This is a genomic window from Dyadobacter sp. CY351, from assembly GCF_021502625.1.
GTDB classification, from domain to species: Bacteria; Bacteroidota; Bacteroidia; order Cytophagales; family Spirosomataceae; genus Dyadobacter; species Dyadobacter chenhuakuii.
The window spans coordinates 1-115,343 of sequence record NZ_JAKFFU010000014.1 but is presented as its reverse complement, the minus strand read 5'-3'; the positions used below and the strand labels follow the sequence as shown (position 1 = coordinate 115,343).

Below are 115,343 nucleotides of genomic sequence, written 5' to 3'. Positions count from 1 at the left end.
CTGCACCATTTTTAAGTGCATTTTTAACGTAAGCATCGAAGTCAAGAACGCGACCACCACCGTCAACAATGCTTCCAGCTGGTGAATTAGGCTCTTTATCGAAGAAGTCAGAAACACCGTCACCATCTGTATCAAGCAACAATCTTGGGTCGATATCCTTAGGGCGGTTTGCCTTAGCAACTGAGTCCATTTCTTCAAGTGTAAGAATTTTTGGTGGCTTGATCAACACTTTAGGATCTGTGTAACGCAAGTGGTAGTAACCGCCTTCTTCTGGCTTGTAATCCCATTTGCCATCAACTTTCGCAACTTTCAATGGATTTTTACCCAATTTGTAAGTTACCTGAACTGATCCGTATCCGTAGCTGTCAAGCTCAGAATTTCCTTTGCGGGAAGTTTTTTGGTCTGCGATATCGAAGCTGCCTGGGGTTCTGTCATAGTCACCACCGTAAGTTGCATCAATATAGTCAGAGTTTGTATGGTTCAAACGGAAGTCAAGACCAATGTCAATTCTCTTAGTTACTTCGTAGTTCACATTAAGACCTGTAGGAATAATCCAGTCGTTCATGTTTCCTGTTTCGCGAAGTTTAACACCGCCTGTCAGGTCATATGCAGTTGCATCGTAGAATACTTGACCAACACCTACATATGCATCAACTTTCCATCTTTTCATCTTGTTTGGTCCCATTAAAAGACCTTTAAGATTAACTGTTCCTGCAAGAGAAACATCGAAATAGTTGCCTTCAAAGTAACGGTTGTAATTGCGGCGTTTCATACCTCTCAAATTACCGATAGAAGCATCAAGTCTTGCACCGAATAAATATGAAAGTTGTTTGTTTAATGTCAAGCCTCCTTGAATAGTACCGGATTCTTTGTGGCTGTCCGAAGTTGTTTTCGTTACAGGCCAGAAATCATATTCTCTCAAATCGCCGAAGAACATAGAAGGGCCAATGTGTGCAGAAATTGACCATGTGTTCAATTTGTAGGGGCCATCATAGGTTGCTTTGGGATTGTAATCCGGAGAATTCGGCTGCTCTAGTGGTTGTGCCAATGAAGGCAGCGCCATCATTGCCGCCAGGGCAAACGAACAAATCAACTGGGATACTTTTTTCATACTATTCAAGTTAGCGTTATTAAGATTAACTAGGATTGATCTATAGTCAATTATGAGTAAAAGATGTATTTATTCATGGCCAAACTTACTTTAACCAAATGCCTAGTGGGCACAAAAATAGGTTAACAATATCATTTAATCAACCGAACTAGATACAATTGAAAAACTTTCCTGCTTTTCAATCAAATTTTACCCGAAAGAAACTTCCTTTTATGAACTTTCAAAGCCGTTGATTTATTTTTTTTTCTATTTCCGCCTTCCAGGGAAGGAAATCACCAGCTATAATCCGCTCTCTCGCACTGTTGACCAGCCACAGGTAAAAAGTGAGATTGTGTACACTGGCAATTTGCGCGCCAAGCATTTCATCCGACTTAACAAGGTGGCGAAGATAAGCTTTACTGTAAAACGAACTTACATAACCTCCAAGCCCTGCGTCTATCGGTGACAAATCATCCTTCCACTTTTCATTGCGAATATTGATTACACCCTCTGTCGTAAAAATCATGCCATTACGCGCGTTCCTGGTAGGCATTACACAATCAAACATATCCACGCCCAGAGCAATGCATTCCAGTATATTCGCAGGCGTTCCGACACCCATCAGATATCTCGGTTTATCCTTCGGTAAGATGTCACAAACGACCTCTGTTAGTTCATACATGATTTCGGCCGGCTCGCCTACCGAAAGGCCGCCAATTGCATTTCCTTCACGTCCGTATGAAGCAATTGTTTCTGCGGATTGTGTTCTAAGATCTTTATAAACACTTCCTTGCACAATCGGAAAAAGCGTTTGGCTGTGGCCGTACAAGTCGTTTGTACTGTCAAACCTTGCGCAGCAGCGTCCCAGCCAGCGGTGCGTCATCTCCATGGATTTGCGTGCATATTCATAATCGCAGGGATAAGGCGTGCATTCATCGAAAGCCATGATAATGTCTGCTCCGATGATCCGTTGAATATCCATTACATACTCTGGGGTGAATGTGTGTACGCCACCGTCAATGTGTGACTTAAATACCACACCTTCCTCATTGATCTTTCTGCCCGTGCCCGCAAGTGAATAAACCTGGTAACCGCCGCTATCAGTTAGAATAGGTCTGTCCCAGCCATTGAAGCCATGTAGTCCCCCTGCTTTTTGCAGAATGTCCAGGCCCGGACGCAGGTATAAATGATAGGTGTTTCCTAATATGATTTGTGCCTTTATGTCTTCTTTCAGTTCGCGCTGATGAACAGCTTTCACAGTCCCCGCAGTGCCGACGGGCATGAATATGGGTGTTTGAATAGTCCCGTGATCTGTTTCAATAAATCCCGCCCTGGCTTTCGACGCGGGATCTTCAACTTGTAATGTAAACTTCATTAAAAGGTTTTAAATTGTGGTGTGCAAAAATAGGGTTAAGGTCTCGAACATTGCTGACAATGACCTTATATTTGTATGAATATGATTAAATTTTACAACTCTCTTCCATTGTGGCCGATTCTTTACTCTTTGCGCTCGGAGCATTTGTGTTCGTTCAGTTATGTTATTACTTCTACTTTTTTACAAGACTTGCATTTTACAGTAAAGGCGCCAATTATGACAATGAATTACCAGGAGTTACGGTGCTTGTCTGCGCCTGGAACGAACGTGATAACCTCACCGAACTGATCCCGCTCCTCGACGCCCAGGAATATCCCGAATATGAAGTAATCCTGCTGGATGATCGTTCCGACGATGGTAGTGAAGAATTTATCAGACAAAATATCTTTCAGTGGAAACACATTCGCTACATCAGGATCAATGATCAGTTTGACCACGTAACGCCCAAGAAATACGCGCTTACTGTGGGCATGAAACAGGCTAAATATCCAATTGCGCTGATGACCGACGCAGATTGCCGCCCTTCTTCCAATCACTGGATTACAGCGATGACTTCCCGCGTAAGCCATGACAAGGACATTGTGCTCGGTTTTTCACCTTATATGAAGCAGCCCGGATTACTGAACTGGTTTATCCGCTGCGAAACGTTTTATACAGCTGTTCAATATCTTTCGTTCGCGCTTGCGGGCTTTACCTATATGGGTGTAGGTCGCAACATTCTTTACAAACGTTCCGTTTTTTTTGCCAACAAAGGTTTTTATACACATAAGCATGTATTCGGCGGCGATGATGATATCTTTCTGAATGAAGTGTCAACAAGCTCCAATACAACGATATCTATAGAAGAAGATTCTTTCGTATACTCTGTTCCGAAAACCACCTGGAAAACCTGGTATAAACAGAAGCAGCGGCATATGTCTGTAAGTATGTTTTACAAAATGCGTAACAAGATCTTGCTCGGGCTGCTCTCCGGCGCGCACGTCGCGGTATGGATGGCGGGCATTACTATATTGTTGGTTGGATTGCTTACAAAAGACATTTATCTGTTGCAGGGGCTCGGGATTGTTTTTGCTGCAAGATGGTTTATCCAGTGGTTTTTGCTGATCGTTATCAATCTCAAATTAGACAAGACCGTAGAGTGGTTCAGCTTTTTATTCATGGACTTTGCACTCTTTGTGTATTATGTCGTCTTTGGATTTCTGACCTTTACAAAAAGAAAACTTCGTAAATCGTGGAATTAATTAATAAATACTTCCCGGATCTGACTGCTGATCAGCGTGATAAGTTCGGACAGATGGAGGAGTTGTACCAATTTTGGAATGCCAAGGTGAATGTGATTTCCAGGCAGGATATTGATACATTATATGAAAGACATGTGCTGCATTCATTGGGGATTGCCAAAGTGCAGGAATTTAAGTCCGGAACAAGCATTTTGGATGTAGGAACCGGAGGCGGCTTTCCTGGGATCCCGCTAGCCATTCTGTTCCCGAAAGCGCAATTTCATCTCGTCGACAGCATTGGTAAGAAAATTCGTGTTGTACAAGAAATCGCCGACGCCTTGAAGCTCGACAATGTTAAGGCCGAGCAAATCCGGGCTGAGCGGCTGGATGACTCCTACGAATTCGTCGTTAGCCGGGCCGTTACCAGAATTACACCTTTTGTTGGTTGGGTCAAAAAGAACATCAGCAAAAACTCATTTCATTCCCTGAGGAACGGAATTTTATATTTGAAAGGAGGAGACCTGACTGAGGAATTGTCTGAATTGAATCAAAAGTCTCGCACTTACGAGCTTTCAGGCTATTTCGAGGAAGAATTTTTCCAGACCAAAAAAGTCGTCTACGTACCATTATAACTTAATATTTAACCTAAAAACAATGAACGAACGATATAGCGCCAGCGGGCTGATGAACCCATTTTTTCCAGATTCGGTATCATTTGGCGATAAAGGAGTGACTTTCACCGTAAAGAAGCTTTTCAAGAGCAACGACAATTTTGTTTTTTACTCCGATATTTCGGGCGTTGAGATCGAGAGCGGGATGTTTTTTTCCACCATTAGAGTGATTCCGCGGATGCGTCCAGAAATTATTATCAATAATTTTACGAAATCAGATGCTAAGAGGGTCAAGGAGTTAATCCTTCAGCAAGTGCAAGGCTGACATTTTTTTTAAAATTATCCTTGCGCTGTATAATTCAAATTCTTAGATTTGCACCAGAATTCAGATAAATAATCGGATTTGAAATTCCTGAATAGCTCAGCCGGTTAGAGCATCTGACTGTTAATCAGAGGGTCGTTGGTTCGAGCCCAACTTCGGGAGCCCTAGACTTGAAGCACCTAGCATTAATTTGCTAGGTGCTTTTTTTGTTGCAATAAACTTGCAATAACTACCAAATGTGTAGAAAGTAGTTGGTGCCTGTAAAGCGGATTAAAATGAATTCAATATGAAATGCAGGATAGTACAGGATGGGCATTGTTAAATAAAACAATACAATTGGTAGTATAAATATGATAATTCAAATAGTGGTTTATGGGAAAGCCCACACCGATACCAGTAGATGAATTGCATCTGGCTGATCTATGGAACCGGTTTCGTCAGCATGATGAGCAGGCTTTTGACGAGTTGGCTAACCGCCGTTACCGCCTGCTGTTTAATTACGCCACCAAATTCACCAAAGACACCGAGCTGATCAAGGACTGCATTCAGGACCTTTTTTTGGAGCTATGGTATCGCCGCACGCGCCTGACCGACACTTCCTATGTCACAGTTTACCTCATTTGCGCACTCAGGAACAACCTTTTGCGGAAATTGAAACTGAACAACCGCCTCGATGATTCGGCCGATATTACTGTAAGCTGCGAAGCATTTACAGACAACCTGACAGTGGAAACCATGCTGATCAGCTCCGAGTCCATGTCGCAAAAAGAGCGCGAGATCCGCAACGCGATCAATCGGCTGCCTGCACGCCAGCAAGAGGTGATTTTCCTGAAATTTTATGAAGGCTTATCCAATGACGAGATCGCCAAAGTGATGGAGATCGAGCGCCAAACCGTTTCCAACTTCATTTACAGAGCCATAAGCCAGCTCAAAAATGACCTTCCTTCCTTCTCCAATGTCATCCCGCAGATTATTTTAATATTTTTTCTAAAATTTTTATCATAAAAAGGGTATGCTGTTCTGCGGCCGTACTATTTCATTGTATACAGTCCAATGAATACGGAAAATGCAGGATTACGCACGATACGACATTAAAGATTTCCTGGCCGACGAGGCTTTTTGCAGGTGGGTGCTTCATGAAAAGCCCGCCGACAATGCTTTTTGGGAGAACTGGATCCGCAACAACCCGGATCGCGCCAGCATTGTAAAGCATGCAAAAGAACTCATCGCCGAAATCCATCATGCGCAAAACTATCTGAGCGAAGAAGAACTGCAACACGAACTTTACCGCCTCACCGCCGCAAGAAAGTCTGCAACGGAAGCGCAGGAATATGCGGAGCAAACTAATGATGAATACAAACCACACTGGTTCGGTGCGAATTGGGCAAATCGTATGTCTGTGATTCTGGTTGCCTTAACCTGCTTCGTTGTCCTGTTTTATTTTTATACCAATTATTCCAAAACCAGCAAGCCGCAGATCAGCCAGCAAACCTTGCAGGATAAGAAAGACGAGAAATGGATTGAAGTGCGCAATGATCAGACCGCAATCAAAGTCGTTTCATTGCCCGACGGCAGCTCGGTGAAGCTTTCACCCCAAAGCAAGATCAATTATCCCGCCTTTTTTGTAAAAAATGAAAGGAAAGTTTTGCTCAATGGCGAGGCCTTTTTTGAAGTTGTGAAAAATCCGGAAAGTCCGTTTAAAGTCTATACCAACGACGTCGTTACCACGGTTTTGGGCACCAGTTTTACGGTTAAGGCTTTTGATCAGGATAAAGATGTGCGGGTTGTGGTGAAAACGGGGCGCGTAACTGTCGCAGCCAATCCGGCCCAGAATAAAACGCAGCAGCCAGAGAAGAACGAGCTCGTGCTGTTACCCAACCAGCAGGTCGTTTACCACCGCGACGATCAGAAAATGAAACGGTCGCTCATCGAGAACCCGGCCCAGATCGGCCCGCCGGACATTACCAGCCAGAATTTGATCTTTGACAATGCGCCCGTCGCCAAAGTCTTCGAGTCGCTTCAAAAAAGATACGAAGTCCAGATTATTTATGACGCCGATCTCATGGCCGGTTGCGAGCTCACCGCCGAGCTTGGTCAGGAGCCATTATTTGAAAAGTTAGGCATGATCTGCAAGGCGATCCAGGCGCGTTATGAAGTGATCGACGGCCAGATCGTCATTCACGGAAGCGCTTGCAAATAAATTTAAAATACAAATCCTAAACCCTTTAAGCAAACATTCATGATCCGTTCCAGCCACCCGCCCTGACAATAAAACAAGCAAGCCGAAGATGCTGTAACATCCCCGGCTTGTCTTTTCCCCTTTCTTAATTCCCATTAATAATCCGGTTCGCTAAAACCGGAACAGGGGAGTTTTGTATCTCATTTTTCCAAAAAAGCATACATACAAATCTATGAAAATTAGTACGAAACCGATCAGGATTTTACTCAAAATCATGCGCATTTCAATATACCAGCTAATCCTGTCTGCCCTATGTACGTCGTTGGTCCTGGCCCATGACAGCCGGGCGCAGGAGTTACTGAACCGTCGTATTTCCCTGGATCTGGACGAACAGAAAATAAGTGTAGCGCTCCGGCAGATCAGCCGTCAGGCGGCGGTGCGGTTTATGTACAGTCCGCAGGTGATCCCTGTTGAAAACAAAGTGACGTTACATGTTCGCAATGAGCCGCTTAATGTCGTTCTGGAATCACTTTTCAAGCCTTTGAACATTGGTTACGAAGTTTCGGGCAACCAGCTTGTGCTCAGCATTGTTTCGGATCTGAAACCGCTTGATCCCAAGCCGGCCGAAGAGCAAAAACCAGTGGATCGCAACATTAAGGGCTCTGTAAAAGATGAAAAAGGAGCACCATTACCCGGCGTAAGCATTGTTGTAAAAGGCACGCAGCGCGGCTCATTGAGCGATACGGACGGTAACTTCGACGTCAGCATTCCGGATGGCGAACACACGATCATCTTCTCTTTTGTGGGTTACCTGAGCCAGGAAATCCCGGTGGGCAATCAGAGCACGATCGATGTTGTATTGAAAGACGACCTGAAAGCATTGCAGGAAGTGGTCGTGGTGGGTTATGGAACGCAGAAAAAGGTTAATCTGACCGGTTCCGTGGCTTCCGTGGAAGGTGAAGAATTGCTTAAAACGCCTGCTACTAACATTACCAATTCGCTCGTCGGCAGGCTTCCCGGCCTGATCGCTGTCAATGGGAACGGAAAGCCTGGTGCAGGATCGTCCATCTCGATCCGCGGCGCCAGCACGTTCGGCGACAACAGCGCCTTGATCGTCGTGGACGGCATTATCCGGACTTTCGACCAGATCGATCCCAACGAAGTAGAAAGCATTTCTATATTAAAAGACGCTTCGGCAACTGCGGTTTATGGTTCCAGGGCAGCCAATGGTGTTATTCTGGTCACTACCAAACGCGGCGCGACGGGCAAGCCAACATTCAATTATAATGGTTTTGCCGGCTTCCAACAACCTACCCAATATCCCAAAGTGATGAATGCGTACGAGTATGCAACGACCAAAAACAAGGCGGTGCAAAATTTGGGCAAGCCCATCCAATACTCCGATCAGCAACTGGAAGACATTCGCACAGGCGTGCTGCCGGAATACGACTGGTATGGCAACACATTGAAAAAACGATCATTTCAAACGCAGCAAAACCTGAGCGTAAGCGGCGGATCGGATGCAGTCCGCTATTTTCTTTCGCTCGGTTATCTCGATCAGGACGGAATGTACGACCGCATCAATTTCCAGCGCTATTCCATCCGCACCAATGTGGATGCGAAAATCAACAAGAACCTGACCATTTCCGCGGACATTGACGCAAGCGCCAGAAACACCAACCAAAGTGCGTACGCACCTGAATCCATTTTCGATGATATTGTAGCCGCGTACCCGCTCGACAAGGCTTATAATCCTGACGGGACCATTTTTTACACCCGCGAGCAACACCCGGTGGAAGAGATCAAAACCGGCTACAACCGCATGCGGAACAACATTCTGCAAGCCACATTGACAGTGAAACATGAACTGCCATTTATAAAAGGCCTATCCGTTTTGGGACGCGCATCCTTTGGCCGGGAATATGCCAATAACAAGCATTATAATGTGCCTATTTTCATGAACCGCCAGGATGCCGACGGGAACACGCTGGAAATTTATCCGTACGGCGGCTGGAATGGCAAAACTGCATTGACGCAGTCATTCAGCGAATACAATACGACCACATTGAATGCTTCGCTAAATTATTCGCGCACTTTCGGCGCGCACGAATTTGGCGGTTTGCTCCTCTTCGAACAGCTCGATGCGAAAGGAAACAACTTTTACGGTTTCCGCACCAACTTCCCCGCACAGGGACTGGACGAGTTTTTCTATGGCGGTGAAAGTCAGAAAGACGCCAATGGCGGCTCCTTCACCGACGGTCGCCGCGGCGCAATTGCCCGCGTGAATTATAGTTTTCAGCAGCGTTATTTGTTTGAGGCATCATTCAGAAGGGACGGTTCGGTGGCTTTTCCAGCTTCCAAGAAATACGGATTTTTCCCTGCCGTGTCGGCAGGATGGCGGATCATTGAAGAGCCATTTCTTAAAAACAGCACGGCGCTTTCGTTCCTTGATAACCTGAAATTACGCGCTTCCTATGGCGTGGTCGGGAAAGACCGCAATGTATACACGGGCTATCTTTTGAGAAATCCGACATTCCAGTACTCGCAGGTTTACAACCCGTCCGGAACCATAGTATCGGGCACAGAAGGGCTTTCTACCATTGCACCGGGCATTTTGCCCAATCCGGATGTGACCTGGGAAACGGCTTCTGTTTCTGACGTTGGACTAGAAGGCTCGTTGTGGAAAGGGAAGTTTCAGTTCGAAATAGATGTTTTTTACAAAAGAACTTCCAACATTCTGCGCACACGGATCCGCTCCATTCCGGGCACATTGGGCGCACAGTTACCGGCAGAGAATTACGCAAAAGTGGACAACAAAGGCATCGAGTTCATGCTGAGCCACCAGAACAGTTTTCAGGCTTTGAAATACTTTGTAAAACTCAACGGAAGCTTCTCACAAAGCAAGGTTATCACGCTCGATGAACCGGCTAACACGCCTGATTATCTGTTGCAAACGGGCCGACCGCTGGGCTTCATTACAGGTTATAAAGCATTGGGCTTCTTCCAGACAGACGAAGAAGTGGCTGCCTATTTACCCCAATTCAACGGCGGACAAAAAGCAGGTGATGTGAAATATGCAGACATTAACGGCGATGGAAAAGTGGATGCCAATGACCTGACAATCATATCGATGGACAACAATGTCCCCAAAGTGATCGGTGGATTATCATTCGGGGGTTCGTTAAAAGGTTTTGATTTAAATGTCCTTTTTCAGGCCGCGGGACGGGTTCGGCAAGTGCTTTACGGTGCTGCGCGTGACTTTTTCCAGGGCGGATCAAGAAACACCTATGTGGATTTGCTCGATCACTGGTCACCTGAGAATCCGAATGCATTGTATCCGAGGCCGTGGGAAGGCCCTCACCCGAACAACTCGCTGACTTCCAGTCTGTATCTAAGAAATTCAAGCTATATCCGGTTGAGGTCAATTGATTTTGGTTACACATTGCCTTCGGATCTGATCAAGAAAATTGGCGTTCGTAATGTGCGGGTTTACTTCTCGGGGGCGAATCTTTTTGTGTGGTCCAAGATGAAAATATTTGACCCTGAAATTGAAAACACAACGGGCACTTACTATCCGCAGCAGCGCACACTGAACCTCGGCCTGAACCTTACTTTTTAATCAGTTAATGTTTACTGTCATGACAAAAATATTTGCCAAAACACTGCTGGTTGTAATGATCCTTATGACCACCGCCTGCAACGAAGAATTCCTCGAACGCCAGGCCGCAGACTCTATTCCCGAGGAAAATATCTTCGCGGATCCTGCGCTTATCCAGCTTTTTGTAAATAATATGTATCTGGATGTACCCGGGTTCGATCACAGCTTGTATGATAACATTACCGACGAATCGCGCAGTTACTGGGGCGGAGGACCGCGTAATGTGGTTCAGGGCCAATGGTTTCCGGACAATAATCCGATGGAATACTGGGCTTATGGCCCGGTAAGGAAGACCAACATGTTCCTGAGCAAGATAGACGCGGCTGATGTGGATGAAGAGCAAAAAACAAATTTTAAGGGACAGGTAAAATTCCTGCGCGCCATGCTCTATTTCAATATGATCAAGCGCTACGGCGGCGTGCCCATTATCACTGAGCCACAAGGACTTGACGACGATCTTTTTGTAGCCAGACAAACGACGGACGAAAGCTTTGCCTTTGTCATAAAAGAACTCGAAGAAGCCATTCCACTTTTGCCCGAAACGCACGGAACGCGTGCCGTGGATGTGGGAAAAGCCAACAGGCATTCTGCAAAGGCATTTTTGGGGCGTGTGCTGACTTATTATGCAAGTGCTTTATTCAATCCGGCGGGGGAAGTTTCGCGCTGGCAAAAGGCGGCATTGGTAAACAAGGAAGTAATGGATGCAGGCATTTACAAGCTGCACCCCAACTTCCGCAACATTATGCTCGATAAAAACAATGAGGAAGAGATTTTCAGTGTGCAATATCAAAAGCCGTTCCGCGAACACGGCTGGGATTCATGGGGCCAGCCCGATTCGCAATCCAAGCAGGACGCAGTGGAGCGCAGTCCTGTGCAGGAATTTGTGGATGCATTTGAAATGAAAAACGGAAAAGCGATCAACGAAACGGGTTCAGGTTACGACCCTGCCAATCCTTATAAAAACCGTGATCCAAGATTCGACGCAACAGTGCTTTACAATGGAGCACCATTTTTCGGCGCAACCATTTATATGTACGAAGGTGCGCCCATTGACGGCATCAATCTTCCCTATGCGACCATTACCGGTTATTTAATCCGAAAAGGCATGAATGAGAGCAATAAAGACTATTACGGCAGTTCCGGCAGCGACCAAAACTGGATCGAGCTGCGTTATGCCGAAGTGCTTCTCAATTATGCGGAAGCTAAAAACGAAGCATTATCCACTCCGGACGCGTCGGTTTATGCAGCCATTGAAGCCGTTCGCCAGCGTGCAGGATTGGCTCCTTACCAGCTTGCAGCAGGACTTTCCAAGGTGCAAATGCGTGAAAAGATCCGCCACGAGCGGTTTATCGAGCTGGCTTTTGAAGGGAAACGCTATTGGGATCTGCGCCGCTGGAAAATTGCGGAACAAGTGCTGAACGGCAAGCAGTTCAACGCCATGTACATTACCAAAAACGCGAACGGCACTTACACGTATAAAGCAAAACCGGTGGACGGCGTGCCTTATGTTTTTCAGGAAAAAATGTATTTCATGCCCATTCCGCAGCGCGAGATCGAGAAAAATCCGAACCTGAAACAAAATACCGGCTGGTAATCCAGCCCTTTTATTGACTTATCTTATTGATTATGAAGTCCAAATTTCAGCATATCCTTCTGGCCATCGTTTGTTTGTGGGTCACATTTGCGAACGCGCAGGCGCCTAACCCCGGTTTCGCACCCAAAAATGGCGATCATATCATCCTCCTTGGCAACACATTTGCCGACCGGATGCGGCATTACGGCTACTTTGAAACAATACTTCAGAAAAACTTCCCCGGCAAGCAACTAACCTTGCGAAACATGGGTTGGAGCGCGGATGAAGTGGGCTTACAGCCTCGCCCGCTGAATTTCCCGGGTTTTGGAGAAAAAACAAAAAGGCTTACCGAAGGCCAGAAGGAGGTGAAATTTCAGGGTTTCACACATGAAGGCGAGCGCATTGTAATGCCCGTCGCGCTCAATTTTGAAGGTTTGAACCAGGATCTCTATGATCAGAAAGCGGACATGATTTTCCTATGTTTTGGTATGAATGAAGCATTTAAAGGTCCCGCAGGATTGCCGCAATTTGAAAAAGACCTTAACACATTCATTCAAAACCTGCAAAAAAATCAATACAATGGTCGCTCGGCGCCTGCGCTCGTGCTTGTTTCCCCGATTGCGCATGAGGAGCTGGGCGTGAATTTTCCAAATCCGGCGGAGCACAATAAAAACCTGGATTTGTATTCCAAAGCCATGCAGAAAACGGCGGCTGCGAAAGGGATCTATTTTATTGATCTTTTCACGCCGTCACTGGCTAAGATGAAACAAAAAGGCCAGGAAAAACTAACCATAAATGGCATTCACCTCACCGGAAATGGTTACAGGCAGGCGGCGGAATGGATGGCGCAATCGCTGGGTTTTGGCAAAATGCCCGATCTGAACTCGGAAAGCAGCAAGAAGCTTTTGGCGGTGATCAAGATGAAAGACGATCACTTTTTTTACCGCTGGCGCGCGGTGAATGGCGAGTACATTTATGGCCGCAGAAGAGAGCCGTTCGGCGTGATCGCATTCCCGCCGGAGCTGAAAAAACTCAATCAAATGACGGCTTCGCTGGATTCGGTGATCTGGGAAATGGGGAAAAGTAACAATGCAGATGCTTATAAAAAGGCCATTGAAATCGTAGACCGGCGCGGAAAACCGGTAGATCCAATGCTAACACCTGATATTCCAATGACCGGACGGCAAGGAGAAGCCGCGAAAGCAGCCGCACACGCGCACCACGAAAAAACGTGGCCCGCAACGACCGAAGGATTCAAGCTGCCGGAAGGTTATGAGATCAATCTTTTCGCTTCGGAAAAGGATTTCCCAATTGAAAAACCGGTTGCCATGAACTTCGATGCGCGCGGCCGGCTTTGGGTAGCCACGATGCCGACTTATCCGCAATATTTTCCCGGCATTCCCGTGCACGACAAAATCGTGATCCTGGAAGATACGGATGCCGATGGAAAAGCCGATAAGCACACTGTTTTTGCCGATGATCTTTACCTGCCGCTGGGTTTTGAGTTCGGCGATGGTGGCGTTTATGTGTCTCAGGAGCCGGACATTGTGTTTTTGAAAGATACGAACGGTGACGACAAAGCCGATTTCAGGGAAGTGGTTCTGACCGGTTTCGGTTCGGAAGATAGCCACCATGCCACGCACGCATTCACCTTCGGGCAGGACGGCGCATTGTATTTCAATGAAGGCACATTCCTGAATTCGCAAGTGGAAACGCCTTATGGCCCCATCCGCTCCTATGCCGGCGCGACGTATCGTTACGAGCCCCGTACGGCGAAGCTCACACATTACATTTCTTATCCTTACTACAATCCGTGGGGCAGCGTTTTTGACAAATGGGGCATGCATTTGATCGGCGATGCCTCCGACGGTTCCAATTATTTTGCGCCGCCCATGACAGGCAATGTTACTTATCCAGACAAACATCCACGCATTGAAATGTTCACAGAAACACGTGTAAGACCCACTGCGGGCATCGAAATCGTTTCCAGCAGACAGTTTCCGGATGAGGTTCAGGGCGATTTTCTGGTCAATAACAACATTGGTTTTCAGGGTACGAAGCAGCACCGAATTATTCCGCGCGGCTCAGGAATTGGGAGTAAGGAAGTGGAGGCGATCCTCCAATCCCAGGATCCGAATTTCCGTCCGATCGACATTGAATTCGGCCCGGATGGCGGCCTATACATTGTAGACTGGTACAATCCGCTGATCTCGCACGGTGAAAATCCGCCGCGAGATCCAGCCCGCGACAAATCACACGGCCGTGTCTGGCGCATCACTTATAAAGGCAAGCCGGTGCTGAAAGTAACCGACGTTTCCAAGCAAAGCATTGCTCAGTTACTGGATAATCTGAAAGTGCACGAAGACCGTTTCCGCTATCGTTCGCGGGCGCAGATCCGTGAAAAGAAAGCCGAAGAAGTGTTGCCTGAACTTAAAAAGTGGGTATCTGCACTGGACAAAAACGATCCGCAATACGAGCATAATCTGCTCGAAGGATTGTGGCTTTATCAGGATTTCAATGTCGTTGAACCAACAATTTTAAAAACGTTACTTAATGCAAAAGAGCCTCATGCACGCGCTGCGGCCACAAAATTGCTCCTTTACTGGCACGACCGTATTCCCGGCTCGCTGGGACTGATGCGCGCCAGAATCAATGATGAATCGGCGCGCGTGCGAATAGAAGCAGTTGTGGCATTGAGTTATTTCAATTCGGACCAGGCTGTAACTGCCGCCGCAGACATCTTCAAATATCCGACCGATTATTACATGGATTATGCCGTGCATGAAACTTTCCGGTTTTTAAAACCGACTTGGCTGGCAGGAATGAAGCAAGGCAAGAGTTTCGGAGGAAACAAAGGCAACCGTTATTTATTAAAACTGGCAAATGCGCAGGAATTAGCCACATTACCCCAATCTCCCGATGTGCTCACGGCCATGTTAACAAGGCCGGATATTGATGCGACAAAAAAACAGCAAGCGGTGAGCAGTCTTGCCAAAACAAAGAAAACGGGAAAAGTGAATGTGCTGTTAAATGCAATCCGGGAAGAAGAAAAAGACCGCCAATCCAATCCGGCGCAACAGGAGCTTATCAAGCTTTTACTCTTTTCCGATCCTTCGGAGCTGAAACAAAATAAGGCTGAGCTTACAAAGCTGATCAATGCTGATACAAGTCAGGTGATGCAGGCAATCGGCTTAGCAGCAATGATTACCGCAGGGCAGTCTGATCAGACTTTACAAAAAGTAATGCAGGAGAAACAAGAGGTGTTTTTGTCAGCGATTTCAATGTTGACCAATGCGGATTTACGTGCTTCTTTTTATAATAAGATAAAAGAAATCGCTCCGAACATGCCAACGGCCGGCTATCCTTTATTGATGAGAATAACCATTGAAAACGCGGCCAAAACGCAGTCAACAAAGGATCTGATCGCATCATTGGGCAGCACGCCGGAATCCATTCAAAACTCTCAGCCATTTGCTGACGCTGTTGCAATCATGAAAAATATGTTGGTTTACATGCCGGAGAAAGACAGAAAGGACGTGCTATCGATGCTGGAAAATATAGGGACGATTGAAATAAAACTCGTGGCGATCGAAGCAAAAATGGCTTTTGACAAGAAAGCATTAAGCGTTCCCGCAGGCAGGGCCGTAACATTGGTTTTCGAAAACCCGGATCTCATGCCGCATAATGTGGTGATCGTCAAGCCTGGCGCGGCTGAAAGAGTTGGTGAAGCGGCCGATGCGATGGCGAGTCTGAAAGATGGTTTTGAAAAAAATTTCGTTCCTTCCACGCCGGATGTTTTGTTTGCAACACCGCTCATCAACTCGGGGAAATCATTCCGGTTGGAATTTAAAGCCCCGAGCCAGCCTGGCGAATATCCATTCATATGCTCATTCCCAGGACATTGGCGGGTAATGCAGGGAATTCTGACGGTTACCGACTCCAAAGTGCCCTGACATGCTCATAATAAAATGGATTTTCCTGGCTGCATTAACTTCCTTTTTTAGCCTCAAAAGCATTGCGCAAACCCACATAAACCTCTATCCAGGAACGGTCCCGAATTCAATTTCGGGGCCGGACCAGGAAACCCACACAGCAAATGCATTAGTCGATTCCCTTACTTCCAAAGTTTCCATTCCGGGACTCACCGTCTTTTTGCCAGCCAAAGAAAAAGCCACGGGAACGGCGGTGATCATCTGTCCGGGCGGCGGCTACGGCACATTATTGACCAAGCGAGAAGGCAGTGATGTTGCACGGGCATTCAACAAACTCGGTATAGCCGCATTTGTCGTAAAGTACAGATTGCCAGATCCGAAGATCATGAAGGATCAATCCATCGGGCCGATCCAGGATGCGCAGCAAGCCATTAAGATCGTACGCGAACACGCCGCGGAATTCGGAATTGGCCCAAATAAAATCGGCATCATGGGGTTTTCAGCGGGCGGCCACCTCGCCTCCACCGCCGGAACACATTTCAAAACGCGCTACATTGATCAAGCAGGGAAAACCAGCCTTCGACCGGACTTTATGATATTGATCAATCCCGTCGTAAGCTTCAATGACAGCACAGGGCACATGGGTTCTCGGGAAAATTTGTTGGGCAAAAATGCAAGAGCTAAGAAGATTCGTTTGTTCTCGAATGAATTGCAGGTTACCAAAGAAACACCGCCTGCATTTCTGGTCCATTCCGGCGCAGATGTGGTCGTTCCGGTTTCCAACAGCATTCAGTTTTACAAGGCATTAAATAAAAATGGGATTCCAGCCGCATTGCATATTTATTCAAAAGGCGAGCACGGGTTTTTGACGTATCCGACCTTTGAGGAATGGTTTGGCAGGGTTGCGGGATGGATGGAAACTTTAAACAAGTAGCCGAAATGCCCGATTGTTTCCACAGAAAAATAACGTTTTGCGAATAAAGTCATTATTTTAATATTTGTGTAATCCTATTCAAAATGAACAGTTTACCATTTAAAAAAAGAAACGATGAAAGTAAAACTATTTGTCTCGCTTATTCTGCTGACCATTTGTTTCACCGCTTTTGCACAGGAAAAGCAAAGCACGGCTGTGGCAGAGAAAGGCTTGACCAAAGTATGCGTGATGTATCCTTTTGCGGAAGGTAAAACCTTTGATATGGCCTATTATGAAACCAAGCATATGCCGATGGTAGCAGGGTTTTTGGGGTCAAATTTGGTAAAATACACCATTGAAAAAGGTATCGCGAGCGGCATTCCCAACCAGCCATTGCCTTTCATGGCCATCGGTACATTTTATGTAAAAAGCCTGAGCGACTACCAGGCTGCGATCGGTCCGAATAGAGACGCCATTCGTGCGGATTTTCCTAAATATACCAATATCAGCCCGGTCATTCTGGTCAGCGAGGTGGTTAAATAGTTTAAGCGCATGCAGCTTCATTGATAATGTATAAATTTGAAGCATTACTGTGTTCAAGTCCTTATGTTTTCAATAAAAAAGCTGATTTCAAAATTTCGGGGAGCCGATCAGCATCCGCAGGTTCATCAATATGATTTGTCCCTTTGTTGTATCGTTAAGGACGAAAACAACTATCTGGAAGAGTGGATCGGGTATCATCGCAAAATCGGTGTCCAGCATTTTTACATTTACGATAATGGTAGTAAGGTGCCGATTCGTACTGCATTAGCAGCTATTAATGCTCCCGCTGATGTTACGGTGATTGATATGCCGGGGAAAAACAAACATGTTAAGGCATACCAGCATTGTCTGGACAGATTCGGCGGTTCTTCCACCTGGATCGGCTTCATTGATATTGACGAATTTATAGTCCCAAAAACAGCAAGTTCAAACCTGCCGGAATTTTTGAAAAACTATGAAAATTACGGTGGGTTAGGGGTTTCCTGGCTTATTTTCGGCTCCAATGGACATGTTCAAAAGCCGGGCGGACCACAGCTGGAAAACTTTACAAAACGCTCGGAAGTTACTTTCCCGCCCAACAGGCATATTAAAAGCATTGTGCAGCCCCGATTTGTGAAATCCGCCTATAAGTCGCACTGCTTTCATTATAAACCCGGATATTTTTGTGTTAATGAGCACTACATTGCCATTGACGGCGCGACTGCGGATGTAAGCGTGGATAAAATCCAGCTCAACCATTACTACTGCCGCTCATTGGAGGAATATCATGAAAAGGTTGAAAGAGGAATCAGCGATACCAAGCGTAAGCGGAAACTGGAAGAATTTCACAACCACGATATCCAGGCCAATGTAATTGAGGACACTACGATACTGGAAGTCGTGGAAAAATTAAATAACAGCGTGAATTGATGAGCCCTATTTTTTGGGTGGGACTTTGTTCCCGATGACCAGGACTTCTTGCAAAGTAGAGTCATTAAGGATCATTTGCAACCTTTTCGGATCCGGGTAAGGGATTTGAAAACCCGGCTTATTTATTGTAGAAAAATCCTTTGTAGCCAGATAGTTTCGGACATTCTCTGTTTGCGTCAATCGCCTTGCGCGTTCTTCCTTCAACACCCTGAAATCCAATACGGACCGTTGAATGTAGCTGAAAAATACGGCTACGAAAAACACTGCTGCAACACCCCAAACGGCCTTTCTGACCACGGGCTTGCCCTTAATACTCGTAAGCCTTACCACAAACCAGCTGTTCGCCGCCAGACCCAGCAAGAGGACTTCGGCATAGCGTGGCGGCATATGTATGGAATCGTGCCCGCGGCCGTAAGCGAGTGCGACGATTTGCATGGCGGTCCATGCGAGGTAGCCAAACATTAACAAATCGGTTTTGCCTATCTGTTTGCGCAGGAAAAGCATGCGGGAGACAAAAAATAAGCCTGGCAGCCACATGACACCAATAAACAATTTGCTGCCGCGCAAAGGCCAGCCCATAAGGCGAAGCATCGTAGATATGAACTCTGAAAACGTGGTGGCATGTAAAATATAATGTCCTTCAACACGGGGCATCGTGAAATAAGCCGAAACTGCCATTGCAAACAGAATGATCATTAATAAGGCTGTCTTTGCACTTAATAAGCGTTGAAAGTAAGCCCGTGCGAGATAAACAGCGATTACGGCAAGAGGCGTTAACAGGCCCGAGGCCAATGTTAAAATGCTGATCAGGCTCAAAAATAAAATCACCCATACGGACCAGCTTCTATTGTGAAAATGGGCGGCAATAATCAGTGATGCGAGTGTAAATAGGTTAACAAAGTAAAACTGGCTCTGAAAACCAATCAAAAAGTTTTCCCACGAGAAAGGAAGTGATCCGCCTGCAATGATAACGGCAATAATCAGCCATTTTAATCCGGTTATTTTTTCGGTCCGGGCCAGGGTCCAGATAAGAAGTAAGGGCGTTGACGCACCAAACAGAATATTAAAACGTGCTTCGACAATGTTGTTCCAGGATCCTGTCAGCCAGAAAGTGAACAAGGTCATGATGCGGGTAGGCAGGATGCGATGTTCATTGTGTGCAATGAAGAGGTCCTGAAATTGTAATTTCCCCTCGATCCACGGTTTCAGTAAGCCAAGCCATTCAGCATCCCATTGATCCCAAAATGGCAATGAAACAGCAAACCGTTCCACATAATACAAGCGAGGGATGATTAGAGCTAGGGTAGAAAATCCTATTAGAAGACTATTCTTGCTATACTTATTCACAATTGACTGGCTAACATTTAGCAAATATACGTCGTGCCTGGTAAACTAAAAAAAAGCCGAATGCCGGGATCCCCAACATTCGGACTGAACACCTAAACCGTTTAATTAGTCATCAAAACTGCATGAATATAGGAACGAACCAGTAGCGATGAAAAACCAACCAGCCTCCGGTGGGAATGAAAAAATTAGCGGTCAGGAAGCCGCATTAATGCACTTGAAAAACGATAGCGAGGAATAAAGGCGCTTCACCTTATCTGAGTTTCAATAATCTGACTACTTCCACTTTCTTCCTGCGGGATATTTCCACCTCGGTGCCATCGCTTACCACAATGTATCCGTGGTCATGACTCATCTGGGAAATGTGTCTCGGATTTACCAAATGTGATTTGTGGGTGCGGATAAAACCGAATTCGTCCAGCATCTCATCAAAGTATTTCAGTGTTTTGCTGGTAACGATGGGCTTTTTGTGAGTGGTGTGGATAAATGTATAATTACCATCTCCCTGCATGCGTATGATTTGTTCCAATGTCAAAAACAGCACGCCGTCCTTTGATGGAATAGCAAGCCGGAAATCTTTGGTTTCGCTTTTACCAATATTCTGAACGAGGTTATCATATAAGATCAGGTTGCTTTTGGCATCGGGCATCTGCATTTTCAGATATCTGTCTACGGCATACCTGAGCTCATCCGGGTCTATGGGTTTGAGCAAATAATCCAGCGCACTGAACCGGATCGCCTGAACCGCATACTGATTGTAAGCAGTTGTAAAAATCACCTCGAATGACGGGTTTACCAGCGCACGCAAAAAGTCAAAACCGTTACGCTTGGGCATTTCCACATCCAGAAATACGATCCCGGGAGTGAAATACCGCAGGATTTCGAGTGCCTGGTCCACGGACTCCGCCTGCCTGACTTCCGTAATCTCTCCAACAAAACTTTCAATATAATATTTAAGCACAGTGCGTGCTTTGGGTTCGTCGTCAATAATCAGCGCTTTAATCATTTTCTTGATTATACATTGTTGAGATACGTTGATAGTTCTATTTCCACCAGTGTGCCGGTGGCTTCGCCGTTTTCGTCGTAAAGGTCTTCGATGTTAAGCACCGCATGGTTTCCCTGTTTGTTGATCAGGTCGATGCGGTCTTGCGTGATGCTTAATCCCTGCGAATCGTGACTTTTGTATTTGATGCTCTGTGATTTTAATTCAAATGATTTCTTTCTTCCAATGCCGTTGTCCTGTATCCTGCAAATAAAAACGTCCTCGTTAACCAGCCTGAATTCAACGAGCAGCTTGCGGTCGTCGTCTTTATGCAGCAGGCCATGCCAGAGCGCATTTTCCACATAAGGCTGTAAGAGCATCGAGGGTAGCGCAACGTCCTCCTCTTCCAACTCGGGGTCCATAATGATCTCGTAGGTAAAATTTCCTTCAAAACGCATCAATTCCAGTTCAAGATAGAGTTCCAGGACCTGGCGCTCTTGTGTAATAGGAATAAGATCTTTCCCCGAGTTTCGCAAAACCATTCTGAACAGCTTGGAAAACTTATTGAGATAAGTGCTTGCCTGCGGATATTTCCCGGTCACAATGCATTCCTGAATGCTGTTGAGGCAGTTGAAGATAAAATGCGGGTTCATTTGTGCCCTTAACGCCATCAGCTGGCTTTCGGCAAGCATCTTGCTGATTTTCAGCAACATTAATTCTTTTTGCTCACTCTGGACTTTTTGCTTCTTACGCTGACTGTAAGCCTGATAAACAAAAAACAATGTTACAGCCGCCAGGATCAGGCATATCGTTCTGAACCACCAGGTTTGCCACCAGTTGGGTCTTACAACCACTTGCAGCTTCTGGATTTTTGTCATCCATCTGCCGAATTCATCCGTACTCCGGACTTTGAACACATATTTCCCCGGCAAAAGATTGGTGTACGTAGCCGTAATCGCCCTGCCTGCGTTCACCCAGTTTCCGTCAATGCCTTCCAGCTGGTAACTGTATTGCAGGGCCGGGATATCGCGGTGACTTAATGAAGCATATTGAAACGTAATAAAATCCTCATCCGGAGCCAGTTTCAGGACACCCCCTTTTTCAAATCCCAGCTTTTCCTGACCAAAAACCTTGATGGAAGTGATAAAAGGCGGCTGTTTTACCGGCACGCCGGCAAAGCTGAAAGGGTCTATTAACAGGATATGGTCCAGCATTACCGCATAGATTTTACCGTTCGCGAATGTGAGGTTGTTATAATAATCCTGCAATGTTTTGCCAAGGTCGATCTCAACTTTCGTTACAGCGCGCGTATCCGGGTTGAAAAACATAAGTCCCTCCCTGCTGGATCCCCAAACCGCACCGCGCGAATCAATGGCAATGCTGGATAAATAATCATAGAACAGTCCGGTTCTGCTGTCGATGCTGTCCAGCGGTGTGCCGTCACGACTTATCTTCACCAGCCCTCTGCCACTCACGGCAGTCCATATGTTGCCTTTTTTATCTTCGGCAAGTTTCAGGACCTGTGCATTAGCTAGTTCTTTATTGGGTAAAATAGAAAAGAATTCTTTCTCGTAATTGAATTTCAGAAGTCCGCTTCCGGGCAGTGAAAACAAGATATCGGTGTCGCTCAGCTGCAAAGAACTCGGGCAACTTTTAAATGCAAATAACCCAAAACGACTATCAGTTCCGTCATAGCGCGTTGTTTTCTTAGTTACCGGATCGTGGCGGTAAATGGCGTCTTCCAGGATCTGGAACCAGATATTTCCTTTATGATCAGTAAAAACAAAGTTTGCGTAGCGGTGGGGCGTGCCTTTTTTTATATCTGTAAACTTCACCAGTTTATCGCTCCCGTTATGCAGCACGTGCACGCCGTCGTCTCCTACAAACCACCAGGCATCTTTCGCTTTGGTGCACATCACGAAACGGTTTCTTCGCAAGTCTCCGTCCGTAACGGTGTAGCGCTGATAAGTGCGGTTATCGGTATGATAAGCAATAGCCCCATCCTCCTTGCATGCCATCACCAGGTTTTTGTCAACCGTAATGGAGTTGGCATGGGCAAAACCGGTTTCAAGGAAAAATTTGAAATTAGGCAGCTGGTATATCGCCTGCAACGGATATTGTGATTGACTTTTACTTACACCATTGATCGTTCCCAGCCACACATTACCTTCCTTGTCTGTAATTGCGTCCCGGAAATGTCCATAACCGATGCAATAAGGAAGGTTTTGGTCATACTCAATCTTCTTGATCGGTTGTCCGCGTTCCTTGATATAGGCCGCAAACAACCATGTCGATATCCATAGCCGGTCCTTATGGTCTATAAATAAATGATTGATCCCATCGCTGATCTTATTGCCGTCGAGCGCAGGGAAGCTTTGCACTGAGCCTTTTCTGACATTCCAGTAATTGAGGGTCAGGTTGTCGTCGCATCCGTACCAAATGTCGCCTTTGCTGTCAACAGCGAGCGCATTTACATATTTCAGGTCGAATATGGGTGAATGCAGAACATTGTTTTGTTTATGGTAAATCGCTTTTTTTCTGATATCGATAAAATAAGGCTTGCTGCCTACAATCCAGAAGCCGTTTCTGATCGTGTCCCACACCATGCCGGAAAGAAAATAGTCCGGTACGCCGAACATGGTTGATGCCGACGGCACAATGGCCGCGAGAGGAAGTAATTTCCCTTTTTCATAAACGTAGATCCTGTTGGAAGTGCCAATCCAAAGGCGCCCGACATTATCAGTCTTAATGGTTACAATTGATTCCTGATCCAGGGCGGAGAAGCGGCTGTCTTTGGAAAACGAGCCTGAGCTCATATTGAACAGCATCACACCGTTCAGTAATCCGAGGATCAGCGTATCTCCCTTGCCGAGCGGTTGTATGGCATTGACAAGAAGATTTTTCTGTTTCGGGCCGTGCTTGTATTGCTTTACAACGGCCCCGTCGTAGCGGTTAAGGCCATTGTTGGTTCCGATCCAGAGAAATCCTGTATCGTCCTTATAAAGGCACCGCACTTGTTTCGCACTAAGACCGTCCTGCCACTTGATATTCTGAAAAATCGTCTGCCCGAAAAGCAGTATTGGACTCAGACAAAAAGCAAGTAAAAAGATAAATCTCTGACGCATGCTCCAACCGGATTATTTCTTTGAAATAAGATTGCATTAATGTGAAGTAGCTGATTAACGGCGGCTCATATACTAACCGTTCACCGTTAAATAGCCAGAAGCAACCGTTCCCTCTTTGGTTTTGAAATTTGCTGCCGGGTAAGCCAACTTTATTCCGCAATAAAGCGATTAGCCGTGAAAAATGATGGAATTATCCAAATCAACGCTCGCTATAATCAACATGAAATGCCCTGACTTCCCACCTTAACCCAACTATACACATAAGGCGCAGCGATGCGCCTTTCTTTTTTGCCCGTTAAGCGCAAAGTTTCAAATCTTTTGAAGTAATATTTTGCCCTTATTGTCTTGTATATGAATACAATTCAGATCTAAACTCTTAACAAATGTTGGCTTGCACACATGCAAAGAACGCCGGACGCGTTGCCGTGTTCCTGTGTTCCCTGCTGTTTCTATTCTCTCCTTACTTTACCAATGCCCAGGAAATTGACCTCCTGCTGAAAGGCGGGCACGTCATTGATCCCAAAAACAACATTGATGCGGCAATGGATGTCGCTGTTTCAGGCGGCAAAATCGTCCGGGTAGCCAGTAACATTCCAGCTTCGGAAGCAAAAAAGACGGTTGATGTAAAAGGTTTTTATGTAACGCCGGGGCTGATCGATATGCACGCGCACGTTTTTGCCGGAACTGTGCCCGATGCCTATATTGCCAATGCCTCCACCAGCCTGCCGCCCGACGGCTTCACTTTTCGCGCCGGGATCACAACGGTTGTAGATGCCGGCTCATCCGGCTGGCGCAACTTCCGGACTTTTAAAGCACAGACGATCGATAAAGCGCAGACGCGCGTCCTGGCATTGCTCAACATTGTCGGCACGGGCATGGCCAGCCGTTATGAAGAGCAGGATGTTACGGATATGAACCCCGTTATGGCCGCCAATATGATCCAAAGGCTTTTTCCAAAGATCATTGTAGGTGTAAAAGCAGCACATTACTGGGGCGACTACGCGCAGGTGAAAGCCGCGGTTGAGGCCGGAAAACTGGCCAATGTGCCGGTTATGGTTGATTTCGGGGAGCATAAGCCGCCCCTATCCATTGAAAAACTATTCAAAGAGTATCTTCGTCCAGGCGACATTTTCACGCACACTTTTTCGCATGGGCCGGAAAACCGCGAAACGGTTGTAGACGAAAAAGGAAAAGTAAAACCATTCGTTTTCGAAGCACAAAAGAACGGGCTGATTTTCGATGTCGGGCATGGCGGTGGCGCATTTGCGTGGCGGCAGGCGATTCCGGCCATGCAGCAGGGATTTAAGCCTAATGTGATCAGCACAGACTTGCATACCGATAGCATGAACGGCGCTATGAAAGGCCTGGACAATGTAATTTCCAAATTTCTTAACATGGGAATGACGCTTCCGGATGCCATTCTGCGAGCAACATGGAATCCCGCACAAGTTATCAAACGCCCGGATCTGGGAACATTATCCGTTGGTTCTGAGGCAGATATTGCTGTGTTTAATTTGAGAAAAGGAGATTTTGGCTTTTTAGACACCCGAAAATTGAAACTCAAAGGTGATAAAAAACTGGAAGCCGAGCTGACCATCCGCGCAGGTAAAATCGTCTGGGACCTGAACGGGATCAGCGCGGCGGGTTGGGAATCTGAAACATTGGCTAAATAACTGGTGGTGATGGATTTAATAACATTCGACAGGGTCATAAATGTTATCAAAAGTCACTTTTGGGTGCTGTTTTTGCTTGTTTTTTACAGCAATGGCTTTGGCCAGACCTATGATCTGATCGTCAAAGGCGGCCATGTTATTGATCCTGCAAATAACATTGATAAAGTGATGGATGTGGCTGTCAGTAAGGGTGTTATCGTAAAAGTGTCAGATAAAATTAACGAGCCTGCTGAGAGAACGATTGATGCAAAAGGCTTATTTGTAACGCCCGGTTTTATTGATATGCATACGCATGTTTTTGTGGGTCCGCATGCGGGTCTTTTTGCCAATGGCGTAAACAGCGTTTCTCCCGATGATTTCACATTCCGGTCCGGGGTAACGACGGTTGTAGATGCAGGAACTTCGGGTTGGCGGAGTTTTCCTTTGTTTAAGAAACAGGTTATTGATCAGTCCAAAACGAGAATTCTGGCTTTTATCAACATTGCCGGGGACGGAATGACCGGCGCTGAACATGAGCAGAACATTGCCGATATGGTCCCGGATTCTGCTTTAAAGATCATCAACCAACATGCCGACCTGATCGTGGGCGTAAAGATCGGGCATTATAACGGAGCCGACTGGACGCCTTATGATAATGCGATAAAACTCGCCCGACAGGTCGAGAAGCCGCTTTTTGTGGAATGCCATTTACCCCAATATTCCTTACAGGATCAGCTTGCCAGGCTCAGTGCGGGCGATATGATTACGCATACTTTTGAAAACATTAAGGAGCGGATGCCGATCATTGGCGAAGATGGAAAGGTGCGGCCATTTGTGCTGGAAGCAAAAAAACGCGGAGTACTATTTGATCTGGGTCACGGCGGCGCGGGTTTCTGGTTTGATCAGGCCGCACCGGCGATTAAGCAAGGTTTTGCTCCAAATTCTTTCGGCACTGATCTGCACCGGTTCAGCATGAATTCGGCTATGAAAGACATGGCGAATGTTATGTCAAAATTCATGGCGCTGGGTTTGTCCTTGCATGATGTGGTGCAAATCGCAACCTGGAATGCTGCACAGGCTATTAAGCACGAAGAATTGGGCAATATGAAAGCAGGCAATGTGGCTGATCTCGCCATTTTCAGGGTTCGTGACGGTCAGTTCGGTTTTACAGATTCCGGTGGGAAAAGTATAGCAGGATCCAAGAAACTGGAAATCGAGATGACGATCAGGGATGGGAAAATTGTGTGGGATTTGAATGGGTTAGGGGCTAAAAAATAGATAATTGAAATAATGGGATCTGATTTTTATAAACAAAAAAGGAGGCTTGTGCAGCGATATTTCAGCTTCGGCCTGATAGTAATGCTTCTCATCGGCGCGCAAAGGCCGGATTTACTGCCAAAAGGTGATCCGGACAATGGCGGCCTGGCAACGCCGGCAGGTTTTGAAGCACTCGTAGTCGCCGACAGCACCGGACTGGCCCGGCACATTACGGTAAATGATAATGGCGATATTTATGTAAAACTGCGCTACTTCGGAAAAGGCCAGCGGGGCGGAACTGCGGCTCTCAGGGACACAAACCGGGATGGGAAAGCCGACATTATCCAAAATTTCGGCAATTACCCCGATCAGAGCAGCCTCGCCAACGGCATCACGATCCGCAACGGATATTTGTATTACAGTTCTTCACTGTTTGTATACCGCAGCAAACTGATCCCGGGGCAGCTGCTGCCGGACAGCACCGTAGAGGTAATTTTAAAAGATGATCATGAGCACGGCACACATTGGCACATTACCAAACCCATGGCTTTTGATGACAAAGGGAACATGTACGTGCCTTTCGGAGCGCCTTCCGATGCATGCCAGGATGTGGCCAATTCCCCGGGTGGTAAACCGGGAACCATTGGCCTTAATCCTTGCCCGGACCTGGAAAAACATGGCGGAATCTGGAAGTTCAGTGCTGATAAGCTGAATCAGACGCAGGCCGACGGCAGCTTGTATGCAACGGGTTTGAGGAGCATTGTGGGCATGCGGTGGAATAATGCGGATCAAAATTTATATGCAGTTGTTCACGGACGCGACAATCTGCGCCGCTTGTTTCCTGACATTTATTCCTCATGGCAAAGCGCCGTTTTACCCGCCGAAGAATTCGTAAAAGTGACCCAGGGAACAAACCTGGGCTGGCCATACTATTATTTTGACCAGATGAAAGGCAAGAAGGTCCTGAACCCCGAATACGGCGGTGATGGCAAAAAAGAGGGTGAAGGAGCTAAATATCAAAACCCGATCATTGGATTCCCCGGACATTGGGCACCCAACGACATTCTGTTTTACACCGGAAGTCAGTTCCCGGAACGTTATAAGAATGGCGCATTCATCGCCTTTCATGGCTCCACAAACCGTGCTCCTTATCCGCAGGCGGGCTTTTTCGTTTGTTTTGTGCCTTGGGTAAATGGTAAATTTTCAGAAAAATGGGAAGTTTTTGCAGATGGCTTTGCAGGCATGGATCCGATCATCAATGTAAGCGATGCCAAAGCCCGGCCTATGGGCCTGGCACAGGGGCCGGACGGCTCCCTTTACATTACAGATTCGAAAAAAGGCAAGATCTGGCGGATCATGTTTAAAGGAAATAAGCAGTCATTCGGAGCGCCGCAACTGGCTGCTATGGAGAAGCACAAGCTGGCAGGAAACATCCGAACGCCGGATCCCGTAAAGGATAACCTGGATAAGGATACAAAGCTCGCAGGCGAAAAAATTTACAGCACTTATTGTACGCCATGCCACCAGTCCAACGGCCTCGGCGACGGCAGCCGCTTTCCGCCTTTGGTAAATTCCGAATGGGTTACTGAGGATAAAAGAAAACTGATCCAGGCCGTAGCAAATGGTTTGGAAGGACCGATAGAGGTGCTGGGTAAGCCTTACAATGATCTGATGCCCAAACACGATTTTATCCCGCCGGCAGAAATGGCCCAGCTGCTCACCTACGTAAGGCAGCAATTCGGCAACATGCCCGACCGCATTTCGGTGGATGACGTGAACCGGGTTTTGAAAAAATGATTTGAAAAAACCTGAAACAGAAAACGCCGGACAATTACCGTCCGGCGCCTGGCATGTATAGTGGTCAGACTGTTTTAAGGGATCAACACCTTTTTAATTTGGCCCGGGTAGTTGCGTAAATTGAGCAGATATAAACCGCTGGTAATGCTGTGTCCAGGTTTAAGCGTATATGTGTTTCCTGTTTTTGATATTGAAAAATCAATACTTCTGCCGTTCAGGTCGTGCAGCATAATGTTCTCGGGTTTTTCATTTTTCAGAATAAACCGCACTTCCCGGTTAGTGACCGGATTTCCCAAAAGCTCAAATGAAATGCTGGATGCATGGTTCGCCACAGCTATAATGCTGGATCGGGCGGTGCTGCCATCCAGATCGACCATCGTGAGCCTGTAATAATTATTTCCCTGCAACGGCAGCTGGTCCAGGAAACTATAATGCTGCGTCACATCGGTTGTTCCTGTCGCCTGGATGCGGCCAAGGTTAACAAATTCCACGGCGTCTTTGCTGCGTTCCACATCAAAATAACTGCTTCCTGATTCTTCGGTTGTAATCCATGAAAGCGCAATCGCGTTGTCCAGCAAGTCGCCCTTGAACTTCGCCAACTTAACTGGAAGTGTTAGGGAGCAGTTGTTTACGATTTCGTAAATAATGTCATGCGGCAATGAAGGTAACGTCAGTACAACCCAGATAGATCGCTTATCTTCCATAAAATCATACGGATATGTTGCTTCTGTTTTTGTGATCGGAAGCGTTGAAGAAAGGGTGATCGAACTGGTCAGAAACAACTCGTCATCCGGCCCGAAAGTGGGTTGGTTATTTGTTAATGCTCCGTCATCCAGATAAAGCTTGTAAGTAACCTGGATAGCGTTCGGATCGGTCGTGGTAATGTTGAGATCATATGTTCTGGGTCCTTCCGGTTCATTACAATTAATTTCTCCTGTAATCTCTGGTCCCTTGATCGTAAGCGGGATGTTGGTGAAGACACAATGAACAGGAGGGTGTTTGTCCGCTTCCGCCTGCGTAGACCAAATGTCGCTGATCAATTTTGGAGGGTTCTCGCAAGCCCCGGGAATGACGATTTGAACATTGCTGATTGTGATTCTGGTCTGCTTACCGCCCAGGTCTTCTTCGGCAATAAATAAGCCAGCAAAAAGTGGGGTTACCGTTTCATCGGGACCATAAGTGGAAAGGAGGGAAGAGGAGCCATTGGTGCTAATGGCTATCGTTGCCAGCGCACTAGCCAGATCCTCTCCTTCCGGCGCTTTTTTGTAATCATATGCCGGGTCAGGGTAGTCTGCTTCATTCCATAAATGAATGTAGGTGTATTTATTCCCATTGTTTTTATCAATTGTAAATGAGATGGTTACATTGGCAGTGCAATTTTCTTCGCTCCCCGAAAAGCCAATTAGTTCAACTATGGGATCGAGAATCGTGCATTGAGCCTGAGCGCTCAAACTTATGGAAAGACCGACTACGGTCGTCCAAAGAAATAAGTAGAGTGTTTTCACGGTAGAGTACGTTTTTAAGAGTGATAATGATAAATTAATATACCATCATTCATCTTAAAAAAATTAAATTCGCGCTCTTTCGTCAGCTACTCTTAATAATATTTTAGCTTACTACGATCAATCTCAAACTATATTTATAATACAATTAAATCGCCGTATAGTAATGTAGTATGTTCGTATTGATTCACATAAAAATACATGTATCTTGCTGATTGTAAGTATTTTTATGTTAAAACAAGGGGGTGGATTAAGTGCTTTGAAGTGACTTATGCAAAATGCGATCCATGATTACCGAATACTCGCCCAAGTTAATTGCGGTGATTTATAATGGATTGGAATAGTTATATTTATTTTGAACCAGATATCTGGATAATGTGCAATTTTTGAAACTGAAATCACACATTATCTGCTTCCGTTTTTCAAATGGTTACATGCAAAACGTGCACTTGTTCCGACCGCATTTCGACAGTGATCCTTTGCTGATCATTGAAATTTAGCACATGCCCGTCCTGCCTTACTTCATCAATTTTAGAAAAGTCCAGCTCCTGAACGAGCCAGCCTTCTTTCTGGGGGATTTCGGCAGCGATAATGCCTTCCTCAGGTAAGCCCCTGTCAGGCGTGGAATAATAGGCTGCATAGCCGTAATTAATATCCACTGCCGGTGACCAGGTTGCGTTGCCGACGGTCTGAGAAACAGCTGTATAAGCCTGATTTTCCAGCGCGCGAGCCCGCGCGCCTACATGTACACGCGTAGCGCCACGGATGGTTTCCGTGCAGCTTGGAACGAGGATCAGTGATGCCCCTGCGCTGCACAATAATTGGGATCCTAACCCAAATTCAATGTCATAACAGATCTGAATGCCAAATTTGCCCCAAGCCGCTTCGAACACCGTCAGCACTTTGGGAGCGCTTTGAATGCCCCATTCTTCATTTTCAAACCGGGTCATGAAAAACTTATCCTGGTAACCGACAAGGCCTTTGTTTGAAAAAACGAAAACACGGTTATGGTGCTTTCCATCATCAATAACAGGCAAGCTTGGCGCAACAATCACCACATTATATTGGCGCGCCAGGTCTGCAAAGATCTGGCAGAACGACTCCACAAAGCCATCCATCGCCGCAACTTGCAGGAAGATATCTTGCTGAATGTCAAGAGATAATATGCTAACCAATTCCATGGCGCCGTACTCAGGAAACAGCAATAGTCCGGCTCCGCTCGCAGCTGCATCGGCTACCCAGTTTTCAATGTGTCTTTGCCAGCCCGCAAGGTCGACATGTTGGGAGATCGGATATTGAGCTGAGGCAACGATTACAGACATAGGCATTTAGTGATCGAGTGGTTTGATCCAGAAAATCATTTGTTTTGAGGAGGAAGCCGTTTCGCCAATATCGGGCCATTCCATGGAACTTTGCAACGCAGGTTCCTTTACATATCCGCGTTTGATCCAGAATGCGTCATTAGGACGATAATCGGCTGGTTTGGCGGGGTGGTTCTCGCCCCGGTCGACCGAGCAAAAACAGCATAAATTGTAATGTCCGAAGCTTCTGGCATGCGCCTCGCGTTCATCAAAAAAACGATGTCCAAGCCCTAATCCGCGATATTCGGGAAGTAATATGCTTTCGCCAAAGTAAAATATAGTGCTTATGTCGAATCCCGCATCTTCAAACGGTTTCCGGACTTCCGCAGCTTCGTCGGTTAATGGAATGCACGTTGTTGCGCCTACCATTTTTCCTTTATCAAAGACAGCGAACAAAAAGGCGCGTTCGGACTGAACGTAAATTTGCAGATACTCTTTTTCGTAATCCAGCGACCCCTCATACAAATAAGGATAATCATGGAAAACTGCGATGCGCAATGCGCCCAATGCTTCCACCACGGATGCTATTTCAACACCCTTATAAGATGCAAAAGTCAGTTGCTCAGTCATTTTTCGGGTTTGAAACCAGCTCTATCCAATGCGGCAGATTGTAATAAGTGGTTACGCGGCAGATTTTTTCATTTTTTAATTCCAAAAAAGCGGCTGCCGGAAGTTTGTAAGCCTGTCCGTAAGCCTCAGGGAAGCCCTCTTCGCCTTTTTTGTAAATTCCTCTCACTGTGAATTCAACCGCCACCCGGGAGTCGTCCGTGGTTGTGAAAAAGACCATGTCGGTGAGGGTTTCTTCATAGGATTCGTCCATTTGGCCAAGAAACTCAGTGAATTTTTCGATGCCGATGCGCACTTCGCCCTGGTTAGGCTCATGCCTAACTTCCGGGTGCACCAGGGCGAGCATGCCGTCCCAGTTTTTATGATTAAAGCTTGAATAATATGCTTGTACGATGTCCAGAGAAGCCATGTCAGTTCATTAATGTTATTTAATAATAAGAAAATAGAGCAGTAACTAGTTCACCGGAACATATATTAAAAGTGAGGAAGCCGTTATTTCGCGGCCAGTTTGATTGCCGCAACCAATTCAGCAATAGTGAAGTATTTTGCATTTTTTTGTTGCCATTCCATTTGCCAGGTTGTGCCAGCTGCATCCCGATCGCAACGGACCTTGAATGTTGCATTCATGTCGTCGGTCAAACCAAAACCTTCTCGTTGCAAGGCCCGTCTGGTCCAGAAAGCCAAGACAGGATCACCCGCAATGCTTATGGAATGTGTGCAAACGTCCTGGTAAATGTTGAATGTGCCGCTGGATTTATCAAAAAAGAATCCATTCTTTTCAAATGCTGCTTCAAATGCCCCATTCAAAACAAGATCTTCGGGGACACCGGCTACAAGTTCGCCGTTTTGCTGCATAAGCCAGAGAATATCAGCAGCTTGTAATGCAAGGTCTAGTTCGTGTGTGCTTAGTAAGATGGCTTTTCCGGTTGTTCTGGCCAAATTATGCAGCAAGCGCATCATTTCCACGCGGTTGGGCAGATCCAGATGCGCGGTAGGCTCGTCGAGCAGAATGAGTTCTGTGTCTTGTGCAAGCGCACGTGCCAGCATGACCTTTTGCCGTTCTCCATCGCTCAGCTGATGGATTTTCCTGTTTACCAAATTTTCAACATTGGCCAGTAAAATAGCTTCTTCGATCTTTTTATGGTCGATCTCGCTTAATGCGCCAAGCCAGCCGGTGTAGGGCGTGCGTCCTAATGTAATCACTTCCAGCGCGGTAAGATTTCCAGCCTCGATGCGCTCGGTCAAAACGAGGCTCAATGTTTGTGCGAGCTGAGCCGATTTTAAGCTGGAAATAGGCTCCTGTCCAATGTAAACAGTGCCTTCCAAAGCGGGTTGGAGGCCTGCAATTGTCCGCATTAGTGTCGATTTTCCTGAGCCATTGGAGCCAAGCAGGCACACAAGCTGCCCCGGTAGGAGGGTTAGGTTCAGGTGTTTTGAAATAATGCGTTCGGTACGCTTGGTCTTATATCCAATAGACAAATCCTTCGTTTCCAGAAATGGTTTCACATCACTCATGAGAAAGAAGAACGGAGGTTATTGCGGCTGATAATGATCCAGATAACCACCGGTGCGCCAAGTAGCGAGGTGACAACATTCACCGGAATGACGGTTTGCATGCCCGGCAACTGGGCAATGATGTCACATAAAAGCAGCAGCACCATGCCGGTGAGGCAGCAGCCGGGAATGAGCACCCGGTGGTCCGACGTGCCAAACAGCGAGCGCGTTATATGCGGAACAGCAATGCCGACGAATCCGATCGGACCGCAAAATGCGGTAATGCTGCCGGTTAGCAAGCTGGTGCTGAGCATGATGATCAGTCGTGTTTTTCCAATGGTAAGGCCCATGCTTTTGGCGTAATTTTCCCCCAACAATAATGCATTAAGCGATTTGGAAGATATAAAAGCGAGTAGCAGCCCAAATGCAACCACACCCGAAAGCGCGTAAAGGTGATACTGCGTAACGCCCCCCAACGACCCGAATGTCCACATAATGTATTCCTGCAATTGTTCGGGCTGACTGAAATATTGCCAGATGCTGACAATGGAAAGCGTTATCGTCCCGATCATCACCCCGACGATCAGCAATATTACATTGTCCCGGATCCTTCCTGCAATCAGTAATATCAGCGAAAGCACCAGTGCAGATCCCAGCGAAGCCATCACAATGATGAGCCAACTGCCCGAAACGCCAAGTTTGCTGATCGCATACATGCTCGCGCTGCTTCCGCCTGCAAGCATTACCGCCGCCACGCCCAGTCCGGCGCCTGCTGTTATACCCAGCTCCGACGGTCCTGCCAAAGGATTTCGGAACAAGGTTTGCATTTGTAATCCACTGACGGATAGTCCGCAACCTACCAGCATTGCGGTTATCGCTTTTGGGATGCGGATTTTTTCAATGATAAAAAGCCAGGCAGTATTTTCGGAGTCTTGTAAAAAAATGATTCTAAAAACTTCTTTAAGCGGAATTTGCACGGAGCCCAGCATTACATCCAGCACGAAAAACACAATTGCCAGCGTTGTCAATCCCGAAAAAGTGAGCCGGTGCGCATTCAGGGGCGTTTTAAGCAATGGTGCTTTGTTGAGGGATCCGACCATTATTTGAGCTGCTTATAGTAGACCAAATTATGATTTGGCAGGAGTTCCGGATGCAATATTTTGATAAGATCAGACAGGACAATGTGCGGGTTTACAGTTCCGGATTCAAAAAAATCGTTCGCGCCCTGCTCATTAACACGTCCATTGTAACTGAACATTTGCCCCGATTTATAAGCCTTAAAATCGCTGTAACGGGAATCCTGCGCCAGAATGTTGGCTTTCGTATCACTTTTATCGAACCCAACATTCAGCCAGGCGTCGGCTTGTAGAGCAATTGGATATACCGATTCGAAGTTCAAAGGCAAACTGCCCGTCGCCTTCATATTACTCCAATGATAATCCCCTCCAGCATCCCTGAAAAACTGCGACATATAGCTGTCCCCATTCGGTAAAAACCAGGCATCTTTGGTATTCAAGCCCGAAATAACGGATGGCTTGATTTTCACCTCCTTAGCAAGCTGAGCCAACCGAAGATATTCATTTTCGATCTTGCCAAACTTTTCATTGACCAGCTCTTCCTTATTTAATAATGCGGCAATAAGCTTAACCCACTCGGCACGGGCCAGCGGCGTTTTTTCAATCCATTCCGAATTAATCAAAATGGGAATTCCTGCCTGCGTTAAAATGCTGTATTGATCCACTTTCGCGCCGGGCCCGCCCATGGCCATAAGCACATCCGGATGCATTTCCACGAGTTTTTCATTATTCAATCCCTGATCCCGTCCAATGTTAGCCACTTTGCCAGCTTCAATGCGCGATTGAATTTTAGGCGAATAAATGTATTGCGGGTTGCTAAGGCCAGTGATAATGTTCTCCGAATCCAGAAATTCCAGTAATGCAGCATGCATGGAGGAAGTAGCCACAATGCTTGTAACCGGAATGTTAATTACCTGCGCATTCTCGAAACCTTTCGGTCGTGGTGCTCCTTTTTCCAGTAAAATGTATTTTGAAGTATCCGTTGCCGTTTCAAAAGGACTCAGGATGCTTACGATTTTGTAATTGTTATGATAAGTTATCGTAAATCCTTGCGCGTGATTGATTTTGGTTTGGGCAGTGTAATTAACCGATTTCGAAGTTATGTTCTCCTCCCTTTTCGATGAATTTTCGGGATTACAGCTAAGGATTATTAGATAAAGAAAACACGAAAGGCAGAGGTTTTTGATCATTAGACGATATAGGGAGCGTTGAGCAGAATAAAAATGTAGAAACAAGAATCAGATATAAGATAGCATTTGCTTCACATTTGCCAAGCCGTTCTGGATGACCTCAGCTGATTCTGTTCCTTGATAGTAACCAATAAGATGTAATTCGCTGTAAGCATTGATCGTATGTTTCAGCAATTTTTTGTCATATTTTCTTAATCGGCCCTTGTAGTCCTCAATGCTTTGTGGCTTTACAAAATGAATGCCTTCTTTTTGTTTCAGATATTCATCAAGAATTAGCAGCGCCGCTGAATAAGCAGTGCCTGCGGCCATTCTTACATATTTAATGTCCGAATACAATCCATCCTTTTTGCCTGCTTTTTCAGTCAGTATTTGTCTGGCATTTTCAAGATATCTTGCTGCTTCCGCACTTGGAGATAAAGGGTTTTCCATACTTTTCTTAGACATAGTTGTGTATTTGATAATGATATTTGTTTAGACGCAGGCCAGAGAAATTGGTCACTCAAAAATAGCACTTATTTTTCAAAGGCGTCAGAGGCCTCGGTCCGCAATTGGCACACTTTTAATATTTTTCAAGCCATGCCAGCACAATCTCTTTTACAGTTTACAGGGAAAAGTATATACTGCGCCGTTGCAGATGCGCACATTGATCCATGGATCCCCGTAGACCGGGCGATCATCACGCATGCGCACAGCGATCACGCGCGCTGGGGGAGCAAACATTATCTGGCCCACAAGGATAGCGAACCCATTTTACGGCTGCGATTAGGGCAGGATATTTCCTTACAAACCGTTGAGTACTACGAGAAGTTTGTGATCAATGGTGTCACATTTTCATTGCATCCTGCGGGTCATATTATTGGTTCTGCACAGGTCCGGGTGGAGTATAAGGGGGAAGTCTGGGTTGCGAGCGGAGACTACAAGCTTGAAAATGACAACTTTGCTACGCCTTATGAGCCAGTCAAGTGCAATGTTTTTATTACCGAATCAACCTTCGGTTTGCCTATTTACAAATGGCAGCCTCAGCATGAGGTGATGAGCGAAATTGACAACTGGTGGCGGCAGAATAAAAGTGAAGATAAAGCCAGTGTGCTGATGGGCTATTCATTGGGAAAAATGCAGCGGATATTGAAAAATATTGAATTACAGGACAAAATAATCTACGCACACGGCGCTATTTATACATTAAACGAGAGGTTACGGCAGGCCGGTTTTGATTTGCCTGAATTAACATTGGTCACCAAAGAAACCGACCGGAAGCTATTTCGGGGATCATTGGTGTTAGCCCCGCCCTCGGTCGACAGCAGCACGTGGATCAAAAAGTTCGCCCCCTATTCCCTCGGTTATTGCTCAGGATGGATGGCCCTTCGCGGCGCCAAGAACCGCCGTGCCGTGGACCAGGGTTTCGTATTGAGCGATCACGTGGACTGGCCGGATCTGAACACTGCTGTAAAAGAATCGGGAGCCGAAAAGGTATATGTAACGCATGGATATACAAGTATTTACGCGAGATATCTGAACGAAAATGGCATTGAAGCAGGTGAAGTCCACACCATGTACGGCAACGAAGATGAAAATGAGGAAGAAGAAGTTGTACAAGACATCAGTGCCGGAACCGACGCCTATGAAAAGCACAAAGAATTACTAGATGGCGAATTCATCACTGATACAAAGGCATCAACAAAAAAGTCCCCTTTAGGGGATTTAGCGGAAGGGGAAGGAGGCATCACACTATGAGACAATTCGCAGAACTTTTCATGAACTTGGACCGCACCAACAAAACCAATGCAAAGGTGGAGTTGATGAAGCAATATTTTCTGACTGCATCCGACGAGGACAAACTCTGGGCATTAACGCTTTTTACCGGTCGCCGGCCTTCGTTTAAGGTGAACAGGACGATGGTAAAAGAATGGGCCGCACAAGAAGCGGGTATTCCGATGTGGCTTTTCCAGGAAAGTTACCATAGTGTAGGCGATTTGGGTGAAACCATTTCATTGCTTTTGCCTAAAAGTAAGGTCGACGGATCGGACAAATCGCTTACCGAATGGTTCTATTATCTGGGACTTTTACCCGGTATGACGGACGAAGAAAAACGTGACCATATCCTGCAAGCCTGGATGCAACTGTCTCAGCACGAGACTTTTGTTTTTAATAAATTATTGATGGGCAGTTTCCGGATCGGGGTTTCGCAAACATTGGTGGTGCGTGCATTGGCGGAAGCCACCGAAACCGATTCTAATGTGATCGCGCACCGGGTCATGGGTCAGTGGGAGCCGTCGGGGACAACCTTTGAGCAGTTGATATTGGATAAAGGGGAAAATGACAACGCATCGCGCCCATATCCGTTTTTCCTGGCTTATCCGATCGAAGGCGACGTTTCTGGTTTGGGAAATCCCGAAGATTGGTTTGCCGAATGGAAGTGGGACGGCATTCGCTCACAAATTATTTATCGCAACAATGAGCTTTTTATCTGGACTCGCGGCGAAGAATTATCGACTGAAAAATTCCCTGAACTGCATTTTTTAAGTGAAGTTTTGCCAAACGGAACGGTCCTCGACGGAGAGATCGTAAGCTATATGGATGATAAACCGATGCCATTTAATGTATTGCAAACGCGTATCGGCAGGAAAAACCTATCCAAAAAAGTGCTGGAAGAAGCACCAGTCGCATTTCTGGCTTATGATATTTTGGAAGTCAATGGCGTGGATGTCAGGGGGCTTACCCAGCAACAACGCCGGACCGAGCTGGAACTCATTCATCAGAAAGCGCCTAATCAATTTGTATTTAATCTTTCGCCGCTTATTGATTTTAAAGAATGGGTAGTTTTGCGGGAGTTGCACACACTTTCCCGGCAGCATATTGCGGAAGGTTTTATGATCAAGAGGAAAGAAAGCACTTACCAGGTTGGCCGTAAAAAAGGCGATTGGTGGAAATGGAAAATCGATCCGTTAAGTGTGGACGCCGTGCTTATTTATGCCCAGAAAGGCTCAGGCAGGCGCGCTGAATTATTCACTGACTATACATTCGCCGTCTGGGGCGAAGACGGGAAGCTGGTGCCATTCGCAAAAGCCTACTCCGGACTAACAGACGTAGAAATCGGCCAGGTCGATTATTTCATCAAACGAAACGTCCTGGAAAAATTTGGTCCGGTAAGGACCGTAAAACCCGAATTGGTTTTCGAAATAGGCTTCGAAGGCATCAACGAATCATCCAGGCATAAATCCGGAATTGCAGTAAGGTTCCCAAGAATCCTCCGCTGGCGAAAGGACAAAAAAGCAGAAGAAGCCGACACGCTGGAAGCGTTGAAGGGGATTTTGGAGATGTATAAGTGAATCATCTCTGCAAATTTAATATTTAATGTTAAATTTGCAGAGATGATAAAGAGAATTTTAGAAGAAACGGTAAAAACGGCACTGACTCGGAATGCTTCTGTGGCGTTAATGGGACCTCGTCAGGTTGGCAAAACGACCCTAGCACTAGACTTAACTGAAACTTTACCTTCCGTCTATTTGGATTTAGAAAGCAGACTAGACCTCATTAGGATAGATGACGTTAGAATATTTCATTTAGCAAACGAAGGGAAGCTAATTGTGCTTGACGAAGTACAGAGAATTCCGGAGATATTTTCAGAAATACGAGGGATTATAGATCAAGAACGTAGAAAAGGAAATAGATATGGACAATTCTTATTTCTAGGATCAGCATCTATGGACCTTTTACAAAGATCGGGAGAGTCCTTGGCTGGCAGAATTTCTTATCTGGAGTTATTCCCCATCAATGTTTTGGAATATGCAGAAGATGATCAGGAAAAGCTGAATATGCTTTGGGTTCGGGGAGGTTTTCCGGAAAGCCTTCTGGCAGAGTCAGATCAAGCTAGTTTCGAATGGCGGCTTAATTTCATTAAAACCTACTTGGAACGTGATATTCCAATGCTGGGGCCCAGAATCCCAGCGGCGGCTTTGGAAAGATTTTGGACCATGCTTACCCATAACCAGGGAAGTGTTTTTAATGCTTCCCACCTGGCAAGAAACCTAGATGTATCTAGCGTCACAATTGCGAGATATCTTGACTTGATGACTGATTTGTTACTTGTTAGAAGATTGAAGCCATGGACTTTCAATACAGGGAAACGACTTATCCGTAGTCCGAAGGTGTATGTCAGAGATAGTGGCATTACTCATGCTTTGCTAAATATTGAAAACCATAACAACTTGCTGGGCCATCCTGTTGTCGGAATGAGTTGGGAAGGATTTGTGATAGAAAATATTATGAGCATACTTCACACTCGTGCGCAGGCATATTACTACGGAAGCCCTGGCGGAGCGGAAATTGATCTTGTTTTAGAATTTGGGAATGGGGAGAATTGGGCTATCGAAATTAAAAAAAGTTTTTACCCAAAGTTGTCAAAAGGATTTCACGTCGCATGTGAAGACCTGAAACCTGAAAGAAAGTTTGTGATTTATTCAGGCAATGATACATTTTTCCTTGGCGAAGATATAATGGCAATTTCAATTTCGGCATTTATGAAGTTAGTGAGCAAAAAAAGCTAATGGAATAATAATTGTTCAACTTGTTAAGCGGCTTTATTTAGTTAAAATTCAAAAGAAGACATCCCTTTGACCAAATCCCCCGGACATACAATCGTTGAACATTGGTTTAAGGCCAAGAAGTGGAAGTGGGCGGCGTTTCAGAAGGAGGCGGCAGAGGCTTATTTGGATGGAAAAAGCGGCCTGGTGAATGCGCCGACGGGGAGTGGAAAGACTTATTCGCTCTGGCTTCCGATATTGATCCGGCATATTAATGAAAAGGCGAATAAGGAACTCAAACCAAAACGAGGTTTGCAAGTTCTGTGGATCACGCCATTGCGTGCATTGTCCAAGGACTTATTCCGGAATATGGAAAGCGCTGCGCTGGAAATGAACCTGACCTGGCGCGTAGGCATTCGCACCGGCGATACTAATGCAAAAGAAAAAAGCGATCAGAAAAAGCAAATGCCTGATGCGCTGATCATTACGCCGGAAAGCCTGCACATTCTTTTTGCACAAAAAAACAGCACAGAAATATTTAAAAACCTGCACACCATCGTCGTCGATGAATGGCACGAGCTTATGGGCAGCAAGCGCGGGACACAAACGGAACTGGCGCTGGCAAGGCTCAGAAGCATCAAGCCGGATCTCCAAACCTGGGGCATTTCGGCAACCATCGGCAACCTCGACGAGGCGAAACATGTGCTGCTCGGCATGAAGTTCCCGGTTGCCAAGTCCATGGTGATCAAGGCAAATACAGATAAAAAAATCCTGGTCGAAAGCATTATCCCTGAACGCGTGCAGACGTTGCCGTGGTCGGGATATATGGGGACGAGCCTGGTTGACCAGGTGGTAAAAATCGTCAATGAGAGTAATACGACGCTGCTTTTTACCAACACGCGTTCCGGAACCGAAATCTGGTATCGCACCATTATTGATAAATATCCTGAATTTGCTGGCATTATGGCGCTGCACCATGCATCGCTGGACCGGGAAATAAGGGATTGGGTGGAAGAAGCACTGCACGACGAGCGGCTCAAACTGGTTATATGCACGGCCAGCCTCGATCTAGGGGTCGATTTCCGGCCCGTTGATACGGTCATTCAGGTTGGCAGTCCCAAGAGCATTGCCCGGTTTATTCAGCGAGCGGGCAGGAGTGGTCACAGGCCGGGCGTGGATAGTAAGATTTATTTCTGTCCTACGAATGCTTTGGAGCTGATTGAGGCTGTTTCGCTTCGGGAAGGCGTCGCCAAAAATATGCTGGAAGACCGTCCGCCCGTGGCTCATGCATTCGATGTGTTGGCGCAGTGGATGATGACTTTGGCAGTGGGCGAAGGTTTTGATGAGGCTCAATTATTTGATGAAGTTTGTGACGCTTATGGTTATCAATATCTGAACCGGCAGGAGTGGGAGTGGCTTTTGGGATACATTACCACCGGAAGCTCTTCGCTTCATGTATATGATGAGTACAAGAAAGTAGAGCGTGTCGATGGCCTGTATAAGGTGACGAGCCGACGCGTCGCATTGCGTCACAGACTGAGTATGGGAACGATTGTCTCGGAAACAGGCATTAAGGTGAAGCTGCAAAGCGGGAAATATCTCGGGACGGTAGAGGAGTCGTTTGTTACCTGGATGAAACCGGGGGACGTTTTTACTTTCGCGGGTATGACCGTTGAGTTCTTGCGGATCCATGAAATGACGGTTAGTGTCAAAAAAGCAGAGGGTAAAAAAGGCTTTCTGGTGCGCTGGGCTGGCGGAAGAATGCCGCTGTCGTCGCAGTTGTCCACATTCATCCGCGAGCGATTGGCCGATGCCCTTGAAAATCCGCATAAAGAGCTCGAACTGGCCAAAATGCAGCCATTATTGGAATTGCAGGCAAGCCGGTCTATGATCCCAAAAACCGACGAACTGCTTATAGAGCAATGTGAAACCCGGGAAGGTCATCATATTTTTATATTCCCATTCGAAGGCCGTTTGGTGCATGAAGGGATGTCCATTATATTGGCCTATCGCCTGAGTCAACTCAAACCCATTACATTCTCAGTGGCTATGAATGATTATGGTTTTGAATTATTGAGTGATCAATATGTTGATTTTGAGCAGGTAATGAAGGAAGTTGATCTTTTTTCTACGAAGCATTTGGTCGATGACATTTATCAAAGTGTGAATGCAACCGAAATGGCCAAACGGAAATTCAGGGAAATTGCCGCAATTTCGGGATTAATGTTTCAGGGTTATCCGGGCAAAAATGTCAAAACACGGCAGTTACAGGCTTCCAGCTCGCTGCTGTTTACGGTAATGACCAAATATGAAGACAACAATTTGCTGATCAAGCAGGCTTACCAGGAAGTTTTGACTTACCAGTTGGAGGAAGTGCGGATGCGGGAGGCGCTTGACCGGATCGCAACTCAGAAAATAATTGTTAAACAAACCCGCAAACCAACGCCTTTTTCGTTCCCTATAATGGTAGACCGGCTACGCGAGCAACTTACATCAGAAAAGCTGGATGACCGGATCCAGAAAATGATCAAACAGTATAGTAATGCAGATTGAAATCAAAGAAAACCATTTTATTTTACTCACACAAAGAGCCATTTTTTGGCAGGAAACGCAGACATTACTAATCGGAGACCTTCATTTAGGCAAGATCACCCATTTCAGAAAAGAGGGAATTGCGGTGCCGCCCAATGCGATTGAAAACAATTTCGAAAGATTAAACGAGCTGGTCCAAAACACCGGTGCCACCCGCATCATTTTCCTGGGAGACCTGTTTCATGCCCAATACAATGCTGAATGGGAGCTTTTCAAGAACTGGCGCACGGCACATCATTACATTGAAATGCTGATCGTTATCGGCAATCACGACATTCTCCCGGTAAGTATGTTCCTGGAATGCAACCTGGAAGTGCATTTAAACGATTATGAAGAAGACAATTTCATTTTCACCCACCACCCAAAAGTCGATGCAGTTTCAGAAAAATTCATTTTTGCCGGCCACGTTCACCCCGTTTTCACAACCTACGGAAAAGGCCGCCAAAGCGTGCGTCTGCCGTGTTTCGTAATCGATAACCATCAAGCCATCGTACCCAGCTTCGGCGTTTTCACAGGCGGTTTTCAAATGGACCTGGCCAAGGATAGGAAGATTTATATTACTACAGAGACCAAGGTTTTTTCGGTTTGTTAATCCGGTTTCCCTTGATTTGGCAAATGTTTCAGGCATATAATGTGTTCTTATAACCATCCCCGAGCTTTGCAATCAAAGTTGCCATACGGAGCTGGTTCACGATATGTTCCCGCATTTCTGGTGTTACCTGGCTCAGGTTTTCTGTAAATAAAAAGGTTTCTATCATTGCGTGTAGCGACCCAATCATTTCGCTTCCTTTATCTGTTTGAAAAAACTCTTTTACGATCTCAAATTGCTGCCTTAACGCAGCTTCGTTACCGATAATTTTTTCATTCCCGCCGTTCATTTCTTTGTTTGCTGAATTTTGTAGTGTGTACATATTTTTGATGAAGTTTGATTGTGAACTTGATTGAACCGAACCCGGATGCCATTGTTCTGTGGCAATGCTCCGGGTTTTTTTGCAGACCTGATTTACGGAGAACTCCATAAAATTCAGGTAAATAAAAAGCCTTGTTAAGGCTTGTATTTGACCAATGTTTCGATCTCAAAATGACCATATTCGAGCAAAATTTGTTTCATTCGTTTTTCGGATATTCCTTTTCCGTATATGTAATCCTGCATTGCCTGCACCGCTTTCCCTCTTTTCATCTCCGGCGTCAATGTAGGATATAAATTCTTTACCCACCACTCAAAAGCTTCTTCTACGGAGCTGAATGTTTTCATTTTCCAAAGATAGTTGTTTTACGGAGAAATCCATAATGTTGGTATTGCCTTTAAATTTTTCATTCCTGCCGTTTATTTTTTTGTGAGATTATAGTTGAGTCGTATTTATATATTCGTATGGGTCAAGATGCATCTAACACTATGAAATTTATATCAAATACAGTTTCCAAAGCCGTTATTGGCAAAGAAGCTAAAAAGCTTATAAAAGCGGTCCGAGAGAACAGGCATGTTGCTAATGAGCAGGCAATGGAGACTATTAAGCGCATTGTGGCGCGCAGATCTATTAATTGCAAGTAATGTTTGGATTCATGTTTGTCAATCCCGAAGAAAAGCTTCTGCCTCCCGCTTATCCTCCGGCAATTCTCTCTGATTATCCGCGGTTTTCATAAACTCCAAAATCTCCCCATATCTACCATTCCAGGGATTGAAAAATTGAGTGATCATGGGAATGTGTTTTTTGCCTTTTTGAATGTGGTAAGGTGTTTCTGGCGCGTAGGTTTTTAGGGCTTTGATGAATTTTTCGTTGCTTGCCAGGATGGAAGGATAGGTCTTTCCGCCCCGGTAAATGAGCATGGGAGGCATGTTGCTGTGCAGGTGATAAAGCGGTGTGGCTTTTTTCCAGGTGTCGGGGTTGTTGGAAAATGTGTTGAGATAGGTGTTGCCTTTTTCGAATTTTTCTTCTTGCAAATATCCGTACATATCCAGGCCGGCAGCGTCGATGAGGATCACACCCGCAAGCGGATCTTCCAGGCCGATGTTTTTGAAATAGTGTTCATCCGTGGCAACCAATGCCGCAAGATGGCCGCCTGCGGAATGTCCGGATAGGAAGATTCTGTCAGGATTTCCACCATACTGACTGATATTTTTCTTCACCCAATCAACAGATTTGGCAACCGAAACGGCCATGGCATCATAGCCAGCAGAGGGGCTTAGTGGGTAGTCCACAAGCACGGTTACCACCCCTTTTTTGGCCCAATGTCCTCCAATAATGTTGTATTGCGACTTCTTGCCGGAATTCCAGTTGCCGCCATGGACAAAAATCAGGACATCACTAGCCTCGGAATGCTTCTTTGGCGCAAACACATTAAGTTGCTGTTCTGCGGAAGTTTTATCTGCTTTTTGGTATACAATATTCTTCGACTTCGTTATCCTTTTAAAAGAACAACCTGATAATGTGAGCATAAATGCGCCCAATAAAATCATTAAAAGTATTAGTGTGATCCGTGCCTGCGCTTTCATAACTCTTTCTGAATATGATAACACATACGAGAGAAGCATCTTAAAAGATTTAAAAGCAAGTAGTTAAATCATGGCGGCGGCTTAATTTTATTATTCTGGTGTAAAAAATAGAGTACAATATGGCTGAGGTGATTAACATTAAAGTGAACGGCAAAACCCACCGCGTTACGGCGGACCCGGAAATGCCGCTGCTTTATCTTTTACGAAATAACCTGCAACTGAACGGCCCGAAATATGGCTGTGGCATAGAACGTTGCGGCAGTTGCATGGTGCTCTTGAATGGCAAAGCGCAACCTTCTTGCGTAATTCCCGGCTCGGCTGCGGCAGTTTATGAAGTGACAACATTGGAAGGACTTTCCATTAATAATGTGCTTGATCCGATCCAAGAGGCATTTATTGAAGAGCAGGCTGCGCAATGTGGCTATTGCACTAGCGGGATGATCATTTCGGCTAAGGCACTTTTAACAGAAAACAAAAATCCAACTGACCAGCAAATACGGCAGGCTTTGCAACGGAATTTGTGCCGATGCGGAACGCACACGCGCATTATTAGTGCTGTAAAAAAGGCGGCTGCTAAATTGAATAAATGATGGACGAATTGAATGATATAAGGTCTGGCAGACGTGGTTTTCTCCGGAGTTCGGGTTATCTGCTGATGGGTTTTACGCTCATGCCCGGACTTGGATTTTCTATGCAGCCGGATGAATGTTACTCGCCGGAACAAACGTTGATCGCAGATCGTGAGGCAATTGATTCGTGGATCAGATTTGATGATACCGGCATTCTGACGGTGTTAACAGGCAAAATGGAGCTTGGGCAGGGCATAAGGACGGCATTAATGCAAATGGCGGCTGAGGAACTGGACATTGAGATGAAGCAGGTGCAGATTATCATTGCGGACACCGGGCAAACGCAGGACGAGCGCTATACGGCCGGAAGCGGTTCCATTGAAGGAAGCGGCAATGCGATCAGAAATGCTGCTGCTGAGGCTCGGAAGTATCTTTTGACATTGGCAGCAAAGGAATTAGGCTCAAATGTGAATGAACTTTCGGTTCAAAGTGGAATTGTTAAATCAGCCAAAAATCAGAAAACAATTGCCTATACAGATCTTGTAAAAGGAAAACGTCTTGAAGCAGAAGTCACTGGAAAGGCTGATTTGAAAAAGCCTGGTGATTACAAGCTTGTCGGTAAGCCGATCAAAAGGACTGACATTCAAGAGATAGCGGTGGCGAAAACTCATTTTATCCAGGATCTGCGGTTCCCGGATATGTTGCATGCGCGGGTGATGAGGCCACCGGTTTATAATGCCAAATTGATTTCGCTTCCAACGGAACAAATCCAAAAATCCCCTGGCGTTTTGAAGGTTGTAGTCAATGGAAACTTCGCGGCTGTGATTGCTTCGCAGGAATACGAGAGCATGAAGGCGTTGGGTAAGATGAAGGAGCTGGCCAAGTGGGAAAGCATGCCGATAACGCCTTTGCCAGGTCAGTTGTACGCTGATATGATCAAAAATGGCAGTGCCGGCGAAATTGTGGAAGGAGATAAAAGTCCAAATAGTAAGGTTTGGGAGAACAGAATAACACTCGAAGCGGAATATAAGCGGCCTTATCAAATGCATGGCTCCATAGGCCCGTCTTGCGCGATCGGTCTCTGGAAGGATGATCAGCTGACGATCTGGTCACATACGCAGGGCGTGTATCCTTTGCGAAGCACAATCAGCGATTTGGTGGGTCTGCCTCTGGAAAAAATCAGGGTCATAGGCATGCCGGGCGCGGGTTGCTATGGACATAATGGCGCCGATGATGTGGGAGGTGATGCTGCATTACTGGCTCTGCAAATGCCTGGAAAGCCGGTGCGTGTGCAATGGATGCGCGAAGACGAGCACAAATGGGAGCCTTATGGTTCTGCTATGGTGCTGAAAATTAAGGCTGCATTGACTGCTGATGGCAAAGTAACTGCCTGGGAAACAGATATATGGTCGGACACACATAGTTCACGGCCAGGTGGAAAGGCGGGGCATTTAATTGCAGGACAGCATTTGGAAAAGCCATTTGCTTTTGAAGGCGGTGGATTTGCAGGAGGCACGCATCGGAATTCGCTTCCGTTGTATGATTTTGAATTCAAAAATGCCTCTGTTCACAGTTATAAAGGCCCTTTACGGACTTCTGCTTTGCGAAGTTTGGGTGCCTATGGCAACATTTTCGCATTGGAATCTTTCATGGATGAGCTGGCGGCGAAAGCCGGGAAAGATCCCGTTCAATTCCGTTTGGATCATTTAAACGATGATAGGGCCAAAGAAGTGATTACTACTTTGGTGAAAAAAGCAGGTTGGGATTTGAAAAAAGAGCCCGGATTAGGAAAGGGTTTTGCTTTTGCTCAATATAAAAACAATGCTTCCTACTTCGCTGTGAAGGCCGAGATCAAGCTGGATAGGGCGGCAAAAACCTACCGTCTGGTAAAATTGACAGGCGTAATTGATGCAGGGCAAGCCATTAATCCGGACGGGATTATCAATCAGACTTCCGGCGGGATGATCCAGGCTGCGAGCTGGACCATGTTGGAGCAAGTTCAGTATGGTGCAAATGGTGTGGAAAGCAGTTCGTGGGAAACTTATCCGATTTTCCGTTTTGAAGATGTGCCTGACACAGAAGTGTTTGTGATTGACCGGCCGGAACTTGAACCGCTGGGTGCGGGAGAAGCGGCACAAGGGCCCGTGTCAGCTGCGATTGCAAATGCTATTTTTGATGCGACAGGAAGCCGTTTGCGAGAGCTTCCGTTGACTCCTGATAAAATCGATTGGACGAAAATCAGCTGACCGGGACAGGTCGGGCAGCATTACTAAATGCAAGATGCCTTGCGATAACACGGATCAGCTCGTCCGCCTTGAATGGTTTGGTCACAAAATCATTGAAATGGCAGGATTCAAGTTCCGGGGCGTTTTCAGCAAAAGTGTCTGCTGTAAAGGCGATTACGGGAACATGCATATATTTCGGATACTGGCTCCGGATGGTTTTCATTGCCGTAATGCCATCCATAACCGGCATCTGAATGTCCATTAAAATAAGGTCATAACCATCGTTTCCGTCGAGGCTGGTCAGCACTTCCCGGCCGTTCCCGCAAATGGTAAATTCTGCTTCCCATCTTTTGAGTAAATGTTTGAGCAGCATCTGGTTAGCAGGAACGTCGTCCGCTGCCAGGATCCTGAAACCTTTCAGTGAGAGGTTTTCGGGCGCGCTCGCTTTTTCTTCTTCTAACGAAAGTCCGCCTTTTCCAAAATGGAGCACAACACTGAAAGTCGCACCTTCGCCAAGCTTGCTTTTGGCGGAAATGGTGCCGTTCATCAGTTCTGTAATTTTGCGGGTAATGCTTAAACCGAGGCCGGTTCCACCGAAATATCTGGTGGCATTGTTGTGGTGCGCCTGTGAAAAGCTTTCGAAAATGTCGTTTAACTTGTCTTCGGAAATGCCTATGCCTGAGTCGGATACATCAATCCTGAGATCCACATTCCTGCCATGGTCTTTTTCCAGCTGAACGGCAATTTTGACAAAACCATTTTCTGTAAACTTAATGGCATTGCCAACCAGATTATTGAGAATTTGATTCAGGCGATATGCGTCGCCCATGAGGATCTTAGGAACGTCATCGGCACATTCAAACAGCAGGTCAATGGATTTTTCCCTTGCCCGCATATCAAATGTCCGGATCAGCACATCCAGCTTTTCTTTTAAGTCAAACTGAAAACTTTCCAGCCCGAATTTTCCAGCTTCAATTTTAGAAAAATCAAGAATGTCGTTCAGGATAACGAGCAGGTTATCAGCCGAACTTTTGATCATTTTCAAATATTCCTTGTCCTGTCCCTGGAAATCGCTGTTTAACAGAATATCGGTAAAACCAATAATCCCGTTCATAGGCGTGCGGATCTCATGGCTCATGGTGGACAGGAAGTCGGACTTGATGCGCGTTGCTTCTTCGGCGTCGCGCTTCGCTTGTATGAGTTCCTGTTCCGCCTGTTTCCGGCTGGTAATGTCTATTGCCGTGCCGAGCACTTCCTGCACCGTTCCTGCTTCATTGCGCTTAAACGGCACTTCACGAGTGATAATCCAGACTTCCGAACCATCTTTGTGTTTGAGCCTGAACTCCTTTTCGATCACATCTTCATCCTTCACATAATGCCGCATATAATGATAATGCCGCCGGAAAGTAAGCTGATCCTGATTATTAATAATCTGTTTCAGCCCGTTCTTAGAGTCGGTAGCAATGTCATCTTCGGAGTAGCCCAGTATTTTCCAGATTTGTTTATTATGAAAAATGTTGGTCCATTTCTCAATGTCGATCACATAGATAATGTTAGGAGACAGGAGGGCGATTTTATTTATAAATTCCTCTTTCTCTGCTAATTCATGCCTTGCGTCTTCCCGGTCTTTTTCCACTTCGAGCATTTGCCCGAGTGTGTGAAAAGCCTTGGTCAGCTTTTCGGCCGTGATCTCGGATTTGGGATAATAATCCGTTGCACCCGCTTTCATCATTTCCACGGCAATCCGCTCGTCGCCCTGGGAAGTGAGCACGATAACGGGCAGCTGCGGCGCCCTTTCTTTGATCTTTTTCAGCAATTCCAGTCCGCTCGTTTTGGGCAGCTGGTAATCCAGGAATACGCAGCCCGGCACCCAGGAATCAAGGGTTAGCAGCGCATCTTCGGCATATTTGCAGATTTTTACCTCTCCAATCTCCACCTGAGACTTCCTGATCGCCCGCAATAAGTTCATTGCGTCGATCTCATCATCTTCAACCAGAAGAATACTGAAAGGGGTCATAGAATGGAGAATATGCGTTGTTTGGATTATCCGGGATATTCGCAGAGTGTCCAGTAACTGTTGAGCGTGGAAACGGCCGAAATGAAGCGGTCCATTGAAAGCGGTTTTAAAATATAGCCCGCTACATTCAGGTTGAAAGCCTCAATTTTGTCGCTGTCTTCATTGGAAGTTGTCATTACAAAAACCGACAAAGAGCTCAGTTCAGGATCCTGGCGGATCTCTTTCAAAAACTCAATTCCACCCATTCTGGGCATATTAAGGTCTAATAGCACAATTCTCGGCTTTGGGCTGTCGGATGAACCGGAGCGTAGCACTTCAAGCGCTTCAATGCCATTTGAAGCCACGATAAGCGGGTTGGAAATATTGTTCTTTTTAAATGCGCGCTTCACATTCATTACATCTACTTCATCGTCTTCAACCAATAATATGGTCATGGGGACTGGGGTTAAGGGGAACATTTTTGTGAAATTCTAGTTACGGAAAGGGTTATGTTTAGAGGGGAATTTCTGCTTCTTTGGCTTCGCTTTTGGGCCAGGTAAATATAAATTTGGTGCCTTCCTTCATGGTAGATTCGATACGGATCAAACCGCCTTTTTCGTCAAGGATCTTTTTAACAATGGCTAGTCCCACGCCTGTGCTCTCTATCTCGTCGCGTGCCTGCAAGGTTTGGAAAATGACAAAAATGCGATCGTGAAATTCGGGGCTTATGCCCGGGCCATTGTCACGAACGTAAAATTCGTACTTAGTGTCTTCCTCCGTCCAGCCCACCGTGATTTCTATTTCAGGCTTATCATTGTATTTAATGCCGTTGGAAATCAGGTTTTGAAGGATTTGGGTCAATGTGATTTTTTCCGTTTCGAGCTCCATGGACATATTTCCATCGAAAACGAAACTGACGGGCTTTTTGCTGTTGAATGTTTCGTGCAGATCTTCCAAAAGAGAACTGATCACAAACCGCTCTTTCACCGTCTTCATCCGGCCCGCCCTTGAATAGGATAAAATACCATTAATAAGGCTTTCCATACGGTGAACGCGCCCGCGGAGCAGTTTGAACTGGTCCAGCGTATCGCCTTCGAGCAAATGGCTGATATCTTCTTCAATCCACTCAGAAAGGTTATTGATAGCGCGCAGAGGCGCTTTCAAATCATGACTTACGACATATGCAAACTGGTCCAGCTCAGCATTGATGCGTTCCAGGTCACGCATGTAGGATTTTAATTTCTTTTCTGCCGAAACGCGCTCCGTAACGTCCGAAAATGTTCCAATGTAGCCAGTCAGCGCATGATCATGGAATTGTTTTGTAAGCGAAACGCCTATCCAGATCTCTTTTTTCTGTGCCGTAAAAACTTTGATGGTCGCATTGATCGTCGATTCCCCGGAACTCAGCATTTCACTGATCTCCTCTTGCGAATCGGAGAAAAAATCCATCCAGTTGCGGGTAAGACATTCACTTACCGTGTAGCCTGTGATGGTTTCCCAGGCCTTATTCATGTAAATAATGTTGCCATTCCGATCGAGCTGCACCAAAACTTCGGTAATACTGCTCACCACTTCTTCCAATCGCTTGTTGGTAAGTTCCGCTTCTTCGGTTTTCTCTGCGGCAATGCGGCTCAGTTCGCGGTTGGCCTTGAAAAGTTCGCCGGAGCTTTGTTCCAGAATAAGCTCCACGCGGCCAAGGTCGTCCTGATACTCAGTATATGCTTGATTTACAGATAACAAAAAGTCCTGCAGATCGGGATGTTCGGCAAGTTCGGGCGGCAGCGATTTCCGGATCTGACGGTTCAGTAACCGGTGATAATTGACGTCCGTAAGTTCGGGCATGTTCATTTTAATATTCTCTGAAAGTTGTAACGGTCATTGTCTGGTTGTGCAGCTCGCACAGCGAATTGCGGTTGAACGGCGCAAGCTCTCCATACGAATAAAAGCCTGTGATCACCGGACTATCCAGCACATCGGATACGCTTTCAACTTCTTCTTCAACCATTTGTTTGAGCACCAGCTTCCTGCCCACACAACTTACCAGAATGGCAAACTCAGGGCTGTTTTTAAGACCTTCCGAAGCGGCCTGAGCGGCTTCTTCGGCGCCGTTAATAAGCCTGTCGTTATTTGCTTTCATCAAACGAACAAATGAGCCCTCGGGAATGTCGCCTGCAAAAGTGAGGCTTTTTTCATCTTCATTGATACCCAGGATCGTCCGCACAACAGGTGCACGATCTTCGCTATCACGCATGCTAAGCGGGAAAAGTAACCCGGAAGCAGGCAGTTCTTTGGCCTTGTCGCCCAGGAACGATTTGTACAGATCGAGCGCAGGCTCGCCGTCAATTTCAAACAATATATTCTCTTTTGATCTCGTCACACGCCTGTCCAGCCCGAAGCTGTCCCATCCGCCCCGCGAACCAAAGCCGATCGTCAGGTTTTCACCATAAAAGCCGATGGCTGCCACCGTCTCACTGGCAATGTTTCCGTCGGGTTCAACGATCACAGTTCTTGCAAAATGCGATCCGTCGCCGGCGAGTCCGCCTGTAAGCGAAACTTCGGAACCCAGCCCTTCGGCCATGCCTTTTACAAGGTCGGTGCCATTTACTTTCAGTCCGTCTGAGACTACAAAAACGTGTTTCAGGCCCTCTTTCGGAAGTTGTGAAACGAGGTTTTTACCCGCTTCAATGCTGCTGAAATGAATGTCTTCCAGCGCAACTTTGGAGCTTTTGACGATTGTATCATCAAATCGGATGGCAGTAATGATGATGGTATTGTCTTTTACCGAAACGTTAGAGATTTCGCCTGCTGTGGAGCATCCGGAAAAAAGAGCTTCGGGATAAAGTGCTGCCAGCTGGGCAATTACATCGCTTTTTTCGAGAAGTTCCCGGTTTCCGAATACAAAAAAGAGTTGGGGTGAAAAGGAAAAGGTGACGTTCGAGGAGGCATTGGTATACACCAATTGTTTGATTTCCATAAAAGATTGATCGGGCTCATGAATTTGATCAACAATTTACAGAAAACTTTTGACTGGCGAATTAATTTTACGCTGAACCAAAGATTTATACTGGTGAAACGAACATTAAGAGAGTGAGGGAAAAGAAATTCCTTTAATTTTTCTAAATAATTCAACCGCATACAAGTCTGTCATCCCCGAAACGAAGTCCAGAACGGTCTGGATTTTCGCATATTCGTCCGTTTTTGATGTTATAAACTGCTTGGGAATCAGATCTACCAGCTTGCGTGAATAATGTGAATTGTTATTGAGATAAGCAGGAACAAATTCTTCCAGCAACCCGCCCATCACCTTGTAACCAGCCACTTCGATCTGTACAACGGAAGAATAGTTATAAATTTTATTGACTGAAATCTTCGCAATGTCCTTCATAACAGAGCGGTAAGGCTCCTGGATTGCGTCGATCAGGCCTGAGTTGAAGTCGCCGCTGAGAATAGCATCCTGTTCGTTGTAAAACAACTCGGAACATTGGAAAATCAATGTGCTGATGGATTTAGCCCGTAACAAGCTGATTTTGGCATCTTCATCATCAATTTCCAAAAGGCGGGCTGGCATTTTAGGATCGTTGCAAAGGCGTAGCAACAATGTTTCCACCTCGCCATACGACAATATTTTCAGCCTGTGGGCGTCTTCCAGGTCGATTATGTTGTAGCAAATGTCATCCGCAGCTTCAACCAGGTAAACCAGCGGATGGCGCTTGTACACCAATGGTGATTCCGTAACCATATCCAATTCCAGATCTGCTGCAATCTTTTGAAAACCAGTCTGCTCCGACTGAAAGAAGCCGTATTTCTTGGTGTAGATCTTGGATTTATTATGTCCTGCAATTGACTCGCAGGGATATTTGGCAATGGCTGCAAGCGTAGAGTAAGTGAGTGCAAAACTGCCGTAACCTTTGCCCGCGTAAGGGTGCGTGAGAATGCGGAATGCGTTGGCGTTGCCCTCAAAATGCGTCAGATCAGCCCATTGTGATTCGGTGACCTTGTCTCGATATTGTAAACCGGCGTCATTGGTAAAATAATGTGAGATCGCCGCCTCGCCAGAATGCCCGAATGCAGGATTACCGAGGTCGTGCGCCAGGCAGGCGGCCGACACAATGTTCCCTATTTCACTGATCAGCGGCAATTTATCATCAATGTTCGGATCGTCCTTTTTGAGTTTATTATAGAAAATCCTTCCTAAGGACTTGCCGACACTGGCCACTTCCAAGCTGTGTGTAAGCCGGTTATGGACAAATACGCTGCCCGGGAGCGGGAAAACCTGTGTTTTGTTTTGCAGTCTTCGGAATGGGGAGGAAAAAATCAGTCGGTCGTAATCACGCTGGAATTCCGATCGTGCCTCAGCCGGATCGGCATTGTATTTGTCTTCACTGCCCCACCGTTTCGCCGAAAGTAATTTTTCCCACTTCATTATTCAAGAATTTTAATTGTCGGCAAAACTAATCCCTTTCCGGTAATTAAGGAATAACAGGCGCTGTGGATTGCAATGGGCCAACAACTGGCATTGGTAGTTTCGCAAGTCGGGGCGCTTTTGATTTCTACACGGATTCCATTTGAAGATTTAAATTGAAGATATATGAAAAGGCTTTTAATTATAGTCGCATTCTTAGCCAATGCGCTCATCATAAGCACTTCCGGAACATTGTCGGCTGCAACTGGCCACGATTTGGAAGGTTATACAAAAGACGAGAAACTGGCCAAACAAATGGCGACTGTTGTCACTGCATTTCTCAAAACACTTTCTGCCGACCAGCTTTCAGAAACCAAGCTTCCTTACGACGATCCTGCCCGTTTCGACTGGAATTTTACGCCCCGCAAGCGAAAAGGGATTACTTTCAAAACCATGAGTGAATCGCAGCGGAAGTCAGCCATGGATATGATCAGGCTTGTTTTGAGCCAGGAAGGTTATACCAAAGCCGAGCAGATCATTGACCTGGAAAATGTGCTCAGGGTTGTTGAAACACGCCCTGCTAACGACACTTACCGCGATCCCGAAAACTTTGCATTCCTCGTTTTTGGCGAGCCGGGAAGCGATCCCTGGGGTTGGCGGGTGGAAGGCCATCATTTATCGCTGCACTTCTCATCCATCAAAGGTGAAATTGCTTACACACCGAGTTTTATGGGCAGTAATCCGGGTAACGTCATGGCCAGTGTTCCTCAAAAGGGCCTGCGGATCCTGAAAAATGAGGAAGATTCAGCTTTTGAACTATTACACTTATTGAATGAAAAGCAGCTCGAAAAAGCCGTTATAGGAAACCCCGCACCCAACGAAATGTTCACTTCCAATTCCAGGAAGGCATCTTTGGAGAAAATGCAAGGCATCCCGATGGGAGAAATGACCGCTGCGCAGAAAGCAGCATTCAAAAAACTCATCATGTCATATTTGCAGCGTTACCACGTAACATTAAAAAACCAGCAATGGGCCGAGCTGGAAAAAAGCGGCCTCGACAAAATACATTTCGCCTGGATGGGCGACCAGAAAAACATCATCGGATCAGGCCAGGGCCACTATTACCGCATCCACGGCCCCACCTTCCTCATCGAATTCGACAACACCCAAAACGGAGGCAACCACATTCATTCGGTGGTAAGGGATTTGGTAAATGATTTTGGGGAAGATATGTTGCGGAGGCATTATGAGAAGGCGCATTAAGCTAGTTTTGCCCCTAAATCCCCTAAAGGGGACTTGTTGCTGCTAGTAAGTAACATGCTCTCCCCTTTAGGGGCCGGGGGAACAAGCAAACCGCATACCAGCAAACGCAACAATCACTACTTTTGCAACAAGCTCTCCCCTTTAGGGACCGGGGGTAGAAGTGTGACGCAAACTCGGATTGCCGAGCGGGGCGTAAGGAATAATTAAGACATTACACACTAAAAACACACATTATGATGCACTTTGGTGCTTCGCCATGGCTTTTCGAAAGGGCGCGGCAATTAAGAGATAATGAAACACGCGCCGAAAAACTACTCTGGGCCAGGCTTAGTAACAAGCAACTTGGCGTGAAATTTCGAAGGCAGCATCCGCTTCACTGTTTTATCGTAGACTTCTATTGTCATGAGCTAAAATTGGTCATAGAAGTAGACGGTGGAATTCACTTTACGGAAGAGAATCAGGAATACGACAAGATGCGGACGGAATTGATAACCGAGTTTGAGATCACGGTAATCCGGTTTCGAAATGAGGAAATATACTACGAGATTGATAAGGTGATTGACTTAATTAATAAGTTTATTGCCCATTAGATCTTCGATATGACCCCTTCACTGCACCATTACTACATTATCAACAAGCCCCCCAATATGGTTTCACAGTTTGTGAGTCCGGATGATGTGGGGTTGCTGGGGGATCTGGCGTTTGAATTTCCGGAGGGGATTCATGCGATTGGACGGTTGGATGGACATTCTGAGGGGCTTTTGATCCTTACCACGAATAAGAGAGTAACCAATCTGCTGTTTCAGGGAGAGGTTCCGCATAAGCGCACTTACTGGGTGAATGTGGGACATCACGTCAGTGAGGAAACGCTGCATAAACTCAGGACGGGCATTGGCATACGGATAAAAGGCGACGTTGAATATGTGACGTCACCGTGCGAAGTTGAGATTATTCCCAGGCCTGAGATATTAGCGCCACATGCCAGTGAAAGCTGGGAAGGAGTGCCCAACACCTGGCTCAAAATCACATTGACAGAGGGGAAATATCATCAGATCCGTAAAATGGTGCGGACCGCTGGTCACCGCTGCAAACGACTTATCCGGGTCAGTATAGAGGATTTGGAATTGGGAGACCTTGCTGCCGGTGGTGTAAAAGAAATTGAGGAAAGCGAATTTTTTAGGTTATTGAAGATCGATAACTGGAAATAACGAAAACAACCCCGACATGAATTTAATAGGCAACATTATCTGGCTCATCTTTGGCGGATTCATCGTCTTTCTGGAATATATGATTGCCGGCCTGGCGCTCTGCCTGACCATCATCGGCATTCCGTTTGGTATACAATGCTTTAAAATAGGTCTCCTGACGCTATTTCCTTTCGGGCAGCAGGTTAGGGAGGTTCCGGGGAACACCGGCTGTTTATCCACAATATTTAACATTCTCTGGATTGTGCTGGGCGGCATCTGGATTGCGCTTACGCATCTTATTTTTGGTGTGATCCTTGCCATAACGATTATCGGTCTGCCCTTTGCGCGCCAACATTTTAAGCTGATGAGCTTGTCCTTCACGCCGTTTGGCAAAGAAATTTACTAGTCATTATTTCATTTGACTGTAAAAAACATGAAAGCCATTATAATCTCGCAGCCCGGCGGCCCGGAAGTGCTTCAAACAGAGGAACGGCCAATGCCTCAACCGGCTGCTGACCAAGTCCTGATTAAGGTTTATGCGGCAGGGATCAACCGTCCCGACGTGTTTCAGCGTAAGGGAAATTATCCACCACCGGCATGGGCGCCACAGGATATTCCGGGGCTTGAAGTTGCAGGAATTATTGAGCAGGTTGGGCATGATGTTGCTGATTGGAAAAAAGGCGATGCCGTTTGTGCATTGCTGCCAGGAGGCGGTTATGCGGATTATGCGGTTGCGCAAGCAGGCCACTGTCTGCCTGTTCCCGGCGGCTTCGATTTCGTGCAGGCGGCTTCCCTTCCGGAAACGGTTTTTACGGTTTGGCACAATGCATTTCAAAGAGGCGGTTTAAAAAGCGGCGACAATTTCCTGGTTCATGGTGGCACAAGCGGAATCGGTATTACGGCCATTCAGCTTGCAAAAGCATGGGGCGCAAAGGTTTTCGCAACGGCTGGCTCGGAGGAAAAATGCAGTGCTTGCGTTACGCTGGGTGCGGATATTTGTATTAACTACAAAACCGATGATTTCGAAGAAAAGCTGAAAAATGAAGGCATAGACGTCATTCTGGATATGGTAGGCGGTGATTATATTCCTAAAAATATCCGGTTACTGCGGGAAGATGGGCGGCTGGTTTTTATCAACACCATGAACGGCGGCAAGCTCGAAGGTACCGAAGTAGATTTCGGCATGATCATGAAAAAGCGCCTGACAATCACCGGCAGCACGCTGCGCAATAGAAGCGATGAATTCAAAACGGCACTTGCGAAGGAAATACGGGCGAATGTTTGGCCCATTATAGAAAGCGGAGACTTCAAAACCGTCATAGCAGCTCAATTTCCATTAAACGAAGCCTCAAAAGCACATGCATTAATGGAAACGAGCGGGCATATCGGGAAAATTGTCCTGGTTAATGATTGGGAGTTGTAACCCAGTTGTCGCTTAATTTCTTATTCAAAATATCTGAAATCTATTTTGCCTGCGCGTAAACCATCAAATGTCCGGCGCCATCGATTGACACATCGGGTTTCACCATTTTTATCGGGATCAATTTATCGGCGGTGCCGTGAATGTGATACAGGTTTTCGAGATTATCCTGTCTTTTCCAGCTGCCCATTCTCACCAAAGCCCATTTTAAAAAACGGCTGTCGGTGTCGTGTAAAATGGATTTCAGCAGCGATTTCAGCTCGGGTGTATCCGCACCGAAAAATTTATAGGTAAATGTATTGGTTGATTTCAAAAACGGAGCTGCGAATGGGCTTAGTAACAAAAATTTGGTTAACCCCTGGTAAAATTTGGAAACCGGGACGCCGGTTGGTGTGCTCGAAATGATGACAATCTGCTCTGGATGAACGATATGTGCAAGTTCTGAGGCGACAATCCCGCCAAATGATAAGCCTACCAACTGGAATGGACGGGTTGTGTCAATTTGTGAAACGAGCCTGCCCGCATAATCTGTGATACTTTCCTTTTTTAATGGTTCTATCCAATCTATATAATGTACCGCAAAACGGTCATCCAGTTCCAATTTGCTGAAAACACGTTTATCAGCGCCTAAGCCGCTCAAAAAGTAGAGATTCATTTTATCGTTGTCCGGCGCTGTTGGTCGTTGGTGCGTATTCGCCGTTCCAGCCGATAAAGTATGCTCATTTCCTAAATTTGCTACAAACGATTTTTCTAACGGTCGGTTCGCACCATTTAACGTAGACTGACCGAAAATTTCGGCGCTCCGAACCGTTAGATAGATGGTCAGGCAGATGTGGGAAATGTTGATATTCGAAAGCATAATCGATCTTAAAAGCCAAACGAATATACGTAACGGACCAAGAAAAAGATTGAGCTACTTCGCGAAATTGAACCTGAGTCCGCCCATAGCCCATCGACCCGGCATTTTGGAGCCCAGCAAGTCGCTGTACTGAACGTCGAATGCATTATCGGCCTGCACAAATACGGCCAGACTGCGGTTCAGGAAAGCATATTCAGCCTTAGCATTGAGTAAAAAATAATCTTTCGAAATGTTCGCCTCAATGGCCGAAACCGCCCGTTCTGCCCTGTTTTTATACAACCCATTTACACTGAACGAAAACGCGGAAATCTGGTAAATCGCAGAAAAATTACCCAGGAACTTGGCGTGTGACGAGACGTAGAATGAGGGCTCAACATTGCTGCTTTCGCTGTTCAGCCAGGTTAACCCTGCATTGAAAATGATTTTTTGATTGGCAGAAAATGTATTGACTGTTTGAAAATCAAGTTCAAAGCCGGTTGTGTTCACTTCTGCAATGTTCAATGCAAGGCCAAAAGTCCCGGTGGGCGAAAGGTTGTCTTTACGCGGCATTTGGGCATACGGCGTTGAAACATAATCGATCAGGTCGTTTTGGAGTCTTTGGAAAAATGTGCCTGAAATTTTCAGCTGATTGGTGCTGCTATTAGTCAAAAACCAATCGGCGCCCGCTTCATAACTGAATGATCTTTCCGCTTTTAATGCAGGATTGCCCACATTTCCGCCCGTTACCAATGCTTTTTGAAAGTTATTAAACCGCTCTGTAAAATCGGCATCCCGGATCGTTTTGCCTGCGCTTCCGCGTAATTGCCAGTTTTCTTTTTTGTAAGATAAATTAATCTGCGGCACCACTTCCGAACCAATGCTTTCCCGCCAATCCAATCTGACAGAAGGCGTTACAGTGAAATCGGAACGGATATTTTGTACCAAAGAAATAAATGGTGCGAGCTGGCTCAGCGAATGATCGCCACGGTCATTGGAGGCAATGTTGCGGTTCTGGTAATTCAGTCCGGCGATCAGGTTCGTGCTTTGGGTAAATGTTTGCTGCCAGGTCAGCAAGCCCTGCCACAGTTGTGATTTGCTGTCATTAGCGATGGAATGCGGGTTAAACATATACTGATCCCTTACAAATTTATAGCCTCCATCGAGCGTGATGGCCGTTTTAGCTTTCCTATAACCGATTTTAACCTGATTCCAGGAAGTTTTTACCTTCTCGCTGGCCGTGTCGGATTTTAAAGCTGTGTAGAAATTCTGAGCAGCGAAATCCCGGTGATCATAGGAACTCCGCACGGCCACATTCAAATTCGGGGAAAGTGCGTAGTTCAGGGATAGGGATGCGGTGTTGTTATGAAAGTATCCTTTTATGCCACGCTGCTGAACGCCTGAGGCATTATTTGATAAAAAACCACCTGAAACCGCCAGTTTATTTCTTTGAACGAATGCGCCGACATTTGCATTTCTTAACCCATATTCTCCACCCGTCAATGCTGCATTAATGCTCGTTTTTGTTGTTTCAGCAGCATTTTCAGCACCATTACCTGACTGTAACCGTGCTGCAAATGTTTTGGAAATAACATGGATCACACCGCCCACCGCATCGGAGCCATAAATAGCCGAAGATGCGCCTTTCAAAACTTCAATCCGTTCAATTTCAGCAGGAGAAATTGGGATATAAGCATTGAAATGGCCGGTGTTGGGATCATTCAATCGTAAACCATCCAGAATGATCAGGACTTGCTGAAACGTTCCACCGCGTAGCACAATGTCACTCTGCGAACCCATCGGCCCGCGTGCCTGAATTTCCACGCCCGGCACATAACGCAGCAGATCATCGATGCTGTGCACGGGCAGGTTTTGGAAATACTCCCCTTTAATAACAGCAATGTTACGGCCGGTTTGCGAAGCGCGCTTTTCAACAAGAGAGGAAGTGACAGTAACCGGGTCAAGCGAAATATCCTGCGCATAAAGCGGATGCAAAATGCCTAATAAACTAATAAGTCCAAGGCTTGTAAAAACAAAAATTGCCGGGCTTTTCAAAGCCCGGATCAGAAGAGAAAGGATAGTTGTCATCATGGCTGAGATATCAGAATCAAATATATTTTTTACAAACTTACTATCTTGCCGGACTGTTAACATGCTCCGGTTTTAAGTTTATGAGTAGTCCGGTTGAAATCCCATTCCAAAGTATTGTGACCATTGACCGGCAAAATGAGACGCCGGTTTATCTCCAAATTTCGCGTCAGATGATCAATGCGATCCAGCGCGGCGTGCTTTATACAGGTGCCAGATTGCCCGGAACACGGTCATTGGCTGAGATCTTATCGGTTCATAGAAAAACCGTGGTGGCCGCTTATAATGAACTCGATGCGCAGGGGTGGATCGAACTTCGGCCGAACAAGGGGACATTCGTCACCCAAAAATCACCTGCAATTGCTGATAGTCCGGCGTCTTTTAATGCTGATTATCTTGTCAAATATCCTCAAAAAACGGGTTTTGCATTTGAAGAAAGCATGCTGCTGGACAGGCCGGTTTCCGTTTCCAAAGCCGAGCTGGAATTCACCGACGGTCTTCCCGACGTGCGCCTGGCTCCCATGGACAAGCTGGCAAAAGCCTATTCCAGCGTTTTAAGGCGAAATAATAACCGCAAATTGCTCGGTTACTCGCATGTGGAAGGCAATGCGTTTTTCAGGACGAAACTGGCTGATTACCTGAATAATACGCGCGGCTTGCATATTGGCAAAGAGAACATTATCACCACGCGAGGCATTCAAATGGGCATTTACCTGGCCTCCATGCTGCTCCTCAAAAAAGGCGATCACGTGGTGGTGGGTAACCTGAGTTACTATACTGCGAATATGATTTTCCAACAGGCCGGGGCCAACATTATTTCGGTTCTGGTGGATGAGCATGGCATATCGGTGGAAGCAGTGCGGAAGTTGTGCGAAACAAAACGGATACGGATGCTTTACATCACACCGCATCATCATTATCCCACAACGGTGACGCTGAGCGCGGAGCGGCGCATGGAATTGCTTAATCTTTCGGTGCAATATGGCTTCATTATCCTGGAAGACGACCATGATTATGATTTTCACTATAATAGCAGTCCGGTTTTGCCGCTTGCAAGCGCCGATCCGGCGGGAATGGTGGTTTATATCGGCTCATTCTGCAAAGCGCTGGCGCCCGGACTGCGCTCCGGCTACATTGTGGCGCCGCAAAACCTGATTACGGAACTGGGGAAATTTCGGAGGATCATCGACCGCCAGGGAGATCTGATGATGGAGCAGGCATTGGGTGAACTTTTGGATGAAGGAGAAATTCAGCGGCATATCAAGAAAGCACAGAAGGTTTATCATCAGCGACGCGATCTTTTGGGAACATTACTGCAAGCAGATTTCCAGGAATATCTCCATTTTAAAACACCTCCCGGCGGCCTGGCGATCTGGACAGAATGGCGGAAGGATGTTAATCTAATGCGCCTTAGCAAGAACTGTTTGAAACAAAACCTGCATTTACCACAGACACTACTCTTCCAAACCGGCCAGCTGAGTGCTATGCGGCTTGGATTTGGGAATCTGGATGAAGGAGAAATCCGGACGGCGGTTGAAATCCTGAATTATTCAATTAATTTGTGATTTAATCATATCCTTCTGGTTTTCACTTTGCTTTCTTCCCAACATATGAATAAGAGAACCTTTATTAAACTTTCATCCGCATTAATGACAGCTCCATTATTTACACCATTAACCGGCTGGGCAAACACCGATAAATTGAAAAACTGGGCAGGGAATTTAGAATACAGCACGCAAAAGCTGGATCAGGCGAAGAATCTGGCACAGGTTCAGGACATTGTGAAGAAATATCCAAAGCTTAAAGTGCTGGGAACCAAGCATTGCTTCAATAACATTGCGGACACTAAGGATCAGTTTATTTCCTTGGTAAATGCGGAGGAGCAGATGGTTTTGGATGAAAAAAACAAAACTGTAACCGTGAATTCCGGCATGAAATACGGACAATTAAGTCCCTATCTGCATCAAAAAGGGTTTGCGCTGCATAATCTGGCATCCTTGCCGCACATTTCGGTTGCGGGTGCCTGCGCTACGGCCACGCACGGTTCCGGGGATAAAAATGGTAGCCTGGCGACTGCGGTTTCGGGAATGGAGATCGTTACAGCGGCGGGTGATGTGATGCAACTGAGCCGTAAAAAGGATGGGGAGAAATTCAATGCGGCCGTTGTAAACCTGGGCGCTTTGGGCGTGGTGACGAAAGTGACACTGGATATTGTGCCGACATTCATGATGGGGCAGTTTGTGTATGAAAACCTGCCTCTGAACCAACTGAAGGATAATTTTGAAAAAATAGAATCGAGCGGATACAGCGTGAGCTTGTTCACAAACTGGCAAAGTAACGACATTACGGAGGTTTGGGTTAAGCAAAAAATAGAAGACGGAAAGCCGTTGAAAGCAGAAAAAGAATTCTTCGGCGCGAAACTGGCGACTAAAAACCTGCACCCGATCCCAGAACTGTCTGCCGAAAACTGCACCGAGCAAATGGGCGTTTCCGGTCCCTGGTATGAGCGCATGCCGCATTTCAAAATGGGCTTTACTCCCAGCAGCGGTGTGGAGCTGCAATCAGAATTTTTTGTGCCCAGAAAAAACGCGGTGGATGCGATTATGGCCATTTCCAAGCTGGGAAGCCAGGTCGGGCCGCATTTGCTAACTTCTGAAATACGAACTATCGCGGCGGACAATTTCTGGATGAGCCCTTGTTATAAGCAGGATTCTGTGGCGATTCATTTTACGTGGAAGCAGGAATGGGACGCCGTGAGCAAGCTGCTGCCAGTCATTGAGCGTGAGCTTGCGCCCTACAATGTGCGTCCGCATTGGGGAAAGCTGTTTTCGGTTTCGCCGGATCTGCTTGCAAAGCGTTATGTGAAAATGGAAGAATTCAAGGAGCTGGCCCAGGAAATGGATCCGAAAGGGAAATTCAGGAATGACTTTCTGAACCTCAATATTTTCAGAGTTCGAAAAATTAATAGGCCTTTCGGTGAATGATTACGGCCCTTTATTTTGTTCTCTAATAGTCCGCTATGAATATTTTATGCTGACCAACATTCGTTGTGTAAGCGTGGATCAACACCTTGTAAACCAAATAAAATAATGGCAGCAAAATTGAGGGAACTTCCGAATGCAGGAGAGCCGAATATGGCCGAGCCGGCAGCGGCACGGGAAATTACATCCGATAAGATCATTGAATTATATATGCACGATTGCCTGGAACAGAATAAAAAGCCGGAGTCGGTTTACCTGTTCTGCAAGCGGCATGGCATTGTCGAGAAGGAATTTTACAAACATTTCTCTTCAATCGAAGCAATTGAAAAAAGCGTTTTTGTGAGCTTTCACAGACTGGCCGTTAACCTCATGAGACAAAGTGGCGATATGCCGTCGCTTGATTTTCGGGATAAGCTTTTAACTTACTATTTTACTTATTTTGAGATACTTACGGCAAACAGAAGTTATGTTGTATTTGATCTCAAAAGTGAAAAGAACCGTTTGGCTGGATTAATGAAGTTGAAAGATTTCAGGAGTCAGTTTAAATCGTTCGTTAATGAAATCAGCGAAGGTTATCTGAAATCCAAAAGCGAGCGGATCCGCAAGGCGCAACAGGATGCATTGGAAGAAGGTGCGTGGATACAGTTTATGGTAACCCTCAAATTCTGGCTGGATGACGAGTCTATCGGCTTTGAAAAAACAGACCTTTTCATCGAAAAATCAATCCGCGCGACATTCGATCTGATCGACATTACGCCGCTGGAAAGCGTTATCGATTTTGGTAAATTTCTCATCAAAGAAAAGTTAAAGTAGGAATGGAAACAATTGACAGCATCCCTACTTCGAAAATTCAGCGTGCAACCAGATTGATTTCGACCGGTGTAAAAATCGGGGGTAACTATTTAAAATATTACGGTGAGAAAATCACCAATCCTGAATCGGCGCGGGATAACTTGAATACAAACAACGCTGAGGATATTTACGACGGACTTAAGAACCTGAAAGGCAGTGCCCTAAAAGTGGCGCAAATGCTGAGTATGGAGAAAAACTTCCTTCCGCAAGCTTATGTGGAGAAATTTTCTTTGTCCCAATTCTCCGTTCCGCCGTTGTCGGCTCCGCTGGTTGTGAAGACATTCAGAAAGTATTTCGGTAAATCGCCGCTTGATCTTTTTGATTCCTTTGATGCCAATGCGATCAATGCTGCGAGCATTGGCCAGGTGCATAAAGCGACGAAAGACGGCAAAGATCTGGCTGTGAAAATCCAATATCCGGGTGTTGCTGAAAGCATTTCTTCGGACCTGGCGATGGTGAAACCGATTGCCATGAGCATGTTCAACATTCAGGCGAAGGATTCGGATAAATATTTCAAGGAGGTTGAAACCAAGCTGACGGAGGAAACCAATTATTATCTTGAAATAGCCCAAAGCACGGAAATTGCCGAGGCCTGCGCACACATTCCTAACCTGCGTTTCCCAAAATATTATCCGGAATTATCCTGCGAAAGGGTGATTTCAATGGATTGGATGACGGGCAAGCATTTGTCGGAATTCACGAAAACGAATACGGACCAGAATCTGGCCAACAAGATCGGGCAGGCGCTTTGGGATTTTTATATGTTCCAGGTGCATCAGCTGCGAAAAGTGCATGCTGATCCTCATCCGGGCAATTTTCTGGTAGACGATGCCGGGAACCTGATCGCCATTGATTTTGGGTGCATTAAGGAGATTCCGGAGTCGTTTTACACGCCTTATTTTGAGCTGGCAGAGCCGGATAAGTTGAATGATCCTGAGATTTTCTATTCAAGAATGGAAGCGCTGGAAATTCTTTCGAGCAAGGACACGCCTCAGGAAACGGTTTATTTTTCGAAGCTTTTTAAAGAGATTTTATCGTTACTAACCCAGCCGTTCCAGTCGGATACATTTGATTTTTCGGATGAAACATTCTTTGGAAAACTGGCGGAATTGGGTGAGAAATATGCAAATGATAAAGAGCTGCGCAAAATGAATGTCAACCGCGGTTCCAAACATTTTATTTACATCAACCGCACATTCTTCGGGCTTTTCAGCTTGTTGCATGATTTGAAAGCGACCGTGGAAACGAAGCAGTTGGTGGCATAAAATATCGATTATTAAGATATTCAAACCGGCGAAAGACTAAGCATCTTCGTCGGTTTTCTTTTTGGGCTTGCGCTTGTTCACAAGCCTGAACAGATTGTTATTCGCCTGTTCCGGCGTTTGATCTCCCAGTAAAATTCCCCAAGGTTTCAAGCCATCAATCCGGTCAAAGACCACTTTCATCATCGCAATAGCGGGAATGGATAGGAACATTCCGGACAATCCGGCCAAGGCGCCACCCACCAGCACGCCCACAATCGAAACCAACGCATTGATCTTGACCTTGGAACCAACAATGAGCGGCACCAGGAAATTGTTGTCAATAAACTGAACAGCAATAAATACGCCCACAACGCCCAGCAATGTATGCGCATCGGGATGGCTGATAAACGTCACCATAACCGCCAGCGCTGTTGCCACAAGTCCGCCAATGTAAGGGACAAGATTTAAAATCGCGGCCATGATGCCCAAAAGCATCGCATACTGAACATTCAATAACAGCAGCCCTACCGAATTCAGCACGGCAACAACAGCCGTTTCCAGCAGCAAACCTACCATATAGCTCTGAATAATGGCTTTGATCTCGCCCAGCACTTCCAGCACGCGCGGCTTATGCTTCTCTGCAAACAGGACGACCATAAAATGCAGCAGCATCGTACGGTAATAAAGAAGCAAGAATGCGTATATCGGGATAAGGATCAATGTTGCGAGCGGTCCCGTAACCACGCCGAGCGTCTCGGCACCCTGGAAATTTTCCAGCGTTTTTGTCTGGGCATTTTTGAGATATTCGGCCTGTTTGCTATAACTGACGCTATATTCCCGCCGGATCCAGCGCCGCGCATCCCTGTAAAACTCATTAATGTTCCGCTTCAATTTCGGCCATTCATCCGAGAAATCTGAAAGTTGCATTGATAGCAAGATCGCGACGCCGGACACAAGCACGACCGCAAGTAACACCGCCAGGGTGATCGCCAGCACCTTATGCATCCCCAGCCGCGTAAGCCAAGCCTCCACCGGCCTGAGCAAAACTGCAATTAACCCCGCTAATGCCAAAGGAACGATAATATCCTGACCCAGATAGATTCCCAGCATGATGAGGCCTATGGCCAGCAGGGAGTAGGTGAGCTTTTCGTGAAAGGGGGCGGGGTTGAGGGAAGTCATTTCAATTGTTTAGCGACTCAATATAATGTAAAAAAGAATCTTCTTGGAAAATGTTTCAAACCAAAGGCTTCACCATAAACACGCTATGCCCGATCTCCTCGTTCTGCCCGAGTTTTTCGGCGTTGGTGTAGCCTAGTTTGTGATACATTGCGATGGCTTGGGGTTGGCCGGTGCCGGTTTCCAGGACGGCGTTTTGGAAGCCTAGTTCGATGGCCCATTGTTCCAGCTCGCGGACCATGGTGGAGGCGATGCCTTTGCCGCGGAACGCCGGAACGACAAACATGCGCTTTATCTCTATCGTGCTTTCGTTGTAAATCTTGAAACAGCCGCAGGCTACGACCGTATCGTTTTCGTAAGTAAGAAGCACGGTTGGCAGATTGGTGATACGGTTATAGTCTTCGTAATCAGCCTTGTTGGTATTGTAAATAGCGCAAAGCTCGTCGTCCAGCTGGTCGGTTAGCTTTTTGAAATCAGGGTTTTCGCTGTTTGTTCTGATCATTCGTCGCGTGTCGGGAAATGGATCGCGAAATTAGAGGATTTATAGCAGATTATTGTTTGTCCAATTTGGTCAGGAAATCATTTGCGTGCTGCAAATGTGCTTTTCGCTTTCCTTCTTCCATGTTGTCGAATGTGCTGATGAGCATGCCTAAGCGTGGGTTTTTCAGGAAGAATTTTCTGTTTTTATCCATAAACCGCCAGAAAAGTCCGTCCCAGGTTTGCTGCCAGTCGCCTTTGGGGAAGTCGCTCATTTTCATCAGATAATTACTGCTGCTAATGTAAGGTTTGGTTGCTAGTAATCCACCGTCTGCAAACTGGCTCATTCCGTAGACATTAGGGACCATCACCCAGTCGTATGCGTCGATAAAAAGCTCCATAAACCAGCGATAAACGTCATCAGGGTCGAATTCGCATAACAGCATGAAGTTTCCCAGCACCATTAAGCGCTCAATGTGATGGCAGTAACCGATATCGAGGACTTTCCTGATAACAATATCAACCGGCTCGATGCCCGTTGTGCCAGTCCAGAACGTTTCAGGGATTTTGCGTGTATAGCCCCAATAATTTCGCGTCCGCTCTATGCTGCCCTTGTATTCGTAAACCCCATGCATAAACTCGCGCCAGCCAATGATCTGCCGGATAAAGCCTTCCAGTGAGTTGAGCGGAATGTCATGTTTTCGCGCATACTTTATAGTTGCGTTAATGACTTTTTTAGGCGTTAGTAAGCCTGTATTGAGCATGGGCGTCAACACGCTATGATGGAGAAAATGTTCTGCGACAACCATGGCATCCTCGTATTTGCCAAATTCCTCAAAACGCTTTTCCATAAACTGATCGAGCCAGGCCTCGCTTTCTTCGGTGGTGATCGGGAAGCGGATTTCGTCGGGAATGTCGCCGTAATTGTCCTTATAATGTTGCCCGACGTAACGTTTCGCTTCGTCATAATGCTCATTTGAAGCCGGGAAATGAATTGTTGGCGGCACTTGTTTTTTTGGGAATTTTAATCGGTTTTCCGTATCAAAACTCCATTTGCCACCTTCCGGATCACCGTCTTCGTCCAGCAGTATCTTGTATTTTTTGCGCTGAGCACTGTAAAAATCTGCCTGGAAATATCTTTTCTTGTTCATGAAATACATTTCCAGATCTTCTTTGGAATTCACGAACATTGGCGTTTCAAACTCGATCAGCTCGATATTGTTCATCTTTGCAGACGTTGAAAGTCGTTTTTGGAGCCAGTTATCGGTAACATCCACATAGAAAATTTCTTCAACACCCTTCTTTTTAAGCATAGGAACCAGTTTCCGGACATCAGCCAGGGGACCCTGCGCGTCAATGTAATGCACATTTAATTTCTGGCTTTCTAAATGCAGCTTGTAAGCCTGCATAGAAGCGCGGTGGAAAAATAATTTGTGCTTGTGAAATGAAAATTGGTTGAAAAAAAGATCCTCTTCCACCAGGAAAACGTCTCTTCCGGCTGTAACAGCCGGATGCGGATGAAACAACTGATGCGGAAAAATTAACGTAATTGCCTTCATTTGCTATTCATTATCGATACATGCCGACCAACTTCCTTACTAAAACCATGCGAATCCTTGCATTCTTGCTCTTAACCTGTTTCGTTTCTGTTTGTTCTGCTCAAAACAGCTTCCGCGTCGTTCCGCTGGGGGTTAGGGGAGGCGGGGACGATGGAAACCTGTCGGCTTACATGGTCGCACCGGTAAATTCCAATGCTTATGTTTGCCTCGATGCGGGGACTGTGACGAATGGGATTTCCAAGGCATTGATTAACAGGGTATTCTCTGTTGCCGCGGATGTTGTTTTGAGAAAATATATCAAGGCTTACTTGATTTCCCACCCACATTTGGATCACGTTTCGGGCATGGTGATCAATTCGGTGGAAGACACTGCAAAGAACATATATGGCACAGAATATTGCATTGAAACGCTAAAAAGCCATTATTTCAATTGGAAAAGCTGGCCTAACCTGACGAACGAAGGTGCGAGTCCGGCTTTGAAAAAGTATAGTTATAAAATGCTTGGTGAGGATCAGGAAGTTGATATCGAGCAGACGGAAATGTCCGTGAAAATATTTAAACTAAGTCATTCCAATCCCTACGAAAGCACTGCATTTCTGATCCGGAAAGGCGAAAAATATGTTTTGTATTTTGGTGATACGGGCCCGGATGAAATTGAGAAGTCTGATAAAATGCAGCAGGTCTGGAAGGCGGTTGCGCCGCTGGTGAAGGCAAAACAGCTGGCGGGAGTATTTTTAGAAGTGTCTTATCCTAACAAGCAGCCGGACAGACAATTATATGGCCATTTGACGCCAAAATGGTTAATGAAAGAATTGAATGTGCTGTCAGAAATATCAGGCGCAGGAAGCTTGAAGGGGCTGAATGTAATTATCACACATATGAAGCCAACGGCAGATAATGAGTCGCAGATTCAGGCGGAACTGGCGAGTAACAATGCGCTTGGATTAAACCTTATTTTCCCGGAACAGGGCAAAGCATTTGAATTGAAATAACAACTTCCGGGCCGAAATAACATGCACCCGGAAGTTGAAAGCATTATTTTTTAGCAGGAACCGGCGTTGGATGCACAGGCACTTTAAGCTCCATTCCGAGCTTTTCGTTGAATTTTTCTATCAGGTAAGCGGAAAGCAACGGAGAAGCCTCTTCATGATTCTGGTGGACAAAAAAGTAAATGTTCTCAATGCCTTCTTCCACCCACAATTTCAATCGCTCAAACCAGTCATCCAGCCTCGTATAATCGGAATCCACATTGGCACCATTATAACGCACAAATGCAGTCGGCGTGGTCAGGCGCATGTGCAGTAAGTCGCGGCGACCGGCGGAGTCTGTGACAATGTGGGTAATGTTATTTTTTTCCAAAACCTCGTAAAGATCGTCGCTGTTGAATGAGCCGTCGTACCAGCCTGTGTGGCGAAGTTCCAATGCAAGCGGAAAGCCGGAAGGCCATTCTTCGAGGTATGCTTTCAAAACGTCCCAATTTTTCGGGCCGAAATTGTCGGGCATCTGGAGGAAGAGCATGCCCAGTTTTTCCTGCAAATGTGCGATGCCATCCAGATACACTTCTGTGGGCTCTTTCGCATCTTTCAGGCGTTTCCAATGGCTAATGCCCTGGTGCAGCTTCGGGAAAAACCGGAATTCAGCAGGCGTTTTGTTATACCAGCTTTCGATCGTTTCTACGGGAAAGTTGTTATAAAAAGTCGCATTCAGTTCAATGCTGTTAAATTGAGTTGCATAGTAACCGAGCTCATCCTTTGTTCCTTTTGGATAAAAACTTTTTAAATCTGCCTTGTTCCATTTAGCACACCCAATGTAAATATTCGGCTTGCCTTTCTTTGCGTCGTTCAACAATTGCTTGTTAGCAGCCGCATCGTCCGGCAACTTAAAATCAACATCTTCTGGATTATCAACTTTCCCGAATTTCATGGTCTAATGTCTAAAATGGATCAATGATATATATAAAGAAGAATTTCCGTCGGTTTAAACCGACGGGAAAATTTTCTTTTTTATCGGCCGAAATCGTCTTGTACGCGGACGATATCGTCTTCATCGGATGGATTTGCGGCATCTGTATGTTTCCAGATTTCTGCCACAAAACCCCATTCGTCAACCCCTACCAAGCGATGACGCTCTCCTTTTTGCAGTTCCACAACTGTCCCGATCGGCAATTGGCGCAATGGTGTTTCTTCGTCTGTATCGCTGATCACAATGCCCGCATTGCCGCCAATTACCTTCCAAATTTCCGCACGACGGTGATGATACTGCCAGGAAAGACGTTTATTAGGCGCTACAACCAATATTTTAGGGCTCAGTTTTTCGTAACCTGCAAAATCTTCAAGCGACAAATGAGGGAAGAATGTGGATATGAATTTCGGAGCTTCCGTTTCTTCCAAAACAAAAAAACCGCCCCACGGCCGCGAATGATCCTTGCTTACAACAGTGAAACCCTGTTCGTCGATAAACTGCTGAACTTTGGCAAATACAACATCCTTATCGGCTGTCGCGGTGAAAGATTGTATCATAAATTGTGATGTTGGTAAAATCAGTGATGGTTTCAAAATTAGGATAAAAAACAAAAAGATGCCCCAAAATATTCAGGGCACCTTTTGAATTATATCTACTAACTTATATTATTTGTCCCACCAAACTTTGGTAGTGAAGTCGTCAGGTAATGTTGCCCCGGTTTGGTAATTCGGGTTTCCTGCCACTTCGTTGGTTGGGTAGCGAAGTCTTACCGGGATTGTTCCGCCTGTTACGTTGCCTGGATAATTGGTTGGTGTCAATTTAGGGAATCCCGTTCTTCTCCAGTCGGACCATGCTTCCCACCAGTTGAAGAATTTGTTCACCCACATTTGCTCACCGATCATTTCAAGGGCTGGTTTTGTAACGCCATAAGGATAGGTCGTCAGATATTTGGCAGCCGCTGCGTCGGACACGGTCAGGGACGCGTCGAATGGCGTGTACATTTGCATAGAAGCCTTCACGCCTGCCTGATAATGTGATTTGGCTGTGCCTGCAATGCCGGTTCCAATCTTTCTCTCAATGGCCTCAGCAAGCAGAAATTCTACTTCGCCGTAATTCATGATCTGGTAAGGATCCGAATCTTGCAGCATTTTTGAGTTGATTCTTGAATAGGTTGTAGACACATCGACCGGCTTCTTGTTTTCCAATTTTTCAAGCATCGCCAGATCATATCCGTTGGGCATTCCTTTTTGCTTCACCGGGTCCGTAATCACCGTCCCGCTGCCGATTCCACCGCTAATGATCATCAAACGCGGATCATCGTCTGTGGCAACAGCCGGGTTCGAACCTTTCAGGAAATTAACCAATGTCGCACTTAAATAAGTAGGCTGACCGCCATCACCCGCATCAAACGCACGCGAAATACCGTTTTGGTTTACCCACTCGCTCGGGCCATCGGCCATTTTCACCCACACATTGTCTGCGTTGCTTGTGAAAACACCTCCCGCAGCCGCTTTGGTTACGTAAGTTGCCGCTTTGGCCGCATCCACATTAGAAATACGCATTGCCAGGCGAAGCATTAAAGAATAACCCCATTTCTTCCATCTGGCAATGTCACCATTGTAGATGAAATCCGCTGCTTTGAACCCCTCATCCGGATTGGAAGTGCTCAATGCTGCTGTTGCCTCATCTAGCTCTTTCAGCAAGTCGGCGTAAATGACATCCTGCGTATCATATTTTGGGAAAAATATTCCTTCAATGCCTTTATTTGCCTCCGAATAAGGAATGTTTCCATACAAATCCGTAAGTCGGGCAAAGCTGAATGCACGAAGGATCCGGGAAGCTTCGCGCGTGTTTTTGTACTTGCCTTCCGCAAAACCGCCCGGTCCGGACTGTTTCAGAATCTCAGCAATGTTTTTGAGCTGATCATTGTAGGTAAATTCAAATGGCGCAGCGTTTGTTTCCGCATTAACAGTGTATTTATCGCCAGGCGCAATGCCGCCGCCCGAATTGGCCAGGTGCTGAATGGCATAGGAGAACATGCCGATGTTAGTCCGCCAGTCGATGTAGCGGTTGTCGCCCGTTGTACCATTGGAGGCAATGCCCAATTCAGCCGACGTAAAAATAAAGTTCAGATTTACTTCGTTCAGGGCCTGCGGGTTAATGTTCAGATCGTGCAATTGCTTGGTATCACATCCTGTCACCAAGGCCACTGCCAATCCGTATTTTATATATTTTTTCAAATTTTTCATCTTTGGTAAATTAGAATGTTGCTCTCAAATTGAAACCGTAGCTGCGTGTCGAAGGAAACCCGAAATAGTCGAACCCTTGGGAGTTACCGTTCGCATAATTGGATTCAGGATCAATGTTCGGCGTGTTTTTGAACAGAATAGCCAGGTTACGACCTACGAATGAAAGTGTCAGGTTTTGCAAAGGCGTTTTGCCAAGCAGCTTTTTAGGAAAAGAATAACCTACCGTAAGCTGTCTCAATTTGATGAATGACGCATCGTAGAGATACATTGTGGTCACAGCATTATCGCCTTCACCACCCACGGCTCCCCAGTAATTGTATGCTTCCAGAGGCGTTAATGTTTTCGTAAATGGCTTGTATTCGGTGCCTTCCTGCGTAACGCCGGTCACTGTAAGTGGCTCTTCTCCTTCACGGCCTTTCAGGGAATTTTTGCTTAATCCCCATTGATCCAGTCTCATGTTCGTTCCGGAAAGAATGTCGCCGCCCACTTTGAAGTCAACCAGGAAAGAAAGGTCGAATCCTTTGTAATTGAATGAGTTGGTTACGCCGCCTGTCATTTTCGCGATACCATTTCCAATCACCTTATATCCAGCTTCACTCACCGGACGACCGTCTTTATCGAATACGGGCTGGCCATCAGGCGACATTTTTTGCACACGGCCCGTGATCATTCCAAACGGTTGGCCCACAACGTTTTTGATAAAAGCATTCCGGGTTCTTGGTTCGTCCATCACCAATTCTGTTGTTCCTTCGATCAGCGATTTTACCTTACTATTGTTTTTTGCAAGGTTTACCGTCAGGTCCCAAACCAGATTGTTGCTTTTAAGTGGCGTTGCGGATAACAAAAGCTCCAAACCGCGGTTCTGTAATTTACCCAAATTCACCGAAGTGCTTCCGAAGCCAGATGCCCGTGAAATTGTAGCATTCAGGATATCGTCCGTGGTTTGCTGATCGTAATACGTGAAGTCGATGCCCAGTTTGTTGTTAAACACTCTGAAATCGATTCCAACCTCCGTTTCTGTAACTGTCAGCGGTTTAAGTGCGGGGTTAGGAATGTTTCCGCCGTTACCCATCGCCTGCGAGAATGACGCCATAGGAATGCCCAGATGCGGGTTTCCGTTCAGGGAGTAAGTCAGGTTGTTTTGATAAGCATCAATGGTAACATTGCCCACCTGCGCCCACGACGCCCTTACTTTACCATAAGACAGCCAGGATGGAAGTCCTTTGAAAGCATCAGAAAATACAAAGCTACCACCAACAGAAGGATACAAAATGCTGTTTGTTTCAGGGTTAAGCACTGAGAACCAGTCGTTTCTCGCCGTTGCCGTAAGGAACAAATAACCGCCATAGGAAACTTCGGCAGATCCTAACAACGAATTAATGCCGCTTTCTTTAGGGTCATAAGTGAAAGATCTGTCTTTTACGTTGTTCAAAGCAGGAAAAAACTGAACATTAAAGCCGTTTCCATAAACGTTTGTGTATTCATATTTCCTTCTCATCCGGTTTCCACCCGCAAATGCAGTGAAACCGAATTTGCCAAACTCCTTGCTCGCACCGATTGTATACTCTGCATTAAGCTCCGAAACGTTCCAGTTTCCAAGGTTTCTGGCGCCGCCACGCTGGTAACCGGTTCCTTCGGGTGTGAGGGACTCTGCGCGTCTGCTGTACTTGTCCAAACCAACCCGTCCCTGGATGAAAAGCCAGTCGGTGATCTGATATTTCAACTGACCGGAAGTAATAATCCTGTTTTTCTGATCCGATTTAATGAACTGATAAGCAACCCAGTATGGATTTTGGCCCCAGTTGTTGCTGGCTTGCTGCATTTCTTCTCCTACTGCTCTCGACTCGGAAACACCCCAGATGGCCAGGCTGGCTGGATCGGTGCCTGCTGGAATTGCACCCGGCTTGGCAGGATCTCCGTAATAATCAAGCACATTCTGGTCGCCCGGAATCCGCCAGATTGATTGGATCGCATTACCAGGGGAATCGGAAACATTTGGTCTGTTCTTCGCCTTTTCCTCTGAATAAAGCACTTTGGCATCGAAAGAAAGTCTTTTGCCAAATTTCGATTGCGTTGAAAGTGAAAGGTTAATTCGGTCGAAACCTGAATTAGGGATAATGGTCGTGCTTTTCAGGTTGGTAACAGATGCCCGGAAATTCTGTGTTTCATTTCCGCCTGAAAATGCCAGGTTATTGGTGAAAGCATGCCCTGTTTTCAGGTAACGGGAGAAATTGTCGCCAGCGTAGGAATATGGGTGCATTTTACCATCGAAACCGATTGCTTCGCTGTTGTCAAATTTTGGTCCCCACGAATCGTCACCCCAGTCATAAGCCTGCGCTTGGTTGGATGGCTTGCTTGCAACACCATTTACATAACCACCAGCTCCGTATGAATGTTGCAGATCAGAAAGGTCATTCAGTTTTTCAAAAACATAGTTTGAGCCGAACTCAATGCCGACGCCTTTTCTTTTTGTGCCGCGTTTTGTGGTGACGTTAATAACACCATTGGCTGCACGCGAACCGTAAAGCGCCGCTGCATTGGCGCCTTTTAATACTGTGATAGATTCAATATCATCAGGATTAATACTCGAAAGACCATCTCCTTCATCAGAGCCGCCCCAAAGGCCCGCTTGTCCGAAGTTGCTGTTATCCATGGGGATACCATCAATTACATAAAGCGGTTGGTTATTGCCTTGCAGCGATTTATTACCACGAATGATCACACGGGAAGACCCGGCCGGGCCAGATGCCACTTTGCTAACATTCACACCTGCAACACGTCCTGCCAACGAATTTCCAAGGTTAGCTTCACGGGCAGCCGTCAGGTTGTTGCCGCTCACTTCTGTAATGGAGTAGGCCAATGCACGCTTATCACGACTGATACCAAGCGCCGTAACAACAACTTCATTCAGGGCAGTTGCTTCTGCTGCAAGATTCACATCAAGCACACTCGCATTGACAACAATTTCTTTCGAAACATAACCAATATAGCTGAATGTCAATGTTTTTCCCTTTTCGACTGAGATGGAATATTCTCCCTTGTCGTTCGTGGTAGTTCCCCGGGTTGTTCCCTTTACCACCACGTTTACACCGGCGATTTCTCCGCCGGATGCATCATTTACTTTCCCGGATACTGTCATATCCTGTGCATAGCCCTGGAGGGCGAGCATGGAGAGCAGTACCAACACAATGTTCAGTACAAGTTTTTTCATACGCTTTCTTTTTCTGGAAAATAGGTTAATCAATTCATAACATTGGATCTTGAACAATCCGGTTCAAATATACCACTTCGAAGAGCATACCTTTATAGTTCTTTTTTATCTAAAAATAACACATTTTTGACAGTTGTTCAAGATATCAGGGCTATTTTTTTGCAGTAATATTTGCTCTAATGCCTTGTTTATCAGCATTAACCTTTAAGGATATTTGTGAAGGCAAATTTTCCTTGCTGACACTATTTTCGAGAGTGTCGCTTTGCTATATACGTTCAAGTATTGTTTAGCAGTTTTAGAGGTAATTTCCTTGTGGCAGTCAGGTTTTTATGATTTAGTGATCGGGTAACTGCTTGTACCAGGTTTTCCAGAGGATCAATCCTGAAACGGCCAGTATGGCTGCTGCGATGGCGGTTTGTTCGGGCATGAGCAGCACCAGAAATACAGGTAACGCGGTGATGGAAGTCTGCGCCGTAATGCCCACCACAACATTAAACATATCCCATTTGCAACGACGGTTGGGCTCAAATGATGGATCTTCCGATTTTACAGCAATGGCCACAGGTTCCCAAAATCCCCACGGCCGGACCGTTTTGTAAAATTTTTTCAATGTTTCAAAATCCGTTGCGGGCGTCAGTAATGAGCCGGTTACTGCGCCAATTGTTGAAATGAGCAGGATTACCGGAAAATAAAAAAGCGGCACCATTCCCGGGAAAATGGATGGAGCTGCCAAAGCGCAAAGGATGCCGGAGAGCATTCCCCAGAAAAAACCACTGCTATTAAACCGCCACCAATGCCATTTCAAAACATTGGAAGCAATATAACCACCAAAAAGCGCGGAAACGATCCATTGCAGAATGCTGTTGACGTCTTTCGCCAAAAAACCCAGCAAGATACTGATCGTTACCACGGCAAGGCCCAGCAGGTAATTCATCCTGGAAATCTGCTTGTTGGTCGCTTTTGGATTAAAGGATTTTAGATAAATATCATTAACAAGGTAGGCCTGCGCAGCATTGAATGTCCCCGCAAATGTCCCCATAAAAGCGCCCATTAGCCCAACCAGCACCAATCCAAGCAAGCCTGAGGGAATATAGGTGTTGAGCACAGCAGGCAGGATCCGCTCAAAATCCGTTTTGTCTGCGATTGAAATGCTGAGATCTTTATAAAATAACAATCCGAGAACGGTGACGCTGGTAATGAGCAGGTAACGCGTAGGAAGCAGCACCACATTCACGATCATGCTCATAAGGGCAGCCTCGCGTGGTGTTTTTGCCGACAGGACTTTTTGCATATCATAGCTCGGAACAGGTCCGGCCAGACTCGCCAAAATGCCTTTGGCCGTCATCAACGCAAAGAAATACCCAAAAGGTGAGAAGCCATTGGCCTTGATTTTTTCGTTCACCTCAGGAATATGCGTGCTCCAATCCAGATCCAGTTCTTTGCCAAAAAACAGATTATTCCAACCCATCGGCACAGGCAGCGATCGGACATCGTGTAACGCGGTCATAGCAATGACAGCGATGGCGACAGATACGACAACCATGATCGCATAATGGATCAGATCGGCCCAGACGATACTTTTCATGCCACCGAGTAGTGAATAAAAAACCGTAAACAATGTAAAAATGACGCCATAAACATGCGCTGCATATGCTGCACTAGTTGTAAAAGGTAAATATGGCTGGACAAAATGCCAAGGAATAAAAATTTCGATAAACTTGCCCAATCCGATAAATCCGTAGGCCATAAAACCCAGACAGCTCAGGAGCGCGAAGGCAATAATCGTCTTATGTGACGGCAACGCATCTTTTTTATCTCCAAACCGTGTGAGCATCCATTCGGCGCCCGTTGAAACATTGGATCGCCGCAACCAGATGGATAGATACACCATCATAAATATCTGATTAAAAACCGGCCATAACCACGGCAGCCAAATGCTTTTTACACCGTAAACAAACATGATGGAAACCATCCAGACGGTTCCGGAGATATCGAACATTCCCGACGCATTGGAAACGCCCAACATCCAGAACGGCATGGATCTCCCGCCAAGCATGTAATCATTTTTACTCTTTTGCGCCTGTTTTTTGAGTATGATTCCAATCACCGTTACCAGCAGCAGATAGGCAATGATGACAAGGAAATCAATCAGTTTTATTTTCATGAAGAAGGTCCGGCGGCCATGGTATTTTTATCACAGTGAATTTAGAATACTAATGACAGATTTCAATATGTAACGCCAATTCTTCCCCTTGCCCGTCGATGAATATTATCACGAAATCATTATATTTAGCACATTCTGTAACCAAGATCTGTATGAGTGAAATTTACCGTGAAATTACCCCATTGACTCAGTATGACTGCTTTACAATCTTTGCCAGGAAAAAAACTGTTTTCGATTTCCCTTTACACAGCCACGATGAATTTGAGCTGAACCTTGTGCTATCGGGTAAGGGTGTGAAGCGGATCGTGGGGGACCATACCGAGGTGATTGACGATGCGGAGCTGGTGTTGGTTGGAAATAATTTGCCGCATGGGTGGTTAACCAATTCGTATAAATGGCAGGAAGGGGTTCCCGAAGTGCAGGAGATCACCGTGCAGTTTCATCGCGACTTGTTTGACGACAAATTCCTGAAACGCAACCAGCTGTTTTTCGTGCGCTCACTGCTTGAAAAATCGTCGAAGGGAATCGCATTTTCCAGAGAAACCATTGAACGCATTACACCCAGGCTCACGGCCCTTGTTCAAAAGAGTGGTTTTGATTCTATTCTTGAATTGATGTCTATCCTGCACGATCTGTCCGTTTCCAGAAACATGCGAACGCTTTCAAACAGCACATTTACAGGCGAAAACGTTAATTATAACAGCAGAAGAATCGAAAAAGTGTTTGCCTATATGCGCGATAATTACGACAAAGAGATCAATCTGGAAGGCATTTCCAAGCTGGCCGGCATGTCGGAAGTTTCGTTTAGTAGATTTATCAAAAAACGAACAGGAAAGACATTCATCGAAAGTCTGAATGAGATAAGGCTCGGCCATGCATCACGCTCGCTGATCAACACGACGAACACGATTTCGGAGATTGCTTACAAATGCGGGTTCAATAATTTGTCCTATTTCAACCGGATTTTCAAGAATAAAAATGGCTGCACGCCAAAGGAATTCCGGGACAATTATTCGGGGACGAGGACATTTATATAAAACAGAAAACCCGGTAATGTTTAAACCAAAAGGCCCGGTTAAGATCGCTTAACCGAGCCTTTTGTATAAAATATCAGAACTATACTTTCAGCATCCAGCCGAATGTATCTTCCTCTTTGCCAGTGCGTAAATCCGTCAGGAAACGCTTTACTTTATTGACAAATGAATCTTCTTTGATTTCAGGAAGCGGATAATCCACGCCTTCGTAGGCAATGCTCGCGAATGGAGAGATCACAACCGCCGTTCCAGCACCGAATGCAGCTTCCAGACTTCCGTCTTTCAGGCCGTCAATAATTTCTTTCACACTTACCCGGCGTTCTTCCACCGGAATACCCCAGTGCTGTGCAATGGCAACAATGCTTTTACGCGTGATGCCATCCAATGTGGTTTCCGAAACATATGGCGTAACTAGCTTGCCGTCCAGGATAAACATAATGTTCATCGTTCCGGACTCCTCAATGTATGCATGCTCGCGGGCGTCGGTCCAGATCAATTGATCATAACCTTCCTGCTGAGCCAGTTTCGCCGGATACAGTGAACCTGCGTAGTTTCCGGCACATTTGGTTGCGCCCACGCCACCTTCGGCAGCACGGATGAAATGCGTTTCCACCTTTACCCGCGGAGGCTTCGCATAATACGTGCCAACCGGGCTTGTGAATATGATAAAGTAATATGAATCAGATGGTTTTACACCAATATAGGGGTCCGTAGCGAACATATAAGGGCGAATGTATAGCGAGCAACCTTCTTGTGAAGGCACCCAGTCCGCATCCTGACGAAGCAATTCTGTAAGCCCGCTCATGAAGATTTCTTCCGGGATTGTAGGCATGCAAAGGCGTTCGGCGGATTTATTCAGTCGTTTCCAGTTGTCGATAGCGCGGAAAAGAAGCACTTCTCCTTCTGCACTTTTATAGGCTTTCATGCCTTCAAAAATAGCCTGACCGTAATGCAGCGCGGCTGTTGCAGGACTTAGCGCGAGATCACCATAAGGGACGATCCGGAGGTCTTGCCACTGACCTTCGCGATACTCGGCGATAAACATGTGGTCGGAAATGTTCCGGCCAAAAACGAGGTTATTAAAATCAACCTCTTGCAAACGTGAATTTGTTGTCTGCTGAACCTCTATTTGCAACGTGTCGGCTGTCATAATGCCAAAAATTTAGATTGCGGATATTGTTTTTTGAGGAAGTTTTGCGGCTTTCCTAAGTCCCGCAATTTAAAAAAATAAATCTATAAACAACAGATATTTAGTATAACAATTATTTTTTTGGAGTGACCCTCGGTTTCCACGTAACTTCCTCAATTTCCAGCTCATAAGTCATGGCGCGGCAGAGCATAAATAAATAATCCGAAAGTCTGTTCAGATAACGAACGACGATATCCTCGACCTCTTCTCCCTGCTGCAAATGGATCACCGCCCGCTCAGCCCGCCGGCAGACAGTCCGCGCAATGTGCCCAAACGAAACCGACGGATGCCCGCCCGGCAGGACAAATGCTCTCAAAGGTGGAATTTGCGAATCAATCAGGTCCATTTCCGTTTCCAGTAACGCCACATCATCATCCAGTAAATCCGGCAAAACCCGCTTCACCTGATCAGATTCGGAGGCCAGATGCGAGCCAATTGTAAAAAGCCGGTCCTGAATCTCTTTCAAAAGATCCCGCCGCTGCTCATTCACCGCCTGGTCGCGGAGCATGCCAATGTAACTATTCAGCTCATCCACAGTCCCATAAGCATCAATCCGCACATGCGCCTTACTCAACCGCGTCCCGCCGATAAGGGACGTGGTTCCTCTGTCACCTGTTTTGGTGTATATTTTCATTTTTACTCATTTCAAATATTTCCTGAAGCGTATAATTTTTCGCATTAGGATCTAATAATTCCTTTTCAATTGCCTTCATCTCCGCCTTCGTATGCTGATTTCGGATTACAGCGATTGTCTTAGTTTTTCGCTCTTTCATGGTAAAGTCGTCTAGTTTGTGTATTTGCAGGCCAGCTGCTTATAGGTCGGATTTTTCCGTTATTGACAGTGAAGATAACAACATTAATTCTTCCTAGGTTGCTTAAACCGATAGCTCTGTATCTCTGCTCGGCAGCAACATGGTTGCCTTTTCGGTAGATTACAAATGGATCTAAAAAAACGCTTTCTACTTCACTTATGGTATTTTCTCGACTTGGATAGTCTTCTATAACATGTTTAATATTATGGCTATCCCATTCAAATTCAATCATCAAAATGTATATAGTGTGTAATAAGAAATGCCAACTTTCAAAGTTAACATTAATAGCAATCCCAATTAGGTTTTAGAAACTCCCCAACCTAATTTTGCAGCCAAAATTACTATGGCGATAAAACCTCTTGAAGGTTACTGATTCATGAAAGTTACAACATTTGTTATAAAAGTATGGCGCTGGATGTCTTTGATCCTGGTGATCGGGGCGCTGGTATGGACGTATTCGGTTTTTCCGCAGACGGTTGCAGTTGATTTCGCAGACAATGGTCTGGCTGAAAAATATCTTGAAAAAGAGCACATTTTTTACATTGTCATGGCCCTGTTTCTGCTTAATAATGTGCTGATCACTGGCTTGGCCCGCCACATTCCCAAAGTGGACCCTATGCATTTGCCGATTTTGAATAAGAAAGTGTGGGCACAGCATCGCGAAGCATTGAATGAGCATTTGATCAACTGGCTTTATTGTCTCGTAGCGGTCATCAACACGATCATTGGCATGAGCCTTTTCGCACTCGCGACCGTCAATAGTCAGCAGTATAAGCTCGACGTTTTCGATTTTTCCTGGCTGTATTATGTTGGTTTGGGGTTAATGATTATCGTTTTCCTTTTGCCATTAAGATTGCTGTGGACGCCGGCTCCTGAGGATAAATTGTAGAAAAGGAATGGAAGAAGCAGAATCTCAAGGCAGCGGAAATTCAGAAAATTCCTGGCTAAAAGCAGCAGAATCCATTCATTTGGACGATTATACCTATGACCTTCCGGACAATCGAATCGCAAAATACCCCCTCGAAAACCGAGATCAATCCAAACTTCTGATTTACAAATCCGGCGAAATCTCGCACAAGCGTTTTGCCGATCTGCCCGAAAACCTGCCTGTAAAAACGCTTCTTGTCTTCAACGACACCAAAGTAATCCCGGCAAGAGCTTATTTCAAAAAGGAGACCGGAGCGGTTATCGAAATCCTGCTGCTTCATCCAGAGCTGCCGACGCGTGTAATCAATGATGCCATGTTGGTGAAAGATTCGTGTGTTTGGGAATGCATGATCGGCAATAAAAAGCGCTGGAAGTTAGCAGATTCATTAACGACAGAAATCAACATTAATGGTCAGCTGGTTGTTCTGAGCGTTAATTATGAGGATTATGAGCGGAATTTGGTCCGGCTTAATTGGAATAAGGACTTTGTTTTTCTCGACATTGTAAAAGCACTTGGTGAAATCCCTTTGCCACCTTACCTGAACCGCGATACTGAGGCAGGCGATTCAGAAACTTACCAAACCGTTTACGCCCATCACGACGGCGCCGTCGCAGCGCCAACCGCTGGCTTGCATTTCACGCCGGAGGTTTTTGAAAAGCTTGAATCAAAAGGTGTAAAGAGATCTTTTCTCACCCTTCACGTGGGCGCAGGAACATTCCAGCCAATCAAAGTAAGCTCCGTAACCGAACACCGGATGCATTCTGAGCAGGTTGTTTTTACGAAACAGCTGATATATGATCTGCTTGAAAATCTGGAAATGATCATTCCGGTCGGCACTACATCATTGCGGTCTTTGGAAAGCTTGTATTGGTTCGGCGTAAAGCTCTATCGCCAGGAGACGACTGATTTTTTCATAGAAAAGCTTTATCCCTATCCCTTCGAAGAAAAGGATCTTCCGTCTGCAAGCGAAGCATTGCGTTCGATTTTAGCTTTCATGGAGCAACACAACACAGACCACATTGTAGGTGAAACCGAAATCTTCATCTTCCCCGGCTACAAATTCCGCCTTTGCAAGGCCATAGTAACCAATTTCCACCAGCCAGGCTCCACGCTCATTCTCTTAGTTGCTGCGCTTACCGGGCAAGATTGGAACCGCATTTACGCTGAGGCTTTGGAGAAGGATTATCGGTTTTTGAGTTACGGAGATTCATCGTTGCTGTGGCGGAAGGATTGTGATTTGAAAATGCTCGAATTTTGATGTAATTTGTTTTGAAAAATCGACCAATATGGGACACGCACAAATTTCAGAACAAAAATACACAGTAGCCGAATACCTGGAAATGGAGGAAAAAAGCGAAATCCGTCATGAGTTTTACGATGGAGAGATTTTCGCCATGGCAGGAACTACTATGAATCATAACAGGATAGTAGGACGAATTCGAGGACTTTTTGAAAGACGATTTCTCTCTGATGGCTGTGACGTTTTTGCTGAGAATATTAAGGTTGAAGCTGTTAAAAACTTCTTCTATCCCTATCCTGATGTGGTTTTAACTTGCTCAGCTGAGGATCGAGCTGGAACATATATAGTTAAACATCCTAGTGTACTTGTTGAAGTTCTTTCTAAGACTTCGGCTTCGTACGATCGAGATTTCAAATTAAGGATGTACCAGGGAATCCCCTCTCTACAATGCTATATGCTCGTTTCGCAAAATCGATTCTATGTACAATTATATACTCGCACAGATCAGCCCGATACCTGGACTTACAAAGTATTTAATACTCCAAGCGACATAATAAGGTTTGAATCTCTCAATTTTGAAATAATACTCTCAGCGATTTACGAAAACATTATTTTCATCCCCGACGAAGAGATTATTTAAATCACTTCACCCCAACAACCTCACTCATCTTCGAAACCCCATTCTCATTAAACGCCTCAATAGCAAAGTAATAAGGCACACCAACGTTCAATGCTCTTAACTCAAATGCATTAGGCTGATCATTCCAGAACTGGTAAGTCTGATACAATTTATCCGGCGCGATTCCCCAAAGCACATTATAGCCAATCACTCCCGGCACTTTTTCCCATTTCAAGTCTGCATTTCTGGCGTCCTTTTGACGAACTGCGGTGAAGTTTGCAGGCGTTTCAGGCGCTTTTCCAAATCCATTTCCAAAAACACGGAATTCGCTGATCGCTAGATTGGGTGAAGCAACATAAATATGCTCATAGCGAACATAGCGTGCCTTTACCGGTTTGGCCAGCTCAATGTATGCACAGGGGCGATCGCGTTTTGGCTCCTGCGTTAGGTCACTTACGACGTCCCATTTCTTGCCATCATTGGAAGTCAGGATCTTAAATTGTGTGTAAACGACTTCCGGTTTGTTATCGAAAATATCTGATTTGTAATCTGAATAATTTACCTGGACAGCTTTGATTTCCTGCTCTTTTTGAAGATCAATGGTTAGAGTTTCACCGGGTTTGTTCTGTTTGGCGACCCAGAAAGTTCTGGGGTTTTCGTCTGTGATTTTTGTGGCGGACATAGTGTCCATGACGGATGATGCTGTGACTGGCTTTTTGTAGGAAAGCAGCATCCAGCCTGTGAAGAGTTGGTCGCCTTTACCTTCCCATTTTTTGGTTGTCATTTTGTGTGGGAAATCGCCGAATCGGGTGTTGGCGAACATTTGGCCGTCTTTGTCAAAACCGGCGGCATATCTAACGATCCTTCTTTCCATGCCCCAGTTGTAGCCAATCCACGACGTTCCGGTGTTCCAGTAATTTCCAAAATTATCCTGAAATGTATTCCCGTGTCCGGCACCTGTCGCGAAGCCGCCGGGCTTGTAGGAAACCGGATTATAGGGCGCATAAGTGAATGGCCCGAGCGGGTCGTCGCCGACGTAAGTGCCATTGGCGTAAACATTGTATTCCGTGCCCGGAGCACCGTATTGCAGGTAATATTTGCCATTATGCTTGGTCATCCAGGCGCCTTCCGTGAATGGTTTAAAGGGATCGGAATGATTCGGGCCGAAACGTTCCCAGCCGTGCTCGTATTGATTTAACCAAAACATTGCCTTATACTGATCCTTGAAAGCCAGCTTTTTACTATGGTCAAGCTCGGCGCCAAAAATCGGATAGACATTCGATGAACCCCAATACATGAACCATCTGTCGGTGTCCGGATCGTGGTAAATGGCTGGATCCCACGGCCCAATGTCCTTCGGCAAGCGCGGCGTCCAGCGGTTATAAAACTCCCAAATTCCCTTCTCCGGCGCAACGGAATAGAGGATAGGCCGTGATTCGAAAGTGGATTGGAACAAAAAAAGTGTGTCGCGAACAGAAACAGCCGCCGGTGCGCACATATCCTCGAAAGGCCAGCGGTTGGCAGTCAGATATTTCCAGTTGATCATGTCTTTGGAATGCCAATAACCGCCCTGAATGGTTACAAACATGTAATAATCGCTGCCTTTTCCTGAAACTGTATGATTAATGATCACCGGATCCGCGCCGGAACGGTAACTTATTTTCTCATTCAACTGCTCAAAATTGTATTTGTAGTCAATGTCCATCGGATTGCAATACGTCGTTTGAGCAACCGCAGACTGGAAAATAAGGACGATGAATGCGCAGGAAATGGCTTGTAAAATGTTTCTGATCATTAGTATGTGCGGTTTGAATGCAGGAAAATCTTTTAATCATGCTAAAATAGGCACTTTCCCGGTAAACCGATAACGTTTACCTTTGCGCTTGGATTTTGAAATAAGAAACACCATTTATAATGACGATTGATTTTGTTGAAGAACTGCGCTGGCGCGGAATGCTTCATGATATGATGCCCGGAACGCATGAGCAACTGAAAAAAGAGATGACCGCTGGCTACATCGGTTTCGATCCAACGGCCTCGTCGTTGCACATTGGTAATCTGGCCACGATCATGCTTTTGGTTCATTTTCAACGTGCTGGTCATAAGCCACTTGCATTGATTGGCGGCGCAACAGGAATGATCGGCGATCCGTCATTTAAGGCGTCTGAACGGTCGTTTTTGGACGAAGATACATTGCGCATCAATCAGGAAGGCATTCGCAAGCAATTGGAACAATTCCTTGATTTTGACTGCGGAGAGAATTCGGCTGAAATGGTGAATAATTATGATTGGTTCAAGGATATTGGCTTTTTGCAATTTTTGCGTGAAGCTGGTAAGTTTTTGAGCGTCAATTATATGATGTCTAAGGACTCAGTTAAAAAGCGTTTGGAGACGGGAATCTCATTCACAGAATTTTCTTACCAATTGCTGCAAGGCTACGATTTTTATCATTTGTACAAAAACAAGAATATCCGTTTGCAAATGGGCGGTTCCGATCAATGGGGCAACATTACAACCGGAACTGAAATCATCCGTCGCAAGGAAGGCGACGAAGAAGGTTATTTCAAAGCATACGCATTAACAACGCCCCTTTTGACAAAATCTGACGGTTCGAAATTTGGCAAAAGCGAAGGCGGGAACATTTGGCTTGATCCTGAAAAAACCTCACCTTACGAGTTTTACCAATTCTGGCTCAACCAGGCCGATGAGGATTTGCCGCGTTATCTGCGGGTTTTTTCTTTCAAAAACAAAGAAGAAATCGAAGCATTAGAAACCAGCCATGCCGCCGAGCCACATTTGCGCATCATGCAAAAAGCATTGGCATCCGAACTAACGATCCGGATCCACTCAGAACGCGCATATAAAACCGTTTTGAAAGCATCAGAAGTGTTATTCGGCAAAGCAACATTGGAAACTCTGCAAAGTATAGAAGCCGACGAGTTTGACACAATCTTCGCCGGCGTGCCGCAAACAGAGATCACAAAGGCCGAATGGAGCGAAACGGCAAACATTACGGATTTGATCTCAACCGTTACCAAATCAGAAATTTACGCTTCAAAAGGTGAGGCTAGGAGAGCCATTCAGCAAAATGCGGTGAGTGTTAATAAGGTTAAAATAACCTCTGCGGAGCAGACTTTGAGTGATTTTAGTTTGCTGCAAGATCGGTTTTTGTTGATTTCGAAAGGGAAGAAGAATCATTTGGTAAGGGTTGTTTAAATAATTCTTGAAACATTCTCCAAAGACTTTCTGGGCTCGTCCTGGGAAGTCTTTTTTTTGCTCAACTAATTTCTTTCAAGCAGCCTTCCAATTTAGAAAGCAATGTTGCGACGCGAAGTTGATTCGTAATGTTCACCCGCATTTCTGGCGTTATGGAATTAATGTCTTCCGTAAGTAAAATGCTTTCAATGTTCTGGTTTAGCGATGCTATTATTTCGCTTGCTTTGTCAGTTTGGAAGAATTCTTTGAGGATTGTTAGGTGATCCGGCAATGTTCTGTTGTCTGTTTGAATAGTGTTTGTCATAGCTAATTTGTATTTATAAATTTGTTGTGTTTTACGACAAAATGTCATCAAAAAAAATCATTTCGGCTTGTAGTTAACAATAGTCTTAACTTCTATATCGCCAAATTCTTCCAAGATTTCTCTCATCCGTTTTTCAGTAATGCTTCCTCCATGCGTGTAATCACGCCAGGCATATGTTAATCGGCCCTTCTTCTGCTCAGGAGGAAGATTTTTGTAAACGTTCTCAAGAAACCACTTAAAAGCTTCGTCAATTGACGAAAATGATTTCATATTTCAAATGTAGATCAACTTGTCGAAAAATACAACAAGGGTGCTTTGGTACGCATGCTAGCAGGCTCCGCCGAAGCTGAACACCAAACCGAATCATATTGCTAAAAAAAGGGAATCCCACCGGGATTTATGTAAGCTTTTTGCACAAAGGGTACGGCTAGAATTTTGCGACTAGTCGCGGAAAGATACAATATTGGTAGAAAAGTGTGTTACATCCCTCCGGGATTTGGATAGATTTGATCGCGCTTTTTTCCTACCAAGATCACATCCCTCCGGGATTTTGTTGATATGGTGATGTTCTTTATCTACTAATATTCTGATTCCACTGGGATTGTTGAAGGTTTTATGCACAAAGGGCGCGTTAGGAATTTTGCGATTAATCGCAGAGCGATGCAATATTGGTAGAAACGTGAGTTACATACATATGAAAATCCCGGAGGGATGTAACGGCATGCAAGCTGTTCCATCCCTCCGGAATTTTTAAGCCGATTGGCAATTTCTTTCATAAGAAAAATGTCTTTTTCCTTATGCCCCTCGATAATTAGCTTAAATGTCATAGTGTGTATCTAGTTTATGTAAATTATTAACTTGACTCGAACCAACCACAATTTAGAAAACCAGCAAAAAGCACTTTTCAAAAACGGCAACGCTATAAAAGCAAAAAGTTCACCCTAAGCGCCCTGTGCCAATGGGAAGGGGGGTGAACGTGTTGATGCGAAATTAAATAATTTCTAACTCTTCCCAGTAAAACTATTCAAAACTGGCGCAGCCGTCGGGTTATACTGATACGACTGCCACGTGCTATCCTCATAAATCTCTACAATCCGGTAACCTTTATAAGTCGTTCCCCAATTGCCGCCGAAATGGCCGTCGAAGAAGTAGGGTTTTTTGCCGTAGATCTTGGTGCTGTCCTGGTCGTGGTCGTGGCCGTTGAAGATGGCTTTGATGTTCGGCGTGTTTTCGAACAGGTCGATGACTTCCTTGCATTCGATTCCGTTCACGGTCCATTTGGCGGGGGTGATGTGCAGGAATACGAAAATACCTTTTTTGTCTTTGTGTTTGGCGATTTCGTTTTTTAGCCAAGTTGCGTCCGGGCACACGTATTCACCTTTTTCGTTGGACGTGTCGCCGATGATGAATGCATATTCGCCTTTCGCAAAACTGTGATTTGTAGGATATCCCCAGGTGCTTTGCCACACATCCAAGCCAACCTTATCGTGATTGCCGCGACTTACGTAAAACGGCACACTGAGGTTGCTGATCGTGTTTTTGAAATCATATAACAATGTTGGGTCGTCGTGGATGAGGTCGCCGTTGAAGAATAGAAAGTCAACGCCTTTCTGCATTTTCTCGCGATTTACCCAGCTGATTAAGTCTGTGTGGAACTGTTTGAAATCCGTGTTTGGCTGGCCGTAATGTCCGTCGGAGGCAACGATGAACCGCATGGATATTCTTGCGGGAATGTTGTTTTCCTTTGGTTTTGATATGAATGAAAGGCCGGGCAATGCGGGTAAAAGTTTGAGAAAAGAGCGTCGTTTGAATGTCATCAGATCGTTCAGGTTTGGGGCGTTCAGGGTGTTTTTATTATTCCAAAAATAGTTATTCGCGAATGATATTTTCTTTATTCTTGCACCTTGTTAAGAATATTTAATATAAAAATCAATTCATGGATCGCCTAATCCTGCAAAAAGCTGCTTCCTATTGTGCTTACCAGGAAAGAACCCAAGATGAAGTGCGCCAGCGCCTGAAAAAGTGGAATGTGTGGGGTGAAGAGGCCGACGAGCTCATCGCCGAGCTGATTTCCATGAATTATCTGAGTGAAGAGCGCTTTGCAAAAACGTATGCTGGTGGCAAATTCCGGATCAAAAATTGGGGCCGGATGAAGATCAGGCAAGAGCTGAACCGGCGTGGGCTGAGTCAATATAGCATTGAAAAGGGGATGGGGGAAATTGAGGATAAGGCTTATGTGGAAGGGCTGAAAACGCTTTTGGAGAAGAAGAGGAATTTGCTTTTGAAAACAGAGAATGATCCTTTTAAGCTGAAACAGAAATTGGTGAGGTTTGCTCTGGGGAAGGGTTATGAGAGTGAGTTGGTTTGGAGGCTGGTTGAGGAATTGCTTGCCTGAAAGCTTGTCAGCCTGAACCTAAAAGCCTGTCAGCCGGAGCGTAGTCTACGGCGCGCTACTTCTGGGTAACGCGCCTTCGACTCCGCTCAGGCTGACAGGGCTGCTTTAAGCTAACATATTACTTAAAAATCAGAGTCGAACGAGATCTTATGTCCTGAATCTTTATCCTTCACACCACTCATTACACCGGCTTTCTGATATTCACCAACGCGTTTTTCGAAGAAGTTTGTTTTTCCTGGAAGTGAGATTAACTCCATGAAATCGAATGGATTAGCAGAGCCGAATTGTTTTTCGCAGCCCAATCTTTCCAGCCAGAAATCGGCGATGTATTCGATATATTGATTCATCAGGTCTGCGTTCATTCCGATGAGGGAAACGGGTAATGCTTCACTTACAAATTCCTTTTCAATCGTAACCGCATCCATCATAATTTCAATCACCCTTTCTTGCGGTAACTGGTTCACAATGTGCCTTGTATAAAGCAAACACGCGAATTCACAATGCAAACCTTCATCGCGGGAAATCAGCTCGTTCGAGAACGAAAGTCCTGGCATTAAGCCGCGTTTTTTGAGCCAGAAAATGGAGCAGAATGATCCTGAGAAGAAAATTCCTTCCACAGCTGCGAACGCAATGATGCGTTCTGCAAACACCGGGCTGTTGATCCATTTCAATGCCCATTCCGCTTTTTTCTGAACGCAGGGAATCGTGTCAATGGCACGTAGCAAATGGTCTTTTTCAGACGGATCTTTAATGTATGTATCGATCAGCAACGAATAAGTTTCGGAATGGATGTTCTCCATCGCGATCTGGAAGCCGTAAAAGCATTTCGCTTCTGCATATTGCACTTCGCTCAGAAAGTTGACCGCCAGATTCTCATTCACAATCCCGTCCGACGCCGCGAAAAATGCAAGCACGTGCGAGATAAAATGCCTTTCACCGTCGTTCAGGTTCTCCCAGTCTTTCATATCCTGAGAAAGATCGATCTCCTCGGCCGTCCAGAAAGACGCCTCATGGCGTTTGTACATTTCCCAGATATCGGAATGTTTGATCGGAAATAGCACAAACCGCAAAGGATCTTCAACTAACAGGGGCTCCTGTCTGGTAAGTTCTTGTGACATAAGTATTTAAAAATTTTAACGGGGACCAGATGTATAATTTATTGATTAGCCCGGGCCAGATTTGCCGGACTGGAGAAAACAAATCTACACGCTTTGCCCCGGAAATTCAAGGAGAAACTGATCAAATTGAATTCTTATCGGGGGAATATTCTTAGGACGAATAAGCTAACTTTGTCACGCTCACATTACTTTAAATTTCGCTTACATTGAAGATTTCCGGCTTTACAATTATCAGGAATGCGATTATAAATGATTACCCGATCGGGGAGGCAATAACGTCCATTTTGCCCGTTGTGGATGAGATGCTGGTGAGTGTGGGGCATAGCGACGATGATACGTTGGGGCTGATCCGGTCCATTGCTTCGGACAAAATAAGGATCGTGGAATCGGAGTGGGATATGTCTCTGCGGGAAGGCGGGAAAGTGCTGGCCGTGGAAACGGATAAGGCTTTGAAACAGATTTCGCCCGACGCTGATTGGGCGTTTTACATTCAGGGCGATGAGGCGGTTCATGAAAAATATCACCAGTCAATCGTTGATTCTTGCACGCGTCACTTGAACGATGAACGCGTTGAAGGCTTGGTTTTCGATTACGTCCATTTTTACGGCACTTACGATTACATTGGCGACAGCAGAAAGTGGTATCGCCGGGAAATCCGCATTATCAGGAATGAGAAAATTCCCAAAGGTTTGCCGATTTCAGCCTATCGCGATGCGCAGGGTTTCAGGAGAGGGAATCAAAAATTGAATGTGATGCATTCCGGCGCGGCGGTTTACCATTACGGCTGGGTGAAAAGTCCGGCGCAGATGAAAACCAAGATGAAGAATGTGAGCCGTTTTTGGAATGAAGGAGAGGCTTGGGAAAAGATCCTGGAATCGGACGATGTGTTCAATTATGAAGAATTTGATTCTTTAAAACGCTTTGAAGAAACGCATCCCAGAGTAATGCAAGAACGCATTGCAAGGCAAAACTGGAAAGTCGATCTGGACACTTCCAAAAAACGTTTCAAGCTGAAAGATGCGCTCCTTTACTGGTATGAAAAGCGGACGGGTAAGCGGCTCTTCGAATTCAGAAATTACCGGTTATTGTGATATTAAGGCACAAATGAGTGTAAAACGATAACAAATTTTAGCGTTTAAATCCTTAATATTGTAGTTTCAGAAAACTCACGAAATTCCTCGTTACATGTTTGAGTATTTTAAAAATTCTCTCGCCAGAAAGAAAGCGCGTCGCCAATTTCAGGAATATCCTCACAAAACAGATACATTTCTGCTGGCCGAGGAAGGTGAAATTTCATTTGCAAACTGGAAAAACCCGTTGGTAAACCCAAAGGTGATAACGCAGGAAGAAGTCAACTTTTTCAAGAAATTTATTCCAAAAGGAAGCCTCTGCATCGACATTGGAACAAACATTGGTGACACAACTGTGCCAATGGCGCTCGCAACAGGCAAAACCGGCACAACCATTGGATTTGATCCTAATCCACACGTTTTTAAGATCTTAGAAAAGAATGTGGCGCTTAATGTTGATAAAACGAACATTATCCCGCTGCCTTATGCGATAACAAAAGAAGACGGCGAATTTTTTTACAGTTCTTCGGAAGCGTCATTCGGTAATGGTGGAATTTCAAATGAAATCGTTGAAGATCAAGGCGCATTCCAGCTTCCGGAAAAAATCAAGGGCATTAATCTGGAAAAGTTTCTAAAAACCAATTATGCTTCTTTATTGAATAAGCTTTCTTTTATCAAAGTCGATGTGGAAGGTGCTGATATGGAGGTGATTAGGTCTATTAGCGAGCTGATCAGACAGTTCAAGCCTGTGCTTGTGGCGGAATGTTTTCCAAAAGCAACAACCGAGGAACGCGCAGAGCTTTACCACATTGTCTCTGAATTTGGCTACACATTACATTACTTTTCCGACTTCGACGAGAACGCGAAAATTATCAAAATCGAAGGTCCTCGTGATATGAATAAGTGGAAAACCTTCAACTTCTACGCCGTTCCGAACGAAGCTTAAATCCAGCGTTTTCGGCGGAAAAACCAAAGTACAACGGCTGAGGAAAAGACCATTAAAAAGAGCGAGCCCCAAAAGCCCCAGGGTTCGGAGGTGCTGGGAATATGATTGTAATTCATTCCAAAAATTCCTGCGATCAGCGTTGGCGGCATGAAAATGATCGTTACCACAGTGAAAATCTTGATCACCTGGCTTTGCTCAATGTTGATCAAACCCATAAATGTATTTTGCAGATATTCAAGGCGTTCGAAGTTGAAAGTCGTGTATTCGAGCAGTGAACTAACGTCTTTCAGGATGATACGCAAATGTTCCTTCCTGTCTTCGGGGAAATACTGACTTCTCAAAATTCCGGATAGCACGCGTTGCTTGTCGATGCTCGTTTCGCGGAGCATCATGGTCGTTTCCTGCAAACCACTAATGCGGATCAGGACTTCCTGACGGGCTTTTTGTTCGTGTGTAAGGTCTTTACTAATGGCAGAAATATCACGCGAAATGCCTTCCAGCGAATCTGCATCGGCTTCAATACGCGTTTCCAACAGCAGCAACATGAAATCCACACCGCTCTGAATGCTTTCCGTGCTTACTTTCATTTTCTTGACCGTATCGGCGAAGGTTTTTGAGTCGCCGCGGCGGTAAGTGAAGAGCACATTTTGATATAAAATAAAAGAGACCGGATACATTTCATATCCATCCCGGTCGATTCTCAGGAAGTTGGAGTTGGCGTTAATCGTGTCATTTTGTTCAAAAAACCGCGAACTGCTTTCAATTTCAACGATTTCCTGCGGCGTCTGGAAACTGATATTGCATTTATTCTCGACCCATTCCTCTTCCTCCGCACTCGGCGACTGCAAATCAACCCAAACCAAATTCTTAACTTTCCCAAGCTCGCGAATATCATTCTCGCGCTTGATCAACCGACCTTCTTTATAAAATATGCGTACCATTTTTTAAAGTTGGGAAAAAACCAGGAACCACCAAAAAGCGATTTTGGAAATTGCTGATTTAACTTACCTTGCAGTCTGATTTAATCACATACTATTGAAACATAATTATTACCCCTACCTGGCTTCGGAGGATTATCTGTCTTTCACTTTTAGCAGTATATCTCAAAAGCATATCGTTCGTAAAAAGGCTGAATTTTTATTGATTTCCGAAGACGTATGCAATTTCGCTTTTGGCGATTTGACTGAGAACAATGAGATTGATGATCGTGCAGTGACTGACAACAAAGATACAAATATGGTTTTAGCTACGGTTATTCGAATTCTGCTTGAATTCCTTGACACCCATAAAAATAAAGCTGTATACTTTCAGGGAAGCACTCCATCGCGAACGAGGATGTATCAAATCATTTTAAGAAAGGAAAAGCCCAATTGGGAGACCAGCTTAATTGTTTACGGTATATTTGATGGTGAGATAATGCCCTATGAAACAGATTTTAAGTTTGATGCGTTTATAGTAAAACAAAAAGATGCCTAGTATTATGGAAACAAAGAAAAACCGCTTAATTGATGGTCCCAAGGCGACTATTGATCCAAATTTGAAGAGTGGAATGCACAACGATTCACCTTTCATCAAACGGAAGATGGAACAGGCTAGAAAGACCCTCGCGGGGGTAGACCTGAGCATCCTCGGGATCAAGGACAAGTTTTAAGTACTTACCAAACGTTCCTCATTTTTTAGATCAAATCCGTACTTTTGTGTAATGCAAAGTACAAGTTCTCCAAGTATCTTCACAACGCAATTCTGGTTACTTGGCCTCAGTTCGTTCCTTTTTTCTTCCAGCTTCAACATGCTCATTCCCGAGCTTCCGGGATATCTTTCGGAGATGGGCGGTGCCGAATATAAAGGCGCAATCATTGGTTTATTCACATTAACAGCCGGACTTTCCCGTCCATTCAGTGGTCGCTTAACCGACCGGATTGGCCGTGTTCCTGTCATGGCATTCGGCTCGATTGTCTGCTTTGTTTGTGGTTTTTTATATCCAATTTTCACAACAGTAATGCCGTTCTTGCTTCTCAGGCTGGTTCACGGATTTTCAACTGGCTTCAAACCAACTGGAACATCCGCATATGTCGCCGACATTGTTCCTGCCGACAGGCGTGGGGAGGCTATGGGCGTGCATGGGATGTGTATGGGTGTGGGTTCGGCGTTCGGGCCGGCGGTGGGGAGCATGATTAGCGAGGCGTTTTCTTTAAATGCTTTGTTTTACACTTCTTCGTTATTCGCGTTTCTGTCCATAGCAATCTTGTTGAATATGAAGGAAACGCTGGTTAAAAAAGAGCGTCTTTCGTGGAATGCATTTCAAATTACGAGACGAGATATTTTTGAACCTGCCGTTTTCAGTCCGGCGCTTGTAACATTCCTTTGCTATTTCGGTTACGGTGCTGTGGCGACGGTTACGCCGGATTTTAGCGGTTATCTGGGATTGCAAAACCGTGGTTTTTACTTCATGTTTTTCACAATTTTCTCGATTTTAATCAGGCTTTTTGCTGGAAAGATTTCGGATAGGCATGGCCGGATTCCGGTGACTATTGCCGGTTGCATTGTGCTCATTATTGCAATGGTCATCACAGGTTATGCTAATTCTGTCCCGATGTTTTTTGCCGGCGCTGCATTCTTTGGGATGTCGATGGGGATTTTGTCTCCGGTTCTTTCCGCCTGGACGGTGGATTTGAGTCGGGACGATAATCGCGGACGCTCCATTGCGACAATGTTTATTTCTCTGGAAGCAGGCATTGGGTTAGGCGCATTTTTATCGGCTGAGCTTTTTGCGAATCAGCGCGGGAATCTGCCATTGGTTTTCTTCGTCATGGCCGGCTTTGCATTGGCTGCATTGATATATACAGTTTTGATTTATCAACTAAAAAAACGCCGCGCCCGTGTTATTTGACGATAGTTATCAAACAGTGACCGAGCCAGCGGAGGGTTTTTTCAAAGATAAGGGCAGCAAATTCCTGGCTTACAGCTTCCCAATTGAAGGTGAAACGGATGCAAAAACGCATCTCGCAACATTGCGGGAGCTGCATCCCAAAGCCGTGCATCATTGTTATGCTTACAGGCTTGGCGCGGATCGGATGAGTTACCGGATGAGTGATGATGGCGAACCCTCGGGAACTGCGGGCAGACCAATTTTGAATACATTGTATTCAAAAAATGTGACGAACATTCTCGTTGTGGTTGTTCGTTATTTCGGCGGGACATTACTGGGTGTTCCTGGCTTGATTAATGCTTATAAACTGGCGACAGAGGATGCTTTGAACCAGTCGGAGATTGTTATGAGGCATTTTTACAATTTATATCAGCTCAATTTTTCCTATCCGCAAATGAATGATGTCATGCGGATCGTGAAGGAAATGGAACTGCCTGTGAGAGAGCAAGTTTTTGAAATGGAATGTCAGTTAATTGCAGAAGTTCGTGTGGCGAGCACGGAAAGGTTTATCGCTCGCTGCGAGCAAATTGAGGGACTTACTCATTCTCTTTTAACATCCGGATGAAGTCATCTTCGTAATCTTTAATCGCTTTCAGCAGCTCTTTCAACTCCTGTTCTTCCGGCGAGCCCTTTTTCGCACCAAAGATTTCATCCGCCCTTTCAGAGGCTTTTTCGTATTCGCTTTCGTTGTTGATTTTCATGATCTTTATATTTGAAATAAGAATTTGACGCACCTTTGGCAGCAAATTTTTGCTAAAATAATAAAGAACACGCAGGCAACATTACTTATTATCTATTTTAGCAGCCGGTGATTTGTACGCGCATGCAAGCCGGAATGTTGTCAGGAAAGTTTGCAACTCTGAGCCGATTTTTTGGGTTATCCAATAACCAGTTTTACTGAACTTTATCGCAAACGGAAATATCATTTTGGAACATTTGAATGCAACTGAGCTCGAAGGCCAGGATTTAATTGAAGTAGAAGGCGCACGCGAGCATAATTTAAAGAATATCGACGTCAATATCCCGCGAAACAAGCTTGTGGTGGTCACTGGCATCAGTGGCAGCGGGAAATCTTCTCTGGCTTTTGACACGATTTACGCCGAAGGCCAGCGGCGTTATATGGAGAGTTTTTCTTCCTATGCGCGTGGTTTTATCGGTGAAATGGAGCGGCCGGATGTCGACAAAATCAGCGGTTTGTCGCCCGTTATCAGCATCGAACAAAAAACCACTTCCCGCAATCCGCGCTCGACGGTCGGGACGGTAACTGAAATTTATGACTTCCTGCGATTGCTTTACGCGCGTGCCGGCGAAGCATTCTCGTATGTTACAGGCCGTAAAATGGTCAAGCAGTCGCAGGATCAGATCATTAATCAATTATTTACACAGTTTTTAGGGAAAAAGATCAGCTTGCTTGCTCCGGCTGTGAAAGGCCGGAAGGGGCATTATAGGGAGCTTTTTGTTCAAATCGCGCGGCTTGGTTATAACAAAGTGCGGGTGGATGGCGAAGTGCAGGAAATTACGCCGAAAATGCAGCTCGATCGCTATAAAGTCCATGACATTGAGATCGTTATCGATCGTGTTGTTCCAAAAAAAGAATCAGAAGATCCGCAATCGCGCTATCGTTTGAGTCAGTCTGTGGCGACGGCGATTAAGCAAGGAAAAGGCGCCTTAATGGTTTTGGATGAAAAAGGAGAAACCTTTTATTTTTCCCAAAATCTGATGGACCCGGAATCTGGGATTAGTTATGATGATCCTGCGCCTAATGCGTTCTCTTTCAACTCTCCTTACGGCTGGTGCCCGACTTGTCAGGGTTTGGGAATGATTGAGGAAATCACGGAAGAGTCCATTATGCCGGATAAATCTTTGAGCATTACCAAAGGCGGCATTGCGCCGATGGGTGAATATCGGGAAGCCTGGATTTTCAAGCAATTGGAGGTTTTACTAAAACCGTTTAACGTGACATTGGCAACGCCTTTGGAAAAATTTCCTGAGGAAGCGATGAAACTTGTACTCTACGGAAGTGAAGACGCGGTGCCTGTTCCCTCCAAAAAATACCCTGGAACAGAATGGGAAACTAAGTTTGACGGCATCATCAACTTTCTGAAACGTCAGCAGGAGAGCGGAAACGACAAAATTCAGGATTGGTTAAAGGATTTCATGACCGTCCAAACCTGCCCTGAATGTAATGGTAAGCGTCTGAGAAAGGAATCTTTGCATTTCCGGGTGGATGGCAAAGACATTGCAGAACTCGCCGACAGCGATATTCGTGTGTTGGCGGAATGGCTTGTGAATCTTGAAGACAGATTGGAGGAAAAGCAACGCGTCATCGGTCACGAAGTCCTAAAAGAAATCAGGAAAAGAGTCGGTTTCCTGCTTGATGTAGGCTTGGATTATCTGACATTGAACCGTGCATTAAGAACACTTTCAGGTGGAGAAGCGCAGCGGATCAGGCTTGCCACACAGATTGGAACGCAGCTCACGGGCGTGCTTTACATTATGGATGAGCCAAGCATCGGTTTGCATCAGCGTGATAATGTGCGGCTTATCAATTCTCTGAAAAGCTTGCGCGATCTCGGAAACACCGTTTTGGTTGTGGAGCATGATAAGGATATGATGCTGGCATCGGACTACATTCTGGACATTGGGCCGGGTGCAGGTCGTCATGGCGGGAATGTTGTGGGAGCTGGAACACCCGAAGTTTTTCTTCAAAATGGCTCCTTAACGGCTGAATATCTGAGTGGAAGAACCGCCATTGATGTGCCAAAAAAACGCCGGAAAGGAAGTGGCAAAACCATTTCTATCAAAGGCTGTACGGGACATAATTTGAAAAATGTAAACATGTCGTTTCCGCTGGGGACGATGGTTTGTGTGACGGGTGTGAGTGGAAGCGGAAAGTCGTCGCTGATCCATGAAACGCTGTTTCCGTTGCTGAATCAATTCTTTTACAAATCCAGAAGAGAGCCGCTGCCTTACAAATCGGTGGAAGGTCTAGAAAATATCGATAAAGTCATTGAAGTGGATCAATCGCCAATAGGGCGTACCCCGCGTTCGAATCCAGCGACTTACACGAATTTGTTTACAGACATTCGGACGCTTTTTGCAGAATTGCCCGAAGCTAAAATTCGTGGTTATAAACCCGGACGATTCTCTTTTAATGTAAAAGGCGGTCGCTGTGAAGATTGTGAAGGAGCGGGAATGAAGAAAATTGAAATGGACTTCCTGCCGGATGTTCACATCAATTGCGAAACCTGCAAAGGAAAGCGCTTCAATAGGGAAACATTGGAAGTGCGCTTTAAAGGAAAATCCGTTGCTGACATTCTCGATATGACCGTGGAATCCGCATTGGAATTCTTCGAAAACCAACCAAGAATTTTGCGTAAAGTGCAGACATTGAATGATGTAGGCTTGGGTTACATTACATTAGGCCAGCACGCAACAACATTGTCAGGTGGAGAAGCGCAGCGCGTGAAACTCTCGGAAGAGCTTTCAAAACGAGACACTGGAAAAACGCTTTACATTCTCGATGAACCCACAACCGGTCTGCATTTCCAAGATATCAGGCATTTGCTGAATGTTTTGAACAAATTGGTTGAAAAGGGAAATACAGTGCTCATTATCGAGCATAACCTCGACGTTATCAAAGTTGCGGATCATGTGATTGACGTTGGTCCCGAAGGCGGCGCTCAGGGCGGACGCATCATTGCCGAAGGAACGCCTGAAAAGGTGTCAAAAGTAAAGGGAAGTTACACCGGATATTTCTTGAAGGAAGAGCTGAAATAAGTCTTCCTTTTACATCCATTTGCTCAAAAACTGATTAAAACCATCCTTATGCTGGTCGCTGACGGGAATCGTCATGCTGCCGATTTGGATGGTATTTTTTGTTACAGCGCTGATTTTGTCCAGATTCACGATAAATGAACGGTGTACACGCATGAACTTCGAAGCCGGAAGTTTTTCTTCCAATGCTTTCAGGCTGGTTAGCGAAAGGACTGGCTTTGAATCCGATTTTAAATGCACTTTAACGTAATCCTTCAAGCCTTCCATATACAAAATGTCTTCGTAAGCAATCCTAACCAGTTGATATTCAACTTTTAAAAACAAGTAAGCATCCTTTGGATCAGGTGCGCTTGCAGAAGAAGCTTTGTTTAATAACTCGCTGTAAGCCTGCGCTTTGGAAGCTGCCCGCAGGAATTCTTCGTAATTGAAGGGTTTCAGGAGATAGTCAAGTGCATCCACCCGAAATCCGTCGAGCGCGTATTGGTTGAATGCAGTCGTAAATATGATTCTCGGCGCCCTTCCATCCCCTTTATCAATGACTCTCGCGAGTTCGATGCCGGTGAGATCAGGCATTTGAATGTCCAAAAAAATGACATCAATATGCTTGGAATGAATGGCTTGTAATGCTTCAACCGCACTGGAATATCGCCCGGCAAGTGCCAGGAAAGGTGTTTTTTCAATAAAAGAGCAAACTAGTCCGAGCGCTAATGGCTCGTCATCGACTGCTATGCATTGGAGTACGCTCATGCAGTTTCTAATTCCAAATGAACTTCAAATTCTTTTTCTTCTTTGTTCTCATTCACTTCCAGCTGATATTTACCCGGATACAAAAGGTCGAGCCTACGCTGTGTATTAACGAGCCCAATGCCGTTACTTTCGTCCAAAACGGCTCTTTTATCTGTAAATAATGTGTTTCTGACCTCTACAAAAATCTTGTGCTTGTCCTGCCGGATCTGAATGTCGATCCTGCTGGGCTGAACAGCGCTAACGCCGTGTTTAAACGCATTTTCAATGAATGGTAAAAACAGCATTGGAGCAATAGAAACATCGTGCATCGGGCTCGGCGGATCGAGGTGGACTGTCACTTTATCCGTTAATCGCAGCTGCATTAATTGAATATAATCCTGCGCAAAAGCAATTTCCTGGCTCAGCAGCACCGTCCCGTGCTGGGTTTCGTAAAGCACATAACGCATCATCCGCGACAGCTTATGCAACGCTTCCCGCGCCGCCTCCACGTCAATGACCGTTAAGGCATATATGTTGTTTAATGTGTTGAAAAAGAAATGCGGATTGATCTGTGCTTTCAAGAAAGACAGTTCGGAGTTAATCTTTTCTTTTTCAAGGTTTTCCCTAAACTGTTTATCCCGCTGCGTTTCCCTCACAGCAGCCACACTGGTGCTGATTCCGATTATCAGCAGGGCGGTCAGCAATGCAAAATAGTCGAGCCGATCCTGACGCTTTTTGTCGCCATTGGTTTCCCGCGCCGTCTTGAATGCCTGATCCATCTGCTCGCCGTGGTGGATTGAAATTTTTACCTGCTCAATGATCACAGCTAACATTACGACCGAAATCAGGTTCAGAATAATGAAGCGGCCGTAACGGTTTTTAGCCAGAAACTTGGGAAACCATATATAGTAATTGAGATAAAAAATCGTAATCAACAGCGTAAACTGAACGGCCTGCTTGATCCAGAATGTCATAGGAAATTGGATCTGCCAGCTCAGCGGTTGCCACATTAAGAATAGGGCCAGGAAACTCCATCCCAGTATATGCAGGAAAAACGGAGGATATTTTCGGGCGGCATTTGCATCCATCTTTGTGTCTGTTAGGTTATTGCAGGAAACGTAGCTTGCAATTACAATCTTACGTGTAATAAATCAAAGTGCCTAGCCCAATCGATTAACGCCCTGCAAATACCGACTGATCAGCACCATCACTCTATAAAGCAACTTCGCGTCACAAATACTCAATTCTGCATTATTCTAAGAATGGAATTGGCGGACTTATCGGCTGAAAGCGCGGTTTGATCGGTGGAAGTGTCCTTTCCATCTATTGCCCGGCTTATTGTCAGATTAAGGTATTTACTTTGAAATTGAATCGAACAATTATTGCAATACAACCATGGACATGATAAGAAAAGTTACTCCTGTTATACTTATGACGTTGCTGAGCTTCGCAGCCTTGGCGCAATTTCCGGGAGGCGGCGGCGGATTTGGCGGAAACCGCGGAGGTGGAAATGACAGGCCACAGCGCCAGACAGTGATCCCGGGAACGGCCGAGGACACGCCAAAAGGAAATGGTAAAATTAAAGGAATCCTGATTGACTCGGTGAGCAAAAAGCCGGTCGAATTTGCAGCGCTTTCTTTGGTTGACATTAAAACAAACAACCCGATCGACGGAACCACAACGGATGAAAAAGGCGCTTTCGAGCTTACCAAAGTGGCTTCCGGAAACTTCAAAATCCTTATTTCTTTTATTGGTTATAAAACCAAAGTCATCAATGACATTAAGATTGACCGCAAAACAGAACTTAACCTGGGCAATGTAAGCCTGGGACCGGATGTGGTTCAGTTGAATGAGGTTGAAGTTGTGGGCATGGCGCAATTGATTGAGGAGAAAGTGGACAGGCTTGTTTATAACAACGAAAAGGACATTACCAGCAAAGGTGGCGACGCTTCGGACGTGATGAAGAAAGTGCCGATGTTAACGGTTGACCTGGACGGAAATGTTTCATTAAGAGGAAGTTCTAATGTTCGGGTTTTGATTAATAACAAGCCTTCGACCATTATTGCAACCAGCGTTGCCGATGCATTGAAGCAGATTCCTGCTGATATGATCAAATCTGTTGAAGTAATCACTTCGCCATCAGCTAAATATGATGCGGAAGGCTCTGCGGGGATCATTAACATTGTTACCAAGAAAAGCACGATTCAAGGTGGAACATTGAATTTGGATACAGGAATTGGAAACAGGGGTTCTAACCTGGGATTGAGAGGAAATTACAGAGTCGGTAAAATGGGTTTCAGTTTGGGAGGCTTTGGTCGTTTTAACTACAATATGCCGGGCAAATCTGAAAACCTGCAAGTGGGTAAGATTGACAAATTCTCTATCCGCCAGATGAGCGAGTCGGATAATAAGATGGCTTTCGGTTCTTACAACTTTGGATGGGATTATGAGATCGATTCCAAAACTTCACTTTCTGCCGGCGTGCGTTATGGCATGCGTAACATGCGTAATCAGCAGGATTTGTCGACATTCAACACGCAAAGCGACGGCACAACGCGCAATAGCTTCCGGGATGTAAATACAAAAGACTTGTCCGGCACGTGGGACGTGAATGTGGATTATATCAAAACACTGGCCAAGCCACAGCAGGAATTGAGCATTTCGACGCAGTTTAGCCGTAACAACCGGACGAATGATTTTGATGCTGACATTTATTCATTGAATAACAATCAATTGCGTGAGTTGCTGGGAAGTCAGGGTAACAACAACGCCAGCCATAATCAGGAAAGCACCATTCAAGTGGATTATCAGACGCCGGTGAAAGACAATCAGCTGGTTGAATTTGGTGGAAAAGGCATCTTCCGTCAGGTGGTAAGTAATTTTGATTATTACAATACAGTGGATACGCCGCAAGCTGCGAGCAGTCTGAATTACGACCAGAATGTGGCAGCGGGATATTTTTCATACACTTATACAACAAAAAGTAAGTTTACCGTGAAGGCGGGCTCGCGTTACGAGTATACCAGCATTGATGCGACGCAGGGTGAGCGGGGTGACCTGGGCATTCCGGCTTACAGCAATCTGGTGCCGAGCCTTAACTTGTCCCAAACATTTGGCAAAGGACAAACTGTTAAGCTGGGTTATAACCGCCGTCTTCAACGTCCAGGCATTCAATTCCTAAATCCTAATCAGAATGCGGCGAACCCACAGAACATCACTGTGGGTAACCCGCAACTCCGTCCGGAATTGACGGATCAGGTGGAATTGGGAACAAGCTTTTTCAAGAATTCGCTTTATGTGAACGTCTCCACATTTGCACGTTTTACCAACAGTTCAATCGAAAGCATTCGTACCACCAACGAACAGGGGGTTATCACGACAACTTATGGTAACATTGGTTCCAAGAAAAACTACGGTGTGAATGTTTTCGGAAACATGACATTCTTTAAAAGATGGCAAGTAGGAGGAGGTTTTGATGCTTACTACGCAGATCTTACAAACAACAATCCAGATCCCTTATTGGCAGCTTCCAACACAGGTTTCGTATTGAGTGGCCGTTTCAGAACCAGCCTGAACATTAAAAATGGCTGGGGATTGCAAGCGGGTGGTTTCATGAGGGGACGCGATGTTCAGTTGCAAGGAACGCAAGCAGGATTCAGAATGTATGATTTGGGAATCAAGAAAGATTTTACCAACAAGCGCGGAAGCATTGGATTCGGAATGGAAAATTTCCTGGCTCCATCATTCAAAATGAAGACGCAGCTTGAAACGCCATCATTCACCCAGAACAACACAAACTATCTGTTCAACAGAGGTTTCCGGATAAACTTCTCGTATCGCTTAGGTAAGATGACTTTTACCGAGCAGAAATCACGCAGAAGAAAATCAGTTAACAATGACGATCAGAAAAGTGAAGGTGGCGGAATGGATGCAGGCGCAGGAGCCGGTGCGGTTCAAGGAGCGCCAGCAGTAATAGTGCCAACCATGCGCCCATCTGCTCCAAACGCATCCCGTCCGGAAGGCGCAGGCCGCCCGGCAGGCATCGACAGCACAGCGAGGCCAGCCAGTCAAGGCATGCCCATGCAGCCAGGCACTCGCCCGGATTCAACCGCTCGCCCTATGACATCCCCCGCCGACTCAGCGACAAGCCCAGCTGTAATGCCAGCAGATTCAATGTCTAGGCCGGCTATGCCAGCGGATTCAACTGCGAAGCCGGTTATGCCAGCTGACTCAACTGCTAGGCCAATGGTTCCAGCTGATTCATCAGCCATCCCTGCAAAACCAGCAGTGCCAGCAGATACAACTAAGAAGCCGTAATTTTTGGATAATATGGAAAAAGGCGAAGCCCGAACAAATGTTCGGGCTTCGCCTTTTTTATGCGCAATCGGATGTTACAATGTCGGCGTCTGACTTTTAATTTCTCTCAAAATCCGATCCGCTCCCGCTTCAAGCAATTCATCGGCTAATGCAGTTCCCAACTCTTCCGGAAATGAGATTGAACCAGTTTCAGTTCTCCGGATCAATTCTTGCCCGTCCAAACTAATTATACCGCCCGTAATGTTGATCTGATCCTCGTGCAATGTTGCCATACCGAAAACCGGGATGCTGCATCCGCCTTGTAGGCGTTTCAGGAATGCTCTTTCTGTTAAGAGGCAGGTTTCCGTTTGGGAATGATTGATCAATTTTTTAATGATGGCTTTCTTTTCTTCGGCCAAATTTACAGCACATTCAATGGCGACACTGCCTTGGCCTACCGCTGGTGTGAATTCGTCTAAAAGCAAATGCTCTGCGATTTTATCATCGTATTCCATTCTGTGGACGCCGGCATAGGCGAGGAGCAATGCATCGCAATGGCCTTCATTCAGTTTTCTGAGGCGTGTTTGCAGGTTACCGCGCATGTCCACGGTTTGGATATGCGGATAGAAATGCCTTAAAACAGCCACCCGCCGCGTGGAAGAGGTCCCTACGACGAAGGCTTCGCCGCTTTTGAGCGAAAGTTCGGTGTTATGACTTACCAAAACATCATTGGCCTTTTCGCGTTCAGTAAAGGCAATAAGTTCGAAAGCATCGTCCAGTTGCGATTGCAGATCTTTGGCGCTATGCACCGCAATGTCAATGCTGCCGTCGAGCAACTGATCTTCCAATTCCTGCGTAAAAACGCCTTTACTCCCTATTTTCGATAATGAACGGGTCAGGATTTTATCGCCTTTGGTCTCAATAATGACAATTTCCGTATCAATGCCGCCTTCATTCAAAAGCCCCTCCACATAATACGCCTGCCAAAGCGCCAACTTACTTCCCCGCGTTCCTATTTTTATATGCATGATTACTAATTTTTCTTAATTCAAACCCCAACCGTATCCCCCTCATCCATCACAATCTTATCCTCAATATAGGCAACAATCAAAGCGGCGATATCAATCCCGCTTACTTCTTCAATTCCGCGGAGGCCAGGGGAAGAGTTTACTTCCATGACCAGCGGACCTCTTTCAGATTGCAGCAGATCGACACCGGCGATCCGGACGCCTAGTGCTTTGGCGGCTGCGATGGCCGTTTGTTCTTCTTCTTCTGTTAATTCAATCAAATGTCCTTCGCCGCCGCGGTGCAGGTTCGAGCGGAAATCGCTTTCGTGGCCCTGGCGTTTCATAGCTGCAATAACTTTGTTACCGATTACAAAAGCGCGGATATCGGCACCTTTGGACTCTGCAATGTATTCCTGAATGAGAAAGTTGGCTTTTAAGCCGTAAAATGCTTCGATCGTTGATTTTGCAGCCTTAATGGTTTCTGCCAAAACGACGCCGACACCCTGTGTTCCTTCGAGCAGCTTAATGATCACGGGCGGCCCGCCTACCATGTGGATCAGCTCGTTGACCTGCGCAGGGTTTTTAGCAAAAACTGTCTTTGGAATGTCTACGCCTGATTTTGCGAGCACTTGCATGCTGCGCAACTTATCCCGGGAACGCAGAATAGCCTGTGATTTGACCGTAGTGAAGACCTTCATTAACTCCAATTGCCGCACCACGGCGCAGCCAAATGCATTCACAGACGTGCCGATCCGGGGAATGACCGCGTCGATTTCGGTAATGGGTTTTCCTTTGTAAATGATGGTCGGTTTTCCTCCTTCAATCATGACGAAGCATTTCACATGGTCGATAACCACTGCCTGATGACCCCTTTGTTTAATTGCCTCCACCAGACGCCTCGTTGAATAAAGGTCGGGATTGGTGGATAATACGGCGATTTTCATATAAATAACTAAAAATAAAATGGGGTAAATTCAGGATTGATGTCTGGCGTGAGAACGATGAGATGCCTTTGAACGCTTTGCAGCGGATAAATCTTTTTGCGAGACATCCACCAAAAACCGCTTATTCAGCAATTTGCGCCCTAACAGGATGGGATATCTCATTTTACGCCGGTTGGCAAGTGAAAATTCTGTCCGGATTTTTTTGCCAAAGATGGTGATCTTCGTTTTGATCACATAACGTTTTTCTTCTTTTCCGGACGAATTTCGCACAATGGTTTCTTTAAAATCCGAAACCGTGTAGGATTGCTGTGGTGCGCCTTTTTTTGCATCCAGATAAAAACATAATTGCGGCTGCTCGCCATCTTTGATCAGCCTTACGCGCGAGCAATGAATGGAGGAAGTGGTCGCGCCCGAATCAATGCGGACGGGCACATCAAACCAGCCCAGATCGGGGAGATCCACAATGTCGGTTGCGCCGATAATGTCTAGCGTTGGCTTCATCGGCGTTGGAAAAAATGGGCGACGGTCAGTGAAAGATCCAGAAAAACCATTTTTGCGCGCACATTCCGTTCCATATGATAGTAAGCAAGATTCACCTCTCCGATCATTTTTTCGAGTGAATCAAAGTTAACCGTTTTTGAAAAGTTTTGTACAAATGTAAGCTCTTCGTCGGGCACGCGCAGAAGCTCGCCTGCGCCGTGGCTCCAAACCAGCATATCGCGAAAAAGCCTCAATGCGTATTCCAGAAGGCCTTTTTGCTTTTCTTTATTCATCACATCAAAATTGTCAGCCAACTTCACCAAATGCGAAATATCGTATTTATAGCAGGAGCGCATCCACGCCGCAAACCAGCCGGAACGATCATCCTCCGCATCCTGAACCAATCTTAACGCTTCGGACAAATTTCCGTCACACAAGTAAGCGATTTGATTGGCAGCTGTGTCGCTAACCTGTTGCAGTTTCAGGAAATAACGCACCTCTTCGTCTGAAAATGCTGGAATGTTGATGCGTTGCGTGCGGGAAATAATGGTGGTTAACAGCTTGTCGGACTGATCGCTAACCAACAAAAACAACGTTTTTTCAGGCGGTTCTTCCAATATTTTTAAGATTGCATTGGACGAAGCTGCATTCATAATGTCTGGTTTCCAGATCAGCAGAATTTTATATTCACCTTCATAAGCTTTCACCGACAGTTTTCGCAAAATCCCACGCGCTTCTTCCACGGAAATATTTCCCTGCTTGTTTTCTGCACTAATGTGATCGAGCCACTCAGGAAGAATGCGATAAGGATTTTCCAGCAAAAATGAGCGCCACAGGCCTAGAAACGCCTCGCTGGTTTTCCCGTCGATCTTTTTTGAAGTGGCGATGGGAAATATGAAGTGAAAATCGGGATGGATCAGCTTGGCCATTTTCGCGCACGAAGCACAAACGCCGCAAGCGTCCTCATCACTTTTGTTTTCACAATTAATGTATGTTGCAAATGCTAAGGCAAGGGCGAGTCCGCCACCGCCAGCAGGAGAATCAAACAGCTGTGCGTGAGCCAGATGGCTATTCTTCACCGAGCGCCTTAACGTTGCTTTAATATGTTCAAGTCCCGGTATTTCTCTGAAAAGCACGGTGGATGATTTTTTAAACTAATGTAAAATTGGTCTTAACATTCAAAGTTGCGCTGTTCGCGCGTCTGCTCAAAAACAGATTTTAAAATCTCCTCATCTGTTTCGCCAAATGTAACATTTCGACGGCTAACCGTGTCCTGCGCCACGTGAAGGGCTTTTTGGAAACGATATTCCGAGAATCCTTCTGCATTACCGCCCCACGAAAACGAAGGTGTGTGTTTAGCCTGAAAGCCAGCCCCAAACACATTCACACTTACGCCAACAACGGAGCCCGTGTTGAACATTGTCGAAATTCCCGCTTTGGAATAATCACCCATCATTAACCCGCAAAACCTTAAACCTGTATCAGCCAGATCATTGGTAACATAGCTATGCAGTTTCACATTGCTATGGTCATTTTTCAAATTTGAATTATTGGTGTTGGCACCCAGGTTACACCATTCGCCCAGCACCGAATTTCCCAAATATCCGTCATGCCCTTTGTTACTATAACCAAATACGACACAGTTACTTACTTCACCACCCAGCTTGCTATACGGCCCGACCGTTGTATTCGGACGAATTTTCGTTCCCTGCGCCAGCACGCTGCTTTCTCCAATTGAAAACGGTCCCTGAACCATTGAGCCTTCCTGAATCAACGCATTCTTACCTATATAAATAGACCCATTCTCGGCATTTAAAATAGAAGCTTTAACGACAGCGCCCTTTTCAATGAAGATGTTTTCAGGTTTGTAGCAATGAGTAAAAGGATCAGTCAACGGTTCGGAGGTTCTATTCTCCGTTATTTTTTTAAAATCCGTTTCGATCTGCTCACCATTAAAAGCAAATATGTCCCAAACGTTTCTGATCAGTGTATATGAGCCAGCATAATGATGAGATTCATAATTTGTAATATTTATATCCGGATTCCAGGTCTCGGTACATCTGATGGCAAGAACGTCGTCGCCCGCAATCAATGCTGATTCCAAAGGAAGCTTATTGATTTCGTCAACCAGCCCAGTATCCGGGCACAGGCTACCATTGATATAGATATTATCAGCCGAACTCGTAGCTGGAAATGCCAATGACAGGTAATCCGCAGTTTGATAGGAAACGGCTGAATCCAGCCATAAGCTCCATTTTTCTGAAATCTTGTTAATGCCGCAGCGAATTGCTGAAACGGGACGGGTATATGTAAATGGTAAAAGTTGAGCGCGGATTGCGGGGTCGTCAAACAGAATGATTGTAGGCATATTTTGTGCTAGTATGTGGGGCCAAAGTTCGCCCATTTTTTTGGTTAGGGCAAAAAAAGAAGCAGTCTCTTGTACATTTTACAAGAGACTGCTTCTTTTAATTTCGGTAAAGAAAGCGCTGATTAAGCTTCTTTCTGTGCGCCGTAACGTTTTCTGAATTTGTCTACGCGGCCCGCAGTATCAACAAGTACATTTTTACCTGTGTAGAAAGGGTGCGACTGAGAAGAAACCTCAACTTTATAAACCGGATAAGATTTACCATCTTCCCAAGTAATATTTTCGGTAGTTTCTATGGTAGAGCGCGTAATGAACTTAAAATCGCTTGATAGATCCCAGAAAACTACGTCTCTATAATTGGGATGAATATCTTTTTTCATTGGTATATGGTATTATGTGTTTCGATACAATTCTCAAAAAGGATTGCAAAAGTAAAAATTCTAATTTAGGAAACCAAGAAATCAATGCCTATCTTTTTGAGAAAACTTAACTATACGCAACGTTAAGTGATTAAACTTCACTCAATTGCTGTTTAAGCACCTCTACGCCCCGTCTTGCTTCCTTGTCGAAATCCGTGTAAACGAAGCATTCAATTGATAATCCGCCTTTGTAGCCGATCTTTTTCAGTGAACTTAAATAAGGTCTGAAATCGTCGCCCTTAACCCCGGGTGGCGTCCGGTTTTCCTTTTCGGCAATATGGCAATGGACAATGTGTTTGCCGAATTTCACTATTTCGTCTGGCGATTCATCTTCTTTCAACATGTGAAAAATGTCGCATAACAACTTCACTCTCGGGCTCTTAACTGCATCAATGATCTCGACGCCTTCTGCCAGGCTGTTAATGAAATTGGTTTCCCCGCGGTTCAAAGGCTCCACAGCAATGGTAACCCCATATTTTTCTGCAAGCGGTGCCATTTTTTTGGTTAATTCAATGTGCTGGGCCTTTGCCTTCTCTCTATCAAAACCCTCGGGGATAATGCGTGAAGCACCGCTCCCGAAAACCACATATTGAGAACCGCATTCTTTTGCACGTTTCAAAACCAGGTCTGTCCTCTCCAATATGGCCTGATGATTTGCGTCCGGCCCCAATGTTTTCAGACTTCCCGGAAGCAAGATCACATACGATTTGATTGGGAACTTCTCTTCGTGGAGCTGTTTGAGGTTTTTAGCATACTGCGCATCCCCATCTTTAGGGATGAGAAAATTCCCGACCGACTCCTCTATATATGTACATCCTGATTCTCTTAAATAGTCAGCCTTATCATATGCCGCAAAAACACCAAGTTGAAGGGCATAACCCGGCCCGGTATTTTTAGCAAGCACGATTTCCGGAACGGCAAGTCCTGCCGCCAGGCCCGTAATGATCCCGGTGGATGTTTTAAGGAAATTCCGCCGGGATGGAGAATTAATGAGCTTAGTCATAATGTACTAGTTTTGATCAGTATAAAAATCGTTTTAAATAGTCGTTTATATTTAATCGCCAGCATTGCAGTTTTAAAAGTTTGCTTGTTTAGAATATTTACAAATAATTTAATTGCTGTAACAAGCTGATATTTAAGTTCTTGTTAGATTAATTTGTTTCAAGATCCAAATTTTGTCTTTTAAAAAGTTTACAAATTTTTATCATTAAATTTTCGTAAAATTTTTTTCGGTTTCATTTTAATGTTGATAAACCGTAAACCGCTAGCATTTAGAATATTACAAAATCTATGATTTGGATTATCCCTATAAACCCAAAATGCACCCCTTATTACTGGTTGCGAATGCGATTAATTTAATGTTATTTCAAGGACTGTTAAGCTCCTCCGAAGAACGATTTCAACTTTAAGATACATCACTAACTTCCTAAAAAACAATTCATTAACATGTCAATGTATGTAATAAAACGCGACGGGCGCCGTGAATCGGTTAAATTCGATAAGGTAACCGCGCGAATTGAAAAATTGAGCTACGGGCTTGATACAAACTATATTCAGCCCATAGAAGTCGCTAAAAAAGTGGTCTCCGGGATTTACGACGGAGTGACTACGGCGGAACTGGATAATCTGGCTGCGGAAACTGCGGCGTCCATGACCACCAAGCACCCGGACTATGCGATTTTGGCAGCCCGCGTAGCGATCTCAAATCTTCATAAAAATACATTGAAGTCGTTCTCCGCAACAATGAAACGACTTTATACCTATGTTGATGGTAAAACCGGCGAAAATGCGTCGTTGATTGCGAAAGATGTTTATGATGTCATTCGCCAAAACGCTTCGCTTCTTGATTCTACTATTATATATGACCGCGATTACGCCTATGATTATTTCGGTTACAAAACGCTTGAAAAGTCATATCTATTAAAGGTTGACGGTAAAATCGTTGAAAGACCCCAACACATGCTGATGCGTGTTGCCGTTGGGATTCACCAGGAGGATGTGCAGGCAGCTATTGAGACGTATCATTTACTTTCTGAAAAGTGGTTTACGCACGCAACGCCAACCTTGTTTAATGCCGGAACGCCGAAACCCCAAATGTCGTCTTGCTTTCTGTTGACGATGAAAGAGGACAGTATCAATGGGATTTATGATACGCTGAAAAATTGCGCATTGATTTCGCAATCGGCCGGCGGGATCGGTTTGAGCATTCATGATGTGCGTGCAACGGGTACATATATTAAAGGAACCAATGGCCAGTCGAACGGGATTGTGCCGATGCTTCGCGTCTTTAATGATACGGCAAGATATGTGGATCAGGGAGGCGGAAAACGCAAAGGTTCTTTTGCTATATATATGGAACCATGGCATTCGGATATTTTTGATTTCCTGGATTTGAAGAAAAACCACGGGAAAGAAGAGCAGCGTGCGCGTGACCTTTTCTACGCATTGTGGATTCCGGATCTTTTCATGAAGCGTGTGGAAGCCAATGATACGTGGTCATTATTCTGTCCGCACGAATGTCCCGGACTTTCGGATACGCACAGCGAGGATTTCGTAAAGCTTTACGAGCGATATGAAATGGAAGGCAAAGCTCGTAAAACCATTAAAGCGCAGGATCTGTGGTTTGCCATTATGGAATCGCAGATTGAAACGGGCACTCCTTATATGTTGTATAAGGACCATGCAAACAGCAAGTCGAACCAGAAGAACCTGGGAACGATCAAGTCTTCGAACCTTTGCACCGAGATCATTGAGTATACAGCGCCGGACGAAGTGGCGGTTTGTAACCTCGCTTCGATCGCATTGCCGAAGTTCATCGAGCAAGGCCCGGACGGCTTCATGCATTTTGATCACCAGAAATTGTACGAGATCACCAAAGTGATCACCCGCAACCTGAACAAGATCATCGATCTTAATTACTATCCTGTTCCGGAAGCTGAGAAAAGCAACAAGAGACATCGCCCGATCGGGATTGGCGTTCAAGGATTGGCAGATGCATTCTGTCTGATGCGCATGCCATTTGATTCCGATGAAGCGCGTCAGTTGAATAAGGACATTTTTGAAACCATCTATTATGGTGCTATGGAATCGTCCATGGAGCTGGCTGAAAAGCTTGGACCATACGAGACTTGGGCAGGCAGTCCGGTTTCACAAGGCATTTTCCAATTCGATATGTGGAATGTTACGCCGGACAGCAATCGCTGGGATTGGGAGAAGTTGAGAAAAGGCGTTATCCAGCATGGCGTGCGCAACTCGCTGCTCCTTGCCCCGATGCCAACAGCTTCTACAAGCCAGATCTTGGGTAACAATGAATGCTTCGAGCCATTCACTTCTAATATATATGTAAGAAGGGTTCTTTCAGGTGAATTTGTTGTAGTGAATAAATATCTGCTCAAAGACCTGGTAAGGCTGGGTCTTTGGAATGAGGAAATGAAAAACAACCTCGTTCGTGCCAGCGGATCTGTTCAGGCCATTCCAAACATTCCGCAGAACATTAAAGACCTTTATAAAACGGCATGGGAAATTAAGCAGCGCAGCTTGCTGGATATGTCCGCCGACCGTGGCGCATTCATCTGCCAGTCGCAATCGCTTAATATCTTCATGGAAGAGGCAAACTTCGGTAAACTGACATCCATGCACTTCTACGCCTGGAAGAAAGGACTGAAAACGGGCATGTACTATTTAAGGACCCGCGCAGCGTCTGATCCGGTACAATTCACATTAAGCAAGCAAGCAGAGCCGCAGATCGAGCCTGCAACAGCTGTGGTTGCGGAGAAGGAGCTGAATTACGTGCAGTATGCAGAAGAACATGCTAGGCCCATTGTTCCAAGGGACAACAAAGCGGATATGCAATGCTCATTGGATGATCCTGAAAGCTGTGAGGCTTGTGGATCTTAATTAGATAAATGTTTAGAAGGACGGGCTCTTGCTTTTATAGCAGGAGCTCGTTTTTTTTTGTGGTATTTAAGAAAGAATTTCTATAAACTGTTAAAAAAGGCATTCTGAGCAGATGAGCGGTATATTATGATGGTTGAAAAAAAGTTTAAAATATTTTCCGTTAAATAAAATTGATTATCAGACGGTTAGAAGAATTCGCAAAAAAAGTTGATAAATATTTGTGATTGGTGCTTGCGTATTAAAAATAAAGCCTGCACTTTTGCACTCCCAATCGGGAACAACGGTAGCGCAGACGGCGAAACCACTAGTTCTGAAAGATTCAGAGCAACGTTCTTTGACATGATGAAGAGAGCAAAAAGAAAGTTCGTTTAAGAAGATTCGGTCCTTCCTTAACGGGAAGAGATCACAACAAAATTTACAATGGAGAGTTTGATCCTGGCTCAGGATGAACGCTAGCGGCAGGCTTAATACATGCAAGGCGAGGGGGCAGC

96 protein-coding genes, 1 tRNA gene and 1 rRNA gene (1 of these 98 running past the window's edge) are annotated in these 115,343 nt (G+C 45.5%); 48 read left to right on the top strand and 50 right to left on the bottom strand.

Annotation, left to right across the window (positions count from 1 at the left end; genetic code table 11):
* Positions 1-1,111, bottom strand: partial view of an OmpA family protein gene (locus L0660_RS23375; RefSeq protein WP_026631887.1) — the 5' portion only. The gene continues 344 nt to the left of window position 1, outside the view; only the first 1,111 of its 1,455 coding nucleotides appear in the window; it begins with the start codon at positions 1,109-1,111; its stop codon lies beyond the left edge, outside the window.
* A 220-nt stretch (positions 1,112-1,331) separates the two neighbouring features.
* Positions 1,332-2,465, bottom strand: coding sequence for a tRNA guanosine(34) transglycosylase Tgt (tgt, locus tag L0660_RS23370; protein WP_235161550.1), 1,134 nt, complete (start codon positions 2,463-2,465; stop codon positions 1,332-1,334).
* A gap of 110 nt (positions 2,466-2,575) precedes the next feature.
* Between tgt and L0660_RS23365 the strand changes: the two genes are divergently transcribed.
* The 12 genes from L0660_RS23365 (at position 2,576) to L0660_RS23310 (ending at position 18,325) form a co-directional block, all read left to right on the top strand.
* Complete coding sequence (locus L0660_RS23365) at positions 2,576-3,706, top strand: glycosyltransferase (protein ID WP_235161549.1); 1,131 nt, start codon at positions 2,576-2,578, stop codon at positions 3,704-3,706.
* The gene (gene rsmG, locus L0660_RS23360) at positions 3,697-4,317 is read left to right on the top strand and encodes a 16S rRNA (guanine(527)-N(7))-methyltransferase RsmG (protein ID WP_235161548.1); all 621 of its coding nucleotides are present in this window, start codon (positions 3,697-3,699) and stop codon (positions 4,315-4,317) included. Before L0660_RS23365 ends, rsmG begins: the two co-directional genes overlap by 10 nt.
* Before the next feature lie 22 nt (positions 4,318-4,339).
* Positions 4,340-4,621, top strand: coding sequence for a hypothetical protein (locus tag L0660_RS23355; RefSeq protein WP_026631891.1), 282 nt, complete (start codon positions 4,340-4,342; stop codon positions 4,619-4,621).
* 85 nt (positions 4,622-4,706) lie between these two features.
* Positions 4,707-4,780 (top strand) — tRNA-Asn (locus tag L0660_RS23350).
* A gap of 210 nt (positions 4,781-4,990) precedes the next feature.
* A complete protein-coding gene (locus L0660_RS23345; protein WP_235161547.1) occupies positions 4,991-5,623 on the top strand; it encodes an RNA polymerase sigma factor in 633 nt (210 codons plus the stop codon).
* A 61-nt stretch (positions 5,624-5,684) separates the two neighbouring features.
* Positions 5,685-6,818 carry a FecR family protein gene (locus L0660_RS23340; protein ID WP_235161546.1) on the top strand — a complete coding sequence of 378 codons (1,134 nt, stop codon included), beginning with the start codon at positions 5,685-5,687 and terminating at the stop codon, positions 6,816-6,818.
* Positions 6,819-7,029: 211 nt separating this feature from the next.
* The gene (locus L0660_RS23335; protein WP_235161545.1) at positions 7,030-10,416 is read left to right on the top strand and encodes a TonB-dependent receptor; all 3,387 of its coding nucleotides are present in this window, start codon (positions 7,030-7,032) and stop codon (positions 10,414-10,416) included.
* Between the two features lie 19 nt (positions 10,417-10,435).
* Positions 10,436-12,049 carry a RagB/SusD family nutrient uptake outer membrane protein gene (locus L0660_RS23330; protein ID WP_235161544.1) on the top strand — a complete coding sequence of 538 codons (1,614 nt, stop codon included), beginning with the start codon at positions 10,436-10,438 and terminating at the stop codon, positions 12,047-12,049.
* 32 nt (positions 12,050-12,081) lie between these two features.
* Entirely contained in the window at positions 12,082-15,981 is a 3,900-nt protein-coding gene (locus tag L0660_RS23325; RefSeq protein WP_235161543.1) for a PVC-type heme-binding CxxCH protein, read from the top strand.
* 1 nt (position 15,982) lies between these two features.
* The gene (locus L0660_RS23320) at positions 15,983-16,894 is read left to right on the top strand and encodes an alpha/beta hydrolase (RefSeq protein ID WP_235161542.1); all 912 of its coding nucleotides are present in this window, start codon (positions 15,983-15,985) and stop codon (positions 16,892-16,894) included.
* A 114-nt stretch (positions 16,895-17,008) separates the two neighbouring features.
* Positions 17,009-17,416 (top strand): EthD family reductase, encoded by a 408-nt coding sequence (locus tag L0660_RS23315; protein ID WP_235161541.1) that lies wholly within the window; start codon positions 17,009-17,011, stop codon positions 17,414-17,416.
* Between the two features lie 63 nt (positions 17,417-17,479).
* Positions 17,480-18,325: a glycosyltransferase family 92 protein gene (locus tag L0660_RS23310; protein ID WP_235161540.1), complete on the top strand. Its 846-nt coding sequence runs from the start codon at positions 17,480-17,482 to the stop codon at positions 18,323-18,325.
* A 6-nt stretch (positions 18,326-18,331) separates the two neighbouring features.
* Here L0660_RS23310 and L0660_RS23305 read toward each other — a convergent pair whose 3' ends face one another.
* The 3 genes from L0660_RS23305 to L0660_RS23295 all read right to left on the bottom strand — a co-directional run bounded on the left by L0660_RS23305 (position 18,332) and on the right by L0660_RS23295 (position 23,776).
* Positions 18,332-19,597 (bottom strand): hypothetical protein, encoded by a 1,266-nt coding sequence (locus L0660_RS23305; RefSeq protein ID WP_235161539.1) that lies wholly within the window; start codon positions 19,595-19,597, stop codon positions 18,332-18,334.
* A 325-nt stretch (positions 19,598-19,922) separates the two neighbouring features.
* Positions 19,923-20,675 (bottom strand): LytTR family DNA-binding domain-containing protein, encoded by a 753-nt coding sequence (locus L0660_RS23300; protein ID WP_233798892.1) that lies wholly within the window; start codon positions 20,673-20,675, stop codon positions 19,923-19,925.
* Positions 20,676-20,683: 8 nt separating this feature from the next.
* Positions 20,684-23,776: a sensor histidine kinase gene (locus L0660_RS23295; protein ID WP_235161538.1), complete on the bottom strand. Its 3,093-nt coding sequence runs from the start codon at positions 23,774-23,776 to the stop codon at positions 20,684-20,686.
* Between the two features lie 383 nt (positions 23,777-24,159).
* Here L0660_RS23295 and L0660_RS23290 point away from each other — a divergent pair, with 383 nt between their 5' ends.
* The 3 genes from L0660_RS23290 to L0660_RS23280 all read left to right on the top strand — a co-directional run bounded on the left by L0660_RS23290 (position 24,160) and on the right by L0660_RS23280 (position 28,482).
* Positions 24,160-25,449, top strand: a complete 1,290-nt coding sequence (locus L0660_RS23290; RefSeq protein ID WP_235161537.1) for an amidohydrolase/deacetylase family metallohydrolase — start codon at positions 24,160-24,162, stop codon at positions 25,447-25,449.
* 9 nt (positions 25,450-25,458) lie between these two features.
* Positions 25,459-26,706 (top strand): amidohydrolase/deacetylase family metallohydrolase, encoded by a 1,248-nt coding sequence (locus L0660_RS23285; protein ID WP_235161536.1) that lies wholly within the window; start codon positions 25,459-25,461, stop codon positions 26,704-26,706.
* Positions 26,707-26,787: 81 nt separating this feature from the next.
* Positions 26,788-28,482, top strand: coding sequence for a PQQ-dependent sugar dehydrogenase (locus tag L0660_RS23280; protein WP_235161621.1), 1,695 nt, complete (start codon positions 26,788-26,790; stop codon positions 28,480-28,482).
* Positions 28,483-28,556: 74 nt separating this feature from the next.
* Here the strand turns inward: L0660_RS23280 and L0660_RS23275 are convergent, their stop codons facing one another.
* From L0660_RS23275 to L0660_RS23240, 8 genes are all read right to left on the bottom strand, one after another.
* Complete coding sequence (locus L0660_RS23275; RefSeq protein ID WP_235161535.1) at positions 28,557-29,987, bottom strand: T9SS type A sorting domain-containing protein; 1,431 nt, start codon at positions 29,985-29,987, stop codon at positions 28,557-28,559.
* Positions 29,988-30,406: 419 nt separating this feature from the next.
* Positions 30,407-31,312 (bottom strand): carbon-nitrogen hydrolase family protein, encoded by a 906-nt coding sequence (locus L0660_RS23270; RefSeq protein ID WP_310589643.1) that lies wholly within the window; start codon positions 31,310-31,312, stop codon positions 30,407-30,409.
* The gene (locus L0660_RS23265; RefSeq protein ID WP_235161534.1) at positions 31,313-31,915 is read right to left on the bottom strand and encodes a GNAT family N-acetyltransferase; all 603 of its coding nucleotides are present in this window, start codon (positions 31,913-31,915) and stop codon (positions 31,313-31,315) included.
* Positions 31,908-32,321: a nuclear transport factor 2 family protein gene (locus tag L0660_RS23260; protein ID WP_235161533.1), complete on the bottom strand. Its 414-nt coding sequence runs from the start codon at positions 32,319-32,321 to the stop codon at positions 31,908-31,910. Before L0660_RS23260 ends, L0660_RS23265 begins: the two co-directional genes overlap by 8 nt.
* Positions 32,322-32,404: 83 nt before the next feature.
* Complete coding sequence (locus L0660_RS23255) at positions 32,405-33,427, bottom strand: ABC transporter ATP-binding protein (protein ID WP_235161532.1); 1,023 nt, start codon at positions 33,425-33,427, stop codon at positions 32,405-32,407.
* Positions 33,424-34,506, bottom strand: a complete 1,083-nt coding sequence (locus tag L0660_RS23250; protein WP_255711283.1) for an iron ABC transporter permease — start codon at positions 34,504-34,506, stop codon at positions 33,424-33,426. The genes L0660_RS23255 and L0660_RS23250 overlap by 4 nt, the downstream gene beginning before the upstream one ends.
* Positions 34,506-35,672: an ABC transporter substrate-binding protein gene (locus tag L0660_RS23245; protein WP_235161531.1), complete on the bottom strand. Its 1,167-nt coding sequence runs from the start codon at positions 35,670-35,672 to the stop codon at positions 34,506-34,508. Before L0660_RS23245 ends, L0660_RS23250 begins: the two co-directional genes overlap by 1 nt.
* 48 nt (positions 35,673-35,720) lie before the next feature.
* On the bottom strand, positions 35,721-36,116 hold the full coding sequence (locus L0660_RS23240) for a DUF5618 family protein (protein ID WP_051350346.1): 396 nt from the start codon (positions 36,114-36,116) through the stop codon (positions 35,721-35,723).
* A 132-nt stretch (positions 36,117-36,248) separates the two neighbouring features.
* Here L0660_RS23240 and L0660_RS23235 point away from each other — a divergent pair, with 132 nt between their 5' ends.
* The 5 genes from L0660_RS23235 (at position 36,249) to pdeM (ending at position 43,379) form a co-directional block, all read left to right on the top strand.
* Positions 36,249-37,406 carry a ligase-associated DNA damage response exonuclease gene (locus L0660_RS23235; protein WP_235161530.1) on the top strand — a complete coding sequence of 386 codons (1,158 nt, stop codon included), beginning with the start codon at positions 36,249-36,251 and terminating at the stop codon, positions 37,404-37,406.
* Positions 37,403-39,001 carry an ATP-dependent DNA ligase gene (locus L0660_RS23230; RefSeq protein WP_235161529.1) on the top strand — a complete coding sequence of 533 codons (1,599 nt, stop codon included), beginning with the start codon at positions 37,403-37,405 and terminating at the stop codon, positions 38,999-39,001. The genes L0660_RS23235 and L0660_RS23230 overlap by 4 nt, the downstream gene beginning before the upstream one ends.
* A 42-nt stretch (positions 39,002-39,043) precedes the next feature.
* Complete coding sequence (locus tag L0660_RS23225; protein ID WP_235161528.1) at positions 39,044-40,219, top strand: ATP-binding protein; 1,176 nt, start codon at positions 39,044-39,046, stop codon at positions 40,217-40,219.
* A 66-nt stretch (positions 40,220-40,285) separates the two neighbouring features.
* The gene (locus L0660_RS23220) at positions 40,286-42,748 is read left to right on the top strand and encodes a ligase-associated DNA damage response DEXH box helicase (protein ID WP_235161527.1); all 2,463 of its coding nucleotides are present in this window, start codon (positions 40,286-40,288) and stop codon (positions 42,746-42,748) included.
* On the top strand, positions 42,738-43,379 hold the full coding sequence (gene pdeM / locus L0660_RS23215; RefSeq protein ID WP_235161526.1) for a ligase-associated DNA damage response endonuclease PdeM: 642 nt from the start codon (positions 42,738-42,740) through the stop codon (positions 43,377-43,379). Before L0660_RS23220 ends, pdeM begins: the two co-directional genes overlap by 11 nt.
* A gap of 28 nt (positions 43,380-43,407) precedes the next feature.
* Here the strand turns inward: pdeM and L0660_RS23210 are convergent, their stop codons facing one another.
* From L0660_RS23210 to L0660_RS23200, 3 genes are all read right to left on the bottom strand, one after another.
* The gene (locus tag L0660_RS23210; protein ID WP_235161525.1) at positions 43,408-43,698 is read right to left on the bottom strand and encodes a hypothetical protein; all 291 of its coding nucleotides are present in this window, start codon (positions 43,696-43,698) and stop codon (positions 43,408-43,410) included.
* A gap of 134 nt (positions 43,699-43,832) precedes the next feature.
* Positions 43,833-44,042, bottom strand: a complete 210-nt coding sequence (locus L0660_RS23205; protein ID WP_233798877.1) for a hypothetical protein — start codon at positions 44,040-44,042, stop codon at positions 43,833-43,835.
* Positions 44,043-44,357: 315 nt separating this feature from the next.
* A complete protein-coding gene (locus L0660_RS23200; RefSeq protein ID WP_235161524.1) occupies positions 44,358-45,281 on the bottom strand; it encodes an alpha/beta hydrolase in 924 nt (307 codons plus the stop codon).
* 119 nt (positions 45,282-45,400) lie between these two features.
* Between L0660_RS23200 and L0660_RS23195 the strand changes: the two genes are divergently transcribed.
* Both L0660_RS23195 and L0660_RS23190 read left to right on the top strand, forming a co-directional pair.
* A complete protein-coding gene (locus L0660_RS23195; protein ID WP_235161523.1) occupies positions 45,401-45,871 on the top strand; it encodes a (2Fe-2S)-binding protein in 471 nt (156 codons plus the stop codon).
* Entirely contained in the window at positions 45,868-48,096 is a 2,229-nt protein-coding gene (locus tag L0660_RS23190; protein ID WP_235161522.1) for a molybdopterin cofactor-binding domain-containing protein, read from the top strand. The genes L0660_RS23195 and L0660_RS23190 overlap by 4 nt, the downstream gene beginning before the upstream one ends.
* Here the strand turns inward: L0660_RS23190 and L0660_RS23185 are convergent.
* The 5 genes from L0660_RS23185 to L0660_RS23165 all read right to left on the bottom strand — a co-directional run bounded on the left by L0660_RS23185 (position 48,089) and on the right by L0660_RS23165 (position 54,494).
* Positions 48,089-50,092, bottom strand: a complete 2,004-nt coding sequence (locus L0660_RS23185; RefSeq protein ID WP_235161521.1) for a response regulator — start codon at positions 50,090-50,092, stop codon at positions 48,089-48,091. The two genes, L0660_RS23190 and L0660_RS23185, sit on opposite strands and share 8 nt — an antisense overlap.
* A gap of 26 nt (positions 50,093-50,118) precedes the next feature.
* Positions 50,119-50,526 carry a response regulator gene (locus L0660_RS23180; RefSeq protein ID WP_233798871.1) on the bottom strand — a complete coding sequence of 136 codons (408 nt, stop codon included), beginning with the start codon at positions 50,524-50,526 and terminating at the stop codon, positions 50,119-50,121.
* 58 nt (positions 50,527-50,584) lie between these two features.
* Positions 50,585-51,913, bottom strand: a complete 1,329-nt coding sequence (locus tag L0660_RS23175) for an ATP-binding protein (protein ID WP_235161520.1) — start codon at positions 51,911-51,913, stop codon at positions 50,585-50,587.
* A gap of 7 nt (positions 51,914-51,920) precedes the next feature.
* Positions 51,921-53,045 (bottom strand): FIST signal transduction protein, encoded by a 1,125-nt coding sequence (locus L0660_RS23170; RefSeq protein WP_233798869.1) that lies wholly within the window; start codon positions 53,043-53,045, stop codon positions 51,921-51,923.
* A 105-nt stretch (positions 53,046-53,150) separates the two neighbouring features.
* Entirely contained in the window at positions 53,151-54,494 is a 1,344-nt protein-coding gene (locus L0660_RS23165; RefSeq protein WP_235161519.1) for a deoxyguanosinetriphosphate triphosphohydrolase, read from the bottom strand.
* 165 nt (positions 54,495-54,659) lie between these two features.
* On the opposite strand from L0660_RS23165, the gene L0660_RS23160 reads away from it, so the two are divergent.
* From L0660_RS23160 to L0660_RS23140, 5 genes are all read left to right on the top strand, one after another.
* Entirely contained in the window at positions 54,660-55,736 is a 1,077-nt protein-coding gene (locus L0660_RS23160; RefSeq protein WP_235161518.1) for a DUF3500 domain-containing protein, read from the top strand.
* Positions 55,737-55,969: 233 nt separating this feature from the next.
* The gene (locus tag L0660_RS23155) at positions 55,970-56,326 is read left to right on the top strand and encodes an endonuclease domain-containing protein (RefSeq protein WP_235161517.1); all 357 of its coding nucleotides are present in this window, start codon (positions 55,970-55,972) and stop codon (positions 56,324-56,326) included.
* 9 nt (positions 56,327-56,335) lie between these two features.
* Positions 56,336-56,944 (top strand): pseudouridine synthase, encoded by a 609-nt coding sequence (locus L0660_RS23150; protein WP_235161516.1) that lies wholly within the window; start codon positions 56,336-56,338, stop codon positions 56,942-56,944.
* A gap of 16 nt (positions 56,945-56,960) precedes the next feature.
* Positions 56,961-57,329: a YccF domain-containing protein gene (locus tag L0660_RS23145; RefSeq protein ID WP_233798865.1), complete on the top strand. Its 369-nt coding sequence runs from the start codon at positions 56,961-56,963 to the stop codon at positions 57,327-57,329.
* A gap of 27 nt (positions 57,330-57,356) precedes the next feature.
* On the top strand, positions 57,357-58,346 hold the full coding sequence (locus L0660_RS23140; protein WP_235161515.1) for an NAD(P)H-quinone oxidoreductase: 990 nt from the start codon (positions 57,357-57,359) through the stop codon (positions 58,344-58,346).
* A 40-nt stretch (positions 58,347-58,386) separates the two neighbouring features.
* On the opposite strand, the gene L0660_RS23135 is transcribed toward L0660_RS23140, so the two are convergent.
* Both L0660_RS23135 and L0660_RS23130 read right to left on the bottom strand, forming a co-directional pair.
* Complete coding sequence (locus L0660_RS23135; RefSeq protein ID WP_235161514.1) at positions 58,387-59,202, bottom strand: alpha/beta fold hydrolase; 816 nt, start codon at positions 59,200-59,202, stop codon at positions 58,387-58,389.
* A 54-nt stretch (positions 59,203-59,256) separates the two neighbouring features.
* Positions 59,257-61,269 carry a TonB-dependent siderophore receptor gene (locus tag L0660_RS23130; RefSeq protein ID WP_235161513.1) on the bottom strand — a complete coding sequence of 671 codons (2,013 nt, stop codon included), beginning with the start codon at positions 61,267-61,269 and terminating at the stop codon, positions 59,257-59,259.
* Positions 61,270-61,349: 80 nt separating this feature from the next.
* Here L0660_RS23130 and L0660_RS23125 point away from each other — a divergent pair, with 80 nt between their 5' ends.
* The 4 genes from L0660_RS23125 (at position 61,350) to L0660_RS23110 (ending at position 66,364) form a co-directional block, all read left to right on the top strand.
* Positions 61,350-62,831 carry a PLP-dependent aminotransferase family protein gene (locus L0660_RS23125; RefSeq protein WP_235161512.1) on the top strand — a complete coding sequence of 494 codons (1,482 nt, stop codon included), beginning with the start codon at positions 61,350-61,352 and terminating at the stop codon, positions 62,829-62,831.
* Between the two features lie 84 nt (positions 62,832-62,915).
* Positions 62,916-64,250 (top strand): D-arabinono-1,4-lactone oxidase, encoded by a 1,335-nt coding sequence (locus L0660_RS23120; protein ID WP_235161511.1) that lies wholly within the window; start codon positions 62,916-62,918, stop codon positions 64,248-64,250.
* 105 nt (positions 64,251-64,355) lie between these two features.
* Positions 64,356-65,060 carry a TetR family transcriptional regulator C-terminal domain-containing protein gene (locus L0660_RS23115; RefSeq protein WP_235161510.1) on the top strand — a complete coding sequence of 235 codons (705 nt, stop codon included), beginning with the start codon at positions 64,356-64,358 and terminating at the stop codon, positions 65,058-65,060.
* A gap of 2 nt (positions 65,061-65,062) precedes the next feature.
* Complete coding sequence (locus L0660_RS23110) at positions 65,063-66,364, top strand: AarF/ABC1/UbiB kinase family protein (RefSeq protein ID WP_235161509.1); 1,302 nt, start codon at positions 65,063-65,065, stop codon at positions 66,362-66,364.
* A gap of 36 nt (positions 66,365-66,400) precedes the next feature.
* On the opposite strand, the gene L0660_RS23105 is transcribed toward L0660_RS23110, so the two are convergent.
* From L0660_RS23105 to L0660_RS23095, 3 genes are read right to left on the bottom strand one after another with little or no spacing between them, the layout of a single operon-like run.
* The gene (locus tag L0660_RS23105; protein WP_235161508.1) at positions 66,401-67,522 is read right to left on the bottom strand and encodes an AI-2E family transporter; all 1,122 of its coding nucleotides are present in this window, start codon (positions 67,520-67,522) and stop codon (positions 66,401-66,403) included.
* Positions 67,523-67,577: 55 nt separating this feature from the next.
* Positions 67,578-68,021, bottom strand: coding sequence for a GNAT family N-acetyltransferase (locus L0660_RS23100; protein WP_235161507.1), 444 nt, complete (start codon positions 68,019-68,021; stop codon positions 67,578-67,580).
* A 49-nt stretch (positions 68,022-68,070) separates the two neighbouring features.
* Entirely contained in the window at positions 68,071-69,555 is a 1,485-nt protein-coding gene (locus tag L0660_RS23095) for a cryptochrome/photolyase family protein (protein WP_235161506.1), read from the bottom strand.
* Between the two features lie 47 nt (positions 69,556-69,602).
* On the opposite strand from L0660_RS23095, the gene L0660_RS23090 reads away from it, so the two are divergent.
* The gene (locus L0660_RS23090; protein WP_235161505.1) at positions 69,603-70,547 is read left to right on the top strand and encodes an MBL fold metallo-hydrolase; all 945 of its coding nucleotides are present in this window, start codon (positions 69,603-69,605) and stop codon (positions 70,545-70,547) included.
* A gap of 43 nt (positions 70,548-70,590) precedes the next feature.
* On the opposite strand, the gene L0660_RS23085 is transcribed toward L0660_RS23090, so the two are convergent.
* The 5 genes from L0660_RS23085 to L0660_RS23065 all read right to left on the bottom strand — a co-directional run bounded on the left by L0660_RS23085 (position 70,591) and on the right by L0660_RS23065 (position 79,141).
* The gene (locus L0660_RS23085) at positions 70,591-71,478 is read right to left on the bottom strand and encodes a DUF72 domain-containing protein (protein ID WP_235161504.1); all 888 of its coding nucleotides are present in this window, start codon (positions 71,476-71,478) and stop codon (positions 70,591-70,593) included.
* Positions 71,479-71,558: 80 nt separating this feature from the next.
* Positions 71,559-72,074 carry a phosphoheptose isomerase gene (locus L0660_RS23080; RefSeq protein WP_233798851.1) on the bottom strand — a complete coding sequence of 172 codons (516 nt, stop codon included), beginning with the start codon at positions 72,072-72,074 and terminating at the stop codon, positions 71,559-71,561.
* Between the two features lie 108 nt (positions 72,075-72,182).
* Entirely contained in the window at positions 72,183-73,766 is a 1,584-nt protein-coding gene (locus L0660_RS23075; RefSeq protein ID WP_235161503.1) for a SusD/RagB family nutrient-binding outer membrane lipoprotein, read from the bottom strand.
* 10 nt (positions 73,767-73,776) lie between these two features.
* Positions 73,777-76,977, bottom strand: coding sequence for a SusC/RagA family TonB-linked outer membrane protein (locus tag L0660_RS23070; RefSeq protein WP_235161502.1), 3,201 nt, complete (start codon positions 76,975-76,977; stop codon positions 73,777-73,779).
* Between the two features lie 334 nt (positions 76,978-77,311).
* On the bottom strand, positions 77,312-79,141 hold the full coding sequence (locus L0660_RS23065; RefSeq protein WP_235161501.1) for a sodium:solute symporter family protein: 1,830 nt from the start codon (positions 79,139-79,141) through the stop codon (positions 77,312-77,314).
* A 152-nt stretch (positions 79,142-79,293) separates the two neighbouring features.
* Between L0660_RS23065 and L0660_RS23060 the strand changes: the two genes are divergently transcribed.
* Positions 79,294-80,178: an AraC family transcriptional regulator gene (locus tag L0660_RS23060; RefSeq protein ID WP_235161500.1), complete on the top strand. Its 885-nt coding sequence runs from the start codon at positions 79,294-79,296 to the stop codon at positions 80,176-80,178.
* A gap of 79 nt (positions 80,179-80,257) precedes the next feature.
* Here L0660_RS23060 and L0660_RS23055 read toward each other — a convergent pair whose 3' ends face one another.
* From L0660_RS23055 to L0660_RS26410, 3 genes are all read right to left on the bottom strand, one after another.
* Positions 80,258-81,325 carry a branched-chain amino acid aminotransferase gene (locus L0660_RS23055; RefSeq protein WP_235161499.1) on the bottom strand — a complete coding sequence of 356 codons (1,068 nt, stop codon included), beginning with the start codon at positions 81,323-81,325 and terminating at the stop codon, positions 80,258-80,260.
* A gap of 112 nt (positions 81,326-81,437) precedes the next feature.
* Positions 81,438-81,998 (bottom strand): cob(I)yrinic acid a,c-diamide adenosyltransferase, encoded by a 561-nt coding sequence (locus L0660_RS23050; protein WP_235161498.1) that lies wholly within the window; start codon positions 81,996-81,998, stop codon positions 81,438-81,440.
* Between the two features lie 119 nt (positions 81,999-82,117).
* On the bottom strand, positions 82,118-82,408 hold the full coding sequence (locus tag L0660_RS26410) for a BrnT family toxin (protein WP_409013468.1): 291 nt from the start codon (positions 82,406-82,408) through the stop codon (positions 82,118-82,120).
* 144 nt (positions 82,409-82,552) lie between these two features.
* Here L0660_RS26410 and L0660_RS23045 point away from each other — a divergent pair, with 144 nt between their 5' ends.
* Genes L0660_RS23045 through L0660_RS23035 form a run of 3 tightly spaced genes read left to right on the top strand, consistent with a single transcriptional unit; the run spans position 82,553 to position 84,984 of the window.
* Positions 82,553-83,065, top strand: coding sequence for a hypothetical protein (locus tag L0660_RS23045; protein ID WP_235161497.1), 513 nt, complete (start codon positions 82,553-82,555; stop codon positions 83,063-83,065).
* Between the two features lie 7 nt (positions 83,066-83,072).
* A complete protein-coding gene (locus L0660_RS23040; RefSeq protein WP_235161496.1) occupies positions 83,073-84,362 on the top strand; it encodes an S-adenosylmethionine:tRNA ribosyltransferase-isomerase in 1,290 nt (429 codons plus the stop codon).
* Positions 84,363-84,390: 28 nt separating this feature from the next.
* Positions 84,391-84,984 carry a Uma2 family endonuclease gene (locus tag L0660_RS23035; protein ID WP_235161495.1) on the top strand — a complete coding sequence of 198 codons (594 nt, stop codon included), beginning with the start codon at positions 84,391-84,393 and terminating at the stop codon, positions 84,982-84,984.
* A 1-nt stretch (position 84,985) separates the two neighbouring features.
* Here L0660_RS23035 and L0660_RS23030 read toward each other — a convergent pair whose 3' ends face one another.
* Complete coding sequence (locus tag L0660_RS23030; RefSeq protein WP_235161494.1) at positions 84,986-86,758, bottom strand: discoidin domain-containing protein; 1,773 nt, start codon at positions 86,756-86,758, stop codon at positions 84,986-84,988.
* Positions 86,759-86,883: 125 nt separating this feature from the next.
* Here L0660_RS23030 and tyrS point away from each other — a divergent pair, with 125 nt between their 5' ends.
* Positions 86,884-88,179: a tyrosine--tRNA ligase gene (gene tyrS / locus L0660_RS23025; RefSeq protein ID WP_235161619.1), complete on the top strand. Its 1,296-nt coding sequence runs from the start codon at positions 86,884-86,886 to the stop codon at positions 88,177-88,179.
* Between the two features lie 61 nt (positions 88,180-88,240).
* Here tyrS and L0660_RS23020 read toward each other — a convergent pair whose 3' ends face one another.
* From L0660_RS23020 to L0660_RS23010, 3 genes are all read right to left on the bottom strand, one after another.
* Positions 88,241-88,483, bottom strand: coding sequence for a hypothetical protein (locus tag L0660_RS23020; protein ID WP_235161493.1), 243 nt, complete (start codon positions 88,481-88,483; stop codon positions 88,241-88,243).
* A gap of 57 nt (positions 88,484-88,540) precedes the next feature.
* Complete coding sequence (locus L0660_RS23015; RefSeq protein ID WP_235161492.1) at positions 88,541-88,753, bottom strand: hypothetical protein; 213 nt, start codon at positions 88,751-88,753, stop codon at positions 88,541-88,543.
* Between the two features lie 731 nt (positions 88,754-89,484).
* The gene (locus tag L0660_RS23010) at positions 89,485-90,300 is read right to left on the bottom strand and encodes a metallophosphoesterase (protein WP_235161491.1); all 816 of its coding nucleotides are present in this window, start codon (positions 90,298-90,300) and stop codon (positions 89,485-89,487) included.
* Positions 90,301-90,419: 119 nt separating this feature from the next.
* Between L0660_RS23010 and L0660_RS23005 the strand changes: the two genes are divergently transcribed.
* Positions 90,420-90,878, top strand: a complete 459-nt coding sequence (locus L0660_RS23005; protein ID WP_235161490.1) for a regulatory protein RecX — start codon at positions 90,420-90,422, stop codon at positions 90,876-90,878.
* Positions 90,879-91,000: 122 nt separating this feature from the next.
* Here L0660_RS23005 and L0660_RS23000 read toward each other — a convergent pair whose 3' ends face one another.
* Complete coding sequence (locus L0660_RS23000; protein ID WP_026632363.1) at positions 91,001-91,996, bottom strand: ribonucleoside-diphosphate reductase small subunit; 996 nt, start codon at positions 91,994-91,996, stop codon at positions 91,001-91,003.
* Positions 91,997-92,202: 206 nt separating this feature from the next.
* Between L0660_RS23000 and L0660_RS22995 the strand changes: the two genes are divergently transcribed.
* Both L0660_RS22995 and L0660_RS22990 read left to right on the top strand, forming a co-directional pair.
* Complete coding sequence (locus tag L0660_RS22995) at positions 92,203-93,087, top strand: glycosyltransferase family 2 protein (protein WP_235161489.1); 885 nt, start codon at positions 92,203-92,205, stop codon at positions 93,085-93,087.
* Between the two features lie 94 nt (positions 93,088-93,181).
* On the top strand, positions 93,182-94,012 hold the full coding sequence (locus tag L0660_RS22990) for an FkbM family methyltransferase (protein WP_235161488.1): 831 nt from the start codon (positions 93,182-93,184) through the stop codon (positions 94,010-94,012).
* Here the strand turns inward: L0660_RS22990 and corA are convergent.
* On the bottom strand, positions 94,009-94,953 hold the full coding sequence (gene corA / locus L0660_RS22985) for a magnesium/cobalt transporter CorA (RefSeq protein WP_235161487.1): 945 nt from the start codon (positions 94,951-94,953) through the stop codon (positions 94,009-94,011). The two genes, L0660_RS22990 and corA, sit on opposite strands and share 4 nt — an antisense overlap.
* A 94-nt stretch (positions 94,954-95,047) precedes the next feature.
* Between corA and L0660_RS22980 the strand changes: the two genes are divergently transcribed.
* The 4 genes from L0660_RS22980 to L0660_RS22965 are packed head-to-tail and all read left to right on the top strand — an operon-like array spanning position 95,048 to position 97,506.
* Positions 95,048-95,488: a DUF6934 family protein gene (locus tag L0660_RS22980; RefSeq protein WP_235161486.1), complete on the top strand. Its 441-nt coding sequence runs from the start codon at positions 95,048-95,050 to the stop codon at positions 95,486-95,488.
* Positions 95,489-95,492: 4 nt separating this feature from the next.
* Entirely contained in the window at positions 95,493-95,663 is a 171-nt protein-coding gene (locus L0660_RS22975; RefSeq protein ID WP_235161485.1) for a hypothetical protein, read from the top strand.
* 51 nt (positions 95,664-95,714) lie between these two features.
* Complete coding sequence (locus tag L0660_RS22970) at positions 95,715-96,902, top strand: MFS transporter (RefSeq protein WP_235161484.1); 1,188 nt, start codon at positions 95,715-95,717, stop codon at positions 96,900-96,902.
* Complete coding sequence (locus L0660_RS22965; protein WP_235161483.1) at positions 96,892-97,506, top strand: YigZ family protein; 615 nt, start codon at positions 96,892-96,894, stop codon at positions 97,504-97,506. The genes L0660_RS22970 and L0660_RS22965 overlap by 11 nt, the downstream gene beginning before the upstream one ends.
* On the opposite strand, the gene L0660_RS22960 is transcribed toward L0660_RS22965, so the two are convergent.
* Positions 97,478-97,642, bottom strand: a complete 165-nt coding sequence (locus L0660_RS22960) for a hypothetical protein (RefSeq protein ID WP_235161482.1) — start codon at positions 97,640-97,642, stop codon at positions 97,478-97,480. The genes L0660_RS22965 and L0660_RS22960 overlap by 29 nt on opposite strands.
* 226 nt (positions 97,643-97,868) lie before the next feature.
* Here L0660_RS22960 and uvrA point away from each other — a divergent pair, with 226 nt between their 5' ends.
* Positions 97,869-100,721: an excinuclease ABC subunit UvrA gene (gene uvrA / locus L0660_RS22955; RefSeq protein ID WP_235161481.1), complete on the top strand. Its 2,853-nt coding sequence runs from the start codon at positions 97,869-97,871 to the stop codon at positions 100,719-100,721.
* Positions 100,722-100,730: 9 nt separating this feature from the next.
* On the opposite strand, the gene L0660_RS22950 is transcribed toward uvrA, so the two are convergent.
* Together L0660_RS22950 and L0660_RS22945 are read right to left on the bottom strand one after the other, a co-directional pair.
* Complete coding sequence (locus tag L0660_RS22950; RefSeq protein ID WP_235161480.1) at positions 100,731-101,465, bottom strand: LytTR family DNA-binding domain-containing protein; 735 nt, start codon at positions 101,463-101,465, stop codon at positions 100,731-100,733.
* A complete protein-coding gene (locus L0660_RS22945; RefSeq protein ID WP_235161479.1) occupies positions 101,462-102,532 on the bottom strand; it encodes a sensor histidine kinase in 1,071 nt (356 codons plus the stop codon). Before L0660_RS22945 ends, L0660_RS22950 begins: the two co-directional genes overlap by 4 nt.
* A gap of 313 nt (positions 102,533-102,845) precedes the next feature.
* Here L0660_RS22945 and L0660_RS22940 point away from each other — a divergent pair, with 313 nt between their 5' ends.
* Positions 102,846-105,761, top strand: coding sequence for a TonB-dependent receptor domain-containing protein (locus L0660_RS22940; protein ID WP_310589642.1), 2,916 nt, complete (start codon positions 102,846-102,848; stop codon positions 105,759-105,761).
* A gap of 74 nt (positions 105,762-105,835) precedes the next feature.
* On the opposite strand, the gene hemC is transcribed toward L0660_RS22940, so the two are convergent.
* The 7 genes from hemC to L0660_RS22905 all read right to left on the bottom strand — a co-directional run bounded on the left by hemC (position 105,836) and on the right by L0660_RS22905 (position 111,958).
* Positions 105,836-106,768: a hydroxymethylbilane synthase gene (gene hemC, locus L0660_RS22935; protein ID WP_235161477.1), complete on the bottom strand. Its 933-nt coding sequence runs from the start codon at positions 106,766-106,768 to the stop codon at positions 105,836-105,838.
* 20 nt (positions 106,769-106,788) lie between these two features.
* Positions 106,789-107,691 carry a 30S ribosomal protein S6--L-glutamate ligase gene (gene rimK / locus L0660_RS22930; protein ID WP_235161476.1) on the bottom strand — a complete coding sequence of 301 codons (903 nt, stop codon included), beginning with the start codon at positions 107,689-107,691 and terminating at the stop codon, positions 106,789-106,791.
* 30 nt (positions 107,692-107,721) lie between these two features.
* Positions 107,722-108,192: a RimK/LysX family protein gene (locus L0660_RS22925; RefSeq protein WP_233799388.1), complete on the bottom strand. Its 471-nt coding sequence runs from the start codon at positions 108,190-108,192 to the stop codon at positions 107,722-107,724.
* Positions 108,189-109,307: a DNA polymerase III subunit delta gene (locus L0660_RS22920; RefSeq protein WP_235161475.1), complete on the bottom strand. Its 1,119-nt coding sequence runs from the start codon at positions 109,305-109,307 to the stop codon at positions 108,189-108,191. The genes L0660_RS22925 and L0660_RS22920 overlap by 4 nt, the downstream gene beginning before the upstream one ends.
* Positions 109,308-109,342: 35 nt before the next feature.
* The gene (locus L0660_RS22915) at positions 109,343-110,539 is read right to left on the bottom strand and encodes a putative sugar nucleotidyl transferase (protein ID WP_235161474.1); all 1,197 of its coding nucleotides are present in this window, start codon (positions 110,537-110,539) and stop codon (positions 109,343-109,345) included.
* A 122-nt stretch (positions 110,540-110,661) separates the two neighbouring features.
* A complete protein-coding gene (locus L0660_RS22910; RefSeq protein WP_026632808.1) occupies positions 110,662-110,916 on the bottom strand; it encodes a type B 50S ribosomal protein L31 in 255 nt (84 codons plus the stop codon).
* A gap of 130 nt (positions 110,917-111,046) precedes the next feature.
* On the bottom strand, positions 111,047-111,958 hold the full coding sequence (locus L0660_RS22905) for a sugar phosphate isomerase/epimerase (RefSeq protein ID WP_233799385.1): 912 nt from the start codon (positions 111,956-111,958) through the stop codon (positions 111,047-111,049).
* Positions 111,959-112,407: 449 nt separating this feature from the next.
* On the opposite strand from L0660_RS22905, the gene L0660_RS22900 reads away from it, so the two are divergent.
* Both L0660_RS22900 and L0660_RS22895 read left to right on the top strand, forming a co-directional pair.
* Positions 112,408-114,852, top strand: coding sequence for a ribonucleoside-diphosphate reductase subunit alpha (locus L0660_RS22900; protein WP_233799384.1), 2,445 nt, complete (start codon positions 112,408-112,410; stop codon positions 114,850-114,852).
* 417 nt (positions 114,853-115,269) lie between these two features.
* Positions 115,270-115,343, top strand: a 16S ribosomal RNA gene (locus L0660_RS22895); the annotation flags it as partial.

Excerpts from the sequence above, each read along its gene's own strand:
- L0660_RS22900 (WP_233799384.1), top strand. The coding sequence starts at position 112,408 with ATGTATGTAATAAAACGCGACGGGCGCCGTGAATCGGTTAAATTCGAT.
- L0660_RS23005 (WP_235161490.1), top strand. The coding sequence starts at position 90,420 with ATGGATCGCCTAATCCTGCAAAAAGCTGCTTCCTATTGTGCTTACCAG.
- L0660_RS23200 (WP_235161524.1), bottom strand. The coding sequence starts at position 45,281 with ATGAAAGCGCAGGCACGGATCACACTAATACTTTTAATGATTTTATTG.
- L0660_RS23265 (WP_235161534.1), bottom strand. The coding sequence starts at position 31,915 with ATGACTGAGCAACTGACTTTTGCATCTTATAAGGGTGTTGAAATAGCA.
- L0660_RS23110 (WP_235161509.1), top strand. The coding sequence starts at position 65,063 with ATGGAAACAATTGACAGCATCCCTACTTCGAAAATTCAGCGTGCAACC.
- L0660_RS23090 (WP_235161505.1), top strand. The coding sequence starts at position 69,603 with ATGCGAATCCTTGCATTCTTGCTCTTAACCTGTTTCGTTTCTGTTTGT.
- L0660_RS23120 (WP_235161511.1), top strand. The coding sequence starts at position 62,916 with ATGACAGCTCCATTATTTACACCATTAACCGGCTGGGCAAACACCGAT.
- L0660_RS22945 (WP_235161479.1), bottom strand. The coding sequence starts at position 102,532 with ATGGATGCAAATGCCGCCCGAAAATATCCTCCGTTTTTCCTGCATATA.
- L0660_RS22915 (WP_235161474.1), bottom strand. The coding sequence starts at position 110,539 with ATGCCTACAATCATTCTGTTTGACGACCCCGCAATCCGCGCTCAACTT.
- L0660_RS23190 (WP_235161522.1), top strand. The coding sequence starts at position 45,868 with ATGATGGACGAATTGAATGATATAAGGTCTGGCAGACGTGGTTTTCTC.
- L0660_RS22940 (WP_310589642.1), top strand. The coding sequence starts at position 102,846 with ATGATAAGAAAAGTTACTCCTGTTATACTTATGACGTTGCTGAGCTTC.
- L0660_RS23065 (WP_235161501.1), bottom strand. The coding sequence starts at position 79,141 with ATGAAAATAAAACTGATTGATTTCCTTGTCATCATTGCCTATCTGCTG.
- L0660_RS23320 (WP_235161542.1), top strand. The coding sequence starts at position 15,983 with ATGCTCATAATAAAATGGATTTTCCTGGCTGCATTAACTTCCTTTTTT.
- L0660_RS23180 (WP_233798871.1), bottom strand. The coding sequence starts at position 50,526 with ATGACCATATTATTGGTTGAAGACGATGAAGTAGATGTAATGAATGTG.
- L0660_RS23340 (WP_235161546.1), top strand. The coding sequence starts at position 5,685 with ATGCAGGATTACGCACGATACGACATTAAAGATTTCCTGGCCGACGAG.
- L0660_RS23280 (WP_235161621.1), top strand. The coding sequence starts at position 26,788 with ATGCTTCTCATCGGCGCGCAAAGGCCGGATTTACTGCCAAAAGGTGAT.
- L0660_RS23285 (WP_235161536.1), top strand. The coding sequence starts at position 25,459 with ATGGATTTAATAACATTCGACAGGGTCATAAATGTTATCAAAAGTCAC.
- L0660_RS23240 (WP_051350346.1), bottom strand. The coding sequence starts at position 36,116 with ATGTCTAAGAAAAGTATGGAAAACCCTTTATCTCCAAGTGCGGAAGCA.
- L0660_RS23060 (WP_235161500.1), top strand. The coding sequence starts at position 79,294 with ATGAGTGAAATTTACCGTGAAATTACCCCATTGACTCAGTATGACTGC.
- L0660_RS23150 (WP_235161516.1), top strand. The coding sequence starts at position 56,336 with ATGACCCCTTCACTGCACCATTACTACATTATCAACAAGCCCCCCAAT.
- L0660_RS23070 (WP_235161502.1), bottom strand. The coding sequence starts at position 76,977 with ATGAAAAAACTTGTACTGAACATTGTGTTGGTACTGCTCTCCATGCTC.
- L0660_RS23000 (WP_026632363.1), bottom strand. The coding sequence starts at position 91,996 with ATGTCACAAGAACTTACCAGACAGGAGCCCCTGTTAGTTGAAGATCCT.
- rimK (WP_235161476.1), bottom strand. The coding sequence starts at position 107,691 with ATGAAAATCGCCGTATTATCCACCAATCCCGACCTTTATTCAACGAGG.
- L0660_RS23330 (WP_235161544.1), top strand. The coding sequence starts at position 10,436 with ATGACAAAAATATTTGCCAAAACACTGCTGGTTGTAATGATCCTTATG.
- L0660_RS23015 (WP_235161492.1), bottom strand. The coding sequence starts at position 88,753 with ATGAAATCATTTTCGTCAATTGACGAAGCTTTTAAGTGGTTTCTTGAG.
- L0660_RS23045 (WP_235161497.1), top strand. The coding sequence starts at position 82,553 with ATGAAAGTTACAACATTTGTTATAAAAGTATGGCGCTGGATGTCTTTG.
- L0660_RS23325 (WP_235161543.1), top strand. The coding sequence starts at position 12,082 with ATGAAGTCCAAATTTCAGCATATCCTTCTGGCCATCGTTTGTTTGTGG.
- L0660_RS23175 (WP_235161520.1), bottom strand. The coding sequence starts at position 51,913 with ATGCCCGAACTTACGGACGTCAATTATCACCGGTTACTGAACCGTCAG.
- L0660_RS23020 (WP_235161493.1), bottom strand. The coding sequence starts at position 88,483 with ATGACAAACACTATTCAAACAGACAACAGAACATTGCCGGATCACCTA.
- L0660_RS23010 (WP_235161491.1), bottom strand. The coding sequence starts at position 90,300 with ATGACATTCAAACGACGCTCTTTTCTCAAACTTTTACCCGCATTGCCC.
- L0660_RS23335 (WP_235161545.1), top strand. The coding sequence starts at position 7,030 with ATGAAAATTAGTACGAAACCGATCAGGATTTTACTCAAAATCATGCGC.
- L0660_RS23300 (WP_233798892.1), bottom strand. The coding sequence starts at position 20,675 with ATGATTAAAGCGCTGATTATTGACGACGAACCCAAAGCACGCACTGTG.
- L0660_RS23050 (WP_235161498.1), bottom strand. The coding sequence starts at position 81,998 with ATGAAAATATACACCAAAACAGGTGACAGAGGAACCACGTCCCTTATC.
- L0660_RS23355 (WP_026631891.1), top strand. The coding sequence starts at position 4,340 with ATGAACGAACGATATAGCGCCAGCGGGCTGATGAACCCATTTTTTCCA.
- L0660_RS23245 (WP_235161531.1), bottom strand. The coding sequence starts at position 35,672 with ATGATCAAAAACCTCTGCCTTTCGTGTTTTCTTTATCTAATAATCCTT.
- L0660_RS23230 (WP_235161529.1), top strand. The coding sequence starts at position 37,403 with ATGAGACAATTCGCAGAACTTTTCATGAACTTGGACCGCACCAACAAA.
- tgt (WP_235161550.1), bottom strand. The coding sequence starts at position 2,465 with ATGAAGTTTACATTACAAGTTGAAGATCCCGCGTCGAAAGCCAGGGCG.
- L0660_RS23030 (WP_235161494.1), bottom strand. The coding sequence starts at position 86,758 with ATGATCAGAAACATTTTACAAGCCATTTCCTGCGCATTCATCGTCCTT.
- L0660_RS23105 (WP_235161508.1), bottom strand. The coding sequence starts at position 67,522 with ATGACTTCCCTCAACCCCGCCCCCTTTCACGAAAAGCTCACCTACTCC.
- L0660_RS23135 (WP_235161514.1), bottom strand. The coding sequence starts at position 59,202 with ATGCTTTCGAATATCAACATTTCCCACATCTGCCTGACCATCTATCTA.
- L0660_RS23165 (WP_235161519.1), bottom strand. The coding sequence starts at position 54,494 with ATGAAGTGGGAAAAATTACTTTCGGCGAAACGGTGGGGCAGTGAAGAC.
- L0660_RS26410 (WP_409013468.1), bottom strand. The coding sequence starts at position 82,408 with ATGATTGAATTTGAATGGGATAGCCATAATATTAAACATGTTATAGAA.
- L0660_RS23270 (WP_310589643.1), bottom strand. The coding sequence starts at position 31,312 with ATGCCTATGTCTGTAATCGTTGCCTCAGCTCAATATCCGATCTCCCAA.
- L0660_RS23260 (WP_235161533.1), bottom strand. The coding sequence starts at position 32,321 with ATGGCTTCTCTGGACATCGTACAAGCATATTATTCAAGCTTTAATCAT.
- L0660_RS23315 (WP_235161541.1), top strand. The coding sequence starts at position 17,009 with ATGAAAGTAAAACTATTTGTCTCGCTTATTCTGCTGACCATTTGTTTC.
- L0660_RS22960 (WP_235161482.1), bottom strand. The coding sequence starts at position 97,642 with ATGAAAATCAACAACGAAAGCGAATACGAAAAAGCCTCTGAAAGGGCG.
- L0660_RS23255 (WP_235161532.1), bottom strand. The coding sequence starts at position 33,427 with ATGAGTGATGTGAAACCATTTCTGGAAACGAAGGATTTGTCTATTGGA.
- L0660_RS23085 (WP_235161504.1), bottom strand. The coding sequence starts at position 71,478 with ATGAAATTCGGGAAAGTTGATAATCCAGAAGATGTTGATTTTAAGTTG.
- L0660_RS23155 (WP_235161517.1), top strand. The coding sequence starts at position 55,970 with ATGATGCACTTTGGTGCTTCGCCATGGCTTTTCGAAAGGGCGCGGCAA.
- hemC (WP_235161477.1), bottom strand. The coding sequence starts at position 106,768 with ATGCATATAAAAATAGGAACGCGGGGAAGTAAGTTGGCGCTTTGGCAG.
- L0660_RS23195 (WP_235161523.1), top strand. The coding sequence starts at position 45,401 with ATGGCTGAGGTGATTAACATTAAAGTGAACGGCAAAACCCACCGCGTT.
- L0660_RS23295 (WP_235161538.1), bottom strand. The coding sequence starts at position 23,776 with ATGCGTCAGAGATTTATCTTTTTACTTGCTTTTTGTCTGAGTCCAATA.
- pdeM (WP_235161526.1), top strand. The coding sequence starts at position 42,738 with ATGCAGATTGAAATCAAAGAAAACCATTTTATTTTACTCACACAAAGA.
- L0660_RS22975 (WP_235161485.1), top strand. The coding sequence starts at position 95,493 with ATGGAAACAAAGAAAAACCGCTTAATTGATGGTCCCAAGGCGACTATT.
- L0660_RS22970 (WP_235161484.1), top strand. The coding sequence starts at position 95,715 with ATGCAAAGTACAAGTTCTCCAAGTATCTTCACAACGCAATTCTGGTTA.
- L0660_RS23250 (WP_255711283.1), bottom strand. The coding sequence starts at position 34,506 with ATGGTCGGATCCCTCAACAAAGCACCATTGCTTAAAACGCCCCTGAAT.
- L0660_RS23115 (WP_235161510.1), top strand. The coding sequence starts at position 64,356 with ATGGCAGCAAAATTGAGGGAACTTCCGAATGCAGGAGAGCCGAATATG.
- L0660_RS23145 (WP_233798865.1), top strand. The coding sequence starts at position 56,961 with ATGAATTTAATAGGCAACATTATCTGGCTCATCTTTGGCGGATTCATC.
- L0660_RS23170 (WP_233798869.1), bottom strand. The coding sequence starts at position 53,045 with ATGGAAATCAAACAATTGGTGTATACCAATGCCTCCTCGAACGTCACC.
- L0660_RS23055 (WP_235161499.1), bottom strand. The coding sequence starts at position 81,325 with ATGACAGCCGACACGTTGCAAATAGAGGTTCAGCAGACAACAAATTCA.
- L0660_RS23035 (WP_235161495.1), top strand. The coding sequence starts at position 84,391 with ATGGGACACGCACAAATTTCAGAACAAAAATACACAGTAGCCGAATAC.
- L0660_RS23160 (WP_235161518.1), top strand. The coding sequence starts at position 54,660 with ATGAAAAGGCTTTTAATTATAGTCGCATTCTTAGCCAATGCGCTCATC.
- L0660_RS22950 (WP_235161480.1), bottom strand. The coding sequence starts at position 101,465 with ATGAGCGTACTCCAATGCATAGCAGTCGATGACGAGCCATTAGCGCTC.
- L0660_RS23080 (WP_233798851.1), bottom strand. The coding sequence starts at position 72,074 with ATGATACAATCTTTCACCGCGACAGCCGATAAGGATGTTGTATTTGCC.
- L0660_RS22910 (WP_026632808.1), bottom strand. The coding sequence starts at position 110,916 with ATGAAAAAAGATATTCATCCCAATTATAGAGACGTAGTTTTCTGGGAT.
- L0660_RS23100 (WP_235161507.1), bottom strand. The coding sequence starts at position 68,021 with ATGATCAGAACAAACAGCGAAAACCCTGATTTCAAAAAGCTAACCGAC.
- L0660_RS23310 (WP_235161540.1), top strand. The coding sequence starts at position 17,480 with ATGTTTTCAATAAAAAAGCTGATTTCAAAATTTCGGGGAGCCGATCAG.
- L0660_RS23235 (WP_235161530.1), top strand. The coding sequence starts at position 36,249 with ATGCCAGCACAATCTCTTTTACAGTTTACAGGGAAAAGTATATACTGC.
- L0660_RS22905 (WP_233799385.1), bottom strand. The coding sequence starts at position 111,958 with ATGACTAAGCTCATTAATTCTCCATCCCGGCGGAATTTCCTTAAAACA.
- L0660_RS23040 (WP_235161496.1), top strand. The coding sequence starts at position 83,073 with ATGGAAGAAGCAGAATCTCAAGGCAGCGGAAATTCAGAAAATTCCTGG.
- L0660_RS23185 (WP_235161521.1), bottom strand. The coding sequence starts at position 50,092 with ATGACCCCTTTCAGTATTCTTCTGGTTGAAGATGATGAGATCGACGCA.
- L0660_RS23345 (WP_235161547.1), top strand. The coding sequence starts at position 4,991 with ATGGGAAAGCCCACACCGATACCAGTAGATGAATTGCATCTGGCTGAT.
- L0660_RS23140 (WP_235161515.1), top strand. The coding sequence starts at position 57,357 with ATGAAAGCCATTATAATCTCGCAGCCCGGCGGCCCGGAAGTGCTTCAA.
- L0660_RS23205 (WP_233798877.1), bottom strand. The coding sequence starts at position 44,042 with ATGAAAACATTCAGCTCCGTAGAAGAAGCTTTTGAGTGGTGGGTAAAG.
- L0660_RS23125 (WP_235161512.1), top strand. The coding sequence starts at position 61,350 with ATGAGTAGTCCGGTTGAAATCCCATTCCAAAGTATTGTGACCATTGAC.
- L0660_RS23075 (WP_235161503.1), bottom strand. The coding sequence starts at position 73,766 with ATGAAAAATTTGAAAAAATATATAAAATACGGATTGGCAGTGGCCTTG.
- L0660_RS23290 (WP_235161537.1), top strand. The coding sequence starts at position 24,160 with ATGTTGGCTTGCACACATGCAAAGAACGCCGGACGCGTTGCCGTGTTC.
- L0660_RS22990 (WP_235161488.1), top strand. The coding sequence starts at position 93,182 with ATGTTTGAGTATTTTAAAAATTCTCTCGCCAGAAAGAAAGCGCGTCGC.
- L0660_RS23225 (WP_235161528.1), top strand. The coding sequence starts at position 39,044 with ATGATAAAGAGAATTTTAGAAGAAACGGTAAAAACGGCACTGACTCGG.
- L0660_RS22925 (WP_233799388.1), bottom strand. The coding sequence starts at position 108,192 with ATGAAGCCAACGCTAGACATTATCGGCGCAACCGACATTGTGGATCTC.
- L0660_RS23210 (WP_235161525.1), bottom strand. The coding sequence starts at position 43,698 with ATGTACACACTACAAAATTCAGCAAACAAAGAAATGAACGGCGGGAAT.
- L0660_RS23095 (WP_235161506.1), bottom strand. The coding sequence starts at position 69,555 with ATGAAGGCAATTACGTTAATTTTTCCGCATCAGTTGTTTCATCCGCAT.
- L0660_RS23130 (WP_235161513.1), bottom strand. The coding sequence starts at position 61,269 with ATGATGACAACTATCCTTTCTCTTCTGATCCGGGCTTTGAAAAGCCCG.
- corA (WP_235161487.1), bottom strand. The coding sequence starts at position 94,953 with ATGGTACGCATATTTTATAAAGAAGGTCGGTTGATCAAGCGCGAGAAT.